The organism is Kitasatospora sp. NPDC023118 (assembly GCF_055560875.1).
Genome location: NZ_JBVHHW010000022.1, coordinates 1 through 115,343, shown reverse-complemented (window position 1 = coordinate 115,343; position 115,343 = coordinate 1). Strand labels below are relative to the sequence as shown.

81 protein-coding genes, 2 pseudogenes and 1 riboswitch (1 of these 84 running past the window's edge) are annotated in these 115,343 nt (G+C 73.2%); of the genes and pseudogenes, 53 read left to right on the top strand and 30 right to left on the bottom strand.

The window, feature by feature from the left end; translation table 11 throughout:
* The 3 genes from ACZ3UD_RS26535 to ACZ3UD_RS26525 form a co-directional block, all read right to left on the bottom strand.
* Nucleotides 1–1,636 carry the 5' portion of a putative Ig domain-containing protein gene (locus ACZ3UD_RS26535; protein WP_465592620.1) on the bottom strand. 77 nt of this gene lie to the left of the window's left edge, so 1,636 of the gene's 1,713 nt are visible here — the first part of the coding sequence; its start codon is at nt 1,634–1,636; the stop codon falls past the left edge of the window.
* Between the two features lie 117 nt (nt 1,637–1,753).
* Nucleotides 1,754–2,557 (bottom strand): hypothetical protein, encoded by an 804-nt coding sequence (locus ACZ3UD_RS26530; protein ID WP_465592617.1) that lies wholly within the window; start codon nt 2,555–2,557, stop codon nt 1,754–1,756.
* A 192-nt stretch (nt 2,558–2,749) separates the two neighbouring features.
* Nucleotides 2,750–6,304, bottom strand: a complete 3,555-nt coding sequence (locus ACZ3UD_RS26525) for a hydantoinase B/oxoprolinase family protein (RefSeq protein WP_465592614.1) — start codon at nt 6,302–6,304, stop codon at nt 2,750–2,752.
* A 139-nt stretch (nt 6,305–6,443) separates the two neighbouring features.
* Here ACZ3UD_RS26525 and ACZ3UD_RS26520 point away from each other — a divergent pair, with 139 nt between their 5' ends.
* Nucleotides 6,444–7,598: a Rossmann-fold NAD(P)-binding domain-containing protein gene (locus tag ACZ3UD_RS26520; RefSeq protein ID WP_465592611.1), complete on the top strand. Its 1,155-nt coding sequence runs from the start codon at nt 6,444–6,446 to the stop codon at nt 7,596–7,598.
* A gap of 4 nt (nt 7,599–7,602) precedes the next feature.
* Here ACZ3UD_RS26520 and ACZ3UD_RS26515 read toward each other — a convergent pair whose 3' ends face one another.
* The gene (locus ACZ3UD_RS26515) at nt 7,603–7,767 is read right to left on the bottom strand and encodes a hypothetical protein (protein ID WP_465592608.1); all 165 of its coding nucleotides are present in this window, start codon (nt 7,765–7,767) and stop codon (nt 7,603–7,605) included.
* 238 nt (nt 7,768–8,005) lie between these two features.
* Here ACZ3UD_RS26515 and ACZ3UD_RS26510 point away from each other — a divergent pair, with 238 nt between their 5' ends.
* The 3 genes from ACZ3UD_RS26510 (at nt 8,006) to ACZ3UD_RS26500 (ending at nt 10,240) form a co-directional block, all read left to right on the top strand.
* Complete coding sequence (locus tag ACZ3UD_RS26510; RefSeq protein WP_465592605.1) at nt 8,006–9,022, top strand: zinc-dependent alcohol dehydrogenase family protein; 1,017 nt, start codon at nt 8,006–8,008, stop codon at nt 9,020–9,022.
* 177 nt (nt 9,023–9,199) lie between these two features.
* Entirely contained in the window at nt 9,200–9,595 is a 396-nt protein-coding gene (locus ACZ3UD_RS26505; protein WP_465592602.1) for a hypothetical protein, read from the top strand.
* 270 nt (nt 9,596–9,865) lie between these two features.
* Nucleotides 9,866–10,240, top strand: coding sequence for a hypothetical protein (locus tag ACZ3UD_RS26500; RefSeq protein ID WP_465592599.1), 375 nt, complete (start codon nt 9,866–9,868; stop codon nt 10,238–10,240).
* Between the two features lie 21 nt (nt 10,241–10,261).
* Here ACZ3UD_RS26500 and ACZ3UD_RS26495 read toward each other — a convergent pair whose 3' ends face one another.
* Nucleotides 10,262–10,393 (bottom strand): hypothetical protein, encoded by a 132-nt coding sequence (locus ACZ3UD_RS26495; protein WP_465592596.1) that lies wholly within the window; start codon nt 10,391–10,393, stop codon nt 10,262–10,264.
* Between the two features lie 421 nt (nt 10,394–10,814).
* Between ACZ3UD_RS26495 and ACZ3UD_RS26490 the strand changes: the two genes are divergently transcribed.
* From ACZ3UD_RS26490 to ACZ3UD_RS26480, 3 genes are read left to right on the top strand one after another with little or no spacing between them, the layout of a single operon-like run.
* Nucleotides 10,815–11,498, top strand: a complete 684-nt coding sequence (locus ACZ3UD_RS26490) for a hypothetical protein (RefSeq protein WP_465592593.1) — start codon at nt 10,815–10,817, stop codon at nt 11,496–11,498.
* Complete coding sequence (locus tag ACZ3UD_RS26485) at nt 11,495–12,142, top strand: ABC transporter ATP-binding protein (RefSeq protein WP_465592590.1); 648 nt, start codon at nt 11,495–11,497, stop codon at nt 12,140–12,142. The genes ACZ3UD_RS26490 and ACZ3UD_RS26485 overlap by 4 nt, the downstream gene beginning before the upstream one ends.
* On the top strand, nt 12,139–12,921 hold the full coding sequence (locus ACZ3UD_RS26480) for an ABC transporter permease (protein WP_465592587.1): 783 nt from the start codon (nt 12,139–12,141) through the stop codon (nt 12,919–12,921). Before ACZ3UD_RS26485 ends, ACZ3UD_RS26480 begins: the two co-directional genes overlap by 4 nt.
* A 60-nt stretch (nt 12,922–12,981) precedes the next feature.
* Here the strand turns inward: ACZ3UD_RS26480 and ACZ3UD_RS26475 are convergent, their stop codons facing one another.
* Complete coding sequence (locus ACZ3UD_RS26475) at nt 12,982–13,938, bottom strand: TauD/TfdA dioxygenase family protein (protein WP_465592664.1); 957 nt, start codon at nt 13,936–13,938, stop codon at nt 12,982–12,984.
* 198 nt (nt 13,939–14,136) lie between these two features.
* Nucleotides 14,137–15,357 (bottom strand): annotated as a pseudogene (locus tag ACZ3UD_RS26470) (IucA/IucC family protein); the annotation flags it as partial.
* Nucleotides 15,358–15,666: 309 nt separating this feature from the next.
* Between ACZ3UD_RS26470 and ACZ3UD_RS26465 the strand changes: the two are divergent.
* From ACZ3UD_RS26465 to ACZ3UD_RS26440, 6 genes are all read left to right on the top strand, one after another.
* Nucleotides 15,667–17,157, top strand: a complete 1,491-nt coding sequence (locus tag ACZ3UD_RS26465) for an IucA/IucC family protein (RefSeq protein WP_465592584.1) — start codon at nt 15,667–15,669, stop codon at nt 17,155–17,157.
* Between the two features lie 349 nt (nt 17,158–17,506).
* Nucleotides 17,507–17,983, top strand: coding sequence for a pyridoxamine 5'-phosphate oxidase family protein (locus tag ACZ3UD_RS26460; protein ID WP_465592581.1), 477 nt, complete (start codon nt 17,507–17,509; stop codon nt 17,981–17,983).
* A 77-nt stretch (nt 17,984–18,060) separates the two neighbouring features.
* Complete coding sequence (locus ACZ3UD_RS26455) at nt 18,061–21,198, top strand: amino acid adenylation domain-containing protein (RefSeq protein ID WP_465592578.1); 3,138 nt, start codon at nt 18,061–18,063, stop codon at nt 21,196–21,198.
* Nucleotides 21,195–22,442: a cytochrome P450 family protein gene (locus ACZ3UD_RS26450; RefSeq protein ID WP_465592575.1), complete on the top strand. Its 1,248-nt coding sequence runs from the start codon at nt 21,195–21,197 to the stop codon at nt 22,440–22,442. Before ACZ3UD_RS26455 ends, ACZ3UD_RS26450 begins: the two co-directional genes overlap by 4 nt.
* A gap of 53 nt (nt 22,443–22,495) precedes the next feature.
* A complete protein-coding gene (locus ACZ3UD_RS26445; protein WP_465592572.1) occupies nt 22,496–23,725 on the top strand; it encodes a cytochrome P450 in 1,230 nt (409 codons plus the stop codon).
* A 167-nt stretch (nt 23,726–23,892) separates the two neighbouring features.
* Complete coding sequence (locus ACZ3UD_RS26440) at nt 23,893–24,030, top strand: hypothetical protein (RefSeq protein ID WP_465592569.1); 138 nt, start codon at nt 23,893–23,895, stop codon at nt 24,028–24,030.
* A gap of 4 nt (nt 24,031–24,034) precedes the next feature.
* Here ACZ3UD_RS26440 and ACZ3UD_RS26435 read toward each other — a convergent pair whose 3' ends face one another.
* Both ACZ3UD_RS26435 and ACZ3UD_RS26430 read right to left on the bottom strand, forming a co-directional pair.
* Nucleotides 24,035–24,646, bottom strand: coding sequence for a hypothetical protein (locus ACZ3UD_RS26435; protein ID WP_465592566.1), 612 nt, complete (start codon nt 24,644–24,646; stop codon nt 24,035–24,037).
* Nucleotides 24,647–25,008: 362 nt separating this feature from the next.
* On the bottom strand, nt 25,009–26,289 hold the full coding sequence (locus tag ACZ3UD_RS26430) for a metal-dependent hydrolase family protein (RefSeq protein ID WP_465592563.1): 1,281 nt from the start codon (nt 26,287–26,289) through the stop codon (nt 25,009–25,011).
* 126 nt (nt 26,290–26,415) lie between these two features.
* Nucleotides 26,416–26,558, top strand: a riboswitch (SAM riboswitch).
* A gap of 198 nt (nt 26,559–26,756) precedes the next feature.
* Here ACZ3UD_RS26430 and ACZ3UD_RS26425 point away from each other — a divergent pair.
* Both ACZ3UD_RS26425 and ACZ3UD_RS26420 read left to right on the top strand, forming a co-directional pair.
* Nucleotides 26,757–27,470, top strand: a complete 714-nt coding sequence (locus ACZ3UD_RS26425; RefSeq protein ID WP_465592560.1) for an IclR family transcriptional regulator — start codon at nt 26,757–26,759, stop codon at nt 27,468–27,470.
* A gap of 256 nt (nt 27,471–27,726) precedes the next feature.
* Nucleotides 27,727–28,809, top strand: a complete 1,083-nt coding sequence (locus tag ACZ3UD_RS26420; protein WP_465592557.1) for an alpha/beta fold hydrolase — start codon at nt 27,727–27,729, stop codon at nt 28,807–28,809.
* A gap of 43 nt (nt 28,810–28,852) precedes the next feature.
* Here the strand turns inward: ACZ3UD_RS26420 and ACZ3UD_RS26415 are convergent, their stop codons facing one another.
* Genes ACZ3UD_RS26415 through ACZ3UD_RS26395 form a run of 5 tightly spaced genes read right to left on the bottom strand, consistent with a single transcriptional unit; the run spans nt 28,853 to nt 35,370 of the window.
* On the bottom strand, nt 28,853–30,157 hold the full coding sequence (locus ACZ3UD_RS26415; RefSeq protein WP_465592554.1) for an NAD(P)/FAD-dependent oxidoreductase: 1,305 nt from the start codon (nt 30,155–30,157) through the stop codon (nt 28,853–28,855).
* Complete coding sequence (locus ACZ3UD_RS26410) at nt 30,154–30,945, bottom strand: ABC transporter ATP-binding protein (protein ID WP_465592551.1); 792 nt, start codon at nt 30,943–30,945, stop codon at nt 30,154–30,156. The genes ACZ3UD_RS26415 and ACZ3UD_RS26410 overlap by 4 nt, the downstream gene beginning before the upstream one ends.
* Entirely contained in the window at nt 30,942–32,798 is a 1,857-nt protein-coding gene (locus ACZ3UD_RS26405) for a dipeptide/oligopeptide/nickel ABC transporter permease/ATP-binding protein (protein WP_465592548.1), read from the bottom strand. Before ACZ3UD_RS26405 ends, ACZ3UD_RS26410 begins: the two co-directional genes overlap by 4 nt.
* 7 nt (nt 32,799–32,805) lie before the next feature.
* The gene (locus ACZ3UD_RS26400) at nt 32,806–33,774 is read right to left on the bottom strand and encodes an ABC transporter permease (protein ID WP_465592545.1); all 969 of its coding nucleotides are present in this window, start codon (nt 33,772–33,774) and stop codon (nt 32,806–32,808) included.
* A gap of 12 nt (nt 33,775–33,786) precedes the next feature.
* Nucleotides 33,787–35,370 (bottom strand): ABC transporter substrate-binding protein, encoded by a 1,584-nt coding sequence (locus tag ACZ3UD_RS26395; RefSeq protein ID WP_465592542.1) that lies wholly within the window; start codon nt 35,368–35,370, stop codon nt 33,787–33,789.
* 208 nt (nt 35,371–35,578) lie between these two features.
* Between ACZ3UD_RS26395 and ACZ3UD_RS26390 the strand changes: the two genes are divergently transcribed.
* From ACZ3UD_RS26390 to ACZ3UD_RS26355, 8 genes are all read left to right on the top strand, one after another.
* Complete coding sequence (locus ACZ3UD_RS26390) at nt 35,579–37,273, top strand: DUF885 domain-containing protein (RefSeq protein WP_465592539.1); 1,695 nt, start codon at nt 35,579–35,581, stop codon at nt 37,271–37,273.
* A gap of 309 nt (nt 37,274–37,582) precedes the next feature.
* Entirely contained in the window at nt 37,583–37,948 is a 366-nt protein-coding gene (locus tag ACZ3UD_RS26385; protein WP_465592536.1) for a DUF5132 domain-containing protein, read from the top strand.
* A gap of 264 nt (nt 37,949–38,212) precedes the next feature.
* Nucleotides 38,213–40,465, top strand: coding sequence for an ABC transporter ATP-binding protein (locus ACZ3UD_RS26380; protein ID WP_465592533.1), 2,253 nt, complete (start codon nt 38,213–38,215; stop codon nt 40,463–40,465).
* A 105-nt stretch (nt 40,466–40,570) separates the two neighbouring features.
* On the top strand, nt 40,571–64,522 hold the full coding sequence (locus tag ACZ3UD_RS26375; protein WP_465592530.1) for a non-ribosomal peptide synthase/polyketide synthase: 23,952 nt from the start codon (nt 40,571–40,573) through the stop codon (nt 64,520–64,522).
* Between the two features lie 3 nt (nt 64,523–64,525).
* Nucleotides 64,526–64,741 (top strand): MbtH family protein, encoded by a 216-nt coding sequence (locus ACZ3UD_RS26370; protein ID WP_465592527.1) that lies wholly within the window; start codon nt 64,526–64,528, stop codon nt 64,739–64,741.
* A gap of 11 nt (nt 64,742–64,752) precedes the next feature.
* Complete coding sequence (locus ACZ3UD_RS26365; protein ID WP_465592524.1) at nt 64,753–66,015, top strand: cytochrome P450; 1,263 nt, start codon at nt 64,753–64,755, stop codon at nt 66,013–66,015.
* Nucleotides 66,016–66,045: 30 nt separating this feature from the next.
* A complete protein-coding gene (locus ACZ3UD_RS26360; protein WP_465592521.1) occupies nt 66,046–66,795 on the top strand; it encodes an SRPBCC family protein in 750 nt (249 codons plus the stop codon).
* A 20-nt stretch (nt 66,796–66,815) separates the two neighbouring features.
* Nucleotides 66,816–67,025, top strand: coding sequence for a hypothetical protein (locus ACZ3UD_RS26355; RefSeq protein ID WP_465592518.1), 210 nt, complete (start codon nt 66,816–66,818; stop codon nt 67,023–67,025).
* Between the two features lie 67 nt (nt 67,026–67,092).
* Here ACZ3UD_RS26355 and ACZ3UD_RS26350 read toward each other — a convergent pair whose 3' ends face one another.
* Nucleotides 67,093–68,622: a PucR family transcriptional regulator gene (locus ACZ3UD_RS26350; RefSeq protein WP_465592515.1), complete on the bottom strand. Its 1,530-nt coding sequence runs from the start codon at nt 68,620–68,622 to the stop codon at nt 67,093–67,095.
* 163 nt (nt 68,623–68,785) lie between these two features.
* Here ACZ3UD_RS26350 and ACZ3UD_RS26345 point away from each other — a divergent pair, with 163 nt between their 5' ends.
* The 4 genes from ACZ3UD_RS26345 to ACZ3UD_RS26330 are packed head-to-tail and all read left to right on the top strand — an operon-like array spanning nt 68,786 to nt 72,789.
* Nucleotides 68,786–69,841, top strand: coding sequence for an ABC transporter ATP-binding protein (locus ACZ3UD_RS26345; RefSeq protein WP_465592512.1), 1,056 nt, complete (start codon nt 68,786–68,788; stop codon nt 69,839–69,841).
* A 43-nt stretch (nt 69,842–69,884) separates the two neighbouring features.
* Nucleotides 69,885–71,078 (top strand): ABC transporter substrate-binding protein, encoded by a 1,194-nt coding sequence (locus ACZ3UD_RS26340; protein WP_465592509.1) that lies wholly within the window; start codon nt 69,885–69,887, stop codon nt 71,076–71,078.
* 3 nt (nt 71,079–71,081) lie between these two features.
* On the top strand, nt 71,082–71,963 hold the full coding sequence (locus ACZ3UD_RS26335) for an ABC transporter permease (RefSeq protein ID WP_465592506.1): 882 nt from the start codon (nt 71,082–71,084) through the stop codon (nt 71,961–71,963).
* Nucleotides 71,964–71,976: 13 nt separating this feature from the next.
* Nucleotides 71,977–72,789, top strand: coding sequence for an ABC transporter permease (locus ACZ3UD_RS26330; RefSeq protein WP_465592503.1), 813 nt, complete (start codon nt 71,977–71,979; stop codon nt 72,787–72,789).
* 353 nt (nt 72,790–73,142) lie between these two features.
* Here ACZ3UD_RS26330 and ACZ3UD_RS26325 read toward each other — a convergent pair whose 3' ends face one another.
* Nucleotides 73,143–73,886: a TetR/AcrR family transcriptional regulator gene (locus ACZ3UD_RS26325; RefSeq protein ID WP_465592500.1), complete on the bottom strand. Its 744-nt coding sequence runs from the start codon at nt 73,884–73,886 to the stop codon at nt 73,143–73,145.
* A 142-nt stretch (nt 73,887–74,028) separates the two neighbouring features.
* Here ACZ3UD_RS26325 and ACZ3UD_RS26320 point away from each other — a divergent pair, with 142 nt between their 5' ends.
* Nucleotides 74,029–76,317, top strand: coding sequence for an MFS transporter (locus tag ACZ3UD_RS26320; RefSeq protein ID WP_465592497.1), 2,289 nt, complete (start codon nt 74,029–74,031; stop codon nt 76,315–76,317).
* A gap of 116 nt (nt 76,318–76,433) precedes the next feature.
* Here the strand turns inward: ACZ3UD_RS26320 and ACZ3UD_RS26315 are convergent, their stop codons facing one another.
* From ACZ3UD_RS26315 to ACZ3UD_RS26305, 3 genes are all read right to left on the bottom strand, one after another.
* The gene (locus tag ACZ3UD_RS26315; RefSeq protein ID WP_465592494.1) at nt 76,434–77,588 is read right to left on the bottom strand and encodes a thioesterase domain-containing protein; all 1,155 of its coding nucleotides are present in this window, start codon (nt 77,586–77,588) and stop codon (nt 76,434–76,436) included.
* Between the two features lie 195 nt (nt 77,589–77,783).
* Nucleotides 77,784–78,257: a nucleoside deaminase gene (locus ACZ3UD_RS26310; RefSeq protein ID WP_380616001.1), complete on the bottom strand. Its 474-nt coding sequence runs from the start codon at nt 78,255–78,257 to the stop codon at nt 77,784–77,786.
* 73 nt (nt 78,258–78,330) lie between these two features.
* Nucleotides 78,331–79,179: a universal stress protein gene (locus ACZ3UD_RS26305; RefSeq protein ID WP_465592489.1), complete on the bottom strand. Its 849-nt coding sequence runs from the start codon at nt 79,177–79,179 to the stop codon at nt 78,331–78,333.
* Between the two features lie 523 nt (nt 79,180–79,702).
* Here ACZ3UD_RS26305 and ACZ3UD_RS26300 point away from each other — a divergent pair.
* The 6 genes and pseudogenes from ACZ3UD_RS26300 to ACZ3UD_RS26275 all read left to right on the top strand — a co-directional run bounded on the left by ACZ3UD_RS26300 (nt 79,703) and on the right by ACZ3UD_RS26275 (nt 84,732).
* Nucleotides 79,703–80,662: an ABC transporter ATP-binding protein gene (locus tag ACZ3UD_RS26300; protein ID WP_465592486.1), complete on the top strand. Its 960-nt coding sequence runs from the start codon at nt 79,703–79,705 to the stop codon at nt 80,660–80,662.
* Nucleotides 80,659–81,507, top strand: a complete 849-nt coding sequence (locus tag ACZ3UD_RS26295) for an ABC transporter permease (protein ID WP_465592483.1) — start codon at nt 80,659–80,661, stop codon at nt 81,505–81,507. Before ACZ3UD_RS26300 ends, ACZ3UD_RS26295 begins: the two co-directional genes overlap by 4 nt.
* Nucleotides 81,508–81,673: 166 nt before the next feature.
* On the top strand, nt 81,674–82,987 hold the full coding sequence (locus ACZ3UD_RS26290; protein ID WP_465592480.1) for a sensor histidine kinase: 1,314 nt from the start codon (nt 81,674–81,676) through the stop codon (nt 82,985–82,987).
* On the top strand, nt 82,984–83,667 hold the full coding sequence (locus tag ACZ3UD_RS26285) for a response regulator (protein ID WP_465592477.1): 684 nt from the start codon (nt 82,984–82,986) through the stop codon (nt 83,665–83,667). Before ACZ3UD_RS26290 ends, ACZ3UD_RS26285 begins: the two co-directional genes overlap by 4 nt.
* 12 nt (nt 83,668–83,679) lie before the next feature.
* Nucleotides 83,680–83,841: pseudogene (locus tag ACZ3UD_RS26280) on the top strand (RNHCP domain-containing protein); the annotation flags it as partial.
* A 276-nt stretch (nt 83,842–84,117) separates the two neighbouring features.
* Nucleotides 84,118–84,732: a TetR/AcrR family transcriptional regulator gene (locus ACZ3UD_RS26275; protein WP_465592474.1), complete on the top strand. Its 615-nt coding sequence runs from the start codon at nt 84,118–84,120 to the stop codon at nt 84,730–84,732.
* A 7-nt stretch (nt 84,733–84,739) separates the two neighbouring features.
* Here ACZ3UD_RS26275 and ACZ3UD_RS26270 read toward each other — a convergent pair whose 3' ends face one another.
* Both ACZ3UD_RS26270 and ACZ3UD_RS26265 read right to left on the bottom strand, forming a co-directional pair.
* Nucleotides 84,740–86,104, bottom strand: a complete 1,365-nt coding sequence (locus ACZ3UD_RS26270) for an FAD-dependent oxidoreductase (protein ID WP_465592471.1) — start codon at nt 86,102–86,104, stop codon at nt 84,740–84,742.
* A gap of 158 nt (nt 86,105–86,262) precedes the next feature.
* Nucleotides 86,263–87,036, bottom strand: a complete 774-nt coding sequence (locus ACZ3UD_RS26265; protein WP_465592661.1) for a slipin family protein — start codon at nt 87,034–87,036, stop codon at nt 86,263–86,265.
* A gap of 242 nt (nt 87,037–87,278) precedes the next feature.
* Between ACZ3UD_RS26265 and ACZ3UD_RS26260 the strand changes: the two genes are divergently transcribed.
* Nucleotides 87,279–88,475 carry an MFS transporter gene (locus ACZ3UD_RS26260; RefSeq protein ID WP_465592468.1) on the top strand — a complete coding sequence of 399 codons (1,197 nt, stop codon included), beginning with the start codon at nt 87,279–87,281 and terminating at the stop codon, nt 88,473–88,475.
* A 49-nt stretch (nt 88,476–88,524) separates the two neighbouring features.
* Here the strand turns inward: ACZ3UD_RS26260 and ACZ3UD_RS26255 are convergent, their stop codons facing one another.
* Nucleotides 88,525–89,385, bottom strand: coding sequence for an NAD(P)H-binding protein (locus tag ACZ3UD_RS26255; protein WP_465592465.1), 861 nt, complete (start codon nt 89,383–89,385; stop codon nt 88,525–88,527).
* 314 nt (nt 89,386–89,699) lie between these two features.
* Entirely contained in the window at nt 89,700–89,918 is a 219-nt protein-coding gene (locus ACZ3UD_RS26250) for a hypothetical protein (RefSeq protein ID WP_465592462.1), read from the bottom strand.
* A gap of 148 nt (nt 89,919–90,066) precedes the next feature.
* Here ACZ3UD_RS26250 and ACZ3UD_RS26245 point away from each other — a divergent pair, with 148 nt between their 5' ends.
* The 3 genes from ACZ3UD_RS26245 to ACZ3UD_RS26235 are packed head-to-tail and all read left to right on the top strand — an operon-like array spanning nt 90,067 to nt 91,424.
* On the top strand, nt 90,067–90,783 hold the full coding sequence (locus ACZ3UD_RS26245) for an ATP-binding protein (protein WP_465592459.1): 717 nt from the start codon (nt 90,067–90,069) through the stop codon (nt 90,781–90,783).
* Nucleotides 90,784–90,813: 30 nt separating this feature from the next.
* Nucleotides 90,814–91,056, top strand: coding sequence for a plasmid mobilization protein (locus ACZ3UD_RS26240; RefSeq protein WP_465592456.1), 243 nt, complete (start codon nt 90,814–90,816; stop codon nt 91,054–91,056).
* Entirely contained in the window at nt 91,053–91,424 is a 372-nt protein-coding gene (locus tag ACZ3UD_RS26235) for a fic family toxin-antitoxin system, toxin component (protein ID WP_465592453.1), read from the top strand. The genes ACZ3UD_RS26240 and ACZ3UD_RS26235 overlap by 4 nt, the downstream gene beginning before the upstream one ends.
* 167 nt (nt 91,425–91,591) lie before the next feature.
* On the opposite strand, the gene ACZ3UD_RS26230 is transcribed toward ACZ3UD_RS26235, so the two are convergent.
* Nucleotides 91,592–91,954 (bottom strand): hypothetical protein, encoded by a 363-nt coding sequence (locus ACZ3UD_RS26230; protein ID WP_465592450.1) that lies wholly within the window; start codon nt 91,952–91,954, stop codon nt 91,592–91,594.
* Between the two features lie 445 nt (nt 91,955–92,399).
* Here ACZ3UD_RS26230 and ACZ3UD_RS26225 point away from each other — a divergent pair, with 445 nt between their 5' ends.
* Both ACZ3UD_RS26225 and ACZ3UD_RS26220 read left to right on the top strand, forming a co-directional pair.
* Nucleotides 92,400–93,764: a dihydrolipoyl dehydrogenase family protein gene (locus ACZ3UD_RS26225; protein ID WP_465592447.1), complete on the top strand. Its 1,365-nt coding sequence runs from the start codon at nt 92,400–92,402 to the stop codon at nt 93,762–93,764.
* A gap of 310 nt (nt 93,765–94,074) precedes the next feature.
* Entirely contained in the window at nt 94,075–94,854 is a 780-nt protein-coding gene (locus ACZ3UD_RS26220; protein ID WP_465592444.1) for a VOC family protein, read from the top strand.
* A 99-nt stretch (nt 94,855–94,953) separates the two neighbouring features.
* On the opposite strand, the gene rox is transcribed toward ACZ3UD_RS26220, so the two are convergent.
* Entirely contained in the window at nt 94,954–96,381 is a 1,428-nt protein-coding gene (gene rox, locus ACZ3UD_RS26215; RefSeq protein ID WP_465592441.1) for a rifampin monooxygenase, read from the bottom strand.
* 335 nt (nt 96,382–96,716) lie between these two features.
* On the opposite strand from rox, the gene ACZ3UD_RS26210 reads away from it, so the two are divergent.
* Nucleotides 96,717–96,851, top strand: a complete 135-nt coding sequence (locus tag ACZ3UD_RS26210) for a hypothetical protein (RefSeq protein WP_465592438.1) — start codon at nt 96,717–96,719, stop codon at nt 96,849–96,851.
* A gap of 81 nt (nt 96,852–96,932) precedes the next feature.
* A complete protein-coding gene (locus ACZ3UD_RS26205; RefSeq protein ID WP_465592658.1) occupies nt 96,933–97,211 on the top strand; it encodes an HAD-IA family hydrolase in 279 nt (92 codons plus the stop codon).
* A 32-nt stretch (nt 97,212–97,243) separates the two neighbouring features.
* Here the strand turns inward: ACZ3UD_RS26205 and ACZ3UD_RS26200 are convergent, their stop codons facing one another.
* Nucleotides 97,244–99,004 (bottom strand): penicillin-binding transpeptidase domain-containing protein, encoded by a 1,761-nt coding sequence (locus tag ACZ3UD_RS26200; RefSeq protein ID WP_465592435.1) that lies wholly within the window; start codon nt 99,002–99,004, stop codon nt 97,244–97,246.
* A gap of 366 nt (nt 99,005–99,370) precedes the next feature.
* Between ACZ3UD_RS26200 and ACZ3UD_RS26195 the strand changes: the two genes are divergently transcribed.
* The 3 genes from ACZ3UD_RS26195 to ACZ3UD_RS26185 all read left to right on the top strand — a co-directional run bounded on the left by ACZ3UD_RS26195 (nt 99,371) and on the right by ACZ3UD_RS26185 (nt 101,698).
* Entirely contained in the window at nt 99,371–99,634 is a 264-nt protein-coding gene (locus ACZ3UD_RS26195) for a co-chaperone GroES (protein WP_465592432.1), read from the top strand.
* A 79-nt stretch (nt 99,635–99,713) separates the two neighbouring features.
* Nucleotides 99,714–101,159, top strand: coding sequence for an NADP-dependent phosphogluconate dehydrogenase (gene gndA / locus ACZ3UD_RS26190; RefSeq protein WP_465592429.1), 1,446 nt, complete (start codon nt 99,714–99,716; stop codon nt 101,157–101,159).
* Nucleotides 101,160–101,341: 182 nt separating this feature from the next.
* Nucleotides 101,342–101,698 carry a hypothetical protein gene (locus ACZ3UD_RS26185; RefSeq protein WP_465592426.1) on the top strand — a complete coding sequence of 119 codons (357 nt, stop codon included), beginning with the start codon at nt 101,342–101,344 and terminating at the stop codon, nt 101,696–101,698.
* A 185-nt stretch (nt 101,699–101,883) separates the two neighbouring features.
* Here ACZ3UD_RS26185 and ACZ3UD_RS26180 read toward each other — a convergent pair whose 3' ends face one another.
* From ACZ3UD_RS26180 to ACZ3UD_RS26170, 3 genes are read right to left on the bottom strand one after another with little or no spacing between them, the layout of a single operon-like run.
* Nucleotides 101,884–102,582 (bottom strand): uridine kinase family protein, encoded by a 699-nt coding sequence (locus tag ACZ3UD_RS26180; protein ID WP_465592423.1) that lies wholly within the window; start codon nt 102,580–102,582, stop codon nt 101,884–101,886.
* Entirely contained in the window at nt 102,579–104,429 is a 1,851-nt protein-coding gene (locus ACZ3UD_RS26175) for an MFS transporter (RefSeq protein WP_465592420.1), read from the bottom strand. Before ACZ3UD_RS26175 ends, ACZ3UD_RS26180 begins: the two co-directional genes overlap by 4 nt.
* 23 nt (nt 104,430–104,452) lie before the next feature.
* The gene (locus tag ACZ3UD_RS26170; protein WP_465592417.1) at nt 104,453–104,908 is read right to left on the bottom strand and encodes an ATP-binding protein; all 456 of its coding nucleotides are present in this window, start codon (nt 104,906–104,908) and stop codon (nt 104,453–104,455) included.
* Nucleotides 104,909–105,029: 121 nt separating this feature from the next.
* Here ACZ3UD_RS26170 and ACZ3UD_RS26165 point away from each other — a divergent pair, with 121 nt between their 5' ends.
* The 7 genes from ACZ3UD_RS26165 to ACZ3UD_RS26135 all read left to right on the top strand — a co-directional run bounded on the left by ACZ3UD_RS26165 (nt 105,030) and on the right by ACZ3UD_RS26135 (nt 113,560).
* Nucleotides 105,030–105,512, top strand: coding sequence for a MarR family winged helix-turn-helix transcriptional regulator (locus ACZ3UD_RS26165; RefSeq protein ID WP_465592414.1), 483 nt, complete (start codon nt 105,030–105,032; stop codon nt 105,510–105,512).
* A 135-nt stretch (nt 105,513–105,647) separates the two neighbouring features.
* The gene (locus ACZ3UD_RS26160) at nt 105,648–106,892 is read left to right on the top strand and encodes a cytochrome P450 (RefSeq protein WP_465592411.1); all 1,245 of its coding nucleotides are present in this window, start codon (nt 105,648–105,650) and stop codon (nt 106,890–106,892) included.
* A 54-nt stretch (nt 106,893–106,946) separates the two neighbouring features.
* The gene (locus tag ACZ3UD_RS26155) at nt 106,947–107,165 is read left to right on the top strand and encodes a ferredoxin (protein WP_465592408.1); all 219 of its coding nucleotides are present in this window, start codon (nt 106,947–106,949) and stop codon (nt 107,163–107,165) included.
* Nucleotides 107,162–108,412 (top strand): NAD(P)/FAD-dependent oxidoreductase, encoded by a 1,251-nt coding sequence (locus tag ACZ3UD_RS26150; RefSeq protein WP_465592404.1) that lies wholly within the window; start codon nt 107,162–107,164, stop codon nt 108,410–108,412. The genes ACZ3UD_RS26155 and ACZ3UD_RS26150 overlap by 4 nt, the downstream gene beginning before the upstream one ends.
* Nucleotides 108,409–109,563 carry a Gfo/Idh/MocA family protein gene (locus tag ACZ3UD_RS26145; RefSeq protein WP_465592401.1) on the top strand — a complete coding sequence of 385 codons (1,155 nt, stop codon included), beginning with the start codon at nt 108,409–108,411 and terminating at the stop codon, nt 109,561–109,563. The genes ACZ3UD_RS26150 and ACZ3UD_RS26145 overlap by 4 nt, the downstream gene beginning before the upstream one ends.
* 144 nt (nt 109,564–109,707) lie before the next feature.
* Nucleotides 109,708–112,290 (top strand): SpoIIE family protein phosphatase, encoded by a 2,583-nt coding sequence (locus tag ACZ3UD_RS26140; protein ID WP_465592398.1) that lies wholly within the window; start codon nt 109,708–109,710, stop codon nt 112,288–112,290.
* A gap of 262 nt (nt 112,291–112,552) precedes the next feature.
* Nucleotides 112,553–113,560, top strand: coding sequence for a PP2C family protein-serine/threonine phosphatase (locus ACZ3UD_RS26135; protein ID WP_465592395.1), 1,008 nt, complete (start codon nt 112,553–112,555; stop codon nt 113,558–113,560).
* Between the two features lie 90 nt (nt 113,561–113,650).
* Here ACZ3UD_RS26135 and ACZ3UD_RS26130 read toward each other — a convergent pair whose 3' ends face one another.
* Nucleotides 113,651–113,950, bottom strand: a complete 300-nt coding sequence (locus ACZ3UD_RS26130) for a YciI family protein (protein ID WP_465592392.1) — start codon at nt 113,948–113,950, stop codon at nt 113,651–113,653.
* A 213-nt stretch (nt 113,951–114,163) separates the two neighbouring features.
* Here ACZ3UD_RS26130 and ACZ3UD_RS26125 point away from each other — a divergent pair, with 213 nt between their 5' ends.
* On the top strand, nt 114,164–115,108 hold the full coding sequence (locus ACZ3UD_RS26125) for a COG4705 family protein (RefSeq protein ID WP_465592389.1): 945 nt from the start codon (nt 114,164–114,166) through the stop codon (nt 115,106–115,108).
* Nucleotides 115,109–115,343: the final 235 nt, after the last annotated feature.

Below are 115,343 nucleotides of genomic sequence, written 5' to 3'. Positions count from 1 at the left end.
GGGTCACGGTCTTCCCGGCGTAGGCGGACAGGTTGAAGCTGTGCTGCTGGTAGCCGGCGGCCGCGTTGACGTTGGAGTAGGTCGCCAGGGTGGTGCCGTTCGCGGTGACCTTCAGCGTGTCGAAGGCGGTGGTGTTGCTCGCGGCGGTGTCGATGTGCAGCCAGAAGCTGAAGGTGTAGCTGCTGCAGCCGGTCGGCAGGGTCACCGTCTGGGCGAGCGTGTCGGTGTTGGTGCTGCCGTACCCGTCCAGCCAGGCGTCGTACGTGCCGGAGTGCGGCGGCTCGCTGGAGCTGCTGTTGATGGTGCTGGTGCCGCTGGTGTTGGTCTCCGTCCAGCCGGCCGTCGTACCGGCCTCGAAGCCGGGATCGGTGAGCAGCTGGGCCGCGGTGCAGCCGCCGCTGCCGGAGGACTGGACGGTCCAGGTGAAGGTGACGGAGGAGGACGGGCCGGTGGAGTCCGTCGCGGTGGCCGTCACGGAGTAGCTCCCGGCGGTGGTCGGGGTACCGCTGATCAGACCGGTCGCGGTGTTGACGCTCAGGCCGGTGGGCAGGCCGGACGCGGCGTAGCTGAGGCTTCCGCCGGCCGTGTCGGTGGCGGAGAGCTGGAGGCTGGTGGCGGTCCCGGCGGTGGCCGTCCGGGCGCCGGGGTTGGTGAGGGTGACGCTGCCTGTGGTGCTGCCGCCGCTGCCGGCGGCGAGCCAGGCGGTGGCGTTGAGGCCGAGCGCGGCGTCGGTGCCGGCCGGGTCGTTCCAGCCGTCGTAGACGGTCTTGCCGGGTTCGCCCGTACCGTCGTCGATGGCCGAGCTGTCGCCCCAGACGGCGACCCGGCCCTTGCCGAAGCTGCTGGTGGCGAAGAAGGCGCCGGTGGTGCCGGAGTAGCCGGTGCGGTAGACGATGCCCTTGACGGAGGGGTTGTCGGCGGGCTTGAGGGTGAAGGTGGTGCCGTTGCGGATGATGCTGCCGGTGACGGTGCCGAAGGGGCCGTGCAGGACGGGGTCGGTGGCGTCGTTGACGGCGGTCGGGTTGTCGGTCTGGATGTTGAGCAGGTCGACCGAGAGCCCGAACGGGTCGTTGCCGTTGACCGAGTTGGTGGTCATCAGGTCGTTGATGATGGCGGGGGAGTCCCAGCCGTCGTTGTTGCGGTCGCTGCCGGTGTGGTCGGAGATCAGGAACAGACCGCCGCCGTTCTGGACGAACGTCATGACCGCGGTCTTCTCGGAGTCGCTCAGCCGGATGTTCGGCTCGGGCAGGACGAACTCGTCGAAGTTGGCGAGGTCCAGCGCTCCGCCGGTGCCGTAGGTGATGGTGGAGCCGCTCGGCAGGGTCTTGAGGCTGTACTGGCCGGTCTTCTGGAGGGCGACGCCCCAGCTGGAGATGGCGCCCGTCCAGTCGGTCCCGGACTGCGGGTTGGCGTTCTCGCCGAGCGGGTCCGGCTGGCTGGTGCTGATGATCCAGTCCGCGTTGCCGGCGGTCTCCGCCTTGCTGTTGTCGAACAGGACGCGGTGCTGCGTGGTCGTGGCGGTGGACGTCACGGTCGCCGCTTCGGCCCGGTGGGGTACGGCGCTCGCGCCGGCGAGCACGGTCAAGGCGACGGCGCCCAGGGCGAGCGGGCGGATGGCGCCAGTGTGTCTGAGCATGGGTCAAGCTCCTTGTGCCGTGGGGGTACAGGGGGCGGTGCTACGCGCGTAGGCGCGCGGGACACCGTCCCATGATGGGGTAAGCGGAGCTTGAACGGAACGCGACGAATCAGAACTTCATCCGGGCATCCGGCCGATGTCGCGGCCGAGTTCGAGGGCGAGGATCTGGTCCAGACGCACGTAGGTCTCGAAACGGGCGCCGTCCGGCAGGGTGGCCCGGGCCTCCAGTGCGTGCAGGGCGCGTACCGCGACCCGGGCGTCCAGTTCCTCGTCGAGGCCGTCGAAGCCCGCCTGGACCATGTCGGCTTCCGGTGGGCGGGACGGCTCGCGGGCGCTGTCGGCCACCAGCGCGCGCCAGTGGGCCAGCCTCGCCGCGGCGTTCGCCAAGTCGTCGTCGGTGAGCCAGATCGGGGCGGTGACGGGGTGTTCGAGGAAGGTGAGGCGCAGTGCGAGGGGGTCGTGCTGGTCCACGGTGATCGAGGCCGGGGATTCGGCTCCGGAGTCCGGACGGGGGTGGCGTGGCCCCGTCACCGGACCGGTGACCAGGAGCGGCGCGGACGGCGGGTCGGAACGGACGGCTGAGCGGCTGGTGATGACGAGGTCGACCGCGGCTCGGTCCGAGCCGTCCACATCGTGACGTGTGCTCAGCCTGGCGGGTGGATGGACGCCGAGTTGGTCGGAGGCCTCCAGCAGGGCCCGGGTCCTCTCCTCGGGGGCGTCCGGGACGACGAGTTCGATGATCACCTGCAGGCCCAGAGCCTCGCAGGTGCGGGCCAGTACGTCACCGGCCACCAGGGCGCGCAAGTCCCCGAGGCCGAACGGGTGGCCCTGCTCGCCGACGTCGACGATCGCGTGCAGGAGCCCGACCCGGTGCGGGCGGACCTCGGTGCGCTGCCCGGTGCGGGCGTCGGTGATACGCAAGGGCGTCTCCCTCTCGGCTCGGCGGTGTGTGGCCAGGATGCGGCACCGTTCGGGTCGTCGTCGGTATGTCCGCCCCTGAGGTCGGCGAAGTTCCCACTGAAGGTCCTGGCGGTCGAAGGTCCTGGCGGTCTCTGATCACCATGGGCTCGCTAGGGGCTCTCCCACGGCCGCGGCCGCCGTCCGACGACGCGTCTAGAGCCTTCCGAAGCCGCCCCCACCTGGGGTGCGGATCTCCAGGGCGTCTCCGGCTTCGACGTCGGCGCTGCCACAGCCGGGCAGGTCCTCGACGGTGCCGTCGGCGCGCAGGATCCGGTTGGCGCCGAGGCCGCCGGGGGAGCCGCCGTCCATGCCGTACGGTGCGACGTGGCGGTGGCTGGAGAGCAGGCTGACGGTCATCGGTTCGCGGAAGCGCAGTCGGCGCAGTGCGCCGTTGCCGCCGTGCCAGCGGCCGGTGCCGCCGCTGGCACGGCGGATGGCGAACTCCTCGACCAGGACGGGCAGGCGCCACTCCAGGACCTCGGGGTCGGTGAGGCGGGAGTTGGTCATGTGGGTTTGGACGACGTCGGCGCCGTGGAAGCCGGGGCCGGCTCCGGAGCCGGAGGCGATGGTCTCGTAGTACTGGTGGTCTTCGTTGCCGAAGCTGAGGTTGTTCATCGTGCCGGAGCCCTCGGCCTGGACACCGAGCGCGGCGTAGAGCGCGCCGGTGATGGCCTGCGAGGTCTCGACGTTGCCGGCGGCGACGGCGGCGGGGTGGGTCGGGGCGAGCATCGAGCCGGGCGGGACGACGATCCGCAGTGGGCGCAGGCAGCCGTCGTTGAGCGGGATGTCGTCGGCGACGAGGGTGCGGAAGACGTAGAGGACGGCGGCGGTGACCACGGCGGAGGGGGCGTTGAGGTTGCTCCCGAGCTGGGGCGAGGTGCCGGTGAAGTCGATGGTGGCGCTGCGGTCGTCGCGGTCCACCCGGACCTCGACGGCGATCACGGCGCCGGAGTCGGTCTGGTAGCGGTAGCTGCCGTCGGTCAGGCCGTCGATGGCGCGGCGCACCGCCTGCTCGGCGTTGTCCTGGACGTGCCGCATGTAGGCCTGGACGACGTCGAGGCCGAAGTGGTCGATCATCGCGTTGACCTCGTCGACGCCCTTGCGGTTGGCGGCGATCTGGGCGCGCAGGTCGGCGAGGTTGGTGTCCGGGTCGCGGGAGGGGTACCGCGCCTCGGTGAGCAGCCGTACGGTCTCGGCCTCGCGCAGCCGCCCGTCCACCACCAGTGGCCAGTTGTCGAAGAGCACACCCTCCTCCTCGATCTCCCGGCTGGCGGCGGGCATCGAGCCGGGGGTGATGCCGCCGATCTCGGCGTGGTGGCCGCGGGAGGCGACGAAGAACAGCACCTTCTGCCCGTCCGCGTCGAAGACCGGGGTCACCACGGTGATGTCGGGCAGGTGGGTGCCGCCGTGGTACGGGTCGTTGACCGCGTAGGTGTCGCCGGGGCGCAGCTTCGGGCCGCGGCGGCGGATCACCTCCTTGACGGTGGTGCCCATCGAGCCGAGGTGGACCGGGATGTGCGGGGCGTTGGCGACGAGGTTGCCGTCCGGGTCGAAGAGGGCGCAGGAGAAGTCCAGCCGCTCCTTGATGTTGACCGACTGCGCGGTGGACTCCAGCCGGGCCCCCATCTGTTGGGCGATCGCCATGAAGAGGTTGTTGAAGACCTCCAGCAGGACGGGGTCGGCGGCGGCGGTGACAGCCTCGTCCGTGCGGCTCTCGATGTGTTCCACCCGCAGGTGCCCGGCCTCCGTCACGGTGGCCTGCCAGCCGTCGTCCACCACGGTGGTGGCGTTGGCCTCGGCGATCACGGCCGGGCCGGTCACGGTGTCCGTGGGGCGCATGGACTCCCGCTCCAACAGGGGGACTCGGCGTCGTTCGCCGTGGGTGTACAGCGAGACGGTGGTGGGCTCCGCCGGGGCCTCGGAGGTGGGGGAGAGGGCGTCCAGTTCCGGCTGCTCGGTGACGCCGGTGCCCTCGACGGCCAGGGCCTCGATCACCAGTGGGCGGTCCATCAGGAAGGAGTAGGTGGCCCGGTGGCGCTCCTCGAACTCGGCCTTCATGTCGCCCGGTTCGCCGAGGGGGACGCCGATCGTGGTGTCGGTGCCCTGGTAGCGCAGCCGGGCCCGGTGGGTCAGCCGGATCCGATCCTCCGGCACGCCCTGGTCGAGCAGCTGCTCGGTGGCCGCTGCCGCCAGCTCCTCGGCGAGCGTGTGCACGGCGGTCATCTCCTCCTCCGCCAGCGGCCGTTCGACGGCGTGCTCGCGCAGCACGGTGGTGTCGGCCAGGCCGATGCCGAGGGCGGACAGCACGCCGGCCATCGGCGGGACGAGCACGGTGCGGATGCCCAGCGCCTCGGCCACCGGGCAGGCGACCTGGCCGCCCGCGCCGCCGAAGGTGGTCAGGGCGTAGCGGGTGACGTCGTGGCCCTGCTGGACGGAGATGCGCTTGATCGCGTTGGCGATGTTGCCCACGGCGATCCGCAGGAAGCCCTCGGCCGTCTCCTCGGCCGTACGATCGCCGATCTCGCTCGCCAGCTGAGCGAACTGATGCTCCGTCACCTCGGTGTCGAGCGGTTGGTCGCCGTCCGGGCCGAAGACGTGCGGGAAGTGTCCGGCCTGGATCCGGCCGAGCAGCAGGTTGGCGTCGGTTACGGTCAGCGGACCGCCGCCCCGGTAGCAGGCCGGTCCGGGGTCCGCGCCGGCCGAGTCCGGTCCGACCCGCAGGCGCTCGCCGTCGAAGCGCAGCACCGAGCCGCCGCCCGCCGCGACGGTGTGGATGGCGAGCATCGGCGCCCGCAGCCGCACTCCGGCGACCTGAGTGGTCACCACCCGCTCGTACTCGCCCGCGAAGTGCGACACGTCCGTGGACGTGCCACCCATGTCGAAGCCGATCACCCGCTGGTGGCCGGCCAGTTCGGACATCCGCACCATGCCGACGATGCCGCCGGCCGGGCCGGAGAGGATCGCGTCCTTGCCCCGGAAGTGCCCGGCCTCCGCCAGCCCGCCGTTGGACTGCATGAACATCAGCCGGACACCGGCCAGTTCGTCCGCCACCTGCCGAACGTAGCGGCGCAGGCCGGGGTTGAGGTAGGCGTCGACGACGGCGGTGTCCCCGCGCGGCACCAGCTTCATCAGCGGGCTCGCCTCGCTCGACAGCGACACCTGGTCGAAGCCGAGTCGCTCGGCGAGGCACCCGATCGCGCGCTCGTGGGCGGGATGCAGGTAGCTGTGCAGACAGACCACGGCGGCGGAGCGGATTCCGGCGTCCAGGCAGTCGCGCAGGTCCTCGGCGAGCCGATCGAGGTCGGGCGGGCGCAGCACCTCGCCGTCGGCGGCGATCCGTTCGTCCACCTCGACCACCCGGGCGTACAGCGGTTCGGGCAGGGTGATCCCGCGGGCGAAGATCTGCGGCCGGTTCTGGTAGCCGATCCGCAGCGCGTCCGCGAAGCCGCGGGTGATGCACAGCGCGGTCGGCTCGCCGGTGCGCTCCAGCAGGGCGTTGGTGGCCACCGTGGTCCCCATCCGGACGGACTCGATGTCCGCTCCCGGGGGGAGCAGGGCCCGGATCCCGGCGACGGCGGGGTCCTGGTAGCGGGCCGGGTCGTGCGAGAGCAGCTTGTGGGTCAGCAGGCGGCCGTCCGGGGCCAACGCGACCACATCGGTGAAGGTGCCGCCCCGGTCCACCCAGAACTGCCAGCCCCTGGAGGCCATGACCGGCTCCCTCCGCCGTGCCGGGTGTCGTCGCCCGGTGCGCGAGTAGCCCCGTGCACGAGTATCCGGCCGAGCGAGGACGACGGCCAAACGGGACATACTGGGCGTGCGGGCCGACCGGGGGGCAACGGAGGCAGCGATGACGACCACGACGGTAGGCGTGCTCCGCGAGACCGCACCCGGCGAGCCCCGGGTGGCCCTGGTGCCCGAGCTGGTGCCGGCCGCCGTCCGCCTCGGCGCGACCGTCCTGGTCGAGCCCGGCGCCGGCGCCCTCGCCGGTCACCACGACGGCGACTACCTGCGGGCGGGCGCCGCCGTGGCCGGACGGGCCGAACTGATCCGCCGCGCGGACGTCCTGCTCGGCATCCACCCGCCGACCGTCGACCCGGTGCGCGACCTGCGCCCCGGCCGGATACTGGCCGCGCTGGTGCGCCCGCACCGTATCCCGTACCTGGTCCGGCAGTGGGCCGACCGCGGGGTGACGGCGATCGGCCTCGACCTGGCACCGGACCTGCCCGCCGCCTACCCGCTCGACGCCGGGGCCTCCCAGGGCCGGGCGGCCGGCTACCGGGCGGTCCTGCTGGCCGCCACCCGGCTGGACCGCTGCCTGCCGCCCTGGGGCACCACGGACGGGCTGTTCGAACCGGTCCGGGTGCTGGTGGTCGGCGCGGGCCACGCAGGGCTGCAGGCGATCGACACGGCCCACCGCCTGGGCGCGCCCGTCCGAGCGGTCGAACCGCGCCACCGCGAGCGAGCGGCGGTCGCCGCCCTGGGCGCCGAACTGCTGGACCTGCCCGGACTCCACCCGGTGGCGGACGACCGGGACCTGTGGGACGCGCTCGACCACGAACGCCCGGCCTGGGTGGCCGGCCTCGCCGAGGCCGTCGCCCACCACGACGTGGTCGTCACGGCCCTCGACCTGCCCGGCCGGACGCCCCCGGTGCTGCTCCACACGGCGACGGTGGCACGGATGCGGGCAGGCTCGGTCCTCGTGGACCTGGCGGCCGGCCCGGAGGGCGGCACCATCGAGGGCGTCCGGTCGGACACCACCACGCTGGTCGGCGACGGGGTGACGGTCATCGGCGCCGGAGAGCTCGCCGCCCAGGTGCCCGCGACCGCCTCGCTCGCGTACGGCCACAACGCGCTCGCACTGCTCGACCGCCTGCTACGGGGCGGGGAGCCCGCGGCCGACCCGGTGCTCGGGCCGATGCTGGTGACCGACCGGGGCATGGTGCGGCACGAGCCCACTCGGCGGTTCCTGCAGGACGTGACCGCCGTCGCCGGGCTGCCGTAACGCCTCAGACCGTGGCGTGCGCGAACAGCCCGGCGTGTCGGGCGATCGCCCCCGTGTGGTCGGCGCACCGTCGGTAGCAGCAGGACAGCAGCACCAGGTCGGTGATGTCGACCGGGTCCGCGGCCTCTTCGCCCTGGCCCTGTGGACGATCGCCGGAGCCGTCGCCCACGCCTGGTGGTGGCTCGCCGGCCCGGAGTGCGGCGTCCCGGGCCCGGGAGGGATGTACTGCCGGTACACCTCTCGCTGGTGACTCGCTGCACGACCCGGGAGCGGGTTCTCTGGATGACGTGGCGCTCTTCGTCCGGCCGTGAAGACGGCAGGACGCGCAGCGCGCACCCGACCCGCACTCGGCGGCGGCCGGTACGCCCCGTACGACCGCGCGCCCCGGCACGCGAAGGAATCCCCTCATGCGCGGAACAGTGATCCATGCCCCCGGCGACGTCCGTTTCGAGACCCTGGACGACCCGACGATCCTCCATCCGACCGACGCGATCATCCGCACCGCCGTCACCTGCGTCTGCGGATCGGACCTGTGGCCGTATCGCGGTCTGGAGCCGATCGGCGACCCGCATCCGATGGGGCACGAGTACGTCGGCTTCGTGGAGGAGGTCGGCAGCGAGGTCACCGGCCTGCGCGCCGGCCAGTTCGTCGTCGGCTCGTTCGCCACCTCGGACAACACCTGCCCGAACTGCCGGAACGGGTTCCCGTCGAACTGCGTGCACCGCGAGTTCATGAGCACCTGCCAGGCCGACTACGTGCGCATTCCCAACGCCCAGGGCACTCTGGTCGCCACCGATGAGGTGCCCGGTGAGGAGTTCTGGCCGGGCCTGCTGGCCGTCTCCGACGTGATGGGCACCGGCTGGTGGGCCGCGGACGCCGCCGAGGTGAGGCCCGGCTCGACCGCCGTGGTGGTCGGCGACGGTGCGGTGGGCCTGTGCGGGATGATCGCCGCCAAGGCGATGGGCGCTGAGCGGATCATCGCGATGAGCCGCCACGAATCCCGGCAGAAGCTGGCCCGGGAATTCGGCGCGACCGACCTCGTCACCGAGCGCGGCGAGGAAGGAGCAGCCCGGATCAAGGAGCTGACCGGCGGGATCGGCGCCGACAGCGTGCTGGAGTGCGTGGGCACCGCCGAATCCATGCAGCAGGCCCTGCGCTCCGCCCGTCCCGGCGGCAGCGTCGGCTTCGTCGGCGTCCCGCACGGGGTCTGCGTCGACGGGCAGGAGCTGTTCTTCTCCCACGTCGGCCTGCGCGGCGGACCCGCCCCCGTCCGCCGCTACCTGCCCGACCTGATCGACCACGTCCTGACCGGCCGGATCGACCCGGGCAAGGTCTTCGACCTCACCCTGCCCTTGGAGCGGGTCGCCGAGGGATACCGGGCGATGGACGAGCGCCGCGCCATCAAGGCCCTCCTCAAGCCCTGACCTACGGCCGCCTCGATACGGCTAGGCAATCGTCATGAAGCCGCCGTGTCGCCATCTCCCTTGGGCTAGAGTCAAGTTGAAGTCGCCGGACGCTCGTCGACGTGAGCGCCGGTGTCCTTGCTCGCTCGGTGAATGGTCCCTGTGGCCTCTCTTGAGGCCTCCGGACAAGGAGAGTTGATGCGCAGGAAGTTCTCTGCCGCCCTCGCAGCGGTGGTCCTGTCGACCGCTGCGTTGTCCGCGGCCGTCGGTCCGGCGTCGGCCGCCGTCGCGAGGCCGGCGAACACGTCCGGCCCGTTCCGGGTCCACTCGTACTCGGGCACTGTCGGCGCGACACCCAGCGCGTGGGCGGGTTCAAGCGCGCAGATCTGCTTCAACATCTGGGGCAACCACCTGACCGACGGCTACTACGTGCTGTTCGTGTCGGACTCGGGCACCCAGTGGACGGCTCACTACTACGGGCCGAAGAACAAGACGTGCAGTCCGTGGAAGTACTTCGGCGGCAACTTCCGTGCGCGGATCCTCCCGCACGGGAACGCCAGCGTCTATGCCGACATCTGGCTGTACTACAACTGAGTCGAGTGGCGGCGCTGAGGAAAGCGGCCGACCCCCGGGGAGCGGAACGCCCAGGGGAGAGCTTCGTCGCGAAGCTCCGCCCCTGGGCTCTTCCTGGCGCGTCAACGTCATTGAGTATTTTCCAGCCTGAAGTCGCTGGTCAGCGGGCTGGCGTGGCGTCGGCAAGGGAGGCTCGTGCCGGCTGAGTGCGTGATCACGGCGCGGTGAGACTTCCCGGTACTCGTGGCCGGGCAGCGGGCCGACCCGTCGGCGCTCTCTTATTCTTCCCGTATGACGAGCCCTCAGCACGATCCCGAGCGGGACGGCGCCATGGCCCGCAGCGCCATCGACGCATACCTCACCAACCGCACGCGGTACTGGGAGCGGGCCGCTCAACAGACGCAGGCGGCCGAAGCCCAGGCCGCATACCGGGCCGCGCGCAACCGGCTCGTCCGGTGGAAAAACGAAGGCGTCGTCGACGACTGGGTCGCGAGTGCCGTCGTCGAGGCCGCCGAGCAGGACGCCGCCCGAATCGGTCGCGAGGCCGCCGCCGCGAGGACCGGTCCAGCCCTGCACGCAACCGCCATCCGCCACGCGGAGGCGATCCGGCGCTGGCTCTGCACCCAAGGCCACAGGCTTGCCGACAACGCGCCAGAGAAGGCATAGCCGCACATATCTGGACACTCTTCAGAGGGCTACCAGGAAGCCCCGACAGGCATTCGCCTCCTCCCGGGCCGGGGCCATCGTGGCCCGGTCGATCTCGACCATCAGCCTCGGCACCCCGATCTCCGAGGCCTGCCACACCGCATCCGGACGCACCTTCCGCTCCCCACCCGACAAGGCGAACTCGGTCTCCGTCGACCACGACGCCACCGCCCCGATCCCGCCCAGCGCGTCCGGCGCGGTGCCGCCCGGAAGTGATCCAGAACCTTGTTCTTCACCAGTCGCCGACAGCTTCGGTGGCAGGATCATCCCCGCGCGAGCGGCGAGCAGCGGAGGCCCTTGCCGCTGTCCCCCGTCTGGAGCCGCTGCCCAGGGAGGGTCCTCTCTCAGTCTCAGGCGCCCATGTGCTTCACGCGGACAACCCCGTGGACCGGCGGTGGTGGGGAGGCCCACCGAGGGGCAGCCACCGTCTGCGGTGGGCCGCCCGTCAGCGGTGAACAGCGGTCCGTCATCCGTACGAGTGGGCGCGGTGGTGATCACCACAGGTCCCGGCGGTCGGACCGGCACGATGAGGCGCATGGACCGATTCATGACCAGGCGGGCCACTGCGGCCGCACTGGCCGCCGGTGCGGCCGCCGCCGGTCTGCCCGACACCGCTTCCGGCGCCGTCCAGCCGCAGAACCGCCGTGTCGCCGCCCTGGCCACCCTGGTCAAGCTCCGTCTGGCGCACGGGTGGAACCGGGCCCGCGACGGCACGCCGGTCAGCTGGCGGCCGGAGGTCGAGGAGCTCAGGTACGTGGGCGCCCACGACATCCGGCTGGCGGCCGGGTACGACTTCCACCTCGCCGCGCAGCGGATCGCCGAGCTTGATGGCCGTGGTGAGGGCGGCGGCCGGCTGCTGGGCATCGAGGACGCGTTCAACCCGCGGACCGTCGAGCGGGCCGACCAGGTCCTCGCCGAGGTCACCGCCACCGCCACCCTCGCCCCGACCCACGCGCAGATGTTCAAGGTCGCTCGCTTCGCAACTGGTGGCCCGCCGCGCCGTCGTCTTCGGCGGCTACGACCTCCGGATGCCCGTCCGCTGCCCACCCGACCCGCACGCCCCGGGCGAACCCGTGTCCACCGGCACGGCCTCGCCCGCCGTCCCACCAGCAACGGAGGCCCGTGGACGAGCCCTTCGCCATTGCCGTTCGCGCCCGCGCCCGCGGTCGGGGAAGGCCCAGGGCGGACGCGCCCCCGTCATTCGTCCTGGACCGCGTGACTGTGCGCCGCGCCGGGCGACTGCTGCTGGACGGCCTCTCGGCGCAGATCCCCGGCGCCGCGTGCACGGCGCTGGTCGGGCCGTCGGGAGCGGGCAAGTCGACGCTGCTGCGGTTGCTGAACCGGCTGGCTGAGCCGACGTCGGGTGTCGTCCGTTTCCGGGACAGGCCGCTGCCGCAGCTCGACGTGTTGGAGCTGCGCCGCCGGGTCGGGCTGGTCGGCCAGCAGCCAGTGCTGCTCACCGACCGTGTCGTTGACGACCTGCGGGTGGGCCGCCCGGACCTCGAAGAGGACCAGGCGACCGTGCTGCTGGAGCGGATCGGCCTGCCGGCCGGGATGCTGGAGCGGGCCACGGCCGGGCTGTCCGGTGGCGAGGCCCAACGGGTCTGCCTGGCACGCGCGCTGGCCGTCGGTCCGGAGGTGCTGCTGCTCGACGAGCCGACCTCGGCGCTGGACGCGGAGAGTGCGCAGGCGGTGGAGCACACGATCAAGGACCTGGTCGCGGACGGGCTCGCGGTGGTGCTGGTCAGCCACAACGCGCCGCAGGCGCGCCGGGTCGCCGACCACGTCCTGGTCCTGCGCGGCGGACGTCTGGTCGCCTCGGGGCCGGCGGACCGTGTCGACTACCTCCGGAAGGGCACGTGAACACGGCCGTACCGACCTGGGCCGGGGTCGCCGCCTCCGTCGCCCTGGTGCTGCCGGCGATCGCGGTGGCGTGGCGCCGACGACTGCACCTGGCCCGGGACATCGCCGTTGCCGCCGCCCGCGCCGGCGTCCAACTCGCCGCCGTCGGCGCGATCCTGGTCTTCGTCTTCCAGCACACCGGCGTGGCCGGAGCCGCCGGCTGGCTCGCGCTCATGGTGATCACGGCCGGGCGCGTCTGCGCGGGCCGCTCCGCCGGGATGCCCCACGCGCTGCCGATCGCCACCACCGCGGCCGCTGTCGGCTCCGCCGCGACCCTCGGCGTGCTGCTCGCCCTCGGGGTCATCGCCCCCCAGGCCCGGGTGGTGATCCCCGTCGGTGGCATGGTGGTCTCCGGCGCGATGCAGGCCACCACCCTCGTCCTGGTGCGTCTTCGCGACGAGGCCCGCACCGCGCGCCCCGCCATCGAGGCCCGCCTCGCCCTGGGCCTGCCCGCCGTCGACGCCTTCGCGCCCCACCTCCGCTCGACCCTGCGCACGGCGCTGATCCCCGCGGTCGACTCCACCAGGACCGTCGGGCTGATCAGCCTGCCCGGTGCGATGACCGGCCTGATCCTGGCCGGCGTCGACCCGCTCACCGCGATCCGCTACCAGATCGTCGTGATGTACATGATGCTCTCCGCTGCTGCCCTGGCCGCCCTCACCGCCGCCCGCCTGGCCGAGCGCGCCCTGTTCGACGACGTCCACCGGCTACGGCCGCTCACCGCCGGGACCCGACGATGACACCCCGTTCGTCCCCGCCTTGGTCGGGCTTCTGCCCACCCCCTCCGCAGGGCCGGTGCCTCACCGGCGTTCCGGATCGCCGACAGTGAGGGGTTCTGACTGTTTGCCGTCCACGCCGGTCGGCACTTCCCCGGCGATCAACACCCGGTGCATGATCCGCGGGAAGTCGAGGTGCGCGGCGTCACGAGGGGCCATGTGAACAGTGGTTCGGTTGTCCCAGAAGGCGACGCTGCCCGGCTCCCAGCGAAACCGGACCGTGTATTCGGGGCGGACCGCCTGCTCCAGCAGCATCTCCAGGACCGCCCGGCTCTCCGGGCGGGAGAGGCCGATGATCTGCTCGGCGTAGAAGCCGTTGACGAACAGTACGCGTTCGCCGGTTTCCGGGATGACGCGTACCAACGGGTGGGCCGTGGCCATCTGATGACCGAGCAGGTGCTCGACGTACGCGTCATGGCCGGGCCGCGGCTGGTAGCCGACTCCGAGTCGGTGTTCGGCCCGCAGTCCGTCCACGAAGTCGCGCACGGGCGCCGACAGTCCCGCGTAGGCCGCTGCGAGGTTGGCCCAGGTGGTGTCACCGCCGTAAGGCGGCACGGTCTCGGCCCGCAGGATCGTCGCGGCCGGCGGGTCGATGTGGTTGCTCCAGTCGGAGTGCCAAGGGTGCAGCAGGCTGTCGTTGCGCCGGTGAAGCCACTCCGCCCGGTCCATGCCGTACCGTCCGGACAGTTCCAGTCGATCGGCCGTCGTCTCGATCTCCGGCACGTCCGGCGGGGATGCGCTGCCGCGTCGCGGCCAGACGATCGGCCGCCCGAAGCGTCGGGCGAGTGCCACGTGCCCGGCGTGGTCCAGTCGCTGTCCCCGGAAGAAGACGACCTTCCACCGCAGCAGCGCCGCCCTGATCGCCGCGATCACAGCGTCATCGAGATCGTCCGCCAGGTCGACGCCGGTGATCTCCGCTCCAATGTGTCCCGCGACCGGGTTCACCTCAACCCCGCTGGCACGATCAGCTTCTCCTACCACCGCAGCCCCACTGTCCTCATCCGATCGTCTCGGGCCCTCCCACGCTGCCCCGGCAGGCAAGGTTCCCGGCCCGGGACCCTTCGAATCCCCGCCGCGCGGGCCGGGCGCGGCGCAGGCGGTCCACTGGGGAAGACCCCGAGTGGCGGCCAGTGGGTTGGGGACGGGCGTGAACCGGGGCTCGGTGCCGTCCGCGTCGAGCCAGCGGGAGAGCAGGTTGGCCTTGCCCGGCACCGTGGCCGCGGCCAGCAGCACCGCCGCCTCCGGGAGGCCGAGCTCCTTCTCGCACCGCTCGAACTCCTGCCGCGCGGCCGGCCACAGCGCGCCCGCCACCCGGGGAAAGCGGTGCGCGAGGGTGTTGGCGATCTCGCCGAGGTTGTTGACGACGAGGCAGTACACCAGGCGCCGCCAGGCCGCCTCGCGAGGCGTCTCGGGAACGACTTTGGCTCCCTCGGCATCACGGAAGACGGCCTGGACGGGATCGCCGTCCGCGTCCACGGCGATCAAGGTGTTCTGCAGGTGGCACTCGACCGCCACACCGTGGCACGCGTACGCCTCCAGCACCGGCGGGACCAGGTGGCCCAGGTAGGCCTCCCACCAGCGCAGCGGGTCGGCGACGCGATCAAGCGGATTGCCGTCGAAGCCTTCGGTGAGCGCGGCGGTCAGTACCGCGGTGGCGCCCGGCGCCAGGTGCTCGTCCAGGCCGTCGCGGACCAGGACCGGGAGGGTCTCCTCGAGGCCGCGAACCGTACGGTATCCCGGTTCACCCAACCAGGCCGCCCGGCCGCCCACGGCCGCGAAGGCGGCAGCGACCAGCGGGTCGGTACGGCGCCCCTGGCGGAGCTCGTGCCGCCGCATCCGCCGGACGTCGTTGGTGATCTGCACTTCCAGGCTGAACTTGAGGAACAGATCGGCCGATCCGGGGCGCTCGGGGCTTCCCGGGACGTGGACCGTGCGCACCGAGGACGTCGCCCGGGCCTGCCAGGGGGTGCTGCCGAGCCGAACGAGCCGCCCCTCGGCGAAGGCGGTGCGCACGGCCGGCAGGTGGTGGGTGAGGGCGAACTGCCAGGGGTGGACGGGCAGCAGGCGGTAGCCGGGCGGCGCCTGGCCCAGCGAGTCGAGGGCGCGGGTGCAGCCTTCGTCGATCACCGCGTCGGCACGGACGCCGAGCAGCACGAGCGGGAATCGCGCGTACGCCTCCGGGGCGTAGCGCAGCCAGGCGGCGGGCGGGCCGCCACCGCTGCGGGCCTTGGGGGCCGGGTGGCAGGGGTGTCCCATGACGAGCGCCTGCTCGGAGCGCAGCCACGGGTCCTCGGGTGGGGTGGCGCGGGCGCGTGCTTCGAGGATCGCCCCCAGGGCCGCGCGACTGGCCGTCGCCTCGGCGACCAGGGCGGGGTTGGAGCGCCCGGTGGCGGCACGCATCTCCCGGGCGGCGACCTCGACGAGGTCGGCGTGGTGCAGGGCGTGCCAGGTCGCACCGGTCCACAGTTCGGGCGAGGAGGGCCGGTGGCCGGTGCGCACGCGGAGCAGGCGGCCAGTGGCACTCAGGCGGTGGACGGTGTGACCGGTGGACGTGCGCACCGACGGTTCGACCGCTTCGCGCAGGAGGCAGTTGAGCAGCGGGGCAACGGACAGCGCGTCAGCTTTCCGGGCGAAGTCATCCATCAGCCACCAATATCATCCGACGGCCGTCATCATGTCTGGAACGGCCAGCTGGTGATCGGAGGTCATATGCCGGACAGTGCCGCTGAACGGAAGCTGGCAGAGCAGCTGGGCGACATCCGCCCTGAGCTGGTCGATGCCTATCTCGCCGCTCTGCCCGAGGCCCGGTCCGCGGTGCTGGCACGGCTGTGGCGGGGGTTCGTCCACGAGCCGCTGCCCTGGATCGTGGGACGCGTTTCCGGGCGGGACGGTATCAGCTTGCGACTTGCGGACGGGCGGCTGCTGCACGGCCCGCCGTCGGACCCATGGGCCACCGGGACGGCGGTCGCCCGCGTGGAGTTGGACGGCCGCCCGTTCGACCATCCGGCCCACCTGCTCACGGCCCTGGCCGTACCCGGTGGCGGGCGTTTCGCCGGCGAGCTCGATCACAGCGTCGCCTCGATGGCGCTCTCCCGCACCGCCCCGCACCCCGCCGGGCCGCCCGCGACGCCGTGGGAGTGGGAGCAGCGGTCACCGGACGGGCACCCCTACCACCCCGCCTGCCGGTCCCGTCCGGGCTTCTCGGCCGCCGAACAGCTCGCGTACGCACCGGAGCACCGGCCGGTGGTGGGTCTGCGGCTCGCACCGGTGGCCGACGCCATGGTGCGCGGCCCGTGGCCGGCGGACCTGCGCGACGGCCGGTTCGTGCTGATCCCGGTGCACCCCTGGCAGGCGGAGCACGCCCTGACCGGACGACCCACGCGGCCCGGCCCGAACGCCCGTCCGCTGCTGTCCCTGCGAACGCTCGACCTCGGCGGGAGCATCCACGTGAAGACCGCGCTGAGCGTCCAACTCACCTCCGCGGTACGCGACATCTCGGCCTACTCGGTGGAGCACGCGCTGACCACCTCCGAGATCGTGGAGCGGGCCGCGGAGCACCTCGGAGGCCGACTGCACATCGCGCGGATCCTGGCAGCGGCAGGAGACGGCACGCCGGATCTGGCCGCGATGCTGCGTCAGTCCCCGTACGCGTACGCGGGGCCGGGAGAGCAGGTAGTGCCGGTGGCGCAGCTACCCGCATGCTTCGCAGCGCTTTCGGCCGACGAACGACGCGACCGGATCGCCGAGTTCGCGCGCCTGGCCGTGGGGGTCTGCCTGGACCTGCTCGACCTGGGCGTGGCCCTGGAAGCGCACGGGCAGAACCTGCTCGCCGTCCTCGACCGGCAGGGCCGAGCCCGGCGACTGGTCTACCGTGACCTCGCCGACATCCGGATCAGCCCAACCCGTCTGGCCCGCCACGGACTCCGGCCGCCGATGACCGGTCGGCTCCTGGACGACGATCCCACCACCCTGCGCCGCAAGGTCTTCGGCTGCCTGCTCACCGGAGCGCTGGGCCCACTGGCCGGAGACGCACCAGGCCTCGGCGCGATCCTGGCAGCCGCCAGCCGAGGCCTCCCGGCGACCCCCGACCTGCAAGCCCTCGTGAAGGACCCGCTGCCGGTCAAGGCCCTCACCTCGATGCGGCTCGCTCCCGAAGGCGACCACTGGGCACAGCTGCCCAACCCGGCCCTGCTCTGCTGAGCCCGCAGCGGTGTCCCCGCCGAGGATGCCGGAACCGCGCCGGGGTGGTAGCTCTTACTTCCCGGGGACGGTCTGATTCAGGCCAGTGAATGACATGTTCACGACAGTAGAGTGATCTCCTCGTAACTGTACGTGCCAAGAGCGTCATGCTGTTCCTACGGAGACGACCCCGGCCGCCGGGGCGCACCGGCGGCCCCTCGCCGCACCGGCGCCGACGCCCCCCGACCGGTGGTTGCCGTTCCATCCGATGAGCAAGTGACGCACCGTCCGCCCTGATCGAGGTGGACATGGAGCCACTGCGGACCTCACCTTCCTGACCAGAAAAGGGGATTGGCTGATGCTGCCCGCCATGTCACAGCACGACCGGGAAAGCTTCCTCGCCGACCGGCGAATCGGAGTCCTGAGCGTCGCGGATCCCAGAGAAGGCGACCGCGCGCCGCTGAGCGTGCCGGTCTGGTACGGCTACGAGCCCGGAGGCGAGATCCTCGTCCAGACGGGGCGCGAGACGGTGAAAGGACGGCTGCTGCGCGCCGCGGGCCGCTTCAGCCTCTGCGTGCAGGACGAGCGGCGGCCTTACCGGTACGTGAGCGTCGAGGGGCCCGTCGTCGCGGTCGAGGACCCGGTGCCGCCGGCCGTCCGTGACGCGCTGGCCCACCGCTACCTGGACCCGGACGAGGCCCGCGGCTACCTCGACGCCACCGCCGAGCAGCTCAAGGACGACATCCTGTTCCGCCTGCGCCCCCAGCGCTGGCGGACCGCCGACTTCGCGGCCTTCGCGGCCGACTTCACCGAGCCCGCCGATCCGCCCGCCGACAGCGCGGACTGACCCGGCCCACTGTCGGCACCGGCACGGCACCTCAGCCACAGTCGCAGCCGACGAAGCCGACTTCTTGAGAAGGACCAATGACCGATACCGATGTTTCGTCACGCCTGATCCGCATCCCGGCCGCCCGTCCCGCGGCAGGCGCCTCCTTCCCCGACTACCCGCAGGACCTCACCCTTCCGGAGCTCTTCGCCCGGCAGGCGGCCGCGCACCCGCACGCACCGGCGGCCCGGTACCGCGACCGCACCCTCAGCTACGGCCGACTCGACGCCGGATCGACCGCCCTGGCGGCCCGACTGCTCGCCGCCGGCATCGCACCGGGCGAACCGGTGGGCGTGTGCGGCAGCCGCTCCCCGGAGGCGCTGATCGCGCTGCTGGGCATCCTCAAGGCCGGCTGCGCGTACGTGCCGCTCGACGACGACCTGCCCCCGGCCCGCCTGCGGGCCATGGCCGAGGACGCCGGGCTGCGCGCCGCCGTCACCCTGCCCGGCGCCGTACGCCGGGTCCGCGGGCTGCGGGTGAGCGTCCCGGCCGTGGTCGACGGGGAGGCCACACCGGGGCCCCTCCCGATCGCGGGCGCCCTATCCGCACCCACCGACTGCGCGTACGTCGCCTTCACCTCCGGCACGACCGGCCGCCCCAAGCCCGTGGCGATCCCGCACCGGGGCGTCGTCCGCCTCGTCCTGTCCGACCGCGAACTGCCCCCGCCCGGGCCCGGCGACCGGATCCTGCACGGCTACGGCCTGTCCTCGGACGCCTCGACGATCGAGATCTGGGGCGCCCTGCTCACCGGCGCCTGCCTGGTGATCGCGGACCGCGAGGAACTCCTCTCGCCGACCGCCCTGGAGGACCTCCTCCACGCCCAGGGCGTCACCGTCGCCTACCTGACCACGAGCGTCTTCCACCTCCTCGCCCGGACCCGCCCGCACGCGATGGCCGGCCTGCGATTGGTCTCGGCCGGCGGCGAGGCGATGGACCCGCGGCTCGCGAACGCGGTCCTCGCGGCCTGCCCCGCCACCACCGTGGTCAATTTCTACGGCCCGACCGAGAACTCGGTCGTCTCCACCGCCCACCGCGTGCGCCCGCTGCCCGAGGACGCCGCGCACGTCCCCATCGGCCGCCCGTTCGGCGCCACCACCTGCCACGTCCTGCGCGCCGACGGCACACCCGCGGCGCCCGGCGAGGAGGGCGAGCTGTACGTCGGCGGGGACGGACTGGCCCTCGGCTACCCGGGCGACGAGCAGTTGACCGCGGAGCGGTTCGTCCACCTGCCGCAGGTCGAACCCGGCGGACGCCTCTACCGCACCGGCGACCGGGCCCGCTGGAGCGCCGACGGTCTGCTGGAGTACCGCGGCCGGGCGGACCGCCAGGTGAAGCTGCGCGGCGCGCGCATCGAGCTCGATGAGGTGGAGTCGCGTCTGCGCGCCCACCCGGCCGTGGCCGAGGCCGTCGTCGAGGCCGACGACGGCGCGCTGACCGCCTACATCACCGCCGCCGCCCCCGGCGGTGACCTGCCCCTGCCCGAGCTGCGCGGCTACTGCGCCCAGTGGCTGCCCCCGCAGGCCGTCCCCTCGCTGGTCGCCCTCGACCACTTCCCGGTGACCAGCGGCGGCAAGGTCGACCGCAAACGGCTGCGCGCCGCCGCCCATCCCGCCACCGCTGGTCCTGCCACCGCTGGTCCTGCCACCGCTGGTCCCGCTGACGAGACGCCGCCCGAGCACCCGGGCGAAGGGCTGACCGCCCTCCTCGCCGGGATCTGGCAGCAGGTGCTGCGCACCAGGCCCGCCCCCGAGGACGACTTCTTCCACCTCGGCGGCGACTCCCTGCTCGCCTCCGAGACCGTCACCCGCACCCTCGCCGCCCTCGGCCTCGACGCCGCGCTCAGCTCCGCCCTCATCAGGGCCCTGCTCACCGCGCCCACGCTCAAGAGCTTCACCGACGCCGTCCGCGCCGCCCGCGAAGGTTCCCCGACCGGCGCCGACGAATCCACCGTCGACTTCACCCGCGAAACCGAACTCGGCTTCCGCCTCCCGCCCGCCCAGGGCCCCGCGCCCTGCCCCCGGGACCCGAAGGACGTCCTGCTCACCGGCGCCTCCGGCTTCGTCGGCGCCTTCCTCCTGGCCGCCCTGCTGCGCCGCACCGCCGCCCGCGTCCACTGCCCCGTCCGCGCCGCGAGCCCCGCCCACGCCGAACAGCGCGTGCGCACCGCCCTCGCCCGCTACGGCCTGCACCTCGACGAGGCCGACTGGCAGCGCGTGACGTGCTTCCCCGCCGATCTCTCCGAGCCCGCCCTCGGACTGCAGGCCGACCACCGTGGTGAACTCGCCGACCGCCTCGACCTGATCGTGCACAACGGCGCCCAGGTCAACTTCCTCTACCCCTACGAACAACTGCGCGCCCCCAACGTGGACGGCACCCGGGAGATCATCCGCCTCGCCGCGTCCCGCCGCGTCCCGGTCCACTTCCTGTCGACCGTCGCCGTCGTCGCCGGCTCCGGCGCCGCCGGGGTGCGCGAGGTCGCCGAGGACGCCCCACTGGCCCACGCCGACGGACTCACCATGGGCTACGCCGAGAGCAAGTGGGTCGCCGAGGGAGTGCTGCGCCAGGCGGCGGCGCAGGGACTGCCGGTGGCCGTCCACCGCCCCTACGAGGTGACGGGCGACCAGGTGAGCGGCGTGAGCAATACCGAGACCGCCATCTGCTCCCTCTTCAGGACGATCGCCGAGACCGGGCTGGCCCCCGACATCGCCCTGCCGATGGACTTCGTCCCGGTCGACCACCTCGCCGAGGCGGTGGTCCACATCGCCACCCGCCAGGACGCCGACGGCCGCACCTACCACCTCACCAACCCCCGACCCGCGATGCTGGCGGACGTCATCGAGCGGATGCGCGCGGCCGGCTGCGCGGTCCGCACGCTGCCCTACCAGCAGTGGGTCGGCGAGCTGGTCCGGCACGTCGCCGCCAACCCCACCAGCGCCACCGCCCCCTTCGTGTCGCTGTGCGTGGACCGCAGCCGCACCGCCGACATATCCGTCAAGGAGCTGTACTTCGAGGGCACCTTCCCGGTGCTCGGCCGGCACAACGCCGAGACCGCCCTGGCGGGCAGCGGACTCCACTGTCCGCCGGTCGACGCCGCCCTGCTGGACCGCTACCTGGAGTACTTCTTCACCTCCGGCTACCTGCAGCGCCCCGCCACCACCCAGGAGGGCATCCGATGACCGACACCGCCATCCCCGCCCCCATCCCCGTACCCGAGGTGACGCCCGGCACCGCCGGACCGCCGTGCGCCTACGCCCGGCTGCGCGCCGAACAGCCCGTCGCCAAGGCGCAGTTGCCCAACGGCGAGACCGCCTGGCTGCTCAGCCGCTACGAGGACGCCCGCGCCGCCTTCGCCGACCCGAGGCTCGTCCGGCCCCTGCTGTCCGCCTGGCCGCCCGTCGAGGGCGACGACGCACCGCCGCCGTGCCTGCCGACCTTCCTGGAGATGACGGGCGATCACCACGAGCGCGTACGCCGCGCCGTCCTGCCGCTGTTCGGCCGCGGACGCCTGGAGTTCATACGGCCCCGCATCCGCGCCATAGCGCAGGAGCTGATCGACACGATGACGGCCGCCGCACCCGACCGCACGGCCGACCTCGTGGCCGCCTACGTCGAACCGCTGCCGCTGCGCGTGCTGTGCGAGACCATCGGCCTCCCGCACGAGGACCGCGACCGCTACCTCCCGCACACCCTCACCCTGCTCAGCGCCGCCGGGCTGACCACGGACGAGATCCTCGCCGCCCTGTACGCCCTACAGGACTACGCCTCGCAGCTGATCGCCCGCAAGGAACAGGAAGACAAGGGACAGGAAGGCAAGGAACAGGAGGACGCGGACGAGGACTACATCCGCCTGCTCCTCGCCGAGAGCCGCCGCCCCGGCAGTGAGCTGACCAGGGACGACGTCGTCAGCTTCGTCGTCACCATGCTCATGGCCGGCTACAAGACCAACATGCAGCACACCGGCAACGCCCTGCTCACCCTCCTCACCCACCCCGACCAGCTCCGCCGGCTGCGGGACCAACCCTCCGGGATCCCCACCGCCGTGGACGAACTGCTGCGCCACGTCCCGCTGATGAACGCGATCAACATCCTCGTCGCCGAGGAGGACCTCACCCTCCATGGGCAACACATCCGGGCCGGTGACGCCGTCGTGCCGGTGCCCGCCTCCGCCAACCGCGACCCCGAGGCGTTCACCGACCCCGACCGCCTCGACCTGACCCGCACGCCCAACCCGCACATCGCCTTCGGCCACGGCCCGCACGCCTGCACCGGCGCGCACCTGACCCGCATGCAACTGGCCACCGTGATCCAGGTGTTGCTGGAGGAGCTGCCCGGCATCGAACTCGCCGAGCCCGCCGAGTCGCTGCCCTGGGACGAGACCACCCCGCTGCGCGCTCCCGCCCGCCTGCCGGTGCGCTGGTGACGACGGCATCCCCGCCCCACACCTCCGACTCCGCTCAGAAAGGACCGCGCCACGTGAGCGCACCCCAGGCTCCCGCCACCACCGACGGCGCCCCGGACGGCAGTTCCCTGCCCCGCTATCCGTTCAGCACCGACGGCGACCGCCTCGCCCCCGAACTGGACGAACTGCGCAGCCGCTGCCCCGTCGCCCGGGTCAGGACCAACTCCGGCGGCGAGGCGTGGCTGGTCACCGGCTACGACCTGGCCCGCGACGTCCTGCGCGACCGCGCCTTCGCCCGCTCCGTGCTCGGCGAGGACGACAGCCCCACCCAGGACGCCCCGATCCTGGCGCCCGAACTGATGGACGCCATGAACCACCTCCAGCGGGCCGGGCTGCGCGACGAGGTGCTCGCCGCGCTCGGCCGCAACCAGCCCGAACTGCCCGCCGACTGGGTCGCCGAGGTCACCGGGCAAGGCCTGGAACGGATGGTCGCCGAGGGCGCGCCGGGCGACCTTCAGCGGCACTTCGCCGAGTGGGTCGCCGCGCAGTGCCTGTGCCGGCTGCTCGGCCTGCCCTTCGAGGACCGTGAGTGGCTCGCCGAGCGCGCCGACAAGGACCTCACCATGGCGACGTACTCCGACGAGGAACTCGCCGTCAACTGGGAGGAGATCCGCGCCTACATGGCGGCCTTCATGGCCGCCCGCACCCCCGGGCGCCCGCGCGGCCTCGCCGATCGGCTCGCCGATCTGAACGCCCTCCACCAGGGGCTGGACGAACGGCAGTTGTCCAACATCGTCGCCGTGCTGTTCGTCAGCGGCTACGAGGACTTCGCGAGCTTCCTGGGCGTCGCCGCGGTCAACCTCCTCCAGCACCCCGAGGCGATGGCCACGCTGCGGGAGAGCCCCGAGGCGACACCCCGGCACGTGGAGGAACTGCTGCGGTGCAGCGTCGTCCTCGGCAACGCGATCCCGCGCTTCGTCACCCAGGACACCTCCCTGGGCGGTGCGCGGGTCAAGACCGGCGACCTGATCCTGCTCTCCCTGGACGCCGCCAACTTCGACCCCGACGCGTTCGCCGACGCCGAGCGGTTCGAGCCCGCCCGCTCGCCCAACCCCCATCTGCGCTTCGGTCACGGGCGCCACCACTGTCCCGGTGCCCACCTGGTGCGCCGGCAGTCCGACGTCGCCTTCCGGGTCCTCCTCCAGCGCTTCCCCGGCCTGCGCCTGGCCGTGCCGGCCGCCGAGGTCCCCTGGCACCCCAACCGGATGGCCATCACGGCGGCCGCCGTCCCGGTCACCTGGTGACCTGACCCGCGCCCTGGTTCGGGCAGTCCCACCGTCCGCCGGTGCCACGAGGCCTCCTCGCGGCACCGGCCGGCGCGGCACCGGGCTGGGGAGGTCCGCGTGGACCGGTTCGGCGCTTCCCTCGCGCAGGGAGGCGACGTGGCGCCGGAACCCGGGGGGTGGCGGGCATGGGGGCGATCGTCTTCAACATGACCACGGCCGCGTCGATGGTCATGACGGTCAACCGCGGGCCCGGCGTGGTCGGCCGGCACGAGCCCACCCGGCGGTTCCCGCAGGCCGTGACCGCCGTCGCCGGACCGCCGTAACGCCTCAGACCGTGGCGTGCGCGAACAGCCCCGCGTGGCGGGCGATCGCTCCCGCGTGGTCGGCGCACCACCGGTAGCAGCAGGACAGCAGCACCAGGTCGGCGATGTCGTCCGGGTCCGTGTGGTACTCGTGCAGCAGCAGTTCGTACAGCAGCCGCTGCCGCTGGCCGATCTCGTGCAGCTCGGTGAGCACGTCCGCCACCGCCTCGGGCGCCCCGGACTCCAGCACCTCGGCCGCCCGCGCGACCAGGTCCAGCGCCGCGTCGGCGATCCCGCGCAGCGGGGCCAGCAGCCGCTCGTCGAACGGCTCCCGCTCCTGGCGCGCCCAGGCCGCCTCCAGCAGCCGCTGCACCAGCTGCCCGAGAGCCTCCACCTCGCACCCGACATGGACGCCCACGACAGTCCCGGCCCGGCCGCCGAGTGTTCCGGCGGCGTCCTCCTCGATCCGGGACCGCAGGTCGGCGAGGGCCTTCTCCGCGGCCGGGATGCCGTCGCCGTCGCCGGCCGGACCGGTCAGTACGACCGTCGCGCCGCCGAGCGCGGTGTGCGCCAGCCGTACCAGGCAGGCCAGCTCGCCGATCAGCACGCGGTAGCCGCGGTCTGCGCCGTCAGTCATCGCGGTCACTTCCGTCCTCCGGCCCCTCGACCAGTGTCTCCCCGCCGACGCGGGCCGTCACGGCGCTCGAAGCGGCGCTGTCCCACTGCGCGGGCGACCGCCGGAAGCGGAGACCGCAGTGACAGGTGGGGCGACTGACAAGAGTCCTCAGAGCTCCTACGAGCCGCCGCGCACCCCCGCCGGGTCGACCGGCGGGGGCGAGTCCCAGCCCCGGTACGACGCGCTCACCGGGAGCGCGGGGCGGCGTGGCGCACCGCCGGTAGCCATCTCTTCTCATCGGTAGCGCGTAGCGACCGTGGCGGGCCGCGGCCGCCCCGTGACGGCGGGCGTGAGCGGCCGCCCGGTGTCGCCCGGGACCGGGGTCAGCCGAGCTCGTTCTTGTACACGACACCGCCCTTGACGATGAGCCGCAGGTTGCGTTCGGGCTCGGCGAGGACGGACAGGTCCGTGGTCGGGTCGCCGTCGACGACCAGGAGGTCGGCCCACGCGCCCGGCGCGATGACCCCGAGCGGCGCGGCGCGGTAGGGGTCGCGGCGGCCGGACAGGCGGAACAGCTCCGCGTTACCGGAGGTGGCCATCTTCAGGGCGCCGACCGGGCTGAGGTACCGGCCGAGCCGGACCAGCATCTCGGACTGCCGGTGGGCCTTCGCGGGGTCGAGCACCAGGTCGGTGCCGAACGCCAGCCGCACGCCGTGTTCGAGTGCCCAGCCGAAGGTGCGGGCGACGCCCTCACACACCTCGCGGTTCTTGCGGTCGCCGTCCGCGGAGGCGTAGTGGTGGTCGTCGACCTCGAACGGCTGGGTGCTCAGCCACACGTTCCGCTCCGCGAGGTAGCGGATGGTGTCCTCGTCGGTGAGGTGCCCGTGCTCGATGCAGCGCACCCCGGCCTCCACCGCGCGGCGCACTCCCTCCGAGGTGTAGACGTGCACGGTCACGTAGGTGCCCCAGTCGGAGGCCGCGGCGACCGCCGCCTCCAGTTCAGCCGTGGTGAACTGCAGCACGTCCAGCGGATCGAACTCCGAGGCGACCCCGCCGCCGGCCATCACCTTGATCTGGGTGGCGCCCTTCCTCAGCTGCTCGCGCACCGCCGCGAGCACCCGCTCCGGCCCGTCGGCCATCCGGGTGAACCCGATCTGCTCGGTGCGGGCCTGCGGCCCTCCCAGGACGGTCGGGACTTCGTGGACCGACCCGAAGTCGCCGTGGCCGGAGGTCTGGGAGACGGCCGCCTGGCTCGGGTAGATCCGCGGGCCCGGAAACAGTCCGCGGTCCAGGACCCGCCGCAGTGGCTCGGTGTCACCGGCCATGTCCCGCACGGTGGTGAAGCCCCGCATCAGCATGTCGCGGGCGGCGGCCAGGGCCTGGTAGTAGACGGTGCCGGTCGGTGCGAGCCGCAGGTCCGCCATGGTGCCGCCGATCGCGAACAGGTGGACGTGGGCATCGGTGAGCCCCGGCATGAGCGTGCCGCCTCCGCCGTCGAGCACCGTCGCCCCGTGGGTGTCGCGCGGGGACGGGTGGCCCGGTACCACCTCCGCGATCCTGTCCCGCTCGATACGGACGTGTCCCGGCACCGCCTCCTCGCCGATCCCGTCGAACACGCGCACGTTCGTCACCAGCAGCCCGGCACCCGGGTCGTCGACACCCATGCCGCCATCCTCGACCGGTCACGGGACCGGCACCAGACGGCACACCCGATCGGCGGCGGGCGGGTAGGGCGGGCGAGGCACGGGAGGTTTGGCGGGTCGGCGGGGGAATCTTGTATGGTTCCTGGCGAATCATCCAGAGGGGTGGAGGGACCGGCCCTACGAAGCCCCGGCAACTCCCCGGTCGACTCGGCGTTCGAAGTACGCGCCGTGCCGTCCGGGATCAGTGCCAACTCCGGCCTGTCGCCAACGTGGCGCGGGAAAGATGAGGAGACACGGTGCTCTCTGTGCTGTCCTTCGCCCGGGCGCTTCCCGCCCCGGCCCTTTCGCGTACCCGTCTCGTGCCCGGCGCAGGCAATCGGCCGACTTCTCCGGCCCGTCCTCGCTGACCGCCCCCCGCTCCCCGCGGGGAGCTCCCGTGAGCCGAACCCACCCGCCGCTCACGGGATCTGAGACTGGAGTACCCATCCATGGAGAACACGAGCGGCGTCGGCGTGCTCGACAAGATCACCTCGATCCTCGGCACCCTGGAGGCCGGGCCGACCACCCTGGCCGGACTGGTCGCCGCCACCGGCATGGCGCGGCCCACCGCGCACCGGCTCGCCGTCGCGCTGGAACACCACCGGCTGGTCGGCAGGGACATGCAGGGCCGGTTCGTCCTCGGCCCGCGGCTCACCGAGCTCTCGGCGGCGGCCGGTGAGGACCGGCTGCTGGCCGCCGCCGGTTCGGTGCTGACCCACCTGCGCGACGTCACCGGCGAGAGCGCCCAGCTCTACCGCCGCCAGGGCGAGGTCCGCATCTGCGTGGCCGCCGCCGAGCGGCTCTCCGGCCTGCGTGACACCGTCCCCGTCGGCGTCACCCTCCCGATGAAGGCGGGCTCCGGCGCGCAGATCCTGCTCGCCTGGGAGGAGCCCGAGCGGCTCCACCGCGGCCTCCAGGGCGCCCGCTTCACCGCCACCGCCCTCAGCGGGGTCCGGCGCCGCGGTTGGGCGCAGTCGATCGGCGAACGCGAGCCCGGGGTCGCCTCCGTCTCCGCGCCCGTCCGAGGCCCGTCCAACCGGGTGGTGGCCGCCGTCTCCGTCTCCGGCCCGGTCGAACGCCTCACCCGCCACCCCGGCCCGCACTACTTCCAGGCCGTCGTCGAGGCGGCCAACCGCCTCAGCGAAGCCCTGCGCCACTCCTGACCGGCTCGTCGCCCCCGGCGCCCGCCGCCCCGCTCAGGCCGCTCACGGGGACGTCCCGGGTCCTCAAAGTCCTTGGAAGGAAGCGGAATTCGCCAGGGCCGGACCCGGGGGGGCGACCGTCCCGCCGGGCGTCGATGACCCAGGGTCCCTGGGCGTACGCGGTGCGTTCTTGAGTGGTTGTGGGGTGAGGGCCCGGGCAGACGGGAAGAAGACGGAAAGGGGTCGGCTGTCGGATGCTGCTGTCGCGGAGGACACGATGCGCCGGGACGGACGGGTGGCGAACTCCCTGCTCGCGCTCCTGAGCCGGGACTGGACGGGAGTGCCGGTCGCGCTGGTGACGGCGGGTGTGGGTGGTGGCCTCGTCGCGCTCGGCACGACCTGGGCGGTGGCGCTCGGTGCTGCGGCCGTGGCTGTCGGTGTGGCGCTGCTGGTCGGGGCCGTGCGGCACCTGGTGCTGGTGGCCCGGGAGGCGGGGGCGCGGCCGGCGCCGGGGTTATTGGTCGAGGTGGGCGGCCATCGGATGCACGTCCTGGGCGAGGGGGAGCCGACGGGCGGGCCGACGGTCGTGTGGATGCCGGGGGGACATGCTCCCGGCGAGGAGTTCGGAGAGCTGCACACGATGCTGGCGGCCCGGACCCGCTCGGTGCTGGTCGACCGGTTCGGCACGGGCTGGAGCGATGTCGGACCCTTCCCCCGGACGACGGCCGTTGAGGCGGAGGAACTGCTGACGGCGCTGGAGGCGGCGGGGGAGCGGGCCCCGTTCGTGTTCGTCGGCCACTCCTTCGGCGGGCTGCTGGTCGCGAACGCGGCCCGGCGGCGGCCGGATCTGACGGCCGGGCTGGTGCTGCTGGACCCGACGCCGCTGGAGGTCATCGCCTTCGCGCCGGCCAACGGGCTGGTCGCGGGGATGCGTCGGCGGTTCCTGCTGACCGCGGTGCGGCATCTCTTCGGTGCACACCGTGACCGGGGCGGCCGGACCGGGCAGGACTGCGCCGCCGCGTCGATCTTCAGGGAGCTCTCGCCGCCCGGTCTGGCCGGGGCGGGCTGGGAGACCGTGGTGTACGACGGGGATCTCGCGGACCTGCCGCTGGTCCTGGTGACACCGCGGGATCTCATCGGCGGTGAGGCGGTGCTGGCCGGCGCCCGGGACGCGGTCGAGGCCGAGCGGATCACCCGCTTCTACCTCCGCAGCCGGGTCCGGTACCTGGCGGCGTCGTCGGAGTCCCGGTTGGTGTACACGCCGGAGGGGACCGGTCACGACTTCCCGCACGAGGCGCCCGAGTTCGTGGTCGGCGTGGTCGGGGACCTGGTGCGGGAGCTGCGGGTGACCAGCCCATGACCGTCCGCCGATGAGCGGAGGACACCCCACGGCCGTCCGTTGATCAGCCCATGACCGTCCGCGCGGAGCCGGCCCGGACGGGGCGTCGGCGCGAGAACGAGCCCAGGTCCACGACGTTGCCGGTGTGTTCGCAGCGGTAGCGGACCGGGTCGCCGTCGTGGTCGTGGCCGGCCTCGACCAGGTCGATCAGGGTCGCGAGGTAGCGGCCCACCAGCGGGGCGTTCTTGAACTGGTTGCCGCTGGTGCCCATGGCCACGTAGTAGCCGTCGAGGGCGGTGCGGTCGTAGATCGGCGTCCAGTCGTCGGCCACGTCGTACACGCCCGCGACCCCGAGCGGCCGGTTGGGAACGCCGATCGCCGGGAAGCGGCGCGCGGCCCGGGTCACCTGGGTCCGGAAGCGGCGGGCGGTGGGTCGCGGGTCGGCCCGGTCCGGGTCGTCGACCCACTCGGGCGGGTCGCAGTCCGGCTCGGTGCCGCCGATCAGGAGGTGCCCGCCGGGTGTCGCGCGCAGGTAGGTGCCGAGGTCGAGATCGGCGACGACGGGGCCGGGGCCGGTGGTGTGCCCGCCCGGCGCGGCGACCTGGTGGACCTCCTCGCGCAGCGGGCGCACGCCGATGGTGAAGTCGCTCCCGACGCCCGCCAGCCGGTTGAGGCCGCCCGACCACGGGCCGGCCGCGTTGACGACGACCGGCGCGGCGATCCGCGTCCCGTCGGCGAGGCGGATGCCCGTCACCCGGTCCGCGTTCCGGTCGACGGCCACCACGGTGTGGTGGAACAGGAAGCGCGCGCCCAGTTCGCCCGCCGCGTCCGCGAGGTTCTGGGCGGCGAGCTGCGGATCGTCGACGAACCCGGCGTCCGGGGTGAACAGCGCGCCGAGCTCGCCGGTGGGGGCGGCGAAGAAGGCGTCGTCGTCCACCGGCTTCGGCGGCCAGTACCGCCCGGGGTCGATCCCGGGAAGGCGCCCGCGCAGCGTCGGGGTGTCCCACCGTTCGTACGGGACGCCGGCGCGGTCGAACAGGGCGGTGGTGTCCGACAGCGCGCTGCCGGGGGCGTCGAGCTGTACGGCGCCGGTGCGGTGGAAGGCCGCGAGCGGACGGCGGCCGGTCAGCCGCAGATGGTCGGGCCAGCAGGTCCAGAGGTGCTGGGCCTCCCAGGCGGTGGCGACGCCGTCGAAGGTGGAGTAGCTGAACCGGATGATCGCGCTGGAGGCGCTGGTGGAGCCGTGGCCGGCTGCGCCCGCCTTGTCCACCACGACCACCTGCCGCCCGGCGCGGGCGAGTTCGAGGGCGACGGCGGCGCCGATCACCCCGGCCCCGACGACCACCGCGTCCGGTCGGCTGGCGGTCATGACGGCCCCTCCTCGGTCGGGGGTGTGCGCAGGCTCGGCACGGAGGCGAGCAGCGTCCGGGTGTACGGGTGGCGCGGGGTGCGCAGCAGGGCCCCGGTGGCGGCGGTCTCGACGATCCGGCCCTGCCGCATCACCGCCACCGAGTCGGAGACGAAGCAGACCGCGGGCAGGTTGTGGCCGATGAACAGCATGGACAGGCCGAGCCGCCGCTGGAGTTCGCGGATCGTGTTGAGGACGGAGGCCTGTACCGAGACGTCGAGTGCCGAGGTGATCTCGTCGGCGATCAGCAGGCCGGGTTCGACGGCCAGGGCGCGGGCGACGGCGACCCGTTGCCGCTGGCCGCCGGACAGTTGCCGTGGCAGGCGATCGGCGAGCCGGGGATCCAGGCCGACGAGTTCGAGCAGGGCGGCAACGCGTTCGGCCAGGGCCCGCCGGTCGAGCCGGTGGAACGCGGTGGCCGCCTCGACGAGCGTCTGGCGGACCGTCATCCGGGGGTCCAGCGCGGTGTCCGGGTCCTGGAGGACGACCTGGACCAGGCGGCCGAGTCGGCGTCGGTCGCGGACGGTGCGGACCCGGAGCTCCCGGCCGTCGAGCAGGACCGTGCCCCCGTGTACGGGGTCGAGGCCGACGATCGCCCGGGCCAGGCTCGACTTGCCGGAGCCGGACTCGCCGACGAGCCCGAGCGTGGTGCCGGACGGGATCTCCAACGAGACGCCGTCCACGGCGGTGACGGGGCCGTGCGGGCCGTGGTGGCGGACGGTGAGGTCGGAGACCTGAAGGGTGGTCATGACGCGGTCACCTTCGCCTCCACCGGTACGGGGTACCAGCACGCGACCCGGTGGACCGGGTCGAGCTCCTCCAGCGGCGGGGCCTGCTCGGCGCAGTGGTCCCGGCGGCGCGGGCAGCGCGGCTCGAACGGGCAGCCAGGGGCGGGCGCGAGCGGGTCGGGCGGGGCGCCCTCCACCGTGGGCAGCGGCCGGTCGCGGTCCGCGGTGAGGTCGGGCACCGACTCGACCAGGGCCCGGGTGTAGGGGTGCCGGGTGCCGCCGGCGAGCCGGTCGGCGGGCAGCTCCTCGACGATCGTCGCCGCGTACATCACCAGCACGCGGTCGCAGAACTCGCCGACCAGCGCGACGTCGTGGCTGATGAACAGGACGGCGGCGCGGTTGTCCCGGCGGATCTCGGACAGCAGCCCGGTGATCTGCCGCTGCACGGTGACGTCGAGCGCGGTGGTCGGCTCGTCGGCGATGATCAGGCCCGGTCGTACCATCAGCCCGGCCGCGATCATCACGCGCTGCCGCTGGCCGCCGGAGAGCTGGTGGGGGCGTACGCGCAGCGTCGCCGGGGGGAGGCCGACCCGGCGCAGGGCGGCGGCGGCCTCCGCGGCGGCCTGGGCGCGGCTCGCGCCGCGATGGGCCCGGACGGTCTCGGTGAGCTGGGTGGAGACCCGCAGCGCCGGGTTGAGCGCCGAGGCCGGGTTCTGGAAGATCACCGCCAGGCCGGTGGCGAGGTGGTGGTCGCGCTCCTTCGGCGTCATGGCGGCGAGGTCGGCGCCGAGCAGCCGGAGGGTCCGCCGGGACACCCGGGCCCGCTCCGGGAGCAGGTCGGCGATCGCGAGCGCGGTGAGCGACTTGCCGGAGCCGGACTCGCCGACGAGCCCGACGATTTCGCCAGGCCGCAGCGACAGGCTCACCCCGCGCACCGGCCGGATCACCCCGTCCGGGGTGGGCAGTTCGACGCCGAGGTCCTCGACCTGGAGCACCAGGCCCTCCTCGGCGGGCCCGCTCGGCGCGACCGGCCGCGGGGCCGTACGGGTTGCCGGGCCGCGCCGGGCGACGCCGCCGGCCATGACCTCGCCGAGCAGCTGGAAGGTCACCGCCGCGTAGAGGATGGCCAGGCCGGGGGCGAGGGCGGGCAGCGGCTGGGCGTAGATACGGTCGAGCCCCTGATTGAGTAGCTGTCCCCAGTCGTAGCCGGGCGGCTGGACGCCCAGGCCGAGGAAGCTCAGCCCGGAGAGTGCGACGAGGGAGGTACCCGCCGCCGTGGTGGTGCTCAGCAGCAGCGGCTCGGCGATGTTGGGCAGCACGTGTCGCCACAGCAGTCGGTGCCGGCGCAGGCCGAGCACCCGGGCCGCGGCCAGGTGGTCGGTGCCCGCGACGCCGGCGGCGAGCGTCTGGGCGAGCCGGGCGAAGCCGGGGATGCCCGCGACGGCGAGGGCGAGCATCGCCTGGCCGGCGCCCGCGCCGAACACCACCGCGAGGAAGAGGGCGACCAGCAGCGCGGGGAAGGCGAGCAGCAGGTTGATCAGCGCGGTGAGCAGCCGGCGGGTGCGCTGGCCGACGACGGCGGTGGACGCGCCGAGCAGTACGCCCGCACTCGCGCCGAGCAGGGTCGCGGCCAGCGCGAGCAGCAGGGAGGGCCGGGAGGCTGTCAGGACCCGGGCGAGCACGTCCCGTCCGAGGTTGTCGGTGCCGAACGGGTGCGCCGCCGACGGGCCCCGCAGCACCGCCGAGGGGTCGGGGCGGTCCGCGGCGGTGCCCCACAGGAGCGGGGCGGCCAGCGCGAGCACGACCAGCGAGACGAACATGGCGGCCGCGACCCAGGCCATGGGGGAGCGGGGGTACCGGGTGGGAAGGCGCATCGGATCCTCAGCTCTCCCGGATCGCCGAGCGGGGATCGAGCAGCGCCAGCAGCACGTCGACCAGGAGCCCGGAGAGCAGCACGGTGGTGCCCAGGACCAGCACCATCGCCTGGATCACCGGGTAGTCCTGAGTGACCACGGACTGTGCCATCGCCGAACCGATGCCGGGCCAGGCGAACACCTTCTCGACCAGGACGGTGCCGGCGATCATGGCGGGCAACAGGCTACCGGCGATGGTGAGCGCGGCGGTCGCCATGTTCGGCGCCGCGTGCCGCAGGTAGCGGCGGGCGGGGGACAGGCGCTTCCCGCGGGCGGTCCGCAGGTAGTCCTCGGACAGCACCTTCAGCGCCTCCACCCGGACGATCCGCACCAGGACGGCCGTGGGCGCGAGGGAGAGCGCGAGGACCGGCAGCACGAAGGATTCCACGCCCGCCGCACCGGCCACCGGGAGCAGTTGGAGGCCGACGGCCAGCAGCGCGGTCAGGCCGGCGGCCAGGACGAAGTCCGGCACCCCGGCCAGTCCGGCGGTCACTGCCGTGAACGCCAGCTCGCTGCGCGGGTGCCGGCCGTCCTGAGTGCGGACGGCGGCGAGCAGTCCGCAGGGCAGGGCGACGGCGAGGGTGACGAGGAAGGCCAGGCCGGCGATCTCCAGGGTGGCCGGCAGCCGGGTGCGGACCAGCTCCGCGACCGGTGTGCCGGTGACCAGCGAGGTCCCGAGATCGCCGTGCAGCAGGCCGTCCAGGTAGTGCCGGTACTGGGACGGGAAGGGCGCGTCGAGCCCGAGTTGGTGCCTGCGGGCGGCCACCAGGGCGGGCGCGGCGTCGACGCCGAGGGCGGCGCGGACCGGATCACCCGGGACCAGGCGGATCATCGCGAACGACGCGGTGAGCACGATCCCGAGGGACAGGAACAGCCGGACGGTGCGGCGGCCGAGGAACACCGTCCACGGGTGCCGCAGCAGCTGGGGTACGGACATGATGGGCCCCGGTCACTGGTGGAGGCGGATGCTGGTGGGGACGAGCTGGCCGCCGAAGGTCGTGGCGAAGGTGGTGCGGTGGCCGTACACGGTGCTCCGGCCGTCGGCGATCGGCAGGGCGTCGGCCGAGCGCAGGAGCGCGGCGGAGGCCCGGTTCCAGGTGCCGCAGCCCGCCGTGTCGGCCTCCTGGAGGGCCTGGGCGACCAGGGCGTCGTACTCGGGGTTGGCGACTGCGGCGAAGTTGAGGCCCTGGGTAGGGGTCGGCCCGGAGAAGAACGGGATGAAGCCGACCGGTAGCGCGAAGCCCGGGGTGCTGCCGACCACGATGTCGAAGTCGCCGGTCTGGTACATCGCGTTGACGAGGGCGGGCAGGCCCTCGGTGACCTGGGTGACGTCCGCGCCGAGCGCCGTCCAGGTGCGGGCCATCAGCTCGGCCACGGACGGCAGGGTCGGGCCGATGTCCGAGCTGGTGATCAGGCGCAGCCGGAGCGGGTGGCCGTCCTTGGTGAGCGGGCCGTCGCCGACGCGGGCCCAGCCGGCGGCGCGCAGGGCCTCGACGGCGTCCTGCGCCGGCAGGTTGGCGTCGGCGAGGTCGGCGTGGCAGACGGCACCTTCGGCGCCGAAGTCGGTGGCGGGCCGGCCGGTGCCGCCGACGGCGACGTTGGCGAGCCCTTGGCGGTCGAGCGAGGAGACCAGGGCGCGGCGCAGCGCCGGATCGGCCAGTGGGCGGCCTGGGCGCTGGCTGAAGAAGGTCAGCCCGACCACGGTCGCCACGTCGGCGGCGGCCAGGCCGTGGCCGGTGAGCCGGGCGCGGTCGGGGCCGTTCACGCTCGCGATGTCGATGCCCCCGGTGAGCAGCAGGTTCGCGGCGGTGGAGGCCTGGGGCACCACCGAGAGGACGATCCGGGCCGGTAGGCCGGGCTCCGCGGTGGTTGCCCCGGCAGGTCCCCAGCGGTAGCCCTCGCGGACGGTGAATTCGTAGGGTCCGCCGGGGGTGTAACGGGTGAGCACGTACGGGCCGGTGCCCTGGGTGGTGCGGTCCAGTGACTGGGGCCGGTCGAGGCCGGCGGGGCAGACGATCGGCAGCAGGCCGAGGGTGCGGGTGAGGAACGGGAACGGGGCGGCGGTGGTGGCCGACACCGTGCCGGCCCGGTCGTCGGCGCTCGCGGTGAACGGCACGTTCGGCAGGACGGTCTGGGCGCCGGCCAGCTGGTTGGCCGGGTCACCCGCGTAGGTCAGTGCCCGGGCCACCGCGGAGGCGGTGAGGGGGGTGCCGTCGGAGCAGGTGATCCCCGGGCGGAGGGTGAAGGTGGCCGTGGTCGTGGTGGCCTGCCAGGACGAGGCCAGGCCGGAGACCACCGCGCCGTCGGGGGCGACGTTGACCAGCGAGTCGTAGGCGTAACGGGCCTGGGCGGCGCCGAAGGCCGAGTACGGGTTGAAGCTCGGCGTCTCACTGGACCCGGCGATCCGGACGGTCCCGTGGTCGACGAGCGGGGTGCTCGTCGAGGATCGGGCGGTGCCCCCGCAGCCGGTCAGGGTGACGGCCGTGGCGGTGACGACGGCCGCCAGGGGGACCGGCAGGGTGCGACGCGACATGGCGCCATGGTGTCACCGGGTTGGGCCGATGACGAGTCAACTTATATGTGTGACAAGCATGTTCGAATGATTGGAGTCGCCTTCTGCCTTGGCCGGGAGCCGCGAGAGCGTCAGGGTGGGCCTGGTGCTATTCACCCTTTCGAGGGGTGCCCCGCCCGGGTGCCGTGAACCGGGTGACCGGGCGGCCCCGCGTCGTCACTATGGCCGCATGAGGACGAACGAACCGGGCCGGGAGATCGGCCGCCTGGCGGACCGCTACTGGGAGTTCCTGCTGGAGCGCGACCCACTGCTGAGAGTGCGCCAGGGCCTCCCGGTCGAGACGCTGCCGGGGGCGACGCTCGCCGAGGCCGAGGAACGGGCGGAGTTCGCGGAGGGTGTGCTGGGGCGGGTCCGGGCCTTCGACGGCGCAGAGCTGTCGGGTGCGGACGCGGACACCGTCGCGTTCCTCGCCGGACTGGCCGAGCAGGAGCTGCGGAACGGTCGCTGCTACTGGCTCACGCCCGCGGCCACGCCGTACCGGCTGTTCCCGCTGTCGCAGTACGTCGACGCGGTGCTGCGCCCCTTCGTCTTCGCCGAACCACCGGATGCCGAACGGTACTTGACGCTGCTGCGGGAGCTGGCCCGGGCGGTCGGGTCGATCGCCGACAAGGCGGCGGAACAGGCCGCCCGCGGCTTTCGGATCCCTGCCCCGGCCCTCGCCGGCGCGTGCGCCACCGCCGCCGGTCTGCGGGCGTCGGTGGGCCGCCGGGTGGGGCCGTCGGACGATCGGCTCGACGGACTCGGTCAGGGCGTCCGAGGTCAACTCCGTGACGGCGTGGAGCGGTTGGTGGCGGACGCGCTGGAACCGGCCTTCGACCGTCTGCTCACCGTGCTCGACGATCCGGCCTATCTGTGTTCGGCGCCGCAGACCGTCGGCTGGGCGCAGTACGAGGGCGGGGAGGAGGCGTACCGGGAGTTCGTCCGGGCCCACACCGGGGGTGACGCGTCACCGGAACGGCTCCACCGGCTCGGCCGCGAGCAGTGCCTCGAACTGGCCGAGCGGATGCGGGAGTTCCGGACCGTCCTGGGATTCTCGGGCGCCGAGAGCGAGTTCCACGACCGGCTGCGGACCGAGCCCCGGCTGTACGCCCGGACGCCCGAGGAGGTCGAGGCCCGCTACCGCGGCCACCTCGACCGGCTCGCCCCGCGGCTGCCGCAGTGGTTCGCCGTGCTTCCGGCGGCGCCGTACGGGCTGGCGCGGCTGGATCCGGCGCTGGAGGCGGGAATGACCTTCGGGTACTACGAGCTGCCGACCCCGGCCAGCCCGGTCGGACGCTACCGCTACAACGGCTCGGACCTGAACCGGCGCTCGCTCCTGGGTGCGGCCTCCCTGATCTACCACGAGCTGGCGCCGGGGCACCATTTCCACCTCGCCCGGCAGGCGGAGAACCGGGAGCTTCCTCAACTGCGCCGCGAGGTGGCCGAGTTCGGCGCGTTCAACGAGGGCTGGGCCGAGTACGCGGCGGGCCTCGGCTGGGAGGCGGGCCTCTACGACGACCCGTGGGACGCCTACGGGCGCCTCGCCCAGGAGCGGTTCACCGCGCAGCGGCTCGTGGTCGACGCCGGGCTGAATCTCGGGACGATGAGCCTCGCGCAGGCCCGGGACTTCATGCGCGCCAACACCACCGAGGCGGACGGCCAGATCGCCTCGGACCTGCTGCGCTATGCGACCGACCTGCCGGGGCAGGCGCTCTCCTACCGCGCGGGCTTCCTGGAGTTCGGCCGGCTGCGGGCCCGGGCGGAGGCCGACCTGGGCGCCAGGTTCGAGGTGCGGGCCTTCCACGAGGCGGTGCTGGGAGGCGGTGCGCTGCCGTTCCCCGGCCTGCGGCGGCGGGTAGTGCGTGAACTGGGCATTCAGCATTGATGTGCAAATATGGCAAGCCTTTCCTGTGATGGGTGCACGTATGGCAATCCGTAGCGGCCGGGGGCATGGATAACACTCGCTTGAGTGAAACCCGCCGGGACTGTTTGGTCTCGATGCACATGACTGGTCTACGGTGGCGGAGAAGCGGGCGGCGTGACCCCATCGACGAGGAATTCGGCCCAGCGGGAAATCCGGCAAGGGATTCGAGAATTCCGGAAACGGGTGCTTCCGTCCGCTCGGCTGTGCGTACTCCGGAGTCCGCAGTACCCGGGGCCCCGTCATTCGTCTGCGTAGAGAGGTTGGAGCATCATGCCGCCCGTAGTCCCGCCGTTCCTGGTCGGTCTCATCGTCGCGCCACTGGCCAAGCGTCTCCTCAAGCCGCTGGTGCGCGGCGTCGTCAAGACGTCCGTCGGTATCGCCATGGAGGTGAAGAAGGCGGCCCATGAGGCCGGGGAGAACATCCACGACCTCGCGGCCGAGGTGGCCGCCGACATGGTGGCGGCGCAGGTCGCCTCCGGTGACGGCCACCGGCCCGCCGAGGCCGCCGTCCCGAACGGCGGGACCGTCCCGAACGGCGGGAGGGACGAGGCCGCCGAGCGGGCCGAGGTCGAGGCGAGGGCCCCGAAGATCCGTGCGACCGCCGGGGCCGGCGCCGGCCCCGGCAAGGCGCACTGACGCCCTTACTCACGGCTCCGCCCGCCGCTTGGGCGCGTCCTCCGACCGACCTTGGAAGGCGTGTCCACGCGGCGGGTCCGTCGCGGGCCTTTCGGCCGCACCACTCCCCCCTCCAGACTTTCCACTCCGTCGCAGTAATCCGCCGTGCGCAGGAATTCCGCCGCGCCCACTGACGGACCAATCCGCGACCTCCGCAAACAGGTGATCGTACACATGCCATCTCTGCTGGGTGCCGCAGCCGGATATCGCACCGTGGATTTGGACGTGAGTCCGCGCTCGGTCATTCCTGGCCGCCAGCGCTGGGACGTCAAGCTGGTACTCGGACGGCCCCGGGCGGCCGAACTCCTCGCCGCAGTCCTGCGCCGCGTCCCCGGGATCACCGAGGCACAGGCCAGTCCGATCACCGGCGGGGTCCTCGTCCGGCACGACGCGCGGGTGCGCGCCGCAGACGTCGGCCGGATCGTCCGCAGAGCGGTCGCCCTGGTCGCGGAGGGGCCGACCAGGACGGCGCGGCCCGCGCCGGCCCGGCCCGCCGGTGAACCGGCCACGCGTGCGGACCGTGGCCTCGTCGTGCGCCCCGTCCTCGCGGTCGGCGGCGGGGTGGCGGCCGGCATCGCGCTGATCCGCGGATCGGCGCTGAGCAAGCAGCTGGTGGCCCTCGGCGGAGTCGCGGCCGCGACCGCGGCCGTGCTCCGGAAGGCCTGGCACGGAGCGGTCGACACCACCCGGGACCTCTCCGGGGCCGAAGCCGGAGCCGATCGACACGCCCTGCTGGAGATCGTCGGGCCGCACCGGAAGCGCCTCTACCGCGCCTCCGCACTCTCGGTCGCCTGCCAGATCTCGGAGATGGCGCTCGGCACCTTCCTCGGCTGGACGGCACTGGTCCTCATCAAGGGGGAGGCCTCACCGCTGGTCAGCCTCGGTCTGACCACCGCGTCCGCCCAACTCTGGGGCCTGGCCGGGCTGGTGGCCGCCGCCTGCGCCGCCGTGGCGGGCCTGTCGTACGCCTCGAACCTCCAGTGGCGCGGGCTCGGCCAGGACATCGAGCACAACTGGCGGGGCCTCACCTACGCGCACGTGCAGCACCTCGAACTGCGGCACCTGGAGGGCGAGCGGACCAGCCGCGTCGCCGGTGCGCTCACCGACGACGTCGGCCAGCTGGGCACCTTCTTCGCCACCTCGGCCAACGACGTGCTGCAGCTGGGCACCAGCCTGGCCCTCCTGGTGCCGGCTTTCCTGCTGCTGGCCCCGCAGATCGCCTGGATCGCGTTCCTTCCCATCCCGGTCATCGCCTGGCTGTCGCTGCGCTACCAGGAGAAGGTCGCGGCCGACTACGCCGTCTCCGGCGAGCGCCGGGCCAGGCTGCACAGCCAACTGGTCAACACGCTGGAGGCCGGAGCCACCGTCAAGAGCTTCTGCACCGAGGACTACGAGGCCGAACGCATCCACGGGCTGAGCGAGGCGGCCCTGGAGAGCAACCGGCAGACCGATCGGAGCACGATCCGCCACGCCGAGACCGTCCGGGCCTGCACGACCGCCTCGATGGCCGGCACCCTGCTGATCGGCGGCCGGTCGGTGCTCAACGGCAGCCTCCGGTTCGAGGTGTTCAACCCGCTCATCGGGCTGCCCCAGATGGTGCTGGTGCGGATGAACCGGCTCGGCGGCATCGTCGACCAGTACCAGCGCACGCTGGCCGCCTACGACCGGGTCCAGCGGCTGTGCGCCCTGCCCGTGGAGACCGAGGGCACCGGCGAACCGCTGGACGCCGACAAGGTGCAGGGCGAGATCGTCCTCGACGAGGTCACCTTCGCCTACCCCGGCCGGCCGCCGGCGCTGGACGACCTCTCGCTGACCATCCCCGCCGGGCGGACCACCGCCCTCGTCGGCGCCACCGGCTCCGGCAAGACGACGATCGCCAAGCTGCTGATGCGCTTCCAGGACGCGGAGTCCGGCGCCGTGCTGCTCGACGGCCGGGACGTGCGCGACCTGCCGCGCCGGGACCTGCGGGACGCGATCGGCTTCGTCGCCCAGGACCCGTTCCTCTTCGACGGCAGCATCGCCGACAACATCCGCTACGGCAGCTTCGCGGCCTCGGACCAGGCCGTGGTCGAGGCGGCCAGGATGGCCGAGGCACACACCTTCATCTCGACCCTGCCGGACGGCTACGACACGCTCATCGGCGAGCGCGGCGCTGCCCTCTCGGGCGGCCAGCGACAGCGGATCGCCCTGGCCCGGGCGATCCTCAAGGACGCGCCGGTCGTCATCCTCGACGAGGCCACCTCGGCCGTGGACAACGAGACCGAAGCCGCCATCCAGCGCACGCTGCGCGGCTTCGCGGCCGACCGGACGATGGTCATCATCGCCCACCGGCTCTCCACGGTCCGCCACGCCGACCGGATCTACGTCATGGACAAGGGCGGCGTCGTCGCCGAACAGGGCACCCACGACGAACTCCTCGCCCAGCACGGACTCTACGCATCCCTCTGGCAGCTCCAGGCCGGCGAACTCGCCGCCTGACCGGCAGCTAGCCGCGCTCGCCCGCCGACCACGTGACGCCACCGTGGTCGGCGCGGCCCGGCGCGCCCCGCGACGACGCCTGCTCACACTCCTGGAGGTACCCCCATGTCCCGTCGCGACGGCGACGTCCTTCCCCTGACAGCGGCCCAGCGCGAGATCTGGCTGGCCGAGCAGCGCTCCCGGACGGCGATCCCGGGCTATCGCGTCGGCGAGTGCCTGGAGATCCACGGGCCGGTGGACCCGGAGCTGTTCGAGACCGCGCTGCGCCGGGTGATCGACGAGGTCGACGCCCTGCACGTGACCTTCGTCGACGACGGCGAGGGACCGCGTCAGGTCCTCCGCGAGACCTGGGACTGGGCGCCCGCGCACCTCGACCTCGGCTCGGAGCCCGACCCCCGGGCGGCGGCCATGGAGTGGATGGAGCGGGACCTGATGCGCCCGCTGGACCTCGCCCGTGATCCGCTGTTCGGCCACGCGCTGATCCGGCTGTCGCCGACGGAATTCCTCTGGTACCTGAACTACCACCACGTGGTGCTGGACGCGATCAGCAGCTCCATGGTCCGGCAGCGGGTCGGCGAGGTGTACTCGGCGCTGGCCGAGGGCGGCGCGGTGTCGCCGTGCCCGTTCGGCTCGCTACGGGACCTGGTCGACAGCGACGCCGCCTACCGCTCGTCCGCCGACTTCACCGCCGACCGCACCTACTGGACCGAGCGCTTCGCCGACCTGCCCGCCCCGACACGGCTCACCGACACCTCCGCGACCGACCCGCACCGCGCCCTGCGTCTGGCCGAGGAACTGGAGCTGCGGAGCCCCGAGGCGTTGCGGGCGGCGGCCGGCCGGGCCGGCGTCCGGTGGTCCCGGGTGCTGATCGCCGCGACGGCGCTCTACGCCCACCGGCTGAGCGGCTCCCAGGACGTGGTGCTCGCCATGCCCGTCACCGCCCGCCGCTCCGCCGACCGCGACCTGATGTCGGTGCCGGGCACGATGTCCAACGTGGTGCCGCTGCGGCTGACCGTGCGGCCCGACATGCCATGGCGGGAGCTCGTCACCCAGGTCGCCCGGGAGGTCGAGGCGGCCGTCGCCCACGAGCGCTACCGCAGCGAGGACCTGCTGCGGGACCTCGGCGCGCCCGGCAGCATCGGGACGGCGTTCCCGCTGATCGTCAACATCATGGCCTTCAACTCCAGGCCGAGCTTCGCCGGGCACCCGGCCTCCGTGCACCACTTCGTGTCGGGATCGACCACCGACCTCGCCGTCTGGGTGTTCGACTACCGGGACGGCAACCCGCCGCTGCTCAGGCTCCACGGCTCCCCGGAGGCCTACGGCGACGACGACCTCGCCGCCCACCAGCAGCGTCTGCTCGCCCTGCTCGACGCCGTCGCGGCCTGTGACCCGGACGAGGCGGTGGGCCGGATCGACCTGCTCACGGCCGAGGACCACCGCGAGTCGGCGGCCCTCGGCACCGGGCCGGTGGCGGAGCTCCCGGCCGAGAGCCTGCCGGAGCTGTTCCGGGAGCACGTGCGGACGACCCCGGACCTGGTCGCGCTGGTCTGCTGGGACGTCTCACTGACGTACGCGGAGCTGGACGCGCGGGCGAACCGGCTGGCGCACGCCCTGATCGAGCGGGGAGCCGGGCCGGAGCGACTGGTGGCGGTGGCCCTGCCGAGGTCGGCCGAGCTGGTGGTGGCGATCCTCGCGGTGCTGAAGACCGGGGCGGCGTACGTCCCGATCGACCCCGAGTACCCGGCGGCTCGGATCGGCTACCTGCTCGACGACGCCCGGCCGGCGCTGCTGGTGACCGACACCCGCAGCGGGCAGCGGCTGCCCGAGGCCGGGCCCGTCGACCGGCTGGTGCTCGACGACCCGCGGACGGCAGCCCTGGTCGCGGACGGCCCGGCGACCGACCCGCTGGTGGCCGTCGACCCGCGCCACCCGGCGTACGTCATCTACACCTCCGGTTCCACCGGACGGCCCAAGGGCGTACTGCCGACCCACGGCGGCCTGCTCAACCTGCTCACCGACCACCGGCTGGCGTGGTTCGCGCCGCTACTGAAGGAGCGGCGGCGGCTGCGGGTGGCCCTGACCACCTCGGTGTCCTTCGACGCCTCCTGGAACCAACTGCTCGCGCTGTTCGCGGGCCACGAGCTGCACGTCCTGGACCACGCGACCTGGACCGACCCCGAGGCCTTCGTCCGCTACGCCGCGCGCTGCGGGCTGGACTTCGTCGAGGCCACCCCCTCCTACCTCCACGTACTCGTCGCCCACGGGCTGTTGAGCGACCCACAGCGCCGCCCGGCGCTCGTCGCGGCGGGTGGCGAGGCCGTCCCCGAGCGGTTGTGGGAGCAGCTGCGGGCGGCCGAGGGGGTGTCCTGCCTCAACTTCTACGGACCGTCCGAGTGCACCGTCAACTCGGTGGTCGCGCCCGTGGGGTCGAGCCGCCGTCCGGTCATCGGCCGGCCCGTCACCAACACCCGGCTGTACGTGCTCGACGGCGCCCTGCGGCCGCTGCCGAGCGGCGTGCCCGGTGAGCTGTACATCGCCGGTGCGGGCCTGTCGCGCGGCTACCTGAACCGGCCCGGCCTGACCGCCGGGCGGTTCACGGCGGACCCGTTCGGGCCGAGCGGTTCGCGGATGTACCGCACCGGCGACCTGGTCCGGTGGGACTCGGACGGCAATCTGGAGTTCCTCGGCCGCACCGACGACCAGGTCAAGATCCGCGGCTTCCGGGTGGAGCTCGGCGAGATCGAGGCCGTCCTCGTCGAACAGCCGGAGGTGGCGCGGGCCGCCGTGGTGGTGCGCACCGAGGAGGAACCCCGGCTGGTCGCCTACGCCGTCCCCGCGGCCGGGCAGGCCGTCCGGCCGGAGGCGCTGCGGGCCCGGCTGCGGGAGCGGCTGCCGGAGTACATGGTGCCGTCGGCGTTCGTGGTGCTGGACGAACTGCCGCTGACCCCGAACGGCAAGCTCGACCGGCGGGCCCTGCCGGCCCCCGAGCGGCAGGCGGCCGCGCCGGGCCGTGCGCCGCGCACCGCGACCGAGCACCAGCTCGCCGGACTGTTCGCCGAGGTCCTCGGGGCCTCCGAGCCCGGGCTGGACGACAGCTTCTTCGACCTCGGCGGGCACTCGCTGCTGGCCACCCGGCTGGTCGCCCGAGCACGGTCGGTGCTGGGCGTGGAACTGCGGCTGAGCGATCTGTTCGACGCGCCGACGGTGGCGGAACTGGCGGCGGCGGTGGACGTCGCGGGCCGGGCACGCCCGGCACTGGAGCGGCACGAGCGGCCCGAGGCCGTCCCGCTGTCCTTCGCCCAGCGCCGGTTGTGGTTCCTGCACCGCATGGAGGGCCCGAGCGCCACGTACAACATCCCGCTGACGCTGCGGCTGACCGGAAGCCTGGACCAGCGGGCTCTGGAAGCCGCCCTGGCGGACGTGGCCGAGCGGCACGAGGCCCTGCGCACCGTCTTCCCGGTGGTCGACGGCGTGCCGTGCCAGCGGGTGCTCGATCCCGACGCGGCCCGGCCTCGGCTGCGGGTGACCGAGGTCGGCGAGCGCGACCTGCCGGACCGGCTGGCGCAGGCGGCCCGGTACGGCTTCGACCTCGCCGCGGAGCCGCCGCTGCACGCCGAACTGTTCCAGCTGGGCACCGAGGAACACGTGCTGCTGCTGGTGGTGCACCACATCGCCGGTGACGGCTGGTCGATGGGGCCGCTCTCGCGTGACCTGACGACCGCCTACGCGGCCCGCTCCGGGGGAGCGAAGCCGGAGTGGGCGCCGCTGCCGGTCCAGTACGCCGACTACGCCCTCTGGCAGCGGGAGCTGCTCGGCGACGGCTCGGACCGGGACAGCCTGCTGGGTGGCCAGCTCGCCTACTGGCGGGAGCAGTTGGCGGGCCTGCCCGAGCAGGTCGAGCTGCCGTTCGACCGGCCCCGGCCGGCGGCGATGTCGTACCGGGGCGCCCAACTGCCGGTGCGGATCGACGCCGAGCTGCACCAGGGCCTGCGCGCGCTCGCCCGGGACGGCGGCGCCAGCCTCTTCATGGTGCTCCAGGCCGGACTGGCCGCCCTGCTCGGCAAGCTCGGCGCGGGCACCGACGTCCCGATCGGCACCCCGATCGCCGGACGCACCGACGAGGCCCTGGACGACCTGGTCGGGTTCTTCGTCAACACCCTGGTGCTGCGCACCGACCTGTCCGGCGACCCGACGTTCACCGAACTGCTGGGCCGGGTGCGCGGTGACGCGCTGGCCGCGTACGCGCACCAGGACGTGCCGTTCGAGCACCTGGTGGAGACGCTGAACCCGACCCGGACGCTCGCGCACCACCCGCTGTTCCAGACCATGCTCGCCCTGCAGAACGCGCCGCTCGGCACCTTCGACCTGCCGGGGCTGCGGGTGACGACCGGCCTGGTTCCCACCGGGACGGCCAAGTGCGACCTGACGTTCATCCTGGCCGAACAGCCCGACGCGGACGGGCTGTCGGGCCTGGTGGAGTACAGCACCGACCTGTTCGACGAGGCCACCGTGGCCGGGATCGTCGAGCGGTGGCTGCGGCTGCTGCGCACCGTGGCCGCCGACCCCGGCCGGCGGATCGGCCAGGTGGACGTGCTCTCCGCCGACGAGCTCCGCGCGCTGCTGCCGGCCGGAGCCGACAGCACCGAGCAGCTGTCGGAGAGCAGCATCACCGAGCTCTTCGAACAGCAGGTACGGGCGAACCCGGCCGCGGTCGCCGTGGTGAGCGGCGAGGCCACCCTGACGTACGGCGAGCTGAACGCCCGGGCCAACCGGCTCGCGCACGCCCTGATCGCCTGCGGTGTGGGGCCGGAGCAGCTGGTGGCGCTGGCCCTGCCGCGCTCGGCCGAGCTGGTGGTGGCCGTCCTCGCGGTCCTCAAGTCGGGCGCCGCCTACGTTCCGGTGGACCCGCAGTACCCCGCCGCCCGGATCGCCTACCTGCTCCGGGACACCAGGCCGTCGCTGCTGGTGACGACCGGCCGGACCGGTGAACTACCTGGTGCGGACGGGGTGGACCGGCTCCTGCTGGACGCCGCAGACCTGGACGCACGGCCGGACACCGACCCGGAGGTCCCGCTCGATCCGGGCAGTCCCGCCTACGTCATCCACACCTCCGGATCCACCGGCAATCCCAAGGGCGTCGTGGTCCCGCACCGGAACGTGGTGCGGCTGTTCGGCACCACCCGGGAGCTGTTCGGCTTCTCCGCCGAGGACGTCTGGACCCTCTTCCACTCCTACGCCTTCGACTTCTCGGTGTGGGAGCTGTGGGGCCCGCTGCTGCACGGCGGCCGCCTGGTGGTCGTGGACCACGAGACCAGCCGCTCGCCCCACCGCTTCCTGGAACTCCTCGCCCGCGAGCGGGTGACCGTGCTCAACCAGACGCCGTCCGCCTTCTACCAGCTGATGCAGGCGGACGCCGAGGCACCCGGGACCGGCCGTGAACTCGCGCTGCGCACGGTGGTGTTCGGCGGCGAGGCCCTGGAGCCCGCCCGGCTCGCGAACTGGTACGAGCGACACCCGGACGACGCGCCGCGGCTGGTCAACATGTACGGCATCACCGAGACCACGGTGCACGTCACGTACGCGGCGCTCGGCGCGTCCGGCACCGCGGCCGGCCAGGTCGGCACGGCCCTCCCGGACCTGCGCACGTACGTCCTCGACGGCGGCCTGCGGCCGGTGGCCCCGGGCGTCGCGGGCGAGCTGTACGTCGCCGGCGCCGGCCTGGCGCGCGGCTACCTGAACCGGCCGGGCCTGACGGCGGGCCGGTTCGTCGCGGACCCGTTCGGGCCCGCCGGCTCCCGGATGTACCGCAGCGGCGACGTGGTGCGCCGTGCGGCCGACGGCAGCCTGCGCTACGTCGGCCGGGCCGACCAGCAGGTGAAGGTGCGCGGCTTCCGCATCGAGCTCGGCGAGATCGAGGCGGCGCTTGCCGCGCACCCCGGCGTCGCCCAGGCGGCCGTGCTGGCCCGGCAGGAGCGCGCCGACGACACCAGGCTGGTCGCTTACCTGGTACCGGCCGCAGGCGCCGCGCCGGGCCCGGCCGATCTGCGCGGGCACCTGGCCGAGCGGCTGCCGGAGTACATGGTGCCGGCCGCGTTCGTGACGCTGGACGCACTGCCGTTGACCGCCAACGGCAAGCTGGACCGCCGCGCCCTGCCCGCGCCCGACCTCGCCCCGGCGAGCACCGGCCGCGCGCCGCGCACGCCGCAGGAGCAGATCCTGTGCGAGCTGTTCGCCGAGGTGCTCGGGGTGGCCGAGGCCGGCGTCGAGGACAGTTTCTTCGACCTCGGCGGGCACTCGCTGCTGGCCACCCGCCTGGCCGCGCGGGTCCGTGCGACCCTCGGGGTCGAGCTGGAACTGCGCACCCTGTTCGAGAGCCCGACCCCGGCCGGTGTGGCCGCCGCCCTGGCGGGGGCCCGCCAGGCGCAGCTGGCACTGGTGCGACACCCGAGGCCCGAGAGGATCCCGCTGTCGTTCGCGCAGCGGCGGCTCTGGTTCCTGCACCAGCTGGAGGGCGCGAGCGGGAACTACAACATCCCCTTGGCCTGGCGACTGTCCGGTCTGCTCGACCGGCAGGCGCTGCACGCGGCCCTGACCGACGTGGTGGCCCGGCACGAGGCCCTACGCACGGTATTCCCGGTGGTGGATGGCGTGCCGCACCAGCGGGTGCTGGACGTGGCGGCGGCCCGCCCGGGGCTGGCCGTGCGCCGGACCACGGAGGCCGGGCTGCCAGGCGAGCTGACGGCGGCGCAGGCCCATCGGTTCGACCTGGAGACCGAACTGCCGCTGCACGCAGAGCTGTTTGAGCTGGCAGCGGAGGAGCACGTACTGCTGCTGGTGCTCCACCACATCGCCGGTGACGGCTGGTCGCTCGGCCCGCTGGCCGCCGACCTCACCGAGGCATACGCTGCCCGCTGCCGGGGCGAGGAGCCGCGGAGGGAGCCGCTGGCCGTGCAGTACGCCGACTACACCCTGTGGCAGCACGAGCTGCTCGGCGACGCCACCGACGACGACAGCCCGTTCGCCCGCCAGGCGGCCTACTGGAAACGGCAGTTGGCCGATCTGCCGGAGCAGATCCAGCTGCCCGTCGACCGGCCCCGCCCGGCGGTCGCCTCTCACCGGGGCGGCCACCTGCGGGCCGAGCTGGACGCGGAGCTGCACCACGGGCTTCGCGAACTCGCCCGCACCAGCGGTACCAGTCTGTTCATGGTGCTCCAGGCCGGGCTGGCGGCGCTGCTGAGCCGGCTCGGTGCGGGTGACGACATCCCGGTCGGCAGCCTCACCGCCGGGCGCACCGATGAGGCCGTGGACGACCTGGTCGGGTTCTTCGTCAACACCCTGGTGCTGCGCACCGACACCTCGGGCGACCCGACCTTCGCCGAGCTGCTCGCCCGGGTCCGGGACACCGCCCTGGCCGGGTACGCGCACCAGGACCTGCCGTTCGAGTACCTGGTCGAGGCCCTCAACCCAGTGCGGTCGCTCTCCCACCACCCGCTGTTCCAGATCATGCTGGTGCTGCAGAACAACGACCGGGCCGAGTTCGCCCCGCCCGGACTTCGAGTCGAGGAGCTGGAACTGGCCAACGCCACGGCCAAGTTCGACCTGGTCCTCTCGCTGGCCGAGCGGCACGCCGAGGACGGCTCCCCGGCCGGGATCGACGCGTTCGTCCAGTTCGCGACCGACCTGTACGACCCGGCGACCGTGGAGACGATGATCGCGCGCCTGGTCCGGCTGCTGAGCGCGGCCGTCGCCGACCCGCACCTGCGGCTCGGCCGGCTCGACCTGCTGTCCGCCGAGGAGTGCCGCGAGTTGCTGCCCGCCGTCGAGGGCGGGGCGGCCGTCGTGAGCCTGCCGGAGGCCTTCGCGGCGCAGGTGGAGGCGACGCCGGATGCGGTTGCTCTGGTCGGCGGGGAACGTGAGTTGACGTACCGTCAACTAGACGCCTGGGCCAACCGTTTCGCGCATGCGTTGATCGCCCGGGGTGTCGGCTCCGAGAAGATCGTGGCGATCGCGCTGCCGCGCTCGGTGGAGTTCGTGGTCGCCGTCCTGGGTGTGCTGAAGACGGGAGCCGCCTATCTGCCGGTGGATCCTGCGTACCCAGAGGCGCGGATCGCGTTCATGCTGGAGGACGCCCAGCCGACCGTGGTGGTCAACGACCCGGCGACCGTGGCCGAGACGTCGGAGCGGCCGGAGACCGACCCGGCCGTTGCCGTGGACGTCCGGCACCCGGCGTACGTGATCTACACCTCGGGTTCGACCGGCCGGCCCAAGGGTGTGGTGGTGAGCCACGAGGGCCTGCCCGCAATGGTGGCCGAGCAGGTCGAGCAGCTCGGCATCGGTGCCGGCAGCCGGGTGCTCCAGTTCGCCTCGCCGAGCTTCGACGCCTCGGTGTGGGACCTGTTCGGCGCCCTGCTCACCGGTGCCGCCCTGGTACTGGCGCCCGCGACCGAGCCGGTCGCCGCGCTGACCGATCCAAGCCTTGCGCTGACCCATGCCCTCGTGCCGCCGTCCGTGCCGGCGGTACTGTCGCCGGACGACGTGGCCGTGCCGACGCTACTGGTCGGCGGTGAGGCGTGCGGGCCCGATCTGGTGGCGCGTTGGGCGCCGGGCCGGCGTCTGATCAACTCCTACGGTCCGACGGAGACGACGGTGACCGCGACGATGAGCGAGCCGCTGTCGCCGGGGCCGAGCGTGCCGCCGATCGGCCGTCCCATCGCCGGGTTCCGGACGTACGTGCTGGACCAGCGGCTGTGCCTGGTGCCGCCCGGCGTGACGGGGGAGCTGTACATCGCGGGCCCAGGGCTCGCGCGCGGCTATCTGAACCGGCCCGGGCTCACCGCCGGGCGGTTCGTGGCATGCCCGTTCGGTGCGGCGGGCGCGCGGATGTACCGCACCGGCGACCTGGTGCGCCGACGCGCGGACGGTCAGCTGGAGTACGTCGGCCGTACCGACGACCAGGTCAAGGTCCGGGGCTTCCGGATCGAACTCGGCGAGATCGAGGCGGCACTGGCGGAACACCCGCAGGTCGCGCGGGCCGCCGTGATCGTCCGGGAGGACCGGGCGGAGGACGCCCGCCTGGTCGCCTACCTGGTGCCCGCCACCGGAGCGGAGCTTCGGCCGGAGGACCTGCGGGCGCACCTGCGCGAGCGGCTGCCGGACTACATGGTGCCGACCGCGTTCGTCCCTCTCGACGCCCTGCCGCTGAACGTCAGCGGCAAGCTGGACCGGCGCGCGCTGCCCGAGCCCGAGTCCACCGCGACGCGGGTCGGCCGGGCACCGCACACTCCTCAGGAACACGTGCTGGCCGGGCTGTTCGCCGAGGTGCTGGGCCTGCCTCAGGTCGGTGTCGACGACGACTTCTTCGACCTGGGCGGACACTCCCTGCTGGCCACCCGGTTGGTGGCCCGGGTCCGTGCGACCCTGGGCGTGGAGCTGGCGCTGCACACCATGTTCCGCAACCCGACCGTGGCCGGTCTGGCCGCCGGCCTGGGTGGCGCGGACCGGGCCCGGCTCGCCCTGGGACGGGCGGAGCGGCCCGAGCTGGTGCCGCTGTCGTCCGCTCAGCGGAGGCTGTGGTTCCTGCGCCAGTTGGAGGGCGACGGCTCGGTCTACAACATGCCGCTCGCGTGGCGGCTCTCCGGACCGCTGGACCTGGCGGCCCTGGAGGCGGCGCTGGGCGACGTCGTCGACCGGCACGAAACCCTGCGCACGGTCTTCCCGGCAGTGGACGGCGTGCCCTACCAGCAGGTGCTGGCCGCCGGAGCGGTGCGCCCGAGGCTGTCGGTCACCCCGGCCGACGAGACGGCCCTGCCGGGACTGCTGGCCGGGGCCGCAGTGCGCGGATTCGACCTCGCGGCCGAACCGCCGCTGCGCGCCGAGGTGTTCCAGCTCTCGGCGGACGAGCACGTGCTGCTGCTGGTGGTGCACCACATCGCCGGTGACGGCTGGTCGCTGGGCCCGCTGGCCGCCGACCTGGCCACCGCGTACGCGGCGCGCCGCCAGGGAGAGGAACCGCGGTGGGCGCCGCTGCCCGTGCAGTACGCCGACTACACCCTGTGGCACGACCGGCTGCTCGGGGACCGTGACGACCCCGCGAGCCTGTTCGCCCGGCAGGCGGCCTACTGGACGGAGCGCCTCGCCGACCTGCCCGAGCAGATCCGGCTGCCCGCCGACCGAACCCGTCCGGCGACCACCTCGTACCAGGGCGGGCACCTGGCGATCGACCTGGCTCCGGAGCTGCACGGCGCACTGGTGCGCCTGGGCCGGGAGCACGGGGCCAGCGTCCACATGGTGCTCCAGGCCGCGCTGGCGGCGCTGCTGGACAAGCTCGGCGCGGGCACGGACATCCCGGTCGGCAGCCTGATCGCCGGGCGGACCGACCAGGCGCTGGACGACCTCGTCGGCTTCTTCGTCAACACCCTGGTACTGCGCACCGACACCTCGGGTGACCCGACCTTCGCCGAACTGCTGCTCCGGGTCCGGGAGAGCGCGCTCGGCGCGTACGCCCACCAGGACCTGCCGTTCGAGCACGTCGTCGAGGCCCTCAACCCGTCCCGGTCGCTCGCCCGGCAGCCGTTGTTCCAGGTGCTGCTCGCGCTGCAGAACGTGCCCCGCACCGAGTTCGCGCTGAGCGGTCTGAACGCCGAGATCCTCCTGGTCCGGACGCCCACGGCGATGTTCGACCTCGGCTTCCACCTGCTGGAGCGGGGCGGCACCGGCGGGCGGGCCGAGGGCATCGTCGGGCGGGTCGAGTACAGCACCGACCTGTTCGACCACGCCACGGTGGAGGCGCTGGTCGACCGCTGGCTGCGGCTGCTGGCGGCAGTGGTCGCCGAGCCCGACCGGCCACTCAGCCGGATCGACGTGCTCACCGCCGAGGAGCGGCACGAGCTGCTGGTCGCCCGCAACGACACCGAGTGCCCGGCTCCCGTCGCCACCCTTTCGGCGCTGTTCGAGGCGCAGGTCCGGGCGACCCCGGAGGCCCAGGCGGTGGTGTTCGAGGACACCGTGCTGACGTACCGCGAGCTGAACCGCCGGGCCAACCGCCTGGCGCACGCGCTGATCGCGCGCGGGGTGGGGCCGGAGCAGGTCGTCGCCCTGCGGCTGCCGCGCTCCGCCGAGCTGGTGGTCGCCGTCCTCGCGGTGCTCAAGACCGGAGCGGCCTACCTGCCGGTCGACCCGGACTACCCGGCCGCCCGCATCGCCTACATGCTGGAGGACGCGCGACCGTCCGTGGTGCTCGACGACCTCGCGGCCGTCACGCCGTCCGACGAGCAGCCGGAGCACGACCCGGCCGTCGGCGTGGACGCGCGCCACCCGGCCTACGTCATCTACACCTCAGGCTCCACCGGCCGGCCCAAGGCCGTGGTGATGCCCGCCGCCGGACTGCTGAACCTGCTGGCGTGGCACCACCGCGCCGTCGGTGGCGAACCCGGCACGCGCACCGCGCAGTTCACGGCGATCAGCTTCGACGTCTCGGTGCAGGAGCTGCTCTCCGCGCTGCTGTACGGCAAGACGCTGGTGGTGCCGACCGAGGAGCAGCGCCGCAGCGCCGAGCTGTTCGCGCACTGGCTGGACCGGCACCGGGTCGGCGAGCTGTTCGCGCCCAACCTGGTGGTCGAGGCGCTGGCCGAGGCCGCCGAGGAGGCCGGGCTGGAGCTGCCCGACCTGCGGCTGGTCGCCCAGGCCGGCGAGGCGATGCGCCTCGGCGGTGCCGTGCGCCGCTTCCAGGCCCGTCGACCGGGCCGGGTGCTGCACAACCACTACGGCCCCGCCGAGACCCATGTGATCACCGCCTACCCGCTGCCGGCCGACCCGGCGGACTGCCCGATCCCGGTGCCGATCGGCCGTCCGATCGCCAACTGCCAGGCATACGTGCTGGATTCGGCGCTGCGGCCGGTCGCCCCCGGGGTGCTGGGCGAGCTGTACCTCGCCGGGACGGGGCTCGCCCGCGGCTACCTGAACCGGCCCGGGCTCACCGCCGGGCGCTTCGTCGCCAACCCGTACGGTCCGGCCGGCGCGCGGATGTACCGCACCGGTGACCTGGTCCGCTGGCGCGCCGACGGCGAGCTGGAGTTCGCCGGGCGGGTGGACCACCAGGTGAAGGTCCGCGGGTTCCGGATCGAGCCGGGCGAGATCGAGGCCGAGCTGACGGCCCACCCGGGCGTCGCCCAGGTCGCGGTGCTCGCCCGCGAGGACCGGGGCGAGACCAGGATCGTCGCGTACGTGGTGCCCTCGGCGCACGGCCCGGCCACCGCCGCCGCGCTGGCGGCGTACCTGCGCGACCGGCTGCCCGACTACCTGGTGCCGTCGGCGTTCGTCCCGCTGGACGCGCTGCCGCTGACGCCCAACGGCAAGCTGGACCGCGCCGCGCTGCCCGCGCCCGAGCCGACGGGCACGACCGGCGGCCGGGCGCCGCGCACCCCGCAGGAGCAGATCCTGTGCGAGCTGTTCGCCGAGGTCCTGGGCCTGCCGCAGACCGGGGTCGACGAGGACTTCTTCGACCTGGGCGGGCACTCGCTGCTCGCCACCCGGCTGGTGTCACGGGTCCGGGCGACCCTCGGGGTCGAACTGGAGCTGCGCGACCTGTTCCGCACCCCGACGCCGGCCGGGCTGGCGGCCGGGCTGCACGACGCCGCCTCCGCGCGGCAGGCCCTGGCACCCCAGCCCCGCCGCGAGCCGATGCCGTTGTCGTTCGCCCAGCGCCGACTCTGGTTCCTCCAGCAGTTCGGGGCACCGAGCGCCACCTATCACATGCCGTTGGCACTGCGGCTGACCGGCGACCTCGACCGGGCCGCGCTGAGCGCCGCCCTCGCGGACGTGGTGGCCCGGCACGAGACCCTGCGCACGGTCTTCCCGCACACCGCCGGCGTCCCGCATCAGCGGGTGCTGGACACCACCGAGGCTGCCGTCCCGCTGACGGTGCGCGCGGCCGGTGAGGCCGAGGTGCCGGCCCTGCTGCGCGAGGCGGCGGTGCGCGGATTCGACCTGACCTCGGAAGTGCCGCTGCGCGCCGAGCTGTTCGCGATCGCGCCGGATGACCACGTGCTGCTGCTGGTGATGCACCACATCGCCGGTGACGGCTGGTCCATGGGCCCGCTGGCCCGCGACCTCGCCACCGCCTACGTCGCCCGGCGCGGCGGCGGGGCGCCCGAATGGCAGCCGCTGCCGGTGACGTACGGCGACTACACCCTGTGGCAGCACGAGATCCTCGGCGACGAGCGCGACACGGACAGCGTCTTCGCCCGCCAGGTCGCCTACTGGACCGAGGCGTTGGCGGGGCTGCCCGAACAGCTGCGGCTGCCCGTCGACCGGCCGCGCCCGGCTGCCGTGTCGTACGGCGGCGACCTGCTGGAACTCCGGATCGACGCCGAACTGCACGCCGCTCTGGTGCAGTTGGCGCGGCGTTCGGGGTCGAGTCTGTTCATGGTGCTGCAGGCGGCGTTGGCGGCGCTGTACACGCGGCTGGGTGCGGGGACGGACATCCCGATCGGGAGCCCGATCGCGGGGCGCACGGACGAGGCGCTGGACGATCTGGTCGGGTTCTTCGTCAACACGCTGGTGCTGCGCACGGACACGAGCGGTGATCCGAGTTTCGCCGAGCTGCTGGAGCGGGTGCGGGAGACGGCGCTGTCGGCGTACGCGCACCAGGACGTGCCGTTCGAGCACCTGGTGGAGGTGCTGAACCCGTCCCGGTCGCTGTCCCACCACCCACTGTTCCAGACCGGACTGGTGGTGCAGAACGCGCCGATGGGCCGGTTCTCGTTGCCCGGCCTGGACGTCGCCACCTACGCGGTGGCCACCGGAACCGCCAAGTTCGACCTCGGGGTGAGCCTCGTCGAACAGTTCGGTCCGGACGGAAGCCCCGCCGGGATCGTCGGCGCGGTCGAGTACAGCACCGACCTGTTCGACCGCTCGACGGTCGAGGCCCTGGTCGCCCGGTGGACCCGGCTGTTGGCGGCGGTCGCCGCCGCCCCGGACCTGCCGATCGGGCGGATCGACCTCCTCGACGCCGACGAGCGGTACCGGCTGCTGGAGCGGGGCAACGAGACCGCCCGCGAGGTCGGCGCCGTCCCGGTGCCGGATGCCTTCGCGGCGCAGGTCGCGGCCACTCCGGACGCACTCGCGCTCGTCTGCGGTGGCACGGAGTTGACGTACCGTCAATTGAACGCTCGGGCGAACCGGTTCGCGCATGCGCTGATCGCGCGGGGTGTCGGCCCGGAGCAGGTGGTGGCGGTGGCGCTGCCGCGTTCGGTGGAGTCGGTGGTGGCGGTCCTCGGCATCCTGAAGGCCGGGGCCGCGTACCTGCCGGTGGATCCGGCGTACCCGCAGGCGCGGATCGCCTTCATGCTGGAGGACGCGCGGCCGGCCCTGGTGGCCGACGACCCGGCGATGCTGGCCGAGGGGGACTGGCCGGAGAGCGATCCGGCGGTCGTGGTGGACGCTCGGCATCCGGCCTACGTGATCTACACCTCGGGCTCGACCGGTCGGCCCAAGGGCGTCGTGGTGAGCCACGCCGGCGTGTCCGGCCTGGTGGCGGCGCAGGCGGAGCGGCTCGGCGTGGCGCCGGGCAGCCGGGTGCTCCAGTTCGCCTCGCCCAGCTTCGACGCGTCCTTCTGGGACCTGTGCAGTGCCGTGCTCACCGGCGCCGCCCTCGTGCTGGCCCCGTCCGAGGCCCCGCTGGAGGCCCTGACGGACCGCCGGTTGGACGTCACCCACGTGACACTGCCGCCCTCGGCCCTGGCCGCGCTGGACGGCGCCGACCTCACGGCCACCACCCTGGTGGTGGCGGGTGAGGCCTGTGCGCCGGAGCTGGTGGAACGCTGGGCGCCCGGGCGCCGGATGATCAACGCGTATGGTCCGACGGAGACGACGGTGTGCGCGACGATGAGCGACCCGCTGTCGCCCGGCTCGGGCGTGCCGCCGATCGGCCGACCGGTCGCGGACTTCCGGGTGTACGTGCTGGACGAGCGGCTGCGCATCGTGCCGCCGGGTGTGGCGGGCGAGCTCTACGTCGCGGGCGCCGGTCTGGCGCGTGGCTACCTGAACCGGCCGGGCCTGACGGCCGGGCGCTTCACGGCCTGCCCGTTCGGCCCGGCGGGTGCGCGGATGTACCGTACGGGCGACCTGGTGCGCTTCCGTTCCGACGGCGAGCTGGAGTACCTCGGCCGCGCCGACGACCAGGTGAAGGTGCGCGGTTTCCGCGTCGAACTCGGCGAGGTCGAGGCGGCGCTCGCCGAGCACCCCGGCGTCGCCCAGGCTGCCGTCCTGGCCCAGGACGACCGGCTCATCGGCTACGTGGCGGCCCGTCCCGACGCGGCCGTGCGCCCCGCGGAGCTGGCGGCGTACCTGCGTGACCGGCTGCCCGACTACCTGGTGCCGGCCGTGTTCACGGTGCTGGACGCGCTGCCGCTGACGCCGAACGGGAAGCTGGACCGGGCGGGGCTGCCCGCTCCCGACCTCGGCTCGGCCGAGGCCGGGCGGGCGCCGCGCACCCCGCAGGAGCAGATCCTGTGCGAGCTGTTCGCCGAGGTGCTCGGCGTGTCGGGGGTCGGGGTCGACGACGACTTCTTCGACCTGGGCGGCCACTCCCTGCTCGCCACTCGGCTGGCCGCGCGGGTGCGCTCGGTGCTCGGCGTGGAGCTGGGGCTGCGCGCGCTGTTCCAGGCGCCCACCGTGGCGGGCCTGGCCGAGGCGTTGGCCGGAGCCGGCCGCGCCCGCCCGGCGCTGACCGTGCGCGAGCGGCCGGACGCGGTGCCGCTGTCCTTCGCCCAGCGCCGGCTCTGGTTCCTGCACCGCATGGACTCCGCGGCCGCGACCTACCACATCCCGCTGGCACTCCAGCTGACCGGGACGCTCGACCGGGCGGCGCTGGACGAAGCGCTCGCCGACGTCGTGGCCCGGCACGAGAGCCTGCGGACGGTCTTCCCGGAGGTCGACGGCGTACCGTGCCAGCGCGTCCTGGACCCGGCTGCGGCCCGGCCCCGGGCGCGGCTGAGCCAGGTGTCGGAGCCCGAACTGCCGGACCGGCTCGCCGAGTTCGCCCGGCGGCCCTTCGACCTGGAGACGGAAGCGCCGCTGCGGGCGGAGCTGTTCGCGATCGCGCCGGACGAGCACGTGCTGCTGCTGGTGATGCACCACATCGCCGGTGACGGCTGGTCCACCGGCCCGCTGGCCCGTGACCTGGCCGAGGCGTACGCCGCCCGGAGCGAGGGGCGTGCGCCGGGCCGGCCGGACCTTCCGGTGCAGTACGCCGACTACACGCTGTGGCAGCGTGACCTGCTCGGCGACGCCGCCGACCCGCAGAGCCGGTTCGCCGAGCAGCTCGACTACTGGAAGCGACAGCTCTCCGAGCTGCCGGAGCTGCTCCAACTGCCCGCCGACCGGCCGCGGCCGGCCGTCGCGGGCTGGCACGGGGACCACGTCGGCCTGGAGCTGAGCCCCGAACTGCACGCCGATCTGGCGCGGTTGGCGCGGCGTTCGGGGTCGAGTCTGTTCATGGTGCTGCAGGCGGCGTTGGCGGCGCTGTACACGCGGCTGGGTGCGGGGACGGACATCCCGATCGGGAGCCCGATCGCGGGGCGCACGGACGAGGCGCTGGACGATCTGGTCGGGTTCTTCGTCAACACGCTGGTGCTGCGCACGGACACGAGCGGTGATCCGAGTTTCGCCGAGCTGCTGGAGCGGGTGCGGGAGACGGCGCTGTCGGCGTACGCGCACCAGGACGTGCCGTTCGAGCACCTGGTGGAGGTGCTGAACCCGTCCCGGTCGCTGTCCCACCACCCACTGTTCCAGACCATCCTGGCCGTGCAGAACGCGCCGATGGGCCGGTTCTCGTTGCCCGGCCTGGACGTCGCCACCTACGCGGTGGCCACCGGAACCGCCAAGTTCGACCTCGGGGTGAGCCTCGTCGAACAGTTCGGTCCGGACGGAAGCCCCGCCGGGATCGTCGGCGCGGTCGAGTACGCCACCGACCTGTTCGACCGCTCGACGGTCGACGCCCTCGCCCGGCGCTGGACGCTCCTGCTGGAGGCGGTCGCCGCCGACCCGGACCAGCCGATCGGGCGGATCGACCTCCTCGACGCCGACGAGCGGTACCGGCTGCTGGAGCGGGGCAACGAGACCGCCCGCGAGGTCGGCGCCGTCCCGGTGCCGGATGCCTTCGCGGCGCAGGTCGCGGCCACTCCGGACGCACTCGCACTCGTCTGCGGTGACACGCAGTTGACGTACAGTCAGTTGAATGCCCGGGCGAACCGGTTCGCGCATGCGCTGATCGCGCGGGGTGTCGGCCCGGAGCAGGTGGTGGCGGTGGCGCTGCCGCGTTCGGTGGAGTCGGTGGTGGCCGTCCTCGGTGTGCTGAAGGCCGGGGCCGCGTACCTGCCGGTGGATCCGGCGTACCCGCAGGCGCGGATCGCGTTCATGCTGGCGGACGCCCGTCCGGCGGTGGTGGTCGACGACCCGGCGATGGTGGCCGAGGCCGCCGCGTGGCCGGACACCGACCCCGCCGTCGCGCTCGACGTCCGGCATCCGGCGTACGTGATCTACACCTCCGGCTCGACCGGCCGCCCCAAGGGCGTCGTGGTCGGCCACGGCGGTGTGGCGAGTCTGGTCGCCGGACAGATCGAACGGTTCGCGATCGAACCCGACAGCCGGGTGCTCCAGTTCGCCTCGCCCAGCTTCGACGCCTCGGTGTCCGAGATCTACACCGCCCTGCTGTGCGGCGCGGCCCTGGTGCTGCCCCCCGCGGCCGAGCCGCTCGCCGCGCTGACCGACCCGGACCTCGCGATCACCCACGTGACCGTGCCGCCGTCCGTCCTGGCCGCCGTGCCGGAGGGTTCGGTGGCCGTGTCGACGCTGGTCGTGGCGGGCGAGGCGTGCCCGCCGGAGCTGGTGGAGCGCTGGGCGCCCGGCCGACGGATGATCAACGCGTACGGCCCGACGGAGACGACGGTGTGCGCGACGATGAGCGACCCGCTGTCCCCGGGGGCGGGCGTGCCGCCCATCGGCCGGCCGATCGCCAATGCCCGGGTGTACGTGCTGGACGAGCGGCTGCGCCCGGTGCCCCCGGGCGTGCCGGGTGAGCTCTACGTCGCGGGCGCCGGTCTGGCGCGCGGCTACCTGAACCGGCCGGGCCTGACGGCCGGACGGTTCGTGGCCTGCCCGTTCGGCTCCGGCGGGAATGGGCCCCTCGCCCCCAGCCCGGCGGCTGGGAGGTGCCCCCAGCCCGATGGCGGGCGAGGAGGGAGGATGTACCGCACTGGCGACCTGGTGCGCTTCCGCACCGACGGCCAGCTGGAATACGTCGGCCGCGCCGACGACCAGGTGAAGGTGCGCGGTTTCCGCGTCGAGCCCGGGGAGGTCGAGGCGGCGCTCGCCGAGCACCCCGGCGTCGCCCAGGCCGCCGTCCTCGCCCAGGACGACCGGCTCATCGGCTACGTCGTCCCGCGCCAGGACACGGCCCGGGACAGCGGCCTCGAAGCCGACCACGTGAGCGAGTGGCAGGACATCTACGACGCCCTGCCCATCGCTCCCGAGGAAGCCGCCTTCGGCCAGAACTTCGTCGGCTGGAACAGCAGTTACGACGCCAGCCCGATCCCGGTCGAGCAGATGCGGGAATGGCGGGACGCCACCGTGGCCCGCATCCTGGCCCTGCGCCCCCGCCGGGTGCTGGAGGTCGGCGTCGGCACCGGACTGCTGCTCTCGCAGATCGCACCGCACTGCGAGACCTACTGGGCGACGGACTTCTCCGCCACCGCGATCGACGCGCTGACCGCCCAGGTCGCCCGGCAGGGGGACCTCGCCGAGCGCGTGGTGCTGCAGACCCGGCCGGCCCACGACACCGACGGGCTGCCGGCCGGGCGGTTCGACACCATCGTGATCAACTCGGTGGTGCAGTACTTCCCGTCCGCCGACTACCTCGCCGACGTGATCGACCGGCTGATGGGGCTGCTCGCCCCGGGTGGCGCACTCTTCATCGGCGACGTCCGCAACCTGCGACTGCTGCGCCCGCTGGCCGCGGCCGTCCAACTGCACCGGACCGGTGAGGGCGGCGACCTAGCCGCGGTGCGCCGCGCGGTGGAGCAGGCCGTCAGGGTCGAGAAGGAACTCCTGGTCGACCCGGACTTCTTCACCGTCCTACGGGAGCGCGGCGCGGACATCGGTGCGGTGGCCGTGGAGGTCAAGCGCGGCCGCCACCACAACGAACTGACCCGCTACCGCTACGACGTGACGCTGCACAAGCCGCCGGTCGCCCCGGCGGCCCCGAGCCGGCCCGTCGAGCTGGAGTGGGGGCGGCAGATCGCCGGGGTGGCCGAACTGCGGGAGCTCCTCGCCCGGCCGCTCGCGGACGTGCTGCGGATCACCGGGGTGCCGAACCGCCGCGTGGTGCGGGAGTCCGCCCTGGCCCGGGCGGTGCAGGACGGCGACGGCTCGCTCGCCGAGCTGCTGGAGCGGCTGCACGCCCCGCAGGAGGGCGACCTCCCCGACCCGGAGGACTTCCACGCCCTCGGGCTGGAGTTCGACCGCCGGGTGGGCGTCACCTGGTCGGCCACCACGGCCGACGCCCTGGACGTCGTCTTCGCCGACCCGCGGGCGCACCACGGCTTCCCGGTCGAGCCGACCCGGCCGGGCCGGGCCACCGGCCGGGAGCTGTCGTCGCTGACCAACCGCCCGACCGGCGGCCGGGGCACCGGGGCCCTCCTCGGTGAACTCCGCGACTGGCTGCGCGGGCGGCTGCCGGACTACCTGGTCCCGTCGGCGTTCGTGGCGCTGGAGGCGCTGCCGCTGACGGCCAGCGGCAAGCTCGACCGCCGCGCGCTGCCCGCCCCCGACCTCGGCTCGGCCGGAGCCGGACGGGCGCCGCGCACCCCGCAGGAGCAGCTCCTCGCCGAGCTGTTCGCCGAGGTGCTCGGGCTGGCGCAGGTCGGTGTCGAGGACAGCTTCTTCGACCTGGGCGGGCACTCGCTGCTGGCGACCCGCCTGGCGTCCCGGGTCCGGGCCGTCCTCGGCACCGAGCTGGAGGTGCGGACGCTGTTCGAGCACCCGACGGTGGCCGCCCTGGCGGCCCGCCTCGACGGCTCCGTGACGCGGCGACCGGCGCTGACCGCGCGGCCGCGCCCCGAGCGGGTCCCGCTGTCCTTCGCCCAGCGCCGGCTCTGGTTCCTGCACCGGATGGACGGTCCCAGCGCCACCTACAACATGCCGCTCGCGCTGCGCCTGGACGGCCCGCTCGACCAGCCGGCGCTGCGGGCCGCGCTCGCCGACGTGACCGCCCGGCACGAGAGCCTGCGAACGGTGCTCCGCGAGGTGGACGGGGTGCCGTACCAGCTGGTGCTCGGCGCGGCGGAGGCGAGCCCGGGGCTCCCGGTGGTCGAACTCGACGAGAGCGGGCTCTCCGAGCGGCTGGCCCGGGGCGCCCAGCTCGGCTTCGACCTGGCCGCCGAACCGCCGATCCGGGCGGAGCTGTACGCGCTCGCCCCCGAACGGCACGTGCTGCTCGTCGTGGTCCACCACATCGCCGGCGACGGCTGGTCGATGGGCCCGCTCTCCCGGGACCTGGCCGCGGCCTACGGGGCCCGCTGCCGGGGCGAGGAGCCGCTGTGGTCCCCGCTGCCGGTCCAGTACGCCGACTACACCCTGTGGCAGCGCGAGCTGCTCGGCGAGGCGGCCGACCAGGAGAGCCTGTTCACCCAGCAACTTGACTATTGGAAGCACGAGTTGGCTGGTCTGCCGGACCAGATCCGGCTGCCCGCCGACCGACCCAGGCCGGCCGAGGCCTCCCAGCGCGGCGGTCGGGTCGAGGTGCAGCTGGACACTGACCTGCACCGGGAGCTGCGGGACCTGGCCGCCGCGCAGGGTGCCAGCATGTTCATGGTGCTCCAGGCGGGCCTCGCCGCCCTGCTCACCCGGCTCGGCGCCGGCACCGACATCCCGATCGGCAGCCCGATCGCCGGGCGGACCGACCAGGCGCTGGACGAACTCGTCGGGTTCTTCGTCAACAGCCTGGTGCTGCGCACCGACACCAGCGGTGACCCCGGCTTCGCCGAACTGATCGGTCGGGTCCGGCAGAAGGCGCTGGCCGCGTACGCCCACCAGGACTTGCCGTTCGAGTACCTGGTGGAGGCCGTCAACCCCACTCGGTCGCTGGCCCACCATCCGCTGTTCCAGGTCATGCTGGCCCTGCAGAACGCGCCGGTCGGCGAGTTCACCCTGCCCGGCCTGGAGACCTCCTACCTGGCGGCTCCGACCGACACCGCGCGGGTCGACCTGACCGTCAGCCTGGCCGAGCGGTACGGCCCGGACGGAAGCCCGGCGGGCGTGGTCGGCGCGGTCGAGTACGCGACCGATCTGTTCGACCCGGGCACCGTGGAGCGGCTCGTCGCCCGCTGGACGCGACTGTTGCGCGCGGCCGCCGCCGAGCCGCACCGGCCGATCGGCCGACTCGACCTGCTGTCCGGGCAGGAGCGCCGCGAGCTGCTGGTCGGGTTCAACCGGACCGGGGCCGAGCTGCCCGAGGCCGGCCTGCCGGAGCTGTTCGGCCGCCAGGTGGCGGCCGCGCCGGACGCGGTCGCGGTCGTCGCGGGTACGACCGAGCTGACCTACCGGGAGCTCGACCGGCGGGCCAACCGCCTGGCCCGGGCCCTGATCGGGCAGGGCGTGCGGCCGGAGACCCCGGTCGCGGTGCTGCTGGAGCGCTCCGCGGAACTCGTCACGGCGATCCTGGCGATCGTCAAGGCGGGCGGTGCGTACGTCCCGCTCGACCCGCGGTTCCCGTCCTCCCGGACCGATCTGATCGTCCGGGAGACCGGCGCCGCGCTGGTCCTCACCGAGGACGTGCTGGCCGCGCTCAGCCAGGCCGAGCCCGACGACTCCGACCCGGAAGTCACCTGCGATCCACGGCAGTTGGCGTACGTGATGTACACCTCCGGCTCGACCGGCCGCCCGAAGGGCGTCGGGGTCACCCACCGGGACGTGGCGGCGCTCGCGCTCGCCCCGTGCTGGCGCGAGGGGGGCCACGACCGGGTGCTGCTGCACTCGCCGACGGCCTTCGACGCCTCGACGTACGAGTTCTGGGTGCCGCTCCTCGGTGGTGGCCGGGTGGTCGTCGCGCCGCCCGGCCGGCTCGACCTCGACCTGCTGGCGGCAACGGTCGCCGAGCACGGGGTGACCGGACTGTGGCTGACGGCCGGTCTGTTCCGGCTGGTGGCCGAGGAACGGCCGGAGCTGCTCGCCGGGGTCCGCGAGGTGTGGACTGGCGGTGACGTGGTGCCGCCGGGGGCCGTCGCCCGGGTCCTGGCGGCCTGCCCGGACCTCGCCGTGGTGAACGGCTACGGCCCGACCGAGACCACGACCTTCGGCGCCCACCACCGGGTCCGCACCCTCTCGGAGCGCGCCGCGACCGTGCCGATCGGCCGGCCCATGGCGAACATGCGGGCCTACGTGCTGGACGCCGGACTGCACCCGGTGCCGCCGGGCGTGACCGGCGAGCTGTACCTCGCCGGGGCGGGCGTGGCCCGGGGCTACCTGGGCCGACCCGGCCTGACGGCCGAGCGGTTCGTCGCCTGCCCGTACGCGGAGGGCGGGCCCCTCCTGCCCGATGACGGGCACGGAGGGCGGATGTACCGCACCGGGGACCTCGCCCGGTGGCTGCCCGACGGCACCCTGGAGTTCGTCGGCCGGGCCGACGACCAGGTCAAGCTGCGCGGCTTCCGGATCGAACCCGGCGAGGTCGAGGCCGTGCTCGCCGGGTGCCCCGGCGTCGCCCAGGCGGCCGTCCTCGCCCGCGAGGACCAGCCCGGCGACCAGCGCCTGGTCGCCTACCTGGTGCCCGTCGACGGGCAGCCGCCCGCGCCGGACGAGCTCGCCCGCCGGCTCGGCCGCGAACTGCCCGAGTACATGGTGCCCTCGGCCTTCGTCACCCTGGAGCGGCTGCCGCTGACCGCCAACGGCAAGCTGGACCGGGCCGCTCTGCCAGCGCCCGCGTATGAGGCGACGGGCACCGGCCGCGGCCCCCGTACCCCGCAGGAACAGCTGCTGTGCGAGCTGTTCGCCGAGATCCTCGGCCGGGAGCAGGTCCACATCGACGACGACTTCTTCGACCTCGGCGGGCACTCGCTGCTGGCCGCCCGGCTGGTCTCCCGCGTCCGCGAGACGCTGGGCGTCCACGTGGGCCTGCGCACCCTGTTCGAGGCGCCGACGGTGGCCGGACTGACCGAGCGCCTGGCCATGAGTGACCCCGAGGAGGCCTTCGACGGGCTGCTGCCGCTGCGTCCGACCGGCAGTCTGCCGCCACTGTTCTGCGTCCATCCCGGCGGCGGCATCAGCTGGTCGTACTCCGGGCTGCTGAACCACATCGGCCCGGACCGCCCGGTCTACGCACTCCAGGCCCGGGGCCTCGCGCGCCCGGAGGCCCTGCCCGGTTCCTACGAGGAGATGGCGGCCGACTACGCCGACCAGATCCGCAAGGTCCAGCCCGAGGGCCCGTACCACCTGCTGGGTTGGTCCGCCGGCGGGCTGATCGCCCACGCGATCGCCTGCGAGTTCCAGGCCAGGGGGGAGCAGACCGCCGTGCTGGCGATCCTCGACGCCTACCCGGTGCAGGACATCACGTTCGAGGAGGTGCCCGTGCCCGCCGAGCGGGACGTCCTGGTCGGAATCATGGACATCGACCCGGGGGAACTGGGGGACGAGCCCCTGACCTACGCCGAAGTCGCCGAGATCCTCAGCCGGCGCGGCAGCGCCCTGGCCTGCCTGGACGAGCGGCGGATCGGCGCCGTCGTCGAGATCATGATCAACAACGCCAAGCTGGCGGTCGCCTACGCCCCGGCCCGCTTCGACGGCGACCTGCTGCTGTTCAACTCCACGATCGACCGGACCGAGGACTCGGCCGGCCCCGGGATCTGGCAGCGCTACATCGCCGGGCGGGTCGAGTCGTACGACATCACCACCCGCCACGACCGGATGACCCAGCCCGGTTCGCTGGCCCAGATCGGCCCGATCCTGGCCGCCCGCCTCGCCGAGGCCGCCGGCGGCACCACCATCCCCAACCAGGAGGACTGACCCATGACCAACCCCTTCGACGACCAGGACGGCACCTTCCTCGTGCTCGTCAACTCGGAGAACCAGCACTCGCTGTGGCCCCAGTTCGCGGACGTCCCCGAGGGCTGGACCGTCGCCTACGGCCCCGACACCCACGCCGCCTGCCTGGAGTACGTCGAGCGGTCCTGGACCGATATGCGGCCCCAGAGCCTCATCGACGCCATGGACGCCAAGCGGTAGGGCGGCTCGCAGTGAACCTGACCGAAACCACGGACGCGGCCCGCCCCACGGCGGGCCCGGCCGGGCCGTCCGAGGACCTCGCCGCGGCGCTGCTCACACCCGAGGCCCGTCGGGACCCGTACCCGTTCTACGCGCGCATGCGGCGCGAGAGCCCCGTCCACCGCAGCGCCCAGGGCATCTGGTACCTCACCCGGTACGCCGACGTCGAGGCGGCCCTGGGCGACCTGAGGCTGTCCAACGACCGGGACCGGATGACCACCGCCTTCGGCGCGCAGGGCGGCAACCTCAAGGCCCTCAGTCGGCTCACCGACCGACTCGGCCGGGTGATGACCAACACCGACCCGCCGGACCACGCCCGGCTGCGCAAGCTCGCCAACCGGGCGTTCACCGCCCGGCGTGTCGAGGCGCTGCGCGACGGCATCGAGCGGATCGTCGACCAGCTGGTCGACCGGGCCGTCGAGGCCGGGCCGACCATGGACCTGATCGAGGCGGTCGCCTCCCCGCTGCCGCTGTCCGTCGTCTGCGAGCTGTTCGGTATCCCGCCCGAGGACCGCCCCCAGGTCAAGGCCTGGTTCCGGTGTTTCGGACGGCTGACCGAGGACATCGCCAAGACCGAGGCGGCGATCGACCAGTACGAGGAGTACCTCGCCCGACTCGTCCGCCGACGCCGGGCCGACCCGGGCGACGACCTGATCAGCGCCCTGGTCGCCACCCAGGCGCAGGACGACCGGCTCACCGACTCCGAGCTGCTGTCCACCTGCTTCGTCCTGATCACCGCCGGCGACGAGACCACCACCCACCTGGTCGGCAACGGCACCCTCGCGCTGCTGCGCCACCCCGACCAGCTGGCCCGGCTGCGGGAGGAGCCGGCGCTGATCCGCACCGCCGTCGAGGAACTGTCCCGCTACGACACGCCGACCCAGGCGATCGTCCGGGTCGTCGCCGAGGACCTGGAGATCGGCGGGCGGACGCTGCGGGAGGGCGAGCTGGTGTACCTGTTCCTCGCCGCGACCAACCGTGACCCCGAGCGCTTCGAGGACCCCGACCGGCTCGACCTGACCCGGCCCGGCAACCGGCACCTGAGCTTCGGCAACGGCCCGCACTTCTGCCTCGGCGGGCCGCTGGCCAAGCTCCAGGCGGAGGTGGCGATCGGCACGCTGGTCCGCCGCCTCCCGCGGCTGCGGCTGGCCGACGAGGCCGCCGGCGGGGCGGCGCTCGACTGGCGGCCCAACCCGCTGCAACGGCGGCTCAGCGCCCTCCCGCTCACCTACTGACACCTGAACGACGACGAAGGAGAACTGACCATGGCCCGAGAGTTCGAGGTCCGTCGGGAGCAGGACCTGCCCGCCACACCGGAGCAGGTCTGGGACGCGGTCGCCACCGGCGCCGGCAACCTCGGCTGGCTGTACCCCATGGAGGTCGAGCCGCACGTCGGCGGGAAGGTCACCCGGGGCGCCGCCACCGTCGTGGCGTGGGAGCCGCCGAGCCACTTCGCCACCCGGGCGGCCCAGGACGGCGGGTTCTCCAACACGCTCAGCTACCACATCGAGCCGGCCGCCGGCGGAACCAGCCACCTGCGGATGGGAATCCACTGGGTGCACACGGGCGTCGTCGACGACGCCTGGAACTGGGACACCAAGTCCGACGCGGCCGAGAAGCACGTCGACTTCTACCAGCACGCCCTCGCCGAGTACCTGCGGCACTTCGCCGGCCGCCCGGCCGTCTACGTCAGGGCCCAGCGCCCCGAAACCACCGCCGACCCGGCCGACTTCGCCGCCCTGCGCCGACGCCTCGGCCTCCCCGAGGACGCGGCCGTCGGCGACAGGCTGCGGCTCCACGTCCCCGGTCCGGACGGCGGCCCGGAGGAGGTGGTCGTGGACTGGCTCAGCGCCGACTTCGTCGGCCTGCGCGGCCCCGACGCGCTGTACCGGTTCTTCAACGGCAGCAGCTGGAACTGGCCGATCTGGCTGGGCCACCACCTGTTCGCCGAGGACGCCGACGAGCAGCGGGCCGTCAAGGCGTGGAACGCCTGGCTCAACGACACCCAAGCCTAGGATCACCGATGGAAGCCGCGATGGACGCGATGGAAACCTCGATGGAAACACTGCTCTACGCCGCCGAACTCGTCGAGGAGAACGGCAGTTACACGCTCGTCGTCCAGGACGTGGTCCGGAACACCGTCCAGACCATCCCGGTCCCCAAGTCCATGGTGGACAAGCTCCCGACCTTCCTCTCGGCACTCAGCGCCAAGCTCAACTCCGTGCCGTCGCGCGGCCGCTGGTAGGCCTTCCCGGACACCGTGCGGCGGGCGCCGGACCCGGTCGGCAGGTCGACCCGGTCCGGCGCGGCGATCAGTCGCGCTGGGAGATCGTCGGTTTCCGGTCGGGGAAGGCGGCGAGCAGGGCCAGCCAGAGCTGGAAGCGGTCCTGCATGGACTGCAGCGACCGGCCGGTGAGGCGCTCGATCTGGTCCAGCCGGTAGCGGACGGTGTTCCGGTGGACGTACAGCCGGTCGGCGACCGTCTGGACCGAACAGTCCGCGGCCAGGTAGGCGTGCAGGGTCGCGACGAGGTCGGCGTTGTTGGTCTCGTCGAAGCGGGTGAGCGGGCGCAGCACTTCGGTTGCGAGCTGCTTCAACGGCAGGTCGGGGCTGGACAGCAGCAGCCGCGGCAGGTTGAGCGGGTCGCCGGAGTGGATGCCGGGGCCCCTGGTGAGTGCGGCCTGGGCCTCGAACCAGCTCCAGCGCAGGCCGTCGACGCCCCGGTAGCAGCCGCCGATCCCGACCGCGGCGCGGGTGTCGAGGCCGGATAGCGCGGTGCCGAACCGCCGGGCCAGCTTGTCCACGGACGCGTTCTGCGGGAGTACCGCCACCAGGTACCGGCCGGCCACGGCGGTGAGCACCGGCTCGGGGGAGTCGGGGCGGCCCGCCGTCAGCCAGGGCAGCCGGGCCAGGCGGCCGTCCGCCGCCGGCCCTTCGCCCTCCGGTGCCGGACAGCCCAGGACGACCCGGTGGGCCGCCGTGGTGTCGAGCCCGAACGCGGCGAGCCTGCGCTCGGCGGCGGCCGGTGTGATCACGTCCCGCACGATGTCCTCGACGACCTGGCCGACCAGCTCCCGCCGTCCGGCCAGATGGGCCTGCCGACGGGCCAGCTCCAGGCCGACCAGCCGGACCGCGTACGGGAGCACGTCCGCCGCCCGGCCGGCCGACCGCAGGCACAGGTACGCCGATACCATCCCGTCCACCTGCACCGGCAGGCGCAGTGGACCGGCCCGACCGGGCCCGTCCGGGGACTCCAGCCCGGCCGCCCGGACCTCCTCGACCAGCGCACCGGCCCGCTCCGGGGCGGCGGCGAGCAGCGAGCCGTGGCGGTCGACCACGGCGACCTCGGAGCCGCAGGCGTGCCGCAGCACCCGCAGCAGCGCGGTCAGGCCCTCACCGGTCAGCAGGGCCTGGACCAGCAGGTCGTGCTGATCGACCAGCCGCCGTTGGGCGCTGTGGTCCTCGGCCGCGATCCGTTCGGCGACCAGGCGGTTCACCGCGATGAAGGGCGTCTCGTACGGGACCTCCAGCACCGCCAGGCCCAGCCGTTCGGCCTCGGCCACCGTCGCCCTCGGGACGGTGGGGTGGCTCAGCCCGGTGCCGAAGCCCAACCCGGACGCGCCGGCGGCGGCCACCCGTTGCACGAAAGCGGTCTGTGCGGCAGCGGTCCGCTGCCGCAGGCCCGTGGTGAGGAGCAGCTCGCCGCCCGCCATCCACGGTGTGGGGTCGGCGAGTTCCGTCACCGCGACCCAGCGCACGACGCGTTCGACACCGGCCGTGCCGGTACACAGTCGCAGGCCGAGGCCGTCTTCCCGGAGCAGTTCGCGCAGCGTCACGGACATGCGCCGGACTGTAGCGCCGCACAACTTGGCGGCGGAAGACCGTGCGGCAGTCCATAGCCGGATAGGGGGATTCCTCCTAGGGTTCCCTGCGAGCCGACCGGCACAACCGACCCGACCGAGCCATCCGCCCCGTGCGCGACACCGATCAGAAGGGCAGCAGGAGTTGAAGAGCAACGACCGACCGGACCCCGCCCCCGGGGCGGTGCGGCTCGAAGCGCTGACGAAGACCTTCGACGGCCAGGTCCGCGCGGTCGACGGCGTGGACCTGGAGATCGGCGAGGGCGAGTTCTTCGCGATGCTCGGCCCGTCCGGCTCAGGGAAGACGACGGTGCTGCGCATGGTCGCCGGCTTCGAGGCGCCGAGCGCCGGCCGGGTCCTGCTGGGCGGAGTCGATGTCACCGGACTCGCGCCGTTCGACCGGGACGTCAACACGGTGTTCCAGGACTACGCACTCTTCCCGCACATGACGATCGAGCAGAACGTCGGCTACGGCCTGATGGTCCGCCGGGTGCCCAGGGCCGAGCGGGTGGAGCGGGTGCGCGCGGCGCTCGCGATGGTCCGGCTCGACGGCTTCGAGCGGCGTCGACCGGCCCAGCTCTCCGGTGGCCAGCGCCAGCGGGTCGCCCTGGCCAGGGCGCTGGTGAACCGCCCGAAGGTGCTGCTCCTCGACGAGCCGCTCGGTGCGCTCGACCTGAAGCTCCGTCACGAGATGCAGGGGGAGCTCAAGCGGATCCAGCGCGAGGTCGGGATCACCTTCGTGTTCGTCACCCACGACCAGGACGAGGCGCTGACGATGAGCGACCGGGTCGCGGTGTTCAACGCGGGGCGGATCGAGCAGGTCGGCTCGCCCGCCGAGGTGTACGAGCACCCGGCCACGGCCTTCGTCGCCGGCTTCGTCGGCACCTCCAACCTGCTGGACGGCACGGCGGCCGAGCAGGTCGTGGGCGAGGCCGGGCTGTTCAGCGTCCGGCCGGAGAAGATCCGGATAGCGCACCCGGACGATCCCGCCGGCCCCGACGAGCTGTCGGCGATGGGCCGGGTGGCCGAGGTGGTCTACGCGGGCGGCCACACCCGGTTCCTGGTCGACCTGGAGGCCGGCGGGCGGCTGACCGCCGTCCGGCAGAACCTCGACGAGGGCTCGGCCGACGTCCTGCGCCACCGCGGCACCGACGTCGTGCTCGCCTGGCAGCGCAAGCACACCGTCCGCGTCGGTGGCTGACCCGGTCACCAGCGCCTTCCCCACCAGCAAAGGAACCCATCGCATGCGTATCCGCTCGACCGCCCGCGCCGCGGCCGCCGCCACCGCCGCCGTCCTGTTGGCCGCAGGGTGCGGCAGCAGCGCCGGAAGCACCGGCGCCCACGGTCTCAACCCGCCGAAGCTGCCGATGCTCCAGTCCCTGGGCGCCGGTGAGGGCCAGGTGAACCTGGTCGCCTGGGCCGGCTACGCCGAGGACGGTTCGGACGACAAGAACGTCGACTGGGTCCACCCCTTCGAGCAGCAGACCGGCTGCAAGGTCAACACGAAGATCGCCGGCACCTCGGACGAGATGGTCTCGCTGATGAAGACCGGCCAGTACGACGCCGTCTCGGCGTCCGGAGACGCGACGCTGCGGCTGATCGCGGCCGGCGACGTCGCGCCCGTCAACACCGGCCTGGTGCCGAACTACGCGGACGTCTTCGAGGGCCTGAAGAACCAGCCGTGGAACTCGGTGAACGGCCAGATGTACGGCATCCCGCACGGCCGCGGCGCCAACCTGCTGATGTACCGCACCGACAAGGTCTCGCCAGCACCCGACTCCTGGCGCGTGGTCTTCGACGGCGCCGCGCCCTACGCCGGCCACGTCACCGCCTACGACTCCCCGATCTACATCGCCGACGCGGCGCTGTACCTGATGAAGACGAAGCCGGACCTGGGCATCAAGAATCCCTACGCCCTGGACGACACCCAACTCAAGGCGGCCGTCGACCTGTTGAAGACCCAGCACAAGGCGGTCGGCGAGTACTGGAGCGACTACCAGAAGGCCGAGAACTCCTTCAAGACCGGCGACACCGTGGTCGGCACCACCTGGCAGGTGATCGCCAACATGGCGCAGGCCGACAAGGCGCCGGTCCAGGCGGTGCTGCCGAAGGAGGGCGCGACCGGCTGGTCGGACACCTGGATGGTGTCGGCCAGGGCCGCGCACCCCGACTGCGCCTACCAGTGGCTGAACTGGATCGTCTCGCCGAAGGCCAACGCCCAGGTCGCCGAATGGTTCGGTGAGGCCCCGGCCAACTCCAAGGCCTGCGACCAGACGTCGGACAAGAACTTCTGCACCACCTTCCACGCCACCGACGAGGCGTACTGGAAGAACGTCTACTACTGGACCACCCCGGTCAAGAGCTGCCTGGACGGCCGCGGGGTGGCCTGCACCGACTACGCCGCCTGGACCGCCGCCTGGACCGAGATCAAGGGCTGAGCCATGGCCCTGCTCCAGCGTGGGGGCGGCATGCGGCAGGCGGCCTCCGTCCTGCACCGGCACGCCGGGCTGCGGCTGACGCTGCTGCTGGCGGCGCCGATGGCCTGGCTGGTGCTCGCCTACCTGGGCTCGCTCGCCGTCCTGCTCCTCTCGGCCTTCTGGACGGTTGACGACTTCACCTACAACGTCGTCCGGGCCTGGAACACCGCGAACTTCCACACCGTCCTCACCGAGCCGGTCTACCGGTCGATCGCCCTGCGCACGCTCGGCATCGCCGCCGCGGTCACGGTGATCGACGCCGTGGTGGCGTTCCCGATGGCCTTCTACATGGCCCGGATCGCCCGGCCGCGGACCCGCAAGCTCCTGGTGGTCGCGGTGCTGACCCCGCTCTGGGCCAGCTACCTGGTCAAGGTGTACGCCTGGCGGGTCATCTTCAGCCAGGGCGGGGTACTCGACTGGCTCGGCGCCCCGTTCGGACTGGCCAGCCCCGGGTACGGCACGGCGGCGGTCATCGCGGTCCTCGCCTACCTGTGGCTGCCGTACATGATCCTGCCGGTCTACGCGGGACTGGAGAACCTGCCGGCCAACCTCCTCGACGCCTCGGCCGATCTGGGCGCCTCCGCCGGGCGGACCTTCCGCTCGGTGGTCCTGCCGCTGATCAAGCCCGCCGTGTTCGCCGGGTCGGTCTTCACCTTCTCGCTGAGCCTGGGCGACTACATCACCGTGCGGATCGTCGGAGGGAAGACGCAGGTGCTGGGCACCGCGATCGCCGACAACGTGACGCTCAACCTGCCGCTGGCCGCCGCGCTGTCCTGCGTACCGGTCGTGATGATCGTCGGCTATCTGCTCGCCGTGCGCCGGACCGGCGCCCTGGACTCGCTGTAGGGGGCGAACACCAGTGATCCTCTCCCGCCGTGCCCGGATCGCGCTGCGCGCGGCCACGATCGCCGGCCTCGCCGTCGTCTACCTGCCGCTGCTGCTGGTCCTGCTCAACTCGCTCAACCGGGACCGCTCCTTCGCCTGGCCGCCGGCCGGACTCACCACCGAGTGGTGGATCCGGGCCTGGCAGTCCGACGGTGCCCGCAGCGCGCTCGTGACCTCACTGCAGGCGGGTGCGGGGGCCACCATGGTGGCCCTGGTCCTGGGAACCATGACCGCCTTCGCCGTCCAGCGCTACCGGTTCTTCGGGCGGCAGACGGTGTCGTTCCTGGTGATCCTGCCGATCGCGCTGCCCGGCGTCGTCACCGGCATCGCGCTCAACGCCGCGTTCCGCACGGTGCTCGGCCCGGCGGGCATCGGCTTCGGCATGCTCACCGTCGTCATCGGGCACGCCACGTTCTGCATCGTCGTGGTCTTCAACAACGTCGTCGCCAGGCTGCGCCGGATGTCCCCGTCGGCCGAGGAGGCCTCGGCCGACCTCGGCGCGCACTCCTTCCAGACCTTCCGGTACGTCACCTTCCCGGCCGTGCGGTCGGCGTTGCTGGCGGGCGGGCTGCTGGCGTTCGCGCTGTCCTTCGACGAGATCGTGGTGACCACCTTCACCGCCGGGCCCGGCATCCAGACTCTGCCCGTCTGGATCTACGCCAACCTGGCGCGGCCCAACCAGGCCCCCGTGGTCAACGTCGTGGCGGCGGTCCTGGTGCTGCTCTCCGTGGTCCCCGTGTACCTGGCCCAGCGGCTGTCTTCGGACACCCCGGGAGGGCGGCTGTAGCCGAGTCGGGCAGCCGCTGCTGGCTGGATTATCCGCGTTGTCCGTACTGTCGGCGTTGTCCGTCTGAGTGTCGGCGCCTGCCGCCCGTCCTCCCACAGGGTGCGCTCGACGGTGCGCAGGGCGGTGGCCGACTGCTCCCAGCCGTGCCACCAGAACAGCCCGCCGTCCTGGCTCGCCTCGGCGGCGAGTGCCGTCAGCGGTCAGGGCGGTCAGGGCAGTCAGGGCGGTCAGGCGGTCACTCGTCCCCTCGGGGCCACGGGCGGAGGCGAGTTCATGCCACTGAACGGGCATTCGGCCGGACAGGGGCCGGAGGGGCGGGCGGGCGCTTACGGCCGCCGCCCGGGTTGCCGGTGTCAGATGCCCAGGCGGGTGGCGATGCCGTCAAGGACGCAGTCGAGGCCGGTCTCGAACTGCCAGTCCTGGTCGTCCTTGCGGGTGCCCTCGCGGAGGTAGCGCTGGTAGGCGGGGTAGCGTCCGGTGTTGATCAGCCAGGACATCCGCGAGGCCAGACCGGCCCGGGTCTCGTCGCCGTCGGCCCACCCGTGCTCGCGCTGCAGCGTCAGGAGGGCGATCTCGGCGGAGACCGAGCCGCGGACGTAGCCGGTGACGGTGCGGAACACCGCCATGGTGGTGTCGGCATCCAGGCCGTGTCCGGAGAGGGCGGCGAACGCGCGCTCGGGGACGGCCAGTTGGTTGGGGGTGAGGGCGGAGGTGGCGGCCCGGGCGGTCCACGGATGGGCCAGGCTCATGGCGCGCAGCTGGACGGCCAGGGTGCGCATGGTGTCGCGCCAGTCGGTGGCGGGGCCGTCCAGGGGGAGTCGGCCGTAGACGAAGTCGACCATCAGCTCGATGAGTTCGTCCTTGCCGGACACGTACCGGTAGGCGGCCATCGGGGCGACGCCGAGCGCGGTGGCCAGACGGCGCATGGTGACCGCGTCCAGGCCTTCGGTGTCGGCGATGGCGACCGCGGCTTCAGCGATCCGGTGCGGGGTGAGGGTGGTGCGCGGGGCGGGGGCCGGGCGGTCGAGGCGCTCCCAGAGCGAGGTCTGGGGCTTGGTCTGGTCGTCGTCCCCGGTGGGGGCCTGCGGGGCGGGCATGGTGGCGGGCTCCTTCCGGCTGGGTCTCGGCCCACCGTACCACTCCGAGCGTACGGCGTATCTGAGGTAGACGTCGTACACATCGGTGTGTACGTTGTATTCAGCCGATACGGCGTACACATCGACTCGGAGGGGGACCCCCATGTCCAACGACCAGCAGCAGGCGCGGCTCGAGCAGGCTCAGGAGCGGCTGCGGGTGGCCGTACTCGTCGGCAGCACCCGCAACGGCCGGTTCGCGCCGGTCGTCACCGACTGGCTTCTCGGCCACCTCGATTCCCGCGCCGACATGGCCGTCGACCTCCTCGACCTGGTCGACACCCCGCTGCCCACCACCTTCCCGTCCTTCGGCGGCGAACTCGACCCGGGTGACGCTGAGTTGCTCGCCGCCGTCTCGCCCCGCCTGGAGGCCGCCGACGCCTTCGTGATCGTCACGCCCGAGTACAACCACAGCTTCCCGGCCCCGCTGAAGAACGCCATCGACTGGCACAACCGCCAGTGGCACGGCAAGCCGGTCGCCTTCGTCTCCTACGGCGGACTGTCCGGCGGTCTCCGCGCCGTGGAGCAACTGCGGGTGGTGCTCGCCGAGTTGAACGCCGCGACGATCCGCAACGCGGTCAGCTTCCACGGCGCGGCGCAGCGCTTCGACGAGAACGCCAAGGCCCTCGACCCGGCGGCCGACGCCGCCGCCGAGACCATGCTCGACCAGCTGGCCTGGTGGGCGCACGCCCTGCGCGAGGCCCGGCGCGCCCGCCCCCTTCGCGGCCTGACCCGGGCACCGGCGACGGCACCGGCACTGGCACCGGACAGACGGACAACCGGGCAAGCGGACAGACGGACAGACGGATTACCGGAACACGGGAAAGGCGGACCAACCATGGTGACGGAACCGGCCGAGGAGCGCCCCAGGCCGCCACTGTTCGGCATCCTCGGGCTGATGCTCGGCATTTTCCTCTCCGCACTCGACGGGCAGATCATCGGCACCGCGCTGCCGACCATCGTCGGCGACCTCGGCGGGCTGGACCACCTCTCCTGGGCGGTCACCGCGTACCTGCTCACCTCCGCCGCCGCCACCCCGGTCTGGGGCCGGCTCGGTGACCTGTACGGGCGCAAGGGCGCGTACCAGTGGGCGGTGGTGGTGTTCCTGGCCGGCTCGGTGCTCTCCGGGCTGTCGCGCGACATGGCCGAGCTGATCGCCTTCCGCGCGCTCCAGGGGGTCGGCGCCGGCGGGCTGATGGTCGGCGCGCTCTCGGTGATCGGGGTGCTCGTCCCGGCCACCGACCGGGGGCGGGTGCAGGCGGTGGTCGGGGTCCTGATGCCGGTCGCCTTCGTCGGCGGGCCGCTGCTGGGCGGCTTCCTGACCGACCGGCTGAACTGGCGCTGGGCGTTCTACGTCAACCTGCCGGTCGGGCTGTTCGCCCTGGTGGCGGTCGCGTTCGGGGTGCGGCTGCGGACGGAACGCGTCCGCGCCCCGTTCGACTGGGCGGGCCTCGCCCTGCTGATTACCGGCATCGTCGGGCTCACCCTGATCGGCAGCTGGGGCGGTGTGACATACGCCTGGACCTCGCCGTGGATCCTCGGCACGGGGGCCGTCGCGGCGGTCGCGCTCGCCTGGTTCGCCCGGGTGGAACGGCGGGTCCCCGGACCGCTGGTGCCGCCCGCGCTGTTCCGCATCCGCAACTTCACCGTGGCCCAGGTGCTGGGCTTCCTCACCGGTGCGGTGATGCTCGCCCTGGTCGGCTACCTGCCGCAGTACCTCCAGTTCGTCCAGGGCGCCTCGCCGACCACCGGCGGCCTCCTGCTGCTGCCGCTGATGCTCGGCATGGTCGGCACCCAGCTCGTCACCGCCAAGCTGATGAGCCGGACCGGTGGCGAGCGGCGCCACCCGCTGATCGGTGGCGCCATCGCCCTGACCGGAGCGGCCCTGCTGCTGCTCCTCGGTACCGGCACACCGCGGGTGGTCGCCTCCGCGCTCACCGTGGTCGCCGGGGTGGGAATCGGGCTGCTCATGCAGAGCACCCTGCTGACCTCGATGGGTGCCGTCGCGCCGCGGGACATGGGCGCCGCGATGGGGGTCGTCACCCTGTTGCGCAGCATCGGCGGTTCCCTGGGCATGGCGGTGCTCGGCGCGGTCTACACGGCCCGGATGGCGGACACCCTCACCGAGCGGCTCGGCGCCGAGCCGGCCGCCCGGCTCACCGGTGGCGGCGGGCTCACCCCGGCGGCGCTCACCGGGCTGCCCACCGGCGTCCGCGCCGCGGTCGGGGAGGCGGTCACCGGTGGCCTGCACGGCGCGCTGGCGGGTGCGGTCGTGCTGGCGGCCCTTGCCATGGCGGTCGCCTGCCTGGCCCGGCCGAACCCGAAGCCGGATCAGGAGCCGATGTCGGCCCCCGGCCCGGTCCCGGGGCCCGAGTCGGCGAAGGCGACGGCGTAGCGTGTGACGGCTCGACCAGGTACGGCGCGTGCGGCTACTCCGTCCGGCGCCCTCGGCGCAGGGCTGCCGCCTCCGACGACTCCGAACCGGATGCTGATGATCAGTGCGGGCGGCGTTCAGCGGTGGGGCAGCAGCGACTCCCACACGTCGCGTTCGGCGGTGGCCGACCAGACCACGTCGCCGTGGCCGTAGCCCGGCACCACCCGGTAGTCCACCCGGGCGCCGCCCCGGCGGACGAGGCGGGCACCGAGGTCGTGGTCCCCGCGGCCGAGCTCGGCGTTCGCCCAGACCACGTCGGCCCGGATCGCCGCCCAGTCGATCCGGTGGACCTGCGTCAGACCGGCCCAGACCGCCGCCAGGTCGCGCAGCAGCGCGGTCGGCTGCAGGCCGCTGCCGAGGCGGGCGATCGCCTCCGTCCAGACGGCGAGCGGGGCGTGCTTCAGGGCGAAGCGGTCCTCCCCGGGGGTGGTGCCGAAGGCGTAGGTGCCGCTGCTGTGTCCCCGGTGGTGGATCCAGTTCGCGGGCCCGGGCAGGTCCCGGGTGTGGGTCAGGGCGTAGTGCAGCAGGCCGAGGTTGCTGAACTGCCCCGCCCCGTCCACCGGCCGTGGTACCCCGCTCGGGGCGTCCGGGGCGGTGGTGGCGCGGGCGAACAGGCCCTTCAGGCCGGGATCGACGGTCCAGGTACCCGCCTCCAGCTGCCGCTGGAACAGGCGGGTCAGCGCCTCGGCCCTCGCGACCAACTCCGGTTCCGTCTCCGGGTCGTAGGGGCCGGTGGTGTCGAGGACGAGCACCCGCCGCAGGGCCTCGCCCCGGTTCCGGGCAGCGGTGGCCAGGGCGAGCGCGGCCCCGGCCGAGTGGCCGAGCAGCTCGTAGGGCAGGCCGGTGAGGGACTCGACGGCGGAGACGACCCGTTCGAGGTCCGTGCGGTGCCCGTCCAGGCCCCAGTCGGCGCACTGCGGCCCGATCCGATCGGGCGTCAGCGCGTCCTCGGGCGGGGTGGTGCCGACGACCAGGTACCCGTGGTCGGCGAGGAAGTGCGCGAGACTGCGGCCCTGCGCGGTGCAGTAGTCGGCCGCGACGTTGAGTCCGCCGCCCGGCAGCAGATGGACCACCCGGCGCGCCGTGCCGTCGTCGCCGAGGACGTCGACGGTGAACCGGCCGCCGTGCTGGTCCGGGACGGCCAGCCGACGGTGACCCGGGCCGATGTCCACCACCGCCGGGTCGCCGCAACCGAGTGCCGCACCCAGCTCCCTGACGACGTCCGTGCCCACCGCAGTCCCTCCCCGTGCCCTGCCGTTCGCGACGTCGAACAGTCTGACGCATGGCGGCGGTCCGCTCAGGGGCCGGTGCCCGCGTCGTCTCCATCGCCGACTCCCGCCTGGCCGCCGGTCACGCGCCCGTGGGCGCCCGGCCCCTGGCCGGGTACCGGGCCACGGTGCGGTGCCGCGATCGTGCGGCCCCGCTGCTTACCCCCAGTACCCCGTGTGCACCGCCGCGGCCTCCTCGTACAGGTGCGGCCCCGAGACCTCCACGGAGCTGCCGCCGGCCGCGAAGACCTGGCGGCACGGCAGGTGGAGCACCGGCTCCTCCGGATCCACTCCCGCGATGACGTTCAGGTCGGTCGCGGCGAGCGCGTAGACGACCCGGCGGATGCCGCTCCAGAAGATCGCGCCGGCGCACATCGCGCAGGGCTCGGTGCTGGAGTACAGGGTGGCCTTGGCGAGCTGCGCCGGGGCCAGGGCGCGGGAGGCCTGCCGGACCAGGTTGGTCTCCGCGTGGGCGGTGACGTCGTGGTCGGTGAGCACGGTGTTCTCGGCCGTGAGCAGGACGCTCCCGTCGGGGTCGGTCAGCAGCGCGCCGAAGGGGTGGTTGCCGTGCGCTCGGGCGGAGGCCGCGAGATCGATGGCCGCGAGCAGGTGGGCGCGGGTGTGATCGGCCATGACGTACTCCTCAGGGGTGGGCCGAACGGTGGGATTGCGAAGCGGGGGCATCGGGGAGGTCATCTCGCCCGGATCAGCCGTACGGGACGACGGCGACCGGGCAGTGCACGTGGTGGATCGCCGCGTGTGCCACCGGGCCGAGGTGGTGGTGGCGCAGTGGCAGGTGCCGGGTGCGGCGGCCGACGACGAGCAGCCGGGCCGTCGCCGCGGAGTCCACCAGCTCGACGGCGGCCTTGCCCCGGATCAGCTCGTCCGTCACCTCCACCTCGGGGTGACGGGCCCGCCAGGGCTCCAGCGCCTCGGCGAGCCCGGTCCGCTCGACGGCGGAGACCTCGCCCTCCAGCCCGCCGATCGCGCCGTAGGACATGTACTCGCTGCCGGCCGTCGGGCTCCAGACGTGGACGACCCACAGCGGCGCCGAGCGGAGCGCGGCTGCCTCGAAGGCGAAGGCCAGCACCTCCTCCGCCGGGTGCGCCAGGTCGAGGCCGACCGTCACCGGACCGGTCGGCTCGCTCTCGTGGGCCCGGACCAGCACCACCGGGCAGGCCGACCGGCGCAGCACCTCCTGGCTCACCGAACCGGTCAGGAAGCCGCGTACGGTGCCCAGCCCGCGCGAGCCGAGCACCAGCACGGCCGCCGTCCGCGAGGAGGCCTCCAGCGCCTCCACCGGATCGGCGGCCACGGGCTCGGAGGAGATCGGCACCCCGGGCACCAGGGCGCGCAACCCGGCCTCGCGGTCGGCCAGGTGCGCCAGCGCGCGGTGGTAGGTCTGGTCGCTGCCGACCACGTCCCGCTTCGGCCAGGGCCAGGCCTGGAGGACTTCGAGGCCGAGCCCGCGGCGCTGCGCCTCAAGCGCCGCCCACTCGGTGGCGGCGAGGCTCTCGGGCGAGCCGTCGAAGCCGACGACAACGGGTCCGGTCACGGCGTACTCCTCGGTTCCGCGGCGCGTCGACGGCCGTCCCCGGCCGCCGGGGCCGCCTCGGGTTGCCGCCCCAGTATCCGCGCTGGCCGCGACCGGCGCCTGTCGGGGCGGCGCACGCTCGCGCCCGCCCCGGCGGGCGCGACCTCGCGCCTGCGGTCACCGTCCGCGCCACGTCCGTCACTCGCGGGGCCGCCGCCCCATGCGCAGGGCGTGCCGTTCCACCGCGCACACTCCCGTGCTAGGGCTCTCGGCTACGCGGATCTCGGTCGCCGCCCGGTACTCCGACGGCGTCATCTCTCGCAGGGCCACCTTCTGAACGTCCGTGCCCCATCTTCGACCGGCTGCTGGCGGCGGCGGAACCGGATTTCGCGCCAGGACGGCCGGAGTAGGGCGGCGGAGTGGTACCGCGGTACTACGGGCCGCCCGATGATCAGCCCGCGGTGCCACGGATCCGGCGCCGGTCGCACCTAGCGTGGAAGCGTGGCGGCCGGGACGGCCCGGCCCCTGAGCGTAAGGGTGAGCGATGATCGAGGCGCACCAGCTGACGAAGCGGTACGGGGAGAAGACCGCCGTGGACGGGCTGGACTTCACGGTCCGGCCGGGGACGGTGACCGGGTTCCTGGGGCCCAACGGCGCCGGGAAGTCCACCACCATGCGGATGATCGTCGGCCTCGACGCGCCCACCAGCGGGTCGGTGCGGGTCAACGGCCGCCGCTACGCCGAGCACGCCGCGCCGCTGCAGGAGGTGGGCGCGCTGCTGGAGGCCAAGTCGATCCACCCCGGCCGCTCGGCGTTCAACCACCTGATGGCCCAGGCCCACACCCACGGCATCCCGGGCCGCCGGGTCGAGGAGGTCATCGAGCTGACCGGCCTGCAGTCGGTGGCCCGCAAGCGGGCCGGCGCCTTCTCGCTCGGCATGGGCCAGCGCCTCGGCATCGCGGCCGCCCTGCTGGGCGACCCTGCCACGGTGATGCTGGACGAGCCGGTCAACGGCCTCGACCCCGAGGGCGTCCTGTGGATCCGCAACCTGCTCACCTCCCTCGCCGCCGAGGGCCGGACCGTCTTCGTCTCCTCGCACCTGATGAGCGAGGTCTCGCTGGTCGCCGACCACCTGATCATCGTCGGACGCGGCCGGCTGCTCGCCGACACCACCGTGCAGGACCTGATCAGCGAGGCCGGCGGCGACGCCGTCAAGGTGGCCAGCGCCGATCCGGCCCGGCTGCGCTCGGCGCTCGCCGGGCCCGGCGTGGAGATCACCGGCCGGTCCGGCTCGGAAGAACTGCTGGTCACCGGCCGTACGGCCCGCGAGATCGGGCTCACCGCCGCCGAGCACGGCATCGCCGTCTTCGAGCTCACCCCCCGGACGGTCTCCCTGGAGGAGGCCTTCATGGACCTGACCAGGGACGCCGTGGAGTACCACGGAACCACCACCGCCCGCATCGAGACCGAGACCGAGACCGAGACCCCGAGGAGCGCGGCATGAGTACCGTTGTGACCTCCCAGCCGGCCACGCCCGCCGAGCTGCGCCCCGCCCGCCCTGCCTACAAGGTGACCGCGGTGCGCGTGCTGCGCTCCGAGTGGGCCAAGCTGTGGTCGCTGCGCTCGACCTGGATCACCCTCGGTCTGGCGCTGCTCTTCCTGGTCGCCTTCGGCCTGATCGCCGCCTTCCAGTTCAAGTCGCGGATCACCTCGGGCCGCCCGATGGACCGGGACTTCGCCAGCGCGAGCGCACTGAGCCTCTCGCTGTTCGGCACCAACTTCGCCCAGCTGGCGCTCGGTGTCCTCGGCGTGCTGGTCGCGGCCGGCGAGTACTCGACCGGCATGATCCGCTCCACCCTGGCCGCCGTGCCGCGCCGCCTGCCGGTGCTGTGGTCCAAGGCCACGGTGTACGGCCTGATCGCGCTGGTCCTGGGCACCGTCGGGGTGTTCGTCGCCTTCCTCGCCGACAGCGGCATCCTCTCCGGCACCCGGGCGGCGATGACCATCTCGGACGCCGGGGTCGTGCGCGGCCTGCTCGGCGCCGGGCTCTACCTGGGCCTGGTCGGCGTGATCGGCGTCGCCCTCGGCGCGCTGCTGCGCTCGGTGGCCGGCGGCATCTCGGTGCTGGTCGCCTCGTTGATGCTGATCCCCGGGCTGGTCTCGCTGCTGCCCAGCTCCTGGCAGGACCACATCAGCCCCTACCTGCCCAGTCACGCCGGCGAGGCGATGTTCGCCCTCCACCACGACACGACCACGCTCTCGCCGACGGCCGGACTGCTGGTCTTCCTCGGCTGGACGGTGCTCGCGCTGGCCGGCGCCGCCGTACGGCTGCTCCGCACGGACGCCTGAGCCCGTCCGGGCGCCCGGGCCCGTACGGAGCCCGAGCCGGTACGGACGCCCGCGTCCGTACCGGCGCCCGGGCCTGAGACACTCCCGGTGCGGTGTCGGATCCCACCGGCGCCGCACCATCCGTACCGCCCGTACCACCCGCACCACCACCAGGGAGGCGCCACCGGTGACCGAGGACCACGCCACCCCCACCGGCCCGCTCGTGGCCGCCGACGCGCTGTCCGGCCACCCGCTGTTCGCCCGGCTGGCCCGGATCGGCCAGCGGGTGCGGGAGGCGGACCGCGCCCACTCCTGGGTGCTGGACACCGCCGTGGTCGCGGTGGTCTTCCTGATGTTCTGCCTCCCCGACCTCTTCCCCGGCCACGGCGAGCCCCCGCACGAGCACAGGGTCGTACTGGTCCGCCCGGCGTTGCCGGCCATGCTGGCCCTCCAGGCGGGCCTGGTCCTGCCGCTGCTGTGGCGCCGACGCAGGCCCACCGAGGCCTTCGCAGCGATCATGGTGGTGTTCGTACTGCAGTGGTCGCTCGGTGTCGCCCTGCGCGCCGACGCCGCTCTGCTGGTCGCCCTCTACAGCCTGGCCCTGCACGGGCGGCTGCGGCACCTGGCCTGGTCCTGCGCGGTGATCGTCGGGGCGATGGCGCTGGTCGCCGTCGAGGTCTCCGGCGGCGGACTGCCGGTCGGGGACGCGCTGTTCTTCCTGGTCAGCACCGCGACGGCGGCCGTCGCCCTCGGTATCGCGGTGCGTGTGCGCCGCGCCCAGCTCGCCGGGCTGCGCGAGCGGGCGGCCCGGCTGGAGATCGAACGCGACCAGCGCAGCCGACTGGCCGCCGCCACCGAACGCACCCGGGTGGCCCGGGAGATGCACGACATCATCGGCCACAACCTGTCCGTCATCGTCACCCTGGCCGACGGCGGCGCCTACGCCGCCCAGGCCTCGCCCGAGCGCGGCCGGGAGGCGCTGCAGCTGATCGGCGAGACCAGCCGCCAGGCGCTCGGCGAACTGCGCCGGATGCTCGGCGTGCTGCGCGACCAGGGCGATGAGGGGGCCGAGCTCAACCCCCAGCCGGGCATCGCCGACCTCGACGGGCTGTGCGCCCGCATCCGCGCCGCCGGCCCCCAGGTGCGGTACACCGTCGGCGGCGACCTGGACCAACTGGACCGCGGCGTCCAGCTGATGGCCTACCGCATCGTGCAGGAGGCCCTCACCAACACCCTCAAGCACGCCGGCCCGGACACCCGCGCGCACGTGACCCTGACCGCCGACGCCGCCCGGCTGCGGGTGCGCGTCCAGGACAGCGGCCCGCCCGCCGGCACCCCCCGGCCGGTCCGGCCGGCCGGCGAGGGGCACGGCCTGGCGGGCATGCGCGAACGCGCGGCCGTGTACGGCGGCACCGTCACGGCGGGTCCCGGCCCTGGGGCAGGATGGACCGTGGAGGCCGTACTCGACCTCACCCCCGACCCGACAGGCGGTTCGACGTGACCACCGTCCTCATCGTGGACGACCAGCCCCTGCAGCGCTACGGCTTCCGGATGCTGCTGGAGAGCCAGCCCGACACCGAGGTGGTCGGCGAGGCCTCCCACGGCGCCGAGGCCGTCCGGCTGACCGCCGACCTGAGGCCCGACGTCGTGCTGATGGACATCCGGATGCCCGGCATGGACGGTATCGAGGCGACCCGCCAGATCGTCGCCTCCGGCGGCCGCTCGCGCATCCTCGTGCTGACCACCTTCGACCTCGACGAGTACGCCCACGCCGCGCTGCGCGCCGGGGCCAGCGGCTTCCTGCTCAAGGACGCGCGCCCGGAGGAACTGCTCGCCGGGATCCGCGCGGTCGCCGAGGGCGACGCCGTGGTGGCGCCCGCCATCACCCGCCGCCTGCTCGACGCCTACGCCCACCACCTGCCGGTCCGCCCGCCCGGAGCGGCGCAGGTCGACGACCCCCGGCTGGACGCGCTGACCGAGCGTGAGCGGGAGATTCTGGCGGCCATCGCCCAGGGCTGGACCAACAGCGAGATCGCCCAGCGCCTGGTGCTGGCCGAATCGACCGTCAAGACGCACGTCAGCCGGGTGCTGGCGAAGATCGGAGCCCGGGACCGGGTGCAGGCGGTGATCTTCGCCTACGACCGCGGGCTGACCAGGCCCAATCCGCCGATCACGAATTGATTCGGTGGCGCCGCCGCCGACGGCACGTGGCGCAACCACTGCCCGTCCTGCCTGTACTCCCGGCACGTCCTCGACCAGGTCGAGGGCGGTCCCAGCGAGTGCCACGGGCGGATGTCGCCGATCGCCATCGCCGTGCTGCGCACCGGCGATTGGATGGTCGTGCACCGCTCGGTGGGGGATGGTGTCCCTCGTTCGTAGCGGACCGGCGGCCCGTCGTCGGGGTGGCGGCGCCCGGGAGTCACGCGAACAGCGCCGCGAGCACCCGTATGTGTACAGGTCATCTGGTTGCTTCATGGGATTTGCGATCGCTGACACCGGTGTCCCCGGCCTCCGGGGCCGGGGACCGCTCCCGGGGGCCGAACCCCGCGCGGTGCTTGGGAGGGAACGAGTTCGTTCACTAACATTGGTAGTAGGCCTGGAACACAGGAACCCCCCGGAAGGTGCGCAGCCATGCCCGCTGAAACCGGCGCCGCGCGCGCAGCGGCGGCCGCCCCGCTCCGGCGGCGCGGCGAGGCGCTGGAGAGCGCGATCTACGAGGCGGCCCTCCGGCAGCTCACCACCGACGGCTACGCGCGACTCACCATGGAGGGCGTCGCCGCCGCCGCGCAGACCGGCAAGGCCGCGCTCTACCGCCGCTGGTCCTCCAAGGAAGAACTGGTCATGGACGCGCTGCGGGCCAGCCTGCCCCCGGCCGCCACCGCTCCCGACACCGGCAGCCTGCGCGGGGACCTCCTGGAGGTGGTGACCGGGCTGCGCACCGCGATGTTCAGCGAGCTGGGCGCCGCCGTCCGGGCGATCATGAGCGAGCTCGACCACCAGCGCGCGCACGCCTTCCTTGAGCTCGTGCTGGAGCGGGTGGTCGAGCCCACCGCCGCGCTGATCGCCGAGGTGCTCGACCGGGGCACCGCCCGGGGCGAGGTCCGCCCGGGGTCGGTCACCCCGCTGGTCACCGACGTGGTCCCGGCGCTGATGCTGTACCGGATCAAGACGTGCGGGGGCGACAGCGTGAACCTCGACCCGGCGGCGATCGTGGACGAGGTGCTGCTGCCGATCGTCAGCCCGTAAGGCGCTGTCACGCTCCGCTGTGGCGGAGCATCTCCTCGCGCTCGACCACCTTGACCCGCTCCCGGTCCTCGGCCTCGCCGAGCGCGCGCTCGTGGGCGTCGAGCAGCTGCCAGCCCTCCCAGGTGGTGTAGCGGACGCCCCGCCCGCGCAGGTGCTCCTCGACCGCCGCCGGGTCCGGCTCGACCGCGCCGGGCAGCTCGCCGGCGGCGTGGTCCGTCAGCAGGCAGGCGACGGTCTCGTTGGCGTCGCCCTTGGTGTGGCCGATCAGGCCGACCGGGCCGCGCTTGATCCAGCCTGTGACGTAGGTGGCGGTGCGGTGCGAGCCGTCGCCCTCCAGGACACGCCCGGCCTCGTGCGGGACGGTGCCGGTGACCGGGTCGAAGGGCAGCTTGGGCAGCTCGTCCGAGTAGTAACCGACGGCCCGGTAGACAGACTGGACGTCCCAGTCGGTGAAGCGGCCGGTGCCGCGGACGTTGCCGGTGCCGTCCGGCTCGGTGCGCTCGGTGCGCAGGCCGACCACCCGGCCGTCCGCGCCGAGCACCTCCACCGGGGACTCGAAAAAGTGCAGGTAGACCCGGTGCGGGCGGTCGCCGACGTCGCGGATCGCCCAGTTCTCCAGCGTCGAGGCGACCAGGTCGACGTGCTTGACCGCGCGTCGCTCGGCGATCGAGCCGTCGTCGTACTCGATGTCCTCGGGGGCGACGATCACCTCGATGGTGGGGGAGTGGTCCAGCTCGCGCAGCTCCATCGGGCTGAACTTGGCCTGCGCCGGGCCCCGGCGGCCGAACACGTGGACCTCGACGGCCCGGTTGCGCTTCAGGCCCTCGTACACGTTCGGCGGGATCTCGGTGGGCAGCAGCTCGTCGGCGGTCTTGGCGAGGATCCGGGCGACGTCCAGGGCGACGTTGCCGACGCCGAGGACGGCGACCTTCTCGGCCTCCAGGGGCCAGCCGCGGGGCACGTCCGGGTGGCCGTCGTACCAGGAGACGAAGTCCGCCGCGCCGTACGAGCCGTCCAGCTCGATGCCGGGGATGCCGAGTGCCCGGTCGGCCGTCGCGCCGGTGGCGAAGACCACGGCGTCGTAGTAGCGGTGCAGGTCGTCCAGGGCGAGGTCGGACGGGTAGTCCACGTTGCCGAACAGCCGGACCCGGGGCTTGTCGAGCACCTGGCGCAGGGCGGTGACGATGCCCTTGATGCGAGGGTGGTCGGGGGCGACCCCGTAGCGGATCAGGCCGAACGGGGCGGGCATCCGCTCGAACAGGTCGATCGAGACGCCGGGCGTCTGGGCGGCGTCGGACTTCAGCAGGGCGTCCGCGGCGTAGATGCCGGCGGGGCCGGCTCCGACGATCGCGACTCTGATCGGGCGGGTCATGCGGGCGGTTCCTCCGGTCGGGCGCAGCGGGAGGCCAGTGGTCTGGACCCTTGCAGCCAACCCGCCGGTCGCGCGGCGGTGTAGTAGGTGCTGATCTATGACGTCATAGAGCGGACCTATGGCCGGCCCGGGAACGACCCGGGCCGGCCTGGTCGGCGTCAGCTGCCGTCGGCGGGCGCCTGCGGCGGGACGGCCGGGGTCCGCGCCGCGGCGTCGGCACCCTCGGCGACGCGCGCCGTGGAGGCCTCGAAGAAGCGCAGCAGCTCCACCGGGAACGGCAGCACCAGCGTCGAGTTCTTCTCGGCCGCCACCTCGACCACGGTCTGCAGCATGCGCAGCTGCATCGCCGCCGGGGTGTCGGCCATCATCCCGGCCGCCTCGGCGAGCTTGGCGGCCGCCTGGAACTCACCGTCGGCGGTGATGATCCGGGCGCGGCGCTCACGGTCGGCCTCGGCCTGACGGGCCATCGAGCGCTTCATCGAGTCGGGCAAGCTGACGTCCTTGATCTCCACCCGGTCGATGTGCACGCCCCAGCCCGCCGCCGGGCTCTCCAGCATGACCTCCAGGCCCTGATGCAGGTGCTCCCGGCCGGACAGCAGGTCGTCCAGCTCGCTCTTGCCGATGACCGAGCGCAGCGAGGTCTGGGCGACCTGCAGCATGGCGAAGCTGTAGTTCTGCACGTCCACGGTGGCCTTGATCGGCTCGACCACGCGGAAGTACAGCACCGCGTCGACGCTCACCGAGACGTTGTCCTTGGTGATGCCCTCCTGGGCGGGCACCGGCATGGTGACGACCTGGACGTTCACCTTGCGCATCCGGTCGAGCAGCGGCACCAGCAGGGTCAGGCCCGGCTCGCGGGCCGACCCGCGCACCCGGCCCAGCCGGAACACCACGCCGCGCTCGTACTGCTGCACCACCCGCACGCCGGTCATCAGCCAGAGCAGGACGACCACGACGACGATCACGAGTACTGCCACGCCTGTTCTACCTTCTCCCCGTCGCGGCGCGGCCGGGCCGGGTCCGGAGTGGCCCTGTCGCCGGGGCGCGTCGCGCGCAGCACAGTATGCGCCCGCCCGGCCCGCGCGGTAAGGCACGTGAAGGGGGATCTTGACGCATCGTTGACGGCGGCCGGATCGTACCGGCGGTCCGGCGCGGTGCCGGGTACCGTCTGCGGATGACCACGATGACCAACTCCCCGTCCCGAGAATCCGGTTCGGCCCGTCCGCCGCTGATGACCAGGGCCCTGCTGGTGCGCTTCGTCTCCCTGCTGGGCGGCTCGATCGGCTTCAACCTGCTGCTGTCCACCGTCCCGCTGTACGCCCAGGAATCCGGCGGCGGCGAGCACGCGGCGGGCCTGGCCACCGGCGCGCTGATGCTCGCCACCGTGGTCGGTGAGTTCCTCACCCCCACGCTGACCGCCCGCTACGGCTACCGCCCGGTGCTGGCCGCCGGGTTGGGGCTGCTGGGCGCGCCCGCGCCGGTGCTCGCCCTGACCGGGAGCATGGCGGCGGTGGTCGCGGTCTGCCTGCTGCGCGGCCTCGGCTTCGCGATCACCCTGGTCGCGGGCGGGGCGCTGACCGCCTCGCTGATCCCCGCCGAGCGGCGCGGCGAGGGCCTCGCGCTGGTCGGCCTGGTCTCCGGCGTGCCCGCCGTGCTCGGACTGCCGCTCGGTGTCTGGCTGGCCCAACACATCGGCTACGGCTGGGTGTTCGCGATCGGCGCGGCGGCCCCGCTGCTCGCGGTCGCGTCCGTCCCCGCCCTGCCCGAGCGCGACCGTACGGGCGGAGCGGCCGTCGGCATCCGGCAGGGGCTGCGCTCCGGCGGACTGCTGCGTCCGGCCGTGGTGTTCGCCTCGACGGCGCTGGGGGCCGGGATCATCGTGACCTTCCTGCCGCTGGCCGTGCCGTCCGCGGGCGCCGTCGCGGTGGCGCTGTTCGTCCAGCCGGGCGCCGCCACGCTGGGCCGCTGGCTGGCCGGGCGGTACGGGGACCGGCGCGGCGCGGCCCGGCTGGTGCTGCCCGCGCTGCTGGCCTCGGCGGGCGGGGTGCTGCTGCTGGCCTGGACGGGCAGTGCGGTGGCCGTGGTGGCGGGGGCCGCGGTGTTCGGCCTGGGCTTCGGCGCCGCGCAGAACACCACGCTGGCGCTGATGTACGAACGGGTGCCGGCGGCCGGGTTCGGGACCGTCACCGCGCTGTGGAACGTCGCCTACGACGGGGCGATGGGCGTCGGCGCGGCGGCCTTCGGGGCGGTCGCGGGAGGGACGGGGTACCGGTGGGCGTTCGTGCTCACGGCGGGGGTGATGCTGGCGGCGCTCGCTCCGGCGCTGTGGGACCGCCGCTGGGACCAGGGGCGCGCCGTCACGGTGGAGTGACGGCGCGCCCGTACGGCTGTCAGACGATGGTTCAGCCGATGGCGGTGCTTCAGGCGCGGAAGACGTCCGCGTGCTCCGCGGCGAACTCGGCGAAGGAACGCGGCCGGCGGCCGGTCAGCTTCTCCACGTCCGAGCTGACCGCCGAGGCCTGTCCGGCCGCGTACAGCCCGTACAACTCGACCATGCCCTCGGCCCGCCATGCCGGCCAGCCCGCGCTGAGCATCCCGGCCAGCGCCTGCTCCGGCACGAGCGCGGTGTACGACACCGGGCGGCCCGCGACGGCGGCCAGCTGCTCGGCCACCTCCCCGTGGGTGAGCCCGGCCGGGCCGGTCAGGGTGTAGATCGCGCCCTCGTGCCCGTCGGTGGCCAGTACCTCGACGGCGGCCGCCGCGACGTCCCGGGCGTCCACGTACGACACCGCGGCCTCGCCGCCCGGCACGGCCAGGGTGCCGGCCTTGACCGGCTCGGCCATGCCGAGGAAGTTCTGGTAGAAGCCGTTCGGCCCGAGCACCGTCCACGGCAGGCCGGAGGCCTTCAGGTGGTCCAGGCCCGCGACGTGCGCGCCGACGAAGCGCACGCCCTCCGGCCGGTACTCGACGCCGGCCGCGGCGTGCAGCACGATCCGCGGGCGGCGGCCCGTACGGACGGCGGCGTCGATCACGTTCCGCTCGTGGGTGGCCATCTCCGGGTGCACCGCCACCAGCAGGTAGACGGTGTCGGCCCCGGCGAGGGCCGCGTCCAGCGAGTCCGGGTCGGCGAAGTCGGCGGCCACCCGCTCGACCGCCTCGTCCCACTCGGCCGGGCCATCGGACCCGGCGCGCACCAGCGCTCGAACCGCCTGGCCGCGCTCACGCAGCCCCACGACCACCTTGGAGCCGACCGTACCGGTGGCGCCCGTCACGACGATCACGGATGTTTCTCCTTGTTTCCCCGTCGTTCCCCGTTTGCGACGCGGACCTGATTCCGCATCAGGTGGATGATCGCAGCCGGTCGATGGAGGATCAAGGTCGGCTTCCCGGTGGAGGCTTGGCAGATGCTCCGACACGCGCGGGGCCCTGCCGTTCCCCGACTTGGCGCGAGCCAGGCGCTCGGATGGGTCCGGCCTGGTCACCGTCCGGATGCGTGCCCGGACGCCCTCCGTCCGGACGCCCCGCCCGGGCGGGCGGGGTCGGCCGAACCGGGTACGGATCCGGCCCGCCGAGATCAGCGGGCGGCGGCCGGTCACTACGTTGTGGCCGGCATGGGGGTCGTCAGGACGGCGGCGAGGAGCAGGGCGAGCGCCGCGGCGACGAGGTACGGGGCCCGCCAGCCCAGCCACTGGCCGAGGGTGCCGCTGAAGGGGCGGGCCGGCAGCATCCCGGCGGTCGACCCGCTCAACAGCGCGCCGGTCACCGCTCCTTGGCGGTCGGCGGGCGCCAACCCGGCCGCCAGTGGGCCCACCACCTGCGCGGCGACGCTGGTCAGGCCGACCGGGATGCTGGCGAGGGCCTGCGCCGGACGGCAAGTCCGGTACCGGCGCAGTGCGTTGGGCGGCCAGCTGGTGGCGGAGGCCGGGGAGGGGTGACGGCCGCGGCCGGGGGATACTCCTCGGATGGACGGATCAAGGGGCAGCTGGACCAACACCACCCACGACTGGGCCGCCGCCGTGGACGCGGAGCACCTCGCCGGCATCCGCCGCGACGCCGGGGGCTTCGCGCCGGGCGGGGTGGAGCACCTCGTGCTGGAGGTGCTCGCGTACGCGGCCGACGAGGCGGCCAGCCGGGGCGCGGGGCGATGCGTCGTCACCCTGCACGCCGACGGCGCGGTCTCCGTACGGGACGACGGGCGGGGCACCGACACCCGGGTCGACGAGCGCGGTGAGGTGGTCAAGAAGCCGGTCATGGCGACCAAGGACCTGCGCTTCTTCGACTCCCCGGAGAACTCCTCGGAGAACTCCCCGGAGGGCTCCTCGGAGGCGGAGCGGCTCCCGGACGGGTGGCCGCGCCGGGGCATGTCCGTCGTCGCGGCGCTCAGCACCCGGCTGCTCCACACCAATCGCCGTCGCAACGGCGCCTGGAGCCAGCGCTACGAGTATGGCATCCCGGTGACCGGCCTCGACCCGATCGAGGGCGACGGCACCACCGGCACCTGCGTGACCTTCCTGCCGGACGCCTCGTTGGTCCCGCGGAGCCCGGTGGACGCGCACCGGCTGGCCCGGTGGGCGGCGCACTGGCCTGCCCTGGACGTCCGGGTCGCGGACCGGCGGGACGACGGCTGGCAGGAGCGGGCGGGCATGAGCGTGGCTGACGCTTCTGAGCCCTTCTTGTAGCGGACACTACGCGGCGCTACGCTCGCCGCTATGAAGCAGCTGAACGTCCGACTGGACGACGCCGTGCACGAGGCCCTGGAGCAGCGCGCCGAGGCGGCCGGGATGAGCCTGCCGGACTACGCGCGCAAGGTGCTGGTGGAGGAAGCGGACGAGCGGCGTGAGCGGTTCCTGACCGCGGCCGCGCACTTCGCGCAGGCCTGGGGGCCCGCGTTCGAGGCGGAGTTCGGGCCGTACCCGCGGAGCGCCCGCGAGGCCACGGCGGACGCGGCGTGATCCTGCGGATCGACCGGGTCTGGCTGCTGGACATCGCCCACCAGTTCCTGCCGGGCGACCCGGACATCACCGACTACGGCACCCTGGCCGCCGCGGTGGCCCGGCACGCCGACTCCGTCATGGACGTCCCCGTGTACGGCGCCGTCCACCAGCGCGCCGCCGCGCTGATGCACCAGCTGATCCGCGTCCCGGCGCTGGAGTCCGGCAACGAGCACTTCGCCGCCGTGGTCGCCGCCTCCTACCTCAGCGCCTCCGGCGTCATCGTCACCGCCGAACCCAAGCAGGCCGTCGACCTCGCCGCCCGTATCCGCGCCGGCCAGGCCGACGTACGGGAGACCGCGGACGCGATCCGTACTTGGTACCGCTGAGCCTCCTCGCCGTTGCTGATTTCGTAGTCGGATATCAGCAATCCGGGCGTTACTGCCGGATCCTGTCGCCCCGGTCGAAGCGGTCCTGCTGAGCGCCATCGTGGACGGGGCGGGCCGGCGCCGTCCCCGTCCACGATCGGTGGTGCGTCCCCGGTCTTCGAGACCGGTCAGTTGAAGACCAGCACGTCGGTGCGCATCGGCAGCGGGCTGCCCCACCCGATGTTGATCTTGAAGGTCACCACTCCGTTGCCGGGGGCGATGCTCGACACCTGGAAGGGCGCGGCGCCGACGAACCGGTTACCGTTGGCGTCGATCTCGGAGGCCGTGATGACGACGGTCGAGTCGATCCCGATGACGCTCCACGGGATCTGCAGGTTGAACGTCCCGTTTCCCGGGGTCCACGTCCACCAGGCCCGCCACACGGCGCCGACGTTGCCGCCGATCGCCGCGAGGCCCTGTTCCTGGCTGGTGGGCTGCGAGTGGCCCGCGATCTGCGGGGCGCTGGAGGCGGTTGCTTCGGTTGCGGCCACAGCGACTCTCCTTACGCCGGGAGAGCCCTGCGAGCTCTCCGGATACTCTGAGTGTCCACTAATGCGCGTAGCGTAGCAATCACTCGTGAGGGTGAATCTCCAGCGAGCCGTCGGCCTGATCGCGTGACCACCGTCTAGGGTCCGCCCCGCTTGCGTCGTGGGTGCGGCGGAGGACCGTCTCGGTGATGCCCGGTGCAGCCGGTGGAAGGCGTCCGGGCAGGCGTTCCAGCTCACGGCCGCGCTCGCCGCAGGCGCCGCCACCAGGGCGTCGCGGGCTGCTCGGCGGGCAGCAGCCCCGGCGCGTGGTCGGCCACCGCGGCCAGCACCTCGGCCCCGCCCGGCGGCGAAGGGACTGTCGGCCACCCGACAATGTCCGCTGCCGGTCCGCGGCGGGGCGCCTAGCGTGGTGGGGGTGACGGGCCGACCCGACTCAGGAGGACCGGCGATGAGCGAACAGCAGCAGGCGGACGTGATCGTGATCGGCCTCGGCCCGGGCGGCGAGCACGCCGCCGGACGCCTCGCGGAGTCCGGTCTGGACGTGGTCGGCATCGAGGCCGAGCTGGTTGGCGGGGAGTGCCCGTACTGGGGCTGCATCCCCAGCAAGATGATGATCCGCGCCGGGAACCTGCTCGCCGAGACCCGGCGGGTGCCCGGCATGGCCGGTCGCTCCCAGGTCGCCCCCGACTGGACCCCGGTCGCGGACCGGATCCGCGACGAGGCCACCGACGACTGGAACGACCGGGTCGCCGTCGACCGCCTCACCGGCAAGGGCGGCCGGTTCATCCGGGGCCGGGCCCGCCTCACCGGTCCGCGCCGGGTCGCGGTGAACGGGCAGGAGCTCACCGCCCGGCGCGGCGTGGTGATCGCCACCGGCACCCGCCCCACCGCGCCGCCCGTCCCGGGGCTGGCCGGGGTGCCGTACTGGACCAACCGCGACGCCGTCGCGGCGAAGGAGCTGCCCGAATCCCTGCTGGTGCTCGGCGGCGGCGCGATCGGCCTCGAACTCGCCCAGGTGTTCGCCCGCTTCGGCAGCGCCGTCACCGTCGTCGAGGCCCTGGACCGCCTGCTGCCCGTCGAGGAACCCGAGGTTGGCCGGCTGATCGCACCGGTCCTCCAGCGGGAGGGCATCGAGATCCGCACCGGCGCCCGGGCCGTCCGCGCCGAGCACGACGGACCGACCTTCACCCTCCACCTGGACGGCGGCGAACTGCTCACCGCCGAACGGCTCCTGGTCGCCACCGGCCGCCGCGCCGACCTGAGCGAACTCGGCCTGGACACCGTCGGGCTCGACCCGGCCGCCCGCGCCGTCCCCACCGACGGGCAGCTGCGGGCCGCCGACGGACTGTGGGCGATCGGCGACGTCACCGGCCACGGCGCCTTCACCCACGTCGCGATGTACGAGGCCGAGATCGCCGTCCGCGACATCCTCGGCGACCCCGGCCCGGAGGCCGACTACCGCGCCCTGCCCCGGGTGACCTTCACCGACCCGGAGATCGGCGCCGTCGGCCTGACCGAACGCCAGGCCCGCGACGGCGGGCTGAACGTGCGCACGGGCACCACCCAGCTGCCGTCCGCCACCCGGGGCTGGATCCACAAGGCCGGCAACGAGGGCTTCATCAAGCTCGTCGCGGACGCCGACCGGGGCGTGCTCGTCGGGGCGACCTCCGCCGGGCCGATGGGCGGCGAGGTGCTGTACGGCCTGGCGGTCGCGATCCAGGCCCGGGTGCCGATCGCCCGGCTGCGGCACATGATCTTCGCCTACCCGACCTTCCACCGCGCCGTCGAGGCGGCCCTCGCCGACCTGGGGTGAGTGGGGGCAGCGGCAGGGGGGCGGTAGGAGGGGCGGTAGGGGGTTTCGATCGAGCTGCCGTCCGCGCGGGTAGCCTGGGCCACGGTCTCGCCCGCCCGCCGCCGGATCCACGTGATCAGCGTGCTGGCCGGGCCGTTGGCGGACCGCCTCCGAGGCGTTCCCGGGCGTGTCGGGTGAGCGTCCGGCGGCCGCCCCGGGCGCCGTCGGCTCAGCCCCTCGGGACGGCGTGTCGGGCGGCGTGTCGGGTGGCGGATCCCGGTGGGGGACGGGAGGGTGACTGCCGGGGGGACCTCCCGAGGAAAGGGCGAGAATGCCTGACGTCACCACCCCGTACGCGACCGGCACCCCGTGCTGGGTCGATCTGATGGCGAAGGACCAGCAGGCCGCGCTGGACTTCTACCGAGACCTCTTCGGCTGGCAGGGTCAGCCGGGCCCGGCCGAGTTCGGCGGGTACGCGGTCTGCACGCTCAACGGCAAGGCGGTTGCCGGCATCGGTCCGGCGGCGGCCCCCGAAGGCATGCCGGAACCGCCCACCGTGTGGACCAGCTACCTGGCCACCTCCGACGCCGAGGCCACCCAGGACGCGATCGTCGAGGCCGGTGGCACCCTGCTGGTCCCGGTGATGGACGTCGGCTCCCTCGGCCGGATGCTGGTGGCCGCCGATCCGCAGGGTGCGGTGTTCGGCGTCTGGCAGCCCGGCGAGTTCTCCGGGGCCCAGGTGGTCAACGAGGCCGGGGCGCTGACCTGGAACGAACTGCACACCAGCGACGTCGAGGGCGCCACGGCCTTCTACGGCGAGGCCTTCGGCATCGAGGTCAAGCCGGTGGAGGGCAACGACCAGTACTGGGAACTGCACGTCGGTGGCCGCGCCGTCGGCGGCGCCTTGCTGCTCGCCAACGACCCGCCCGGCACCCCGCCGCACTGGCTGACCTACTTCTCGGTCGACGACGTGGACGACTGCGTCAACACCGTGGTCAAGCGCAACGGGAGCGTCCTCGCCCCGCCCTTCGACATGGTGGCCGGCCGGATGGCGGTGGTCGCCGATCCGCAGGGCGCTCCGTTCGCGATGATCAAGCCGAGGCCGAGGTAGGCAGCCGGGCCGCGGGAACCAGCCCACCGAAGACCGCCGCCCCGCCCGTCCGGAAGCCCGGACGGGCGGGGCGCGTCGTCCGCCACGAGAGGGAACTGCTCAGGCGGCGGCGCCGAACCACCGGGCCAGCGCGTCGAGCAGGGACTGCCGGTCCTCGCCGACCCACGCCACGTACCCGTCGGGCCGCAACAGGACGGCGGGGACGTCCAACTCCTCGGTCGCGTCGACGACATGGTCGACCCGGTCCGCCCAGCCCGTGACCGCGAGCCGGCCGCCGGTCCGGTCGAGCAGCAGCCCCCGGCCGCCGCGCATCAGCTCGTACAGGCACCCCTGCTTGAGCCGGACGTCCCGCAGCCGGCGGCCGAGCAGCTCGTGGCCCTCGCCGAGCTCGTAGCGGACCCCGACCGCGGTGACCATCTCGGTCAGGTACCGGTTCACCTCCTCGAAATCCGCCAGCTTCGAGAGCAGCTCGCGCAGCGCGGCGGGACCGGACCCGGTGCCCAGCAGGGTCATCTGGGCGCGGGTGTTCTCCACGACCCGGGCGCCCACCGGGTGGCGTTCGGTGTGGTAGCTGTCCAGCAGGTCGGCCGGGGCCCAGCCCTGGATCTCGGCGGCCAGCTTCCAGCCCAGGTTGTAGGCGTCCTGGATGCCGAGGTTGAGGCCCTGGCCGCCGGTGGGCGGGTGGATGTGCGCCGCGTCGCCGGCCAGGAAGGCCCGGCCGACCCGGTAGCGCTCGGCCTGCCGGGTGGCGTCGCCGAACCGGGAGAGCCAGCGCGGCGAGTGGGCGCCGAAGTCGGTGCCCGCGACGGCCCGCAGCCGCTGCCGGAACTCCTCCAGGGTGGGTGGGGTGGCGCGGTCCTCGACCACGGCCTCGGCAGGCACGATCACGCGGTACACCCCGTCCCCCTGGGGGATCGCGCCGAACAGCATCTGGGTCCGGCGGACCTCGGTGACGACGGCCTCGATGGTCGCCGGGTCCTCGGTCAGCGACAGCTGGCCCAGCAGCGTGTCGACCTTCGAGGGCTCGCCGGGGAAGCCGACGCCCAGCAGCTTGCGCACCGTGCTGCGCCCGCCGTCGCAGCCGACCAGGTAGCGCGAGCGCAGCCGGGTGCCGTCCGCCAGCTCGACGCTCACCCCGTCCTCGTCCTGGCTCAGTCCGACCACCTCCTGCCCGCGCCGGATGTCGGTGCCCAGTTCGAGGGCGTGCTCGTTGAGCAGCTGCTCGGTGACCGGCTGCGGGGTGGTCAGCCCGTACGGGTGGGCGGTGTCCGCGCTCTCCGGCCAGGGCTTGTAGATACCGCCGAAGAAACCGCCGACCGAGAACTTCCCGCTCACCGCGAGGAACCGCTCCAGCAGCCCGCGCTGGTCCATCATCTCCACACTGCGCACGTGCAGGCCCTGGCCGCGGGACCGGTCGGTCGGCTCGGTCAGCCGCTCCAGCACCACCACCCGTACGTCGTGCAGCCGCAGTTCGCTCGCCAGCATCAGACCGGTCGGCCCGCCGCCGACCACGATCACGTCGATCATCGGTACTTCCCCCATGGGGTTCGCGCGAGGCCCGTACGCGGGACAAACGCGTACGTATGTCGCGAACCAAAGATTTCGTGTGTTCCAGCCTCGGGCGACGATTCTGCGCCTTGACGGGGGCCTTGCCGCAAGGCCCCCGGGACGCAGTACCTTGGTGGTGGCGGGGCTGCGGTGATCTGTTTCCATCGGCGTTCGGCGGGCTGTCCGTGGTGGTGTCCGGACTGGCGGAATCGGGCGGATGCTGCGCTGCCTGGTGAAGGTGACCGAGGGGCGAGGCCGGGACGCGCGGGTCCTGGGGCCGGGTGGACGAGGCCGTCGAGGTGCTTCGGACGTCGATGGAGCTCGGGTCGGCCCGGGAGCTGACCCACCTCCTGATGCGCCAGGGCCGCGCGGCCGAGGTCGTCGCCGACCTCCCCACCGTGGCCTCCGAGCGGGAGGCGATGGCCGGTTGGCGGAGGCGCAGCCGCTGATCAGAGGGCGGGACGCCGCCGCCGACGGCCGACGGATCGCCGCGTTCCGGAACACCCGCGCGCCACAGGGCTGATCGGGGGCTGAACCGCGACCCGTACGCGGCGACCGGCGTCCGGGAGCTGTTCGACGTCGCGGTGGTCTCCGAGCGCGAGGGCATCGCCAAGCCGGACCCGGCGATCTGCCGCACGGTCCTGCACCGGATGGGCCTGCCCGCCACCTCCTGCGTGTTCGTCGACGACCAGCCGGCGAACCTGGTCCCGGCGGCCGGACTCGGCATCACCACCCTGCTGGCGGACGGTCTGCCCGGGACGGCGGGATGCCTGACACGCCTGCTCGGCCTGGACCTCGGCGGCCCCTGACCTCGGGGCCGCCGTCGGGAGTAGACCCTCCGTCAGCCCTTGCCGCCCGCCTTCAGCACCTGGGCCGCCGCCACACCGGCCGCGCTGTTGCCGTGGCCGCCGCCCTCGACCTCGGCCGCGACGGCGAGGTCGTTGCGGTAGGCGATGAACCAGCTGTTGGTGGCCTGGCCGGAGCCCGCCTCCACGGTGCCGGTCTTGGCGCCGATCTGGCCGCTCAGCCCGGACATCGGGGCGCGGGCGGTGCCCTGGGTCGCGGTCTTGGCCATCATCGCGCGCAGATCGCGGGCGACGTCGGCCGGCAGCTTTCCGGGCGCGGAGACGCGTTTGACGTCCTCCCGCAGGACGGGCTGACGAAACGTTCCGCTCTGCACGGTGGCAGCCACCGAGGCCATCAGCAGCGAGTTCACCTGGATCTGGCCCTGGCCGATGTACTCGGCGGCCGCCTCGTCCTTGTTCCCCGGCACCGGGATGGTGGCATCCCGGCTCGGGATGCCGATGTGCCACTGCAGGCCGAGGCCGAACTGATCGCGGGCCACCGCCGCCAGCGTGCCGGGCTGCAGCTTCTCCAGGCCCTTGTCGATGAAGCCGGTGTTGCAGGAGCGGGAGAAGTCGTCGGCGAGCGTGTAGGCGGGGAAGTCCCCGGGCTCGTCGTTGTGCCAGGCCCTGGGGGAGTAGGTGGTCTCCTTGCACGGCACCACGGTGTCCGGGCTCACCCCGGCCTCCAGCAGCGCGGCCGAGGTGATCACCTTCATCGTCGAGCCCGGCGCCTGCCCGCCCCCGACCGCGCGGTTGAAGCCGCCCTGCGGGGCGTAGGCCATCGCCAGGATCTGCCCGGTGCTCGGCTGGACGGCCACCAGCGAAGCCGGCTTGCCGCCTGCCGACTGCTGCTTGACCGCCTCCTCGGCGACCTGCTGGAGGTCGGCGTCCAGGGTGAGCGTGACCTGTGGCGCACTCGGTGGGGTGAGGACGAACAGCTGCTCCGGATCCTGCGGCCCGCCGCCGCCGGACAGCACCACGGCCTGCCCGGTGACCACCTTCGCGCCGTCGGCGGGGGCGATCTGGGGCAGCACGCCGCGCAGCGACGGGAAGGCGTCCAACGGCCGGCCCTTGCGGTCGGTCGGCTTCGACACCGGGTCGGGCAGCGGCCGTACGGCGATTGTCCTGCCCGCGGAGAACCTGGGGTGGACCACGCTCGGCGCCCACCGCACCAGCGTCCGCCCGTCCGCGGCCCGCATCACGCCCAGGACGTTGTCGTACTCCCAAGCCTCCGTGGCCCCGTCGAACTCCGCCCGCACCTTGAAGCCGACGGCGGGCTCGCTCGGGGTGCCGGACGAGGCGGGGCCCGTCCCGGTCAGCGCGAGTGACTTGGCCGGCACCCCGTCATGGAACGCGGTCAGCGCCGTCCGGGCGGCCTCCGGACGGTCGGTCAGGCCGGCCGCGGCCGTGAAGTCCCCCCGACCCCAGGCCGCCAGGAAGTCCTTGGCGACCGCCTCGGCCTGCTCGGTGCTCGGCGGCTGCTGCGGCGACCGGGACGCGGCCGACGCCTTGTCACCGCCGCCGTCCCCGGAGGATCCGCCCGACACGGCGTTCACCAGGTTGTACGCGCCGTACCCCCCGACCCCGACCAGCGCGGCGAACACCCCGCCGACCGCCACCAGCACGACCCTTCGCGCGGTCGAGCGGCGAGGCGGCTCGTCCTCGTGCTCCGGGTAGTCCCCGTCATCGGCGTAGTCGGTGTGGTCGGTGAAGCTGGTGTGGTCGGTGAAGCCGGTGTGCTCCTGCTCCTCGTGCATCCTGCTCTGCCCCCCTGCGGATGTCCTGGTCACGGGCCCGCCCCCGCCCCGACGCCCGGACCGTGCGGTCGGGTGAGGGGTCGTTCGGGCCCGGATCAGCTTAATGCCGCAGTCGTCTTCCATGAAGATCGGCCCTGAGAGTGAGCTCGGCCGGGGCGCCGGCGGTCGCCGGTGCCGGTGGTGACGCGGACGCGGATCGGCAGCGAAACGCTGGACCCGTTCGTCCTGTCCTGCGGCTCGTGACGGCTCCCTTTCGACCGTGTCCCCCGTTTCCGTCCGGGTGCGGGAACCTCGAACCTCGGGAGAATCGATGTGTGGGGGACAGCCCCGGCTGCGCCGCGGGTGTCTACGTGAGAGGACCATGCCATGCCCGACTTCCACCCGAAGCACGATCACCTGATCGTCAAGCCGATCGGGGGCTCGACCCCGCAGGACCCGGAGAGGTGCAAGGGCGAGGTGGTGGCGGTGGGGCCCGGCCGGCAGCTGGGGAGCGGCAAGCCGCACCCGGTGGACGTCAAGGTCGGCGAGAAGATCCTCTTCAACAGGTTCTCCGGATCGGAGATCGAGGTGGAGGGGCAGGCGTACGTCGAGCTTCCCGAGGACGAGGTCCTCGCGCTCTCCACGGAGTAGGACAGGGCGACGGGCGTACCCGGCACCCGACCTTCGATCCCGACAGCACCAGGCCCCCGAGATTATGGAGATTCGCGCCATGCCCGAGCAGTCACCCGCCCGGATCGGCGTCACCGGACTGGCCGTGATGGGTCGCAACCTGGCCAGGAACTTCGCCCGTCACGGATACCGCGTGGCTGTGCACAACCGCACCCAGGCGCGGACCACGGCGCTGCTGGAGGAGTTCGGGCATGAAGGCGAGTTCGTGGCGGCCGGGACCACGGCGGAGTTCGTCGCGGCCCTGGAGCGCCCCCGTCTGATCGTGATCATGGTCAAGGCCGGGGCGCCGACCGATGCGGTCGTCGACGAGCTGGTGCCGCTGCTCGACGAGGGCGACGTGGTGGTGGACGGCGGGAACGCGCACTTCCTCGACACCAGGAGGCGGGAGGCGGCCCTTCGGGGGCGAGGCCTGCACTTCGTGGGCAGCGGGATCTCCGGTGGTGAGCAGGGCGCGCTGGAGGGACCGAGCATCATGCCCGGCGGTACAGCGGAGGCCTACCGGGTCCTAGGGCCGTTGCTGGAGGACATCGCGGCCAAGGTCGACGGCAAGCCCTGCTGCACCCACGTCGGACCGGACGGCGCCGGTCACTTCGTCAAGATGGTCCACAACGGGATCGAGTACGCCGACATGCAGCTCATCGCCGAGGCGTACGACCTGCTGCGGCACGGAGCGGGACTGCAGCCCGACGCGATCGCCGAGGTCTTCCGGACCTGGAACGCCGGACGCCTGGAGTCCTATCTGATCGAGATCACCGCCGAGATCCTCGCCCACACCGATGCGGCGACCGGGAAGCCCTTCGTCGACGTCGTGCTGGACCAGGCCGAGCAGAAGGGCACCGGCCGCTGGACGGTCCAGAGCGCGCTGGAGCTCGGTGTGCCCGTGAGCGGGATCGCCGAGGCGGTCTTCGCCCGGGCGCTGTCCGGCAGCGTGCCGCTACGGCAGGCCGGACGGGGGCTGCCCGGCCCCACCGAGACGTGGCTCGACAGCGCGGCGGCGGACCGGTTCGCGGACGACGTCGAGCAGGCTCTGTACGCCTCCAAGATGGTGGCCTACGCCCAGGGCTTCAACCAGATCCAGGCCGGCAGCGCGGAGTACTCCTGGCAGGTCGACCCCGGCGAGATGGCCGCGATCTGGCGCGGCGGTTGCATCATCAGGGCTCGGTTCCTGGACCGGATCCGGGCCGCGTACGAGGCGGACCGGGAGCGTCCCACACTGCTGACCGACGCGCACTTCCGGGAGGCGCTCGGCTCCGCGCAGTCGGCTTGGCGACGGGTCGTCTCGGTGGCGGCCCAACTGGGGGTGCCCGCCCCCGGCTTCGCGACCGCGCTCGCCTACTACGACAGCCTGCGGGCGGAGCGTCTTCCGGCCGCACTGGTGCAGGGACAGCGGGACTTCTTCGGCGCGCACACCTACCGCCGGGTCGACCGGGACGGGATCTTCCACACCCGCTGGGAGGTCGAGGGCCGCCCGGAGGAACAGCGCTGATATACCATCAAGTGTCTTACGGGCAAAGGTCTTTCACTGATCTCACGCAGACCCGGGAAGCGGCCTCCATCGGCCGGTCGCCCCTCCTTCGAGCCGCTTCACACCGCGGGGCACAGGTCCAGGACTCGGCGTGCGGCGTGTTCACCGGTGGCGTGACGCTGGGGATGTAGCGGTTTGTGTGCATGCGTCGTCCGCGCCGTCAGCCGACCCCACCGGACGAGGTCCGGCTGCGGCCGGCCGTGGGCCGGCTCCTGGCCGGCCTGCCGAACATGCAGTCGGGCCTCGTCCACAGCCTGGCCGAGCCCGTCCGGCGGTGGCTGACCGGGCCGGGCGGTGGCGGGTGGATGCTGGATCCGGGTCAGGGAGAGATCACCGTGACACCGGCAACCGCCGGCTCCCCTGCGGCCGCCACCGTGGAGTCGATGGCGCACGACTTCACGGCCTGGGCCACGACCCGAGTGCCTTGGCGCGACCATACGACCGTGACCGGCGACCACGAGGTGGCCGGCCGCTTCCTGGACGCGCTGAACCTTGTCTGAAAGCGGGCCTCACGCGCTGGACCGGAGAGCGCGGCAACACCCGTGGGACGCTCCACGTGGCCTCTCAAGGCACTCCGCCGCACGGCCCGGACGCCGCTGGCACCGAAGACGTGGAGCAACGCGCCTGACGCGTACTCGGGCCAGACACCGGCCAGGCCGACTCGGCGACACATACAGGGCCGCTGTCAGTCTCCGGGGACGGTGAGATCGGCACGCGCCGGCATGTCCGTGGCCCTCAGGTAGTAGTCCTCGACGGCGCGCCAGCGCGTGAGCCATGCCTCGCGGTGTGGCCGCCGGTCGGGGCGGGCGTACACGCGGCGCAGGCACAGCTCGCTCGCGGTGTCGACGAAGACGGTCAGGTCGTAGAAGCCGGCCAGCTCCGGCCGGGCGGTGAGCACTCCTTCGACGATCACCACGGCCACGGGCACCACGCTGTGCGGCTCGCCGGCCCGAAGAGCGTTCGTGTCCCGGTCGAACTGCTCGTAGCGAGCCGGCCGGCCGTCGGAAAGCGGGACGAGGACCTGGTCGCGCAGCCGCTGCCACTCGAAGAGCCGGTGGTAGCCCTCTTCCGGTTCCATGGACAGGCGTTCCTGGTAGGGCATCGGATGGAGGAAGTCGTCACCGTGCACCACGACCGCGTGCCCCGGCCCGCCCAGGTACGCGGCCACCGCGGCCGCTAGCGTCGACTTCCCCGCCCCGGCCCGGCCGTCGAGGGTCACCAGCACGCGGCCGACTCCCGCGCGCTCGGCGACGGCCGCCGCGATCCGCTCGACCGGTGGTTGGGCCGGCGGCGGGTTGAACGGGCGGCCGCCCGCCCGGGGCGCGGGGAGGTGCGGTGCCGCGGCCCGCGGTGCACCGATGCCGGATGCCGGGACGATACTCATGGTTCTCCGCCTTTCGGAAGCCCGTTGCCCGGTGGGGCAGGCCCGGGACTGCGGCCGGACGCGCGCGGGGCGCGGCCGGGCACCGGAGCAGGTCTCGCCTGTTCCTTCGTCGAGTCCTTCGTCGAGTCCTTCGTCGGGCTGGTTGGTCGGTCGGTTGCGGTGCTGCTCCGGCGGCCGCGCAGCGCGGAGGCGCAGGCGGCCACCAGGGCCATCACCGCGGCCGTGCTGAAGACGATGACGAGTCCGTGGTGGAAGGGGCCGGAGATGAGTTCGGGGAAGAACCGCGTCCCGGTGATGGTCTGGGCGTTGCGGGCGGGAAGCGTGCTCAGGACACCGCTGGGCCCCAGCAGGTGGCCGATCGGGTTGTTGCCGAGGAAGGTGGCGAACAGCGTGCTCGTCGGCGGCAGCCCGGCCAGGCGGCCGGCCGCCTGGGCCGGCACTCCCTGTGCCCGCAGGCCGCTGTCGAGTGTGCGCGGAAGCGTCGTGGCCAGGCCGGTGATCATCAGTGAGAAGAACAGGCCGATCGACAGGGCGATGCCCGAGTTCTGGAACGTCGAGCGCATGCCGGAGGCCACGCCGCGCTGCTCGGGCGGCACGCTGCCCATGATCGCCGAGGTGTTCGGCGCCGAGAACATGCCCTGGCCGAGCCCGCTGAGCAGGAGCAGGCCCGCGAACGCCGGGTAGGGGAATGCCACCGGCAGGGCGAGCAGGCCGACGAAGGCGATGGCTACCAGGATCAGCCCGGTGGTGGCGAACGGCCTGGGGCCGTAGCGGTCGGAGAGGAGGCCGGAGGCCGGGCCGCCGAGGAGGAACCCGATGGTCAGCGGCAGCATGAAGATGCCGGCCCACAGCGGGGTGCGGTCGAAGGCGTAGCCGTGCAGCGGCAGCCAGATGCCCTGCAGCCAGATGATGAGCATGAACTGCATGCCGCCGCGGGCGATCGCGATGAGCAGTGCCGCGAGGTTTCCGGCGGCGAACGCGCGGATCCGGAACAGGCCGAGCCGGAACATCGGGTCGGCGACCTTGGTCTCCGCGACGCAGAACGCGAGGAGCAGCGCGGTGCCCGTTGCCAGGCCACCGAGCACGTAGGGGCTGGTCCAGCCGGTCGAGTGGCCGCCGTAGGGCTGGATTCCGTAGGTGATCGAGGCGAGGAGGGCACCGGCCCCCGCGGTGAAGGTGAGGTTGCCGAGCCAGTCGATGCGCCCCGGTTTGCGGCAGCCGATCTCGTGCAGACTGCGGTACGACCAGACGGTGCCGGCCACACCGATCGGGACGCTCACCCAGAAGACGGCACGCCAGTCGATGGTGGCCAGCAGACCGCCGACGAGCAGCCCCAGGAACTGGCCGGCGAGCGCCGTGATCTGGTTGACCCCCAGGGCCATCCCTCGTTGACGGGCGGGGAAGGCGTCGGTGAGGATCGCCGCCGAGTTCGCCATCAGCATGGCCCCGCCGACCGCCTGGACGATGCGGAAGCCGATGAGCCACAGGGCGCCCGCGCCGCCGCGCAGCGGGTCGAGTGAGAGAGCGAGCGAGGCGCACGCGAAGACCGCGAAGCCACTGTTGTACATCCGGACCCGGCCGAACATGTCGCCGAGCCGGCCGAAGGCGACCACGAGCACCGCGGTGACCAGGAGATAGCCCAGGATCATCCACAGCAGGTAGCCGATGTTGCCCGGGGCGAGCGGGTCCAGACCGATGCCGCGGAAGATCGCGGGCAGCGAGATGATCACGATCGAGGCGTCGACGGACGCGATCAGCACACCCATGGTCGTGTTCGACAGCGCGACCCACTTGTACCGTTCACCCGTGACGCGTGCGGTGGCGTTGCCGGCCCGTGCGGCGCTCATGACCACTCCCAACGTCGGTCGGGTCAGGCCGCGGTGGCGACGTCGGCCCAGTGGACGGCGCGTCCGGGCTCCGCGTGGTCGCCGTGCGCGGCGGTGAGCTGGTCGATGATCTGCAGCCCGCGGCCGTGCTCGCCGCGGGTACAGCTGGCTGCCCAGTCGCCCTGGGCGGCTGCGGGGCCTCCGTCGCAGACTTCGATGCGCACCCGTTGGGCGTCCGGGGCGCGGCTCAGTCGCAGGCGCAGTGGGGGCTCGGCGTGCTCAACGGCGTTGGTGACGAGTTCCGAGACGGTCAGCAGCACCGAGTCGGCCGCCTCGTCGGCGACCCGCCACTGTGCGAGGACCGCTCGGGTGATCTTGCGGGCGTCTGCGGCGGCTTCCGGGCGGTGCGCCAGGGGCCAGGCGCGGTCCGATGGCCGCGAGCTCCGGGCAACGGCCGGCCATGGGGGGATGTCCGGGGCGTAGGTGCAGATCACGGTCATCACCTTCTTCCGGCGCCGTGGTGGCGCCTGGGCTGTGACCAGAACCCTTAACGATCCACTTCCCATCTATATCACTCAGGTATATAGACAGTCAATATAGATGAGTGGTATAGATGGGGGTATGGATGAGACACCCGAAGAGGGCCTCCAGGAGGTGGCGGCGGCACTGAACGAACTGGCCATCGGGCTGGTCAGGCATCTTCTGTCGGACCGGCAGGGCATGAGCCTGACCACCGTCGCGGCGCTCGGCCGGCTGGACCAGGAAGGTCCGATCCGGCTGACCGCGCTGGCCGCGGCGGAAGGCATCGCCCAGCCGTCGATGACCGCGCTGGTCCAGCGGCTGGAACGCCAGGGCCTGGCATCGCGGACGGCGGATCCCGGGGACGGGCGTGTCTGCCTCGTCGCCATCACGGATGCCGGGCACGAGCTGCTGGCCGAGCGCCACCGCGCGCAGCGAGCCCGGGTGGCCGGCCTGCTGGCCGCACTGCCCGAGCAGGACGTGCGAGCGCTGAGCGAGGCCATGCACACGGCCTCGCCCATCGTCCGCCGCATGCTCCGGGAAGCCCCGTCGCCCCGCACCACCCGTGGCGGAACGGCTTACTGAACTCCCGGGGTGCCTTCTTCGGTATCTCCTCCCGCAGGCGGCGGGATCCGATCCGCTGCCCCGTCGCGCCCCGCGCGCCGGGCTCCGATCCTGGCACCTGCCCTCATATCGGACTTCCGGAAAGGGCGGAGAACCATGAGCACCATCCCGGTACCCGGCTCCGATACGCCGTCGGCGACGGCGGCGGCACCGGACTACCCCATGCCCCGGGCGGCCGGCTGCCCGTTCGACCCGCCACCGGCCCTGCGAACCCTGCAGGCCGAAGCCCCGATCAGCCGGGTGCGGCTGTGGGACGGCAGCACCCCGTGGCTGGTCACCCGCTACGAGGACGTACGGGCCCTGCTGGCCGATCCGCGGATCAGCTCGGAGAGCACCCACCCGCACTACCCCCACCAGAGCCCGGCCGCGAAGGAGCGCCGGACGCAGTCGCGGACCTTCATCACCATGGATGATCCGGAGCACGCCCGGCTGCGCCGGATGGTCACCGCAGCCTTCGCCATCAAGCGGGTGGAGGCGCTGCGGCCAGCCGTTCAGCAGATCGTGGACGATCTGCTCGATGCCCTGCTCGCCGGGCCCAACCCGGTGGACCTGGTCCAGGCGTTCGCGCTGCCGGTGCCCTCACTGGTGATCTGCGCGCTGCTCGGCGTCCCGTACGCCGACCACGACTTCTTCCAGGCCAACAGCAGGATCCTGATCAAACTGACCACGACGCCGGAGCAGGCCCGGGCGGCCACCCAGCAGCTGGTCGGCTACCTGGACCGGCTGATCGGTGACAAGCTCGCCCACCCGGCCGACGACCTGCTCTCCACGCTGGCCGAGCGGGTAAGGGACGGCGAGATCTCCCGGCGCGAAGCGGCGAACATGGGGGTGCTGCTGCTGATCGCCGGGCACGAGACCACGGCGAACATGATCGCACTGGGCACCCTGGCCCTGCTGCGACACCCTGATCAGCTGACCCGGCTGCGCGAGAGCGACGATCCCGGGCTGATCGCCTCGGCGGTCGAGGAACTCCTGCGCTACCTGACCATCGTGCACAGCGGACGGCGTCGCGTGGCCCTGGCGGACATCGAAATCGGCGGGGTCACCATCCACGTCGGCGACGGCGTCGTCCTCGCCAACGACATCGGCAACCGCGATCCCGCCGCCTTCCCCGATGCCGACCGACTGGACGTCGACCGCAACCCCCGCCACCACGTGGCCTTCGGCTTCGGCGTCCACCAGTGCCTGGGCCAGCCGCTGGCCCGGGTCGAACTGCAGGTCGTCTACAGCACCCTCTACCGCCGCATCCCCACCCTGCGGCTGGCGGTGGGCCTCGACCAGATCCCGTTCAAGCACGACGGGACCGTCTACGGCGTCTACGAGCTGCCCGTCACTTGGTGACCGCGGCCACATGCCGAGCAGGGGCCAAGTGCCGCGTAGATAAGGAGAATTCCGATGAAGGTCATCGTCGACCAGCACAAGTGCGTCGCCTCCGGCCAGTGCGTCCTGACCGCACCCGAGGTGTTCGACCAGCGCGAGGAGGACGGCATCGTCGTCCTGCTCACCGAGACCCCGCCCGGCCACCTGATGGACGACGTCCGGCAGGCCGCCACCCTCTGCCCGGCCCAGGCGATCTGGCTGGCGGAACAGGAGAAGCAGGAGGGCGAACAATGAAGCGGATCGTCATCGTCGGGGCCTCGGCCGCGGGCCTGAGCGCGGCCGAGACCCTCCGCCGTCGAGGCTGGGACGGCCACCTCACCCTGATCGGCGACGAGCCCTGTCCGCCCTACGACCGGCCACCGCTGTCCAAGCAGATCCTGACGGGCGGTTGGCCCGCCGAGCGAGCCGTCCTGCGCTCCCCGCACGATCTCGCGCGCCTGGAGGCCGAGCTGCTCCTCGGACAGCCCGCCACCGCCCTCGACGTCGCGCACCGCCGGGTGCACCTGGGCGCCGGCGAGACCATCCGCTTCGACGGTCTGATCATCGCCACCGGGGTGACCCCCCGGCGCCTGCCCGACAGCGACCTGGCCGGAGTGCACGTCCTGCGCACGCTCGACGACGCCCTCGCCCTGCGAGCCGCGCTGCTCGCCGCGCCCCGGGTGGTCGTGGTGGGCGCAGGCTTCCTCGGCACCGAGGTCGCCGCGGCAGCCCGGACCATGGGCCTGGAGGTGACCCTGGTCGAGCCGGAGCCCGTCCCGGTGCGCCGCCCGTTCGGCGAGCGCGTCGGCGCCATCGTCGCCGACCTGCACCGCGCCCACGGCACCCGCCTGCGCTGCGGGACCCCGGTACGCCGACTGCGCGGCACCGGCGGCCGAGTGACCGGGGTGCAACTCGGCGACGGCACCACGCTGCCGGCCGACCTCGTCGTCCTGGCCCTCGGCGCCACTCCCGCCACCGGCTGGCTGACCGGCTCGGGCCTGCGCCTTGCGGACGGGGTGGAGTGCGACGCACGGTGCCAGGCCGCACCCGGCATCTACGCCGCCGGCGACGTCGCCTCCTGGCACAACCCCCACTTCGGCACCCGCATGCGACTGGAACACCGGATGAACGCCACCGAACAGGCCATCGCCGCGGCCGGCAACCTGCTCGGCGACGCCACCCCGTTCGCCCCCGTGCCCTACTTCTGGACCGACCAGTACGACACCAGGATCCAGGCGTACGGCATCTTCCCACCCGACGCGGACCTGCGCGTCATCTCCGGAGACCCGTCCACCGGCCGCTTCACCGCCGCCTACGGCCACCAGGGAGTGGTGGTCGGCGTGCTCGGCTGGAACGCCCCCCGCGAACTGCGCATGCTGCGCCGACTGGTCGTCGAGCGCGCTCTCTGGACCGCCGTCACGGACGCCGGGTCGTGTCCTCCACCGACTGTCGATCGTTGGCGGGAGAGCACACGACCTCGAACGCTTGGGGTGTACTCATGACATCTGCTTCCGCTCATCAGGAACCGATTCGCGTCGGTGTCGTAGGTCTGAGCACGCGCGGCGGGTGGGCGGCCACCGCCCATGTGCCGGCACTGGCCGGGCTCGACGGATACGAGCTGCGGGCCCTCAGCGCCAGCAGCGCCGAAGCGGCGCGCGCGGCCGGCGAGAAGTACGCGGTACCGCTGACCTTCGGCAGCGCGCGGGAGCTTGCACGCAACGAGGAAGTCGACCTCGTGGTCGTGACGGTAAAAGTTCCGCACCACCTGGAACTCATCCGGCCCGCACTCGAAGCGGGGAAGACGGTGTTCAGTGAGTGGCCGCTCGGCGTCGACCTCGCGCAGGCCGAGGAACTGGCCGACCTCGCGCACCGCAGGGGGCTGCTGACGGCCGTCGGCCTGCAGGCCCGGTCGGCTCCGCCGCTTCGGTACCTGCGCGACCTGGTCGCCGAGGGCTATGCGGGCCGGGTGCTGTCGACCAGCATGCTCGGCTGGGGCGGGCCCTGGGGCGCCACGTACGACGACGACCATGCGTACGTGCTGGACGTCACGAGCGGCGCCACCTTGCTGTCGATCCCCTTCGGACACTCGGTCGACGCGTTGACCATGGTGCTCGGCGAGTTCCGCGAGGTATCGGCGCAGATCGCGAACCTGCGTCCCGAGGTCACCCACGTGACCAGCGGAGCGGTTGCGGCCAAGAGCACCGAGGACCAGATCGCCGTGACCGGTCTGCTCGAATCGGGGGCCGTGGCCGCGATGCACTTCCGCGGCGGTACATCCCGCGCCACCGGCTTCCACTGGGAGATCAACGGCACCGGTGGCGACCTCGTCGTGAAGGCCGACCACGACCTGTGGTGGATGGGGCGGCTGCGGCTGTACGGCGCCCGAGGCGACGACGGCGGCTTGGTCGAACTTCCGGTCCCCGCCCGCTACCAGCGGTCGCTGACACACTGGACCGAGCGAGCCGCCGAGCCCGCCCACAACGTCGCCCACGAGTACGCGCTGCTGCGCGACCAGATCACCGGGAGCCTCGCGCCGGGCGAGGACGGTGTTCCCGACTTCCGGCACGCCGTCCGGCGCCACCGCATGCTGGAACAGATCCGCGAGGCGGCACGGACCGGCCGGAGGACCACGCTCGCCCCCTGGGGCCCGTGAGCCCCTCACCGTGGGTACCTCCGGCACCCTGCCCGGATCGCGCCGGTTCGCTGTGAGGTGAGCCCGTCTGGCGGCCCTCCCGGCGGGCGGGGAGAATGGTGATCGCAAGGCTTGCCGCCGCGAGACGCGGAGTTGGTAACTGGTGTGAAGAGCTCCCCTCGCCCCGCCGAGTCCGCCACGCCGCTCGCACCCGGGCCCGGTGCCGGTGAGAAGGGGCTCAGGTCGGGCGCCCTGGGGCTGTTCTCGTCGGTCGCGATCGGGATCTCCTCGACCGCGCCGGCGTACAGCCTGGCGGCGACGCTCGGCCTGATCGTGGCCCGGGTGGGGCTGCAGGCCCCGATCATCACCATGCTGGCGTTCGTGCCGATGCTGCTGATCGCGTACGCCTACCGGGAACTGAACGCCGTCAACGCCGACTGCGGGACGACCTTCGCCTGGGCCACCCGGGCATTCGGCCCACACGCCGGCTGGATGGGCGGCTGGGGCCTGATCGTCGCCGACGTGATCACCATGGCGAACCTGGCCGAGATCGCCGGCATCTACGGCTTCCGGCTGGTCGGACTGGACTCGCTGGCGGCCAGCCGGGTGTGGACCACCGTGGCCGGGGTGGTCTGGATCGCCCTGATGACGGCGGTCTGCTACGTGGGCATCGAGGTGTCGGCGGCCCTGCAGCGCTGGCTGGTCTGCCTGGAGGTCGCGACCCTGCTGCTCCTCGCCGTCACCGCCCTGGTCAGGGTCTACACCGGCGGTCCGTCGACCGCGACGCACGTCTCCGCGTCCTGGTTCAATCCGCTGAACGTCCCCTCCCCCCAGGCGCTGACCACCGGGGTGCTCGCCGCCGTGTTCATCTACTGGGGGTGGGACACCGCGCTCACCGTCAACGAGGAGACCGCGGACAGCCGGCACACCCCCGGGCGGGCCGCCGTGCTGTCCACCGTCCTGCTGCTGGTCATCTACGGTCTGGTCGCCACCTCGGCCCAGGCCTTCGCCGGGGTCGGCACCACGGGCATCGGGCTGGCCAACCCGGACAACTCCAGAGACGTGCTCTCCGGCCTCGGCGGGGCGGTGTTCGGCACCAGCGGGCTCGGCTCCGCGCTCACCGAACTGCTGATCCTGATGGTGCTGACCTCGGCGGTCGCCTCCACCCAGACCACCATCCTGCCGACCGCCCGCACCGTCTTCTCGATGGCCGCGCACAAGACCCTGCCGTCCGGCTTCGCCCGGCTGAACCGCCGGTTCCTGACCCCGATCTGGTCGACCGTCGGCATGGGGCTGGTGTCGATCGTCTTCCTGGTGCTGCTCACCTCGGTCAGCCACGACGTGCTGGCCGACTCCATCGACTCGGTGGGCCTGGCAATCGCCTTCTACTACGGTCTGACCGGCTTCGCCTGCGTCTGGTACCACCGCCGGGTGCTCACCCGCAGCCCCCGGGACCTGCTGTTCAAGGGCGTGCTGCCCGGGATCGGCGGGCTGATCATGCTGTTCCTGTTCTGCTACGCCGCCTTCCACGTCTACGCCGCCGCCGACTACGGCGCGACCTCCGTCCGGCTGCCGCTGCTCGGCCGGGTCAGCGGGGTGACCGTCCTGGGGCTGGGCGCGCTGCTGATCGGCCTGGCGCTGATGCCGGTGGTCACCCGGGAGCACACCGCGGCCCTGCGGCTGCAACGCAGCCTGCTGCCGCAACGGCTGCCGGCGCTGAGCGCCGTCGAGTCGGCCAGCCGCTACCAGCCGGCCGACGCCCGCACCGGGGTGGGCGGGGACTGGTACGACATCATCCCGCTGTCCGGCTGCCGGGTCGGCCTGGTGGTCGGCGAGGTGCTCGGCCACGGCCTGCGGGCCGCCGCCGCGATGGGCCGGCTGCGGGCCGGCATCCGGGTGCTGGCCCGGCTGGACCTGGATCCGGACGAGCTGCTCACCCACCTGGACGACGTGGTGCGCGAGGAAGACGACTCGGGCAGTCCGCGCGGCCGCGGCGTGACCTGCCTGTACGCGGTGTACGACCCGGTCGACGGCCGGTGCAGCCTCGCCCGGGCAGGCCACGCGCCGCCCGTCGTGGCCGACCCGGAGGGCGGCGTCCGCTACGTGGAGCTGCCGGCCGGGCGGCCGCTGGGACTGGGCGGCCCGCCGTTCCAGCGCGCCGAGCTGGACCTGCCGGCCGGCAGCCTGATCGCCCTGTACACGGACGGCCTGGTGCAGGCCGTCGACGGCCGGCGCGGGCTCACCGACACGCTGGCCGGGCTCCGCCGGCCGCTGGAGAACCTGTGCGACGAGGCGCTGGCGACCCTGCTGCCCGGGCCGGTGGACGACGACGCCGTCCTGCTGCTGGTCCGCACCCGCCGGCTCGGTGCCGGGCAGGTCGTCGACTGGGAGCTGGCGCCCGACCCGGCGACGGTCGCCCGGGTGCGTCGCCTGGTCACCGGGCGGCTGGACGAATGGGACCTGGCGGAGCTCGTGTTCACCACCGAACTGATCGTGAGCGAGCTGGTCACCAACGCGATCCGGTACGCCGCCGGGCCGATCCGGGTCCGGCTGATCCGGGACCGCAGCCTGATCTGCGAGGTCTCCGACACCGGGCACACCTCGCCGCATCTGCGCCAGGCCGCCCGGGACGACGAGGGCGGGCGCGGCCTGTACATCATCGCCCAGCTCACCGAGAGCTGGGGCACCCGCTACACCGAGGAGGGCAAGACCATCTGGACCGAGCAGGCCCTGCCCCCCGAGGGCTGATGACCGAGACCGGTGCCCCTGCCGACCGGCGCCCCCGCCGACCGGTGTCCCCGTCCGCAAGGCGGGGCCGGAGGTGTCGATGTGGCGCTGCCGGTCGATCCAGGAGGGGAGGGGCGTTTAACTGTGGAGTGGGGAAACGACGCGGCTGTGGGGACGAGCGGGACAGAAGGGCAGTCCGGTGGCTGATGTCTCGAACACGAGGGCGTGGCGTTCGCCGCGATTCCTGCCCAGGTGGTCGCACCGGGTCACGATCGGTGGCTATGTGCTGGTCGCGGCCGCGGTGGCGCTGGATTTCGCCAGCGGGCCCGGTATCACGTTCGCCCCGATGCTCGCCGCCCTTCCCGTACTGGCCGGTGTGGGCGCCCGCCGGGCCGCCGTCCCGCTGACGACCGGGGTGGTCGCCGGCGCGCTCGTCGTCGGCATGGCGGCCTACGACGCCGCCGTGCCCGCGGTCGTGATGGCGACCGCGGCGGCCACAGTGGTCGTGGTCACCTTCTTCAGCTGCATCAACGTCGTGGTGGTGACGGCCCAGGAACGGGAGCTGGCCAGGGTCCACACGGTCGCCGAGGCCGCGCAGCGTGCCCTGCTGCGCCTGGTGCCCCGGCGGATGGGGCCGCTGGTGGTCGCGGTGCGCTATGTGGCGGCGGAGGCCGAGGCACGGATCGGCGGGGATCTGTACGAGGTGATGGCGACCCCGTACGGGGTGCGGTTGTTCCTCGGCGACGTGTGTGGCAAGGGCCTGGCCGCAGTGGAGACGGCGGCCGACGTGCTGGGGGTGTTCCGTGAGGCCGCGCGGGCCGAGCCGGATCTGGCGGAGGTGGCCAGACGGCTGGACTCGGCGCTCGTTCGTCGTCCGGCGAGCGAGGAGTTCGTCACGGCGGTTCTGGTCAGCATCCCCGACACACCGGGACCGGCGGTCGTGGTCAACTGCGGGCACCCGCCGCCGCTGCTCTGCCATGACGGTCAGGTCAGCACGGTGGAGCCGGCCGTCGAGGCACCCCCGCTGGCGCTGCTCGGCCTGGTCGGCGGGGACTACCACGCCGGGTCGCTCGCCTTCGACCGCGGCGACCTGCTGCTGCTCTACACGGATGGCGTGTCCGAGGCCCGGGACGCGGCGAGCCGGTTCTACCCGCTCGCCCAGCGCCTGGCCGCCCTGCCACACGGGGAGCCGGACGCCCTGCTGGACGAGCTGCTCCTGGACGTGCGGGCGTACGTCGGCTCCGGGTTGACGGACGACGCGGCCCTGCTCGCCGTCCGCAGGGAGCGGTGACCGGTTCAAGCCGTCCCCGGAGGCGATCGCCGAGGGTCACCAGCCTGTTCGTGCCCGGCAGCAGCAGGCGCTGAGACCCGGAGCGTCCCGTCACGCCGGCCGTTGGTGCCGGTACTCCTCCAGTGCTGGCGACGTCCTCATCGCGCGGAAGTTCGTGATGGTGTACTCGGCCAGCCCCGCCACCGAGTACGGGTCGCTCTTGGCGATGTCCTCGATCTGCGCCCGGTCGGCACCGACCGCGACGATGACCGCGCCATCGCGGGGCTCCTTGGGGCCCGATGCGATGAAGACGCCGGATTCGTAGTTCGAGTCAAGCCAGGCAACGTGCTCGGGGTGGGCCGCTTCGATGCGGTCAAGCGGCGCGGTGTAGGTCAGCTCAAGAATGAACATGATCGACATCATAGCGATGGGTGACCGTCCGATCGCGCAGAGGCAGCGGCGCGGATCACCCGCTCCCGGACTCGTGTCGCGGTCGAGGCCGCCGTCGACAAAGAGCCGACGGTCCATTCAGGCCTCCCGAGCAGCTCCTTCGAGTGGCGATCGGCCGCCACCGGCCGGAAATGGCCGGGCGGGCCCGTCGGCGCTCACACAATGGCGCGCCCGATGCTGGTGGCCAACGGACGGACGGCAGAGATGGTCTCGAACACCCGCGCACACGCACCGCTGGACGGCATGACCATGGTGCTGCGCAAGCTCCCGCAGGTGACGGTGCTGTTCTGGATGCTCAAAACGGTCGCCGTGACTCTCGGAGAGTCCGCCGGAGACCTGCTCGGTATCAGCTTCCAGCTCGGCTACGTCACCACCGCGTTCCTCTTTCTCGCGTTCTTCCTGGTCGTCGTCGTGGCCCAGGTGCGGGCGAGGCGGTTCCACCCGGCGCTGTACTGGTCGGTGGTGCTGGGCACGAGCATGGTCGGGACCGAGGTGTCCGACTTCCTCAACCGTGGATTCGGCCACGGCAGCGCCCCTGACGGCATCGGCTACGCCTCCGGCGCCATGATCCTCGCCGCCCTGCTGGCGCTGGTCTTCCTCGTCTGGTGGCGCACCGGGCAGACGTACGACGTGGAGAACATCTCCAGCCGCACCGGCGAGATCCTGTACTGGATCGCGATCCTGGTCTCCAACACCCTGGGCACCTCGAGCGGCGACTGGCTCTCGGACGACACCGGCCTGGGCTTTCGTAACGCCTTCCTGGCCATCGTGGGCATCATGGCGCTGATCGTGGCCGCGTACTACCTGACGTCGATCAATCGGATGGTGCTGTTCTGGCTGGCGTTCATCCTCACTCGCCCCCTTGGCGCGGCCGGCGGCGACGCGCTGACCAAGCCTGCGGCCGAGGGCGGCCTGGGCTGGGGCACGGCGGGCGGCACCGCGGCGCTGAGCGCCCTGCTCCTGGCCCTGATCGCCTACCAGACCCGGCACATCCGCCGACACCCCCTGGCCCCGCTGCCGTTCCCCGTGGACCGGCGCACCGGACAGCCTCAGCGCCCCAACGGAGCCCTGGTCCAACCGGTGACGCCGTTGGCGGACGGCGAACCGATCGACATGTAGCGAATGTGATGGCCCCGGGGGTGCATGTGGGCCCGGGTCGCGTCGTCCGAGGTGGCCGGGGAAATGGCAAGAGGGCCTGTGTCCGCGCATTCGCGCGGGCACAGGCCCTCGTGGGTCACCCCGGTGGCCCCTGTCCGACCCCCGAGGCGTGGGGGGACCGAACGGTCGGCTTAGTACCAGTGGTGGGTCTGCCAGAAGGCCCAGGCGGCGTTCGGGCTGCCGTAGCGGGAGTTCA

What these genes read in the sequence shown, in the direction of transcription:
- ACZ3UD_RS26525 (WP_465592614.1), bottom strand. Translation starts at nt 6,304, where the DNA reads ATGGCCTCCAGGGGCTGGCAGTTCTGGGTGGACCGGGGCGGCACCTTC.
- ACZ3UD_RS26520 (WP_465592611.1), top strand. Translation starts at nt 6,444, where the DNA reads ATGACGACCACGACGGTAGGCGTGCTCCGCGAGACCGCACCCGGCGAG.
- ACZ3UD_RS26510 (WP_465592605.1), top strand. Translation starts at nt 8,006, where the DNA reads ATGCGCGGAACAGTGATCCATGCCCCCGGCGACGTCCGTTTCGAGACC.
- ACZ3UD_RS26505 (WP_465592602.1), top strand. Translation starts at nt 9,200, where the DNA reads ATGCGCAGGAAGTTCTCTGCCGCCCTCGCAGCGGTGGTCCTGTCGACC.
- ACZ3UD_RS26500 (WP_465592599.1), top strand. Translation starts at nt 9,866, where the DNA reads ATGACGAGCCCTCAGCACGATCCCGAGCGGGACGGCGCCATGGCCCGC.
- ACZ3UD_RS26490 (WP_465592593.1), top strand. Translation starts at nt 10,815, where the DNA reads ATGGACCGATTCATGACCAGGCGGGCCACTGCGGCCGCACTGGCCGCC.
- ACZ3UD_RS26465 (WP_465592584.1), top strand. Translation starts at nt 15,667, where the DNA reads ATGCCGGACAGTGCCGCTGAACGGAAGCTGGCAGAGCAGCTGGGCGAC.
- ACZ3UD_RS26460 (WP_465592581.1), top strand. Translation starts at nt 17,507, where the DNA reads ATGTCACAGCACGACCGGGAAAGCTTCCTCGCCGACCGGCGAATCGGA.
- ACZ3UD_RS26455 (WP_465592578.1), top strand. Translation starts at nt 18,061, where the DNA reads ATGACCGATACCGATGTTTCGTCACGCCTGATCCGCATCCCGGCCGCC.
- ACZ3UD_RS26450 (WP_465592575.1), top strand. Translation starts at nt 21,195, where the DNA reads ATGACCGACACCGCCATCCCCGCCCCCATCCCCGTACCCGAGGTGACG.
- ACZ3UD_RS26440 (WP_465592569.1), top strand. Translation starts at nt 23,893, where the DNA reads ATGGGGGCGATCGTCTTCAACATGACCACGGCCGCGTCGATGGTCATG.
- ACZ3UD_RS26435 (WP_465592566.1), bottom strand. Translation starts at nt 24,646, where the DNA reads ATGACTGACGGCGCAGACCGCGGCTACCGCGTGCTGATCGGCGAGCTG.
- ACZ3UD_RS26430 (WP_465592563.1), bottom strand. Translation starts at nt 26,289, where the DNA reads ATGGGTGTCGACGACCCGGGTGCCGGGCTGCTGGTGACGAACGTGCGC.
- ACZ3UD_RS26425 (WP_465592560.1), top strand. Translation starts at nt 26,757, where the DNA reads ATGGAGAACACGAGCGGCGTCGGCGTGCTCGACAAGATCACCTCGATC.
- ACZ3UD_RS26420 (WP_465592557.1), top strand. Translation starts at nt 27,727, where the DNA reads ATGCGCCGGGACGGACGGGTGGCGAACTCCCTGCTCGCGCTCCTGAGC.
- ACZ3UD_RS26415 (WP_465592554.1), bottom strand. Translation starts at nt 30,157, where the DNA reads ATGACCGCCAGCCGACCGGACGCGGTGGTCGTCGGGGCCGGGGTGATC.
- ACZ3UD_RS26410 (WP_465592551.1), bottom strand. Translation starts at nt 30,945, where the DNA reads ATGACCACCCTTCAGGTCTCCGACCTCACCGTCCGCCACCACGGCCCG.
- ACZ3UD_RS26405 (WP_465592548.1), bottom strand. Translation starts at nt 32,798, where the DNA reads ATGCGCCTTCCCACCCGGTACCCCCGCTCCCCCATGGCCTGGGTCGCG.
- ACZ3UD_RS26400 (WP_465592545.1), bottom strand. Translation starts at nt 33,774, where the DNA reads ATGTCCGTACCCCAGCTGCTGCGGCACCCGTGGACGGTGTTCCTCGGC.
- ACZ3UD_RS26395 (WP_465592542.1), bottom strand. Translation starts at nt 35,370, where the DNA reads ATGTCGCGTCGCACCCTGCCGGTCCCCCTGGCGGCCGTCGTCACCGCC.
- ACZ3UD_RS26390 (WP_465592539.1), top strand. Translation starts at nt 35,579, where the DNA reads ATGAGGACGAACGAACCGGGCCGGGAGATCGGCCGCCTGGCGGACCGC.
- ACZ3UD_RS26385 (WP_465592536.1), top strand. Translation starts at nt 37,583, where the DNA reads ATGCCGCCCGTAGTCCCGCCGTTCCTGGTCGGTCTCATCGTCGCGCCA.
- ACZ3UD_RS26375 (WP_465592530.1), top strand. Translation starts at nt 40,571, where the DNA reads ATGTCCCGTCGCGACGGCGACGTCCTTCCCCTGACAGCGGCCCAGCGC.
- ACZ3UD_RS26370 (WP_465592527.1), top strand. Translation starts at nt 64,526, where the DNA reads ATGACCAACCCCTTCGACGACCAGGACGGCACCTTCCTCGTGCTCGTC.
- ACZ3UD_RS26360 (WP_465592521.1), top strand. Translation starts at nt 66,046, where the DNA reads ATGGCCCGAGAGTTCGAGGTCCGTCGGGAGCAGGACCTGCCCGCCACA.
- ACZ3UD_RS26355 (WP_465592518.1), top strand. Translation starts at nt 66,816, where the DNA reads ATGGACGCGATGGAAACCTCGATGGAAACACTGCTCTACGCCGCCGAA.
- ACZ3UD_RS26350 (WP_465592515.1), bottom strand. Translation starts at nt 68,622, where the DNA reads ATGTCCGTGACGCTGCGCGAACTGCTCCGGGAAGACGGCCTCGGCCTG.
- ACZ3UD_RS26340 (WP_465592509.1), top strand. Translation starts at nt 69,885, where the DNA reads ATGCGTATCCGCTCGACCGCCCGCGCCGCGGCCGCCGCCACCGCCGCC.
- ACZ3UD_RS26335 (WP_465592506.1), top strand. Translation starts at nt 71,082, where the DNA reads ATGGCCCTGCTCCAGCGTGGGGGCGGCATGCGGCAGGCGGCCTCCGTC.
- ACZ3UD_RS26325 (WP_465592500.1), bottom strand. Translation starts at nt 73,886, where the DNA reads ATGCCCGCCCCGCAGGCCCCCACCGGGGACGACGACCAGACCAAGCCC.
- ACZ3UD_RS26320 (WP_465592497.1), top strand. Translation starts at nt 74,029, where the DNA reads ATGTCCAACGACCAGCAGCAGGCGCGGCTCGAGCAGGCTCAGGAGCGG.
- ACZ3UD_RS26310 (WP_380616001.1), bottom strand. Translation starts at nt 78,257, where the DNA reads ATGGCCGATCACACCCGCGCCCACCTGCTCGCGGCCATCGATCTCGCG.
- ACZ3UD_RS26300 (WP_465592486.1), top strand. Translation starts at nt 79,703, where the DNA reads ATGATCGAGGCGCACCAGCTGACGAAGCGGTACGGGGAGAAGACCGCC.
- ACZ3UD_RS26295 (WP_465592483.1), top strand. Translation starts at nt 80,659, where the DNA reads ATGAGTACCGTTGTGACCTCCCAGCCGGCCACGCCCGCCGAGCTGCGC.
- ACZ3UD_RS26275 (WP_465592474.1), top strand. Translation starts at nt 84,118, where the DNA reads ATGCCCGCTGAAACCGGCGCCGCGCGCGCAGCGGCGGCCGCCCCGCTC.
- ACZ3UD_RS26270 (WP_465592471.1), bottom strand. Translation starts at nt 86,104, where the DNA reads ATGACCCGCCCGATCAGAGTCGCGATCGTCGGAGCCGGCCCCGCCGGC.
- ACZ3UD_RS26265 (WP_465592661.1), bottom strand. Translation starts at nt 87,036, where the DNA reads ATGACCGGCGTGCGGGTGGTGCAGCAGTACGAGCGCGGCGTGGTGTTC.
- ACZ3UD_RS26260 (WP_465592468.1), top strand. Translation starts at nt 87,279, where the DNA reads ATGACCACGATGACCAACTCCCCGTCCCGAGAATCCGGTTCGGCCCGT.
- ACZ3UD_RS26245 (WP_465592459.1), top strand. Translation starts at nt 90,067, where the DNA reads ATGGACGGATCAAGGGGCAGCTGGACCAACACCACCCACGACTGGGCC.
- ACZ3UD_RS26240 (WP_465592456.1), top strand. Translation starts at nt 90,814, where the DNA reads ATGAAGCAGCTGAACGTCCGACTGGACGACGCCGTGCACGAGGCCCTG.
- ACZ3UD_RS26225 (WP_465592447.1), top strand. Translation starts at nt 92,400, where the DNA reads ATGAGCGAACAGCAGCAGGCGGACGTGATCGTGATCGGCCTCGGCCCG.
- ACZ3UD_RS26220 (WP_465592444.1), top strand. Translation starts at nt 94,075, where the DNA reads ATGCCTGACGTCACCACCCCGTACGCGACCGGCACCCCGTGCTGGGTC.
- rox (WP_465592441.1), bottom strand. Translation starts at nt 96,381, where the DNA reads ATGATCGACGTGATCGTGGTCGGCGGCGGGCCGACCGGTCTGATGCTG.
- ACZ3UD_RS26210 (WP_465592438.1), top strand. Translation starts at nt 96,717, where the DNA reads ATGGAGCTCGGGTCGGCCCGGGAGCTGACCCACCTCCTGATGCGCCAG.
- ACZ3UD_RS26200 (WP_465592435.1), bottom strand. Translation starts at nt 99,004, where the DNA reads ATGCACGAGGAGCAGGAGCACACCGGCTTCACCGACCACACCAGCTTC.
- ACZ3UD_RS26195 (WP_465592432.1), top strand. Translation starts at nt 99,371, where the DNA reads ATGCCCGACTTCCACCCGAAGCACGATCACCTGATCGTCAAGCCGATC.
- gndA (WP_465592429.1), top strand. Translation starts at nt 99,714, where the DNA reads ATGCCCGAGCAGTCACCCGCCCGGATCGGCGTCACCGGACTGGCCGTG.
- ACZ3UD_RS26185 (WP_465592426.1), top strand. Translation starts at nt 101,342, where the DNA reads ATGCGTCGTCCGCGCCGTCAGCCGACCCCACCGGACGAGGTCCGGCTG.
- ACZ3UD_RS26180 (WP_465592423.1), bottom strand. Translation starts at nt 102,582, where the DNA reads ATGAGTATCGTCCCGGCATCCGGCATCGGTGCACCGCGGGCCGCGGCA.
- ACZ3UD_RS26175 (WP_465592420.1), bottom strand. Translation starts at nt 104,429, where the DNA reads ATGAGCGCCGCACGGGCCGGCAACGCCACCGCACGCGTCACGGGTGAA.
- ACZ3UD_RS26170 (WP_465592417.1), bottom strand. Translation starts at nt 104,908, where the DNA reads ATGACCGTGATCTGCACCTACGCCCCGGACATCCCCCCATGGCCGGCC.
- ACZ3UD_RS26165 (WP_465592414.1), top strand. Translation starts at nt 105,030, where the DNA reads ATGGATGAGACACCCGAAGAGGGCCTCCAGGAGGTGGCGGCGGCACTG.
- ACZ3UD_RS26160 (WP_465592411.1), top strand. Translation starts at nt 105,648, where the DNA reads ATGAGCACCATCCCGGTACCCGGCTCCGATACGCCGTCGGCGACGGCG.
- ACZ3UD_RS26155 (WP_465592408.1), top strand. Translation starts at nt 106,947, where the DNA reads ATGAAGGTCATCGTCGACCAGCACAAGTGCGTCGCCTCCGGCCAGTGC.
- ACZ3UD_RS26150 (WP_465592404.1), top strand. Translation starts at nt 107,162, where the DNA reads ATGAAGCGGATCGTCATCGTCGGGGCCTCGGCCGCGGGCCTGAGCGCG.
- ACZ3UD_RS26145 (WP_465592401.1), top strand. Translation starts at nt 108,409, where the DNA reads ATGACATCTGCTTCCGCTCATCAGGAACCGATTCGCGTCGGTGTCGTA.
- ACZ3UD_RS26130 (WP_465592392.1), bottom strand. Translation starts at nt 113,950, where the DNA reads ATGTTCATTCTTGAGCTGACCTACACCGCGCCGCTTGACCGCATCGAA.
- ACZ3UD_RS26125 (WP_465592389.1), top strand. Translation starts at nt 114,164, where the DNA reads ATGCTGGTGGCCAACGGACGGACGGCAGAGATGGTCTCGAACACCCGC.